The organism is Paraburkholderia strydomiana, from assembly GCF_046030495.1.
In the GTDB taxonomy this organism is placed as follows: Bacteria; Pseudomonadota; Gammaproteobacteria; order Burkholderiales; family Burkholderiaceae; genus Paraburkholderia; species Paraburkholderia strydomiana_A.
Map to the genome: position 1 here is coordinate 1 of NZ_JAQQCJ010000030.1, position 96503 is coordinate 96503.

Below are 96503 nucleotides of genomic sequence, written 5' to 3' on the forward strand. Positions count from 1 at the left end.
GCGGCGCCGCTCTAAAAACCCCCTTTGGTTCCCCCGGGGGCGCGGCCTGCTAAATTCGGGGCCGCGCCCTTCGTTTTTGCAAGACCGGTATCATGTCGGTATTTACCCTGATGAAACCGCGCAGGAGGAAAGAGCCGTGCATGTCGGTGAGCGTTTGAACAGCATGACCCATCTCGTCGGCGCCGTGCTGTCGGTGGTGGGGCTGGTGACGCTCGTCACGATGGGCGCGCTCGACGGCGACGCGTACAAGGTGGTCAGCTTCGCGGTATACGGTGCGATGCTGTTCGTGCTGTATGCTATCTCGACGCTTTACCACAGCGCGCGTAACCCGCGTGTCAAAGCGGTCCTGCAGAAATGCGACCATTCGGCGATCTACCTGCTGATCGCCGGCAGCTACACTCCGTTCACGCTTGTCACCTTGCGCGGGCCGTGGGGCTGGTCGTTATTCGGCGTGAGCTGGGGGCTTGCCGCTCTCGGCATCGTGCAGGAACTGACGCTCGGGCGACGCACCCGCAGCGTTTCGATGGTGCTGTATGTCCTGATGGGATGGCTCGCGCTCGTTGCCGTCCATCCGCTGCTGCAAGCCTTACCCGCAGCGGGTACCGCCTGGCTCGTGGCCGGCGGGGTCATCTACAGCGCCGGCATCTACTTCTTCATCAACGACGAGCGCATCCGGCATGGACATGGTATCTGGCACCTGTTCGTACTGGCGGGCAGTCTGTGTCAATTCGTCAGTGTTGCGCGCTATGTCGCGTGACACCCCACGGCGACGAAATGCAACTTAAGGCCAGTCAACGTGTCTGCATAGCGCGTTGAAGCATTCGGCACGTGTTTGAGCGTGCCGCCGATTTCTCTGCGACCGGAACTGGGCTTGGGCATCGAACGTGCCATGCTGGCATGTTCATGCTGCATTCATGCCTGCCCGAGCCCATGTGTGCCGTTCGCGAAACTGCATTGCAAAGAGCATTTATGTCTTTTGATTCCCTCGGCTTGTCCGAACCGTTGGTCCGCGCTGTACACGAACTCGGCTATACCACTCCGACTCCCATCCAGACGCAAGCGATCCCCGCCGTGCTCAATGGCGGCGACCTGCTGGCCGGCGCGCAGACCGGCACCGGCAAGACCGCCGGTTTCACGCTGCCCATCCTGCAGCGTCTCAATTCGATGCCGGCCGTCGCCACCGGCTCGGGCAAGCGCGCGGTGCGCGCCCTGATCCTCACGCCGACGCGTGAGCTGGCCGCGCAGGTCGAAGAAAGCGTGCGTGCTTACGGTAAGTATCTGAAGCTGAAGTCGACCGTGATGTTCGGCGGCGTGGGCATCAATCCGCAGATCGGCGCGTTGCGCAGCGGCGTGGACATCGTCGTCGCGACGCCCGGCCGCCTGCTCGATCACATGCAGCAGAAGACCATCGATCTGTCGCATCTCGAGATTCTCGTGCTCGACGAAGCCGACCGCATGCTCGACATGGGTTTCATCCACGACATCAAGCGCGTGCTCGCCAAGTTGCCGCCGAAGCGCCAGAACCTGCTGTTCTCGGCCACGTTCTCCGACGAGATCAAGACCCTCGCCGACAACCTGCTCGACTCGCCGGCGCTGATCGAAGTGGCCCGCCGCAATACGACGGCGGAAACGGTCGCGCAAAAGATTCACCCGGTGGACCGCGACAAGAAGCGTGAGCTGCTCACGCATCTGATCAAGCAGCACAACTGGTTCCAGGTGCTGGTCTTCACGCGCACGAAGCACGGCGCGAACCGCCTTGCCGAGCAACTGACCAAGGACGGCATCAGCGCGCTCGCGATTCACGGCAACAAGAGCCAGTCGGCCCGTACGCGCGCACTCGCCGAGTTCAAGGATGGCACGCTGCAGGTGCTGGTCGCGACCGACATCGCCGCACGCGGCATCGATATCGATCAGTTGCCGCACGTGGTCAACTTCGACCTGCCAAACGTGCCGGAAGACTACGTGCACCGCATCGGCCGCACGGGCCGCGCGGGCGCGACGGGCGAAGCTGTGTCGCTGGTGTGCGTCGATGAATTGCAATTGCTGAAGGACATCGAGAAGCTGATCAAGCGACCGGTGCCGCAGGAAGTGATCGCCGGTTTCGAACCGGACCCGACCGCGAAGCCGGAACCGATCCTGCGCCGCGGCCAGGGTGGTGGCGGCGGTGGCGGTGGTCGTTCGCCGCGTCAAGGTCAAGGCGCGCCGAAGCGTGATGGCGCCGCTGCGGCGAAACCTGGTCAGCGTTCGGGCCAGCGTCAGGCGAACGGTCAGCAGCAGCCGAAGCCGCAGGGTGCGAAGCCGGCGGGCAACGGCGGTCAGCCGCGCCGCGACGGTCAGCGTCATGACGACCGACCGCGCGCCGTCGCGCATGAAGGCAGCGCTGCGCAACATGCGCCGCGCAAGCCGCACGCCAACAAGCCGCAAGGCGGCAATCCGGGTGCATTGCTGGGCGGCGCGAAGCCGCGCAACGACGCACCGCGTGGCGGCCAGCCGTCGCGCAGCGGCCAGCGCGGCCGTTAAGCGGCAAGGCTGCCGGCCGGCCGCTCAGTCCTCGCGAGTCGAGGACTAACGGCCGGCCGAAGCGGCCGCCTGTTTCAAGTGCTCGATCTGCCGTTCCCAACGGTCGAGCACCGCACTTCCCTCCCCCTCCAGTTCGAACGTGATGCCGCTCGTCAGGCGCGCATAACGTACGCTTTGCGCCTCGGCCGTATCGATCGAACCGATCAGATAGACCAACCCGCTGTCGTCTCCAGCGACACTGGCCAGCGGCGTGAAAAGCAACTGCACCTGATAGAACGCTGCGTCGCAGACGAAGCTCAGCGCGGCGCGTCCGCTTTGCGCGATCGCGCGCGCCGCCCGCGCTTGCGGCCACAACGCAATGCACAGCGTGCGCGAATCGGGCGCATGCAACTCGCCGACACCGAGCAACGACGTGCGCACGTGGCCGTTCGTATCGACGCTCAGCAGCGACGCGGTGAACCCCATCTTGCTCGCCAGCGACGAACCGTCGAACAACGCGCGCACCGCATCGGGCCATTCGTCGAACACGTTCTGTTCGAGTGGACGTGCAGGTGCGGAAGAATCGCTCATGCTGTCGATCCGATTGAAAGTGGGTAAGGCTCAATCATGCCTCGAAAAAGGAATGGCCCGCGTTGACGGGCCATTCTTCTGCATGTCGTTGCGTAATTGCGCGTGAGTCAGCCTAAGACACGCGGCTCGCCGGCGACTCAACGAAAGAACACATGCTGCGTGATCTTCGCGAGCGGATAGTGCACGCCCGGCTGAATCTTCGCCGGCAGATTGAGCGGCTTGAGCAGCATCTTCACGCACATGTCGGCGGACAGGTTGCGCCGCACCAGCGCATTGATACGCGCGGCGCGTTCACGGTTATACGCCGAATCGTGCACGCGCTCCGGATAGCGAATCGCGAACACATGACGCAGCGCTATCTCCGAGTCTTCGTTCTTGATTTCCATCACGCGGCGCATCAACGCGCCGAGTACCGCGAGCCGTCCGTTGCCTTCGATCCGGTTGTACTTCTTGAAGAACTTGAAAAAGTGCTTGTAGTGACGGACTTCGTCGGTGCGGATGTTGTCGGTGATCTGCTTGAGCACCGGTTCATCAGAACATTCGCCGATTGCGCGGTACAACGTCGCCGTGCCGGTTTCCACCACGCAGCGCGCGACCATTTCGAGCGCACGGGTCTTCTCGAAGTCTTCGACCGAACAGGTCAGCGAATACTCGTCCATGAAGTTGCGGAACGCGGTGTCCCAGTCGAATTCGGGCCACACGTAGGCGACATACGTCTTGAGCGCCCGGCCATGCTGCATTTCTTCCGGCTCCCACTCGTTGTTCAGCCAGGCCGAGACTTCGGGATCGCCGTTGAAAAAAGTACTCAGATTGCTCGTGTAAAGATCGGTGCCGCTTTCAATGAACGAAGCCGCGCACAGGAGCAGCAGCAGGTCTTCGTTAGCGACGGCCTTCTGCCGATCAATCCGGGTGAGGTCGATGTCCTCGATCCGCCAGGGCATGACATGGTTCAGCTCGGTATGCATCGTGTCTTGCTCCGAATGCTGCCCCGACTCGTGCTGCCTGCGCGAAACCGCCCCGCATGCGCCGTGACGGTTCGCTATGTCGGACACAGCGCTTGAATTAGAGTTAACCCCTTCTGTCTGCATCTTAGCCGGTGTTAACCAACTCTGCAGACAACTCAGCACAGACCATGCCGGACGGACTCAGTTCCAATTCGGAGATAGTCGACACGCTCGGTCGAAGAAAAAACATCGGGCGCCAGACGTAAAAAAGCCAGCTCAGAAGAGCTGGCTTTAAGGCAGGGCAACAAGCCTGTGAACCTCGTGAGTCACCGCGCAAACGCCGGAGCCATCAAGCGACCGCGCCCCCGCCCGCACACGCCGCGATGCGCGGCGCTCAGGCAGGCTGCACGCCTTGGAGCGGACGCACGCGGCGCATGCGCTGCGCCACGATGATCAACGACACGCCCGACAGCACCGCTGCAAGCAGCACGTAATAACTTGGCGCAAGCTTGTCGCCGGTCAAATGAATGAAGGTCTCGACGATCGTCGGCGCAAAGCCGCCGAAGATCGTCACGCCGATGCTATAGCCGATCGAGAGACCGGTCGAGCGCACGTGCGTCGGGAAGATCTCCGACATCAGCGCGGGCATCGGTCCGGAGTAAGCGGCCTTGAAGATGCCCGCTACGGCCTGCAGCGCCATCAGCCAGCCGATCGTGGGATGAGACTGCAGCCACGCGAACATCGGGTAAATCATCACGCCCATCAGGATCGACGTAGTCAGCATGATGCGAATTCGCCCGATGCGGTCGGACAATGCGCCCATCACCGGCGAGAAGATGAATTGCAGTCCGCCGTTAAGCACCACCACACCGAACGATGCAGCCGCCGACATGTGCAACTGCTTGACCGCGTACATCGGCATGTAGAGTTGCAGCACGTACACGCCGACCGTCGACTGCGCGACGATGCCGATCGCGAGCACCAGGTTGACCCACTGGTTGGCAAACGATACGCCCTTTGCTTCGCTTGCGTCCTTGCGCTCGCCGGCCGCTTCGCGCGCTTTGCGCAACTCGATAAACTCCGGCGTCTCGTCGAGATGCGAACGGATGTAGAAGCCCACCGGCCCGACCAGCAAACCGAACACGAACGGCAGGCGCCAGCCCCAGCTACTGAGATGCTCGGGCGACATCCATGCGGTCAACAGCGAGCCGAAGGTGGCGGCGGTGATCGCCGCGAGGCCCTGGCTCGCGAATTGCCAGCTCGCGTAATAACCACGGCGCGACGCGCTGTGCTCGACCATGAAGGCCGTCGCGCTGCCGAACTCGCCGCCCACCGCGAAGCCTTGCACGAGCCGCGCGAGCAGGATCAGCAACGGCGCCGCGATGCCGATCGACGCATACGGCGGCATCACGGCCATCGTGAACGTGCCGACCATCATCAATGCGATGGCGAGCGTGAGCGCCGCCTTGCGGCCCTTGCGGTCACCGTAGATGCCCAGCACGACCGCGCCCAACGGACGCATCAGGAACGAGATGCCGAACGTGGCGATGGCGAGCAGCGTCGAGAGCCACTCGTCCTGCATCGGGAAAAACTCTTTGGCGATGATGGTCGCGAAATAGCCGTAGACCAGAAAGTCGAACCATTCGAGCGCATTGCCGACCGATGACGAAAACACGATCCGCCGCACCATCGCTTTGGAAAGCGGTGCGGACGACGCGTGAGGGGAAACTGTCGCGGATGGCGACGCGTGGGTGTGCATGATGTCTCCTGCCTTGTTCAATGCCTGCTTTGACGCCCGATGCCTGGCGTGCGGGGTGTATCTGAAACGTGACTGACGTGCGTGACGTGCGAGGCGGCCGATGTCGTTCGACGGCGGCGCTCACGCGAAGCGGCGCCCCGGGTGGCTCACACACCGACCACCGCGAATGCGACGGGAGCCATTCGGCGCTATGCCATGCGCGCCGCCCGCGGCCTCCCCAAACGCAGCGAGGCGCCGCCGGCGCGCTGCCCGAAGCGGCCTCCCCGGCTGCGCCGCGCCTCACGTGTGGATGGATCAGAACCCGGCGGCCAACCCGTCGCGGCGGCTGTCGCTTGCCGCCACATAGCCGCGCTCCGGCTCGTTGCGATCGAGCTTCCAGATGTATTGGCCCGAACCGAAGTCCATGTACGGATCGTCGACCGACTTGATCGTGTGGCCCAGCTTCTGCAATGCCTCGGCGGTTTTCGGATCGAGCGTGGATTCAATGTCGATCGTGAAGTCGCGGTTGACCTTCCAGCGCGGCGCGTCGCATGCGGCCTGCGGTTGCTGACCGTAATCGAGCATCCGCACGATGGATTGCAGATGGCCTTGGGGTTGCATGTCGCCGCCCATCACGCCGAAGCTCATCACCGCTTCCTGCTGGCCGTTCACCTGCTGCGTGAGGAACGACGGGATGATCGTGTGGAACGGGCGCTTGCCGCCTTCCACCACGTTCGGCGACTTCGGGTCCATCGAGAAGCCGCAGCCGCGGTTCTGCATCGCGATGCCGCTATCCGGCACCACGATGCCCGAGCCGAAGCCCATGTAATTCGATTGAATGAAGCTCACCATCATGCCGCGCTCGTCCGCCACCGACATGTAGATCGTGCCGCCCGCCTTCGGCATGCCGAAGTCGAACTGCGTCGCGCGCTTGTGGTCGATCAGCTTCGCGCGCGACGTGAGATACGCGTCGTCGAGCATCTGCTCCGGTGTGACCTCCATCGAGCGCGGATCGGCGACGTAGCGGTAGACGTCGGCGAACGCCAGCTTCATCGCTTCGATCTGCAAGTGCTGCGACTCGACGTTGTCGACCGCCAGCGACTTCACGTCGAACTTTTCGAGGATGCCCAACGCGATCAGCGCCGCGATACCCTGGCCGTTCGGCGGAATCTCATGCACGGTGTGACCGCGATATTCCTTGCCGATCGGCTCGACCCAGTCCGCGCGGTAGTTGCGCAAGTCGTCGAGCGTGAGCGCGGCGCCGCCTTCGCGCGCGAACGCCGCGATCTGCTCGGCGATCTCGCCTTCGTAATACGCGCGCGGGCCTTGCTCGGCGAGCTTGCGCAGCGTCTTCGCGTGGCCGGGAAAGCGCACCAGCTCGCTCACTTCAGGCGCGCGGCCCCGCGGCATGAAGGTTTGCGCGAAGCCCGGCAGGTCCTTCAACTCCGGCACCGCTGCCGCCCACTTGTAGGCGACGATGCTCGCCACCGCATGGCCGCGCTCGGCGATTTCGATGGCCGGCTCCATCAGGTCGGCGAACGGCAGCGTGCCGAACTTCTGATGCAGCGCTTCCCAGCCCGCGATCACGCCGGGCACCGTCACCGCATCCCAGCCGCGCTTGGGCTGCTTCGCGAGACCGTTTTCTTCGCCGTACTTGCGCTTGAAGTAGTCGACGTTCCACGCCGCCGGCGACACGCCCGACGCGTTCAGGCCATGCAGCTTCTTGCCGTCCCACACCAGCGCGAACGCGTCGCCGCCAAGGCCGCACGACACCGGCTCGACCACCGTGATGGCGGCGGCCGCTGCGATCGCTGCATCGACGGCATTGCCGCCTTTCCACAGCATGCGCAGCCCGGCTTGCGCGGCGAGCGGATGCGAAGTCGAAACGATGTTGCGCGCGAATACAGGCAGACGCGGCGTCGGATAGGGGTTTTGCCAGTTGAAGCCAGTCATGTCGAACACTCTCGAAAGCGCGATCCGGCGCGAGGAAAACCGCCGGATACGGGGGGAATCATGAAAACAGGGGTAAAACGCGAAACCGTGGATTGCAGCGCGAACCGGCCCAAAAAACAAATTCATTTATCAAATGAATAAATGCGCCTGGCGCCTGAATGGGTCAGACGATTGCCGTCACGCGGCTTATGCATGTCGCACAAGTTGGCAGACATGGGGTCCGATGGTCTTACAATAGTCACAACCCGTTCACGCATGACCCGTTTCCGGCTCGGCGCATCGCGCCGGCGGCGGGCAGCGCCCGAAAAAATCCCACGACCCGAGACACATGACCCGAGACCCCCGCCTCACTCTCAATGCCCGGCAACAGGAATTGCTGGAGTGGGTGCAACGCGACGGCTTCGTGACCGTGGACGACCTCGCGGCACACTTCGACGTGACGCCGCAAACGATCCGCCGCGACGTCAACTGGCTGGCCGACATGAACCTGCTGCGCCGCTATCACGGCGGCGCCAGTCTGCCGACCAGTTCCGAGAACGTCTCGTACACCGCCCGCCAGCGGATGTTCCATGACGAGAAGCGGCGCATCGCAGCGCTAGTGGCCACTCACATTCCCGATCAGGCGTCGCTGTTCATCAACCTCGGCACCACGACCGAGGAAGTCGCCCGCGCCCTCAACCGGCACCGCGGGCTGCGCGTGATCACCAACAATCTGAACGTCGCGAGCATGATGAGCGGCTACCCGGATTGCGAGGTGCTGGTGACGGGCGGCATCGTGCGGCCGTGGGACAAGGGCATCGTCGGCGAACTGGCGATCGATTTCATCCGTCAGTTCAAGGTGGATTTCGCGATCATCGGCACGTCGAGCATCGAAACGGACGGCACACTGCGCGATTTCGACACCCGCGAAGTGCGCGTGGCCGAGGCAATCATCCAGCACGCGCGCACCGTATTCCTCGCCGCCGACAGCTCGAAATTCGGCCGCCCGGCGCTGGTCCGCCAAGGCCATCTCGACCAGATCGACGCACTCTTCACGGATGCCGCGCCCCCCGCGGAGATGGTCGAAACCCTCACCGCCGCCAACTGTCAGGTGTACGTCGCGGGTTAGACATGCGTTCTGCGTCATGCTGCAGCGCACGCAAAACTTCGAGTGAAATCAAGGATCAGGCCGCGATTCCCAACCGCCGCGGGCCCCTCCAATTGTCAAAGGGAATATTTGCGGGGGCGCATTTGGCGTTTAACGTGCGGTTGACTACACTCCAGTTCCCGCTGTGCGTTCCGCGTTCTGCGTAGCGCCAGTTGCGTGAATGTGTCGTGTGAGCCGTACTTCCCGCCTGATCCTCTAGCGGACTTCACTGGCATCTGGCCAGTCGCCGGCAAGGCCGTCCGCGTTTGCTTGACATGGAGAGAACGATGCTGAGTCCGCATGAATTCGCCACGTTGTTGCTCGTCAAGGACGCCCCCAATCAGGTCGACATGGGCCGGGAAGAACTCGACGCGCTGCTGGAACGCCAATTGGTAGAGCTCGAACGACTCGCGTCGGGCAACGAACAATGGCGTGTGACGGAAACCGGCGATAACGCGCTGCGGGCTATCAAGCGTTTTTCCTGATGTCGCGAAAGCTTGTCGCTGTTTTGTGCAGTCGGCGCGCGGTCTTGCAATGACGGCAGGGTGCGTCGTACGCAGTTCGTACGCACCCTCGCTCCCTGTCGATTGCCTCATATTTTCTATGCCTTAACGAAGCGGCCGCCGGTCAGGCGGCCGCTTTGTCGCGTCGTCGTGTCCGACTCATTGACACCCGTGAATTGACGCGACGGACCTCAGGCCCTCGCGCCTGTCAAAACCGCTCTCCCCGGCCGGCATCCGGCAATTCCGCGACGCGACGCGACGCTTGGCCGGGAATGCGTTCGCCACGCTTGGCGCGCGAAGCTTGACGATGCGCGATCTGGTCCGCCCCGCCGCCCCGCCCGGCTAAAGATAGGGGCCCATGCAGCCAGCCTGCGCGGAAAAGAAAACGCAGCGAAGACCGCTCAACCGCTGCGCAAGGTCGGATCGACCGCCGAGCGCCAGCTCAGCGCCTTGGCCCGCTGGGCGGTGAAAAACTCGACCCACTGATTGCGCACCTGCGGATCGGCGCTCATACCTTCGCTCGCATGACGCTGGGCGATGGCCGCCTGGAACGCGCAGAAATCGTCCTTCGACAACGCGCCGCGCCGGTTCGCCACGTAGGCGTCGAATAGCGCCGCGTAGACGCCTTGCGCGTCCTTGCCGTAGTCGACGGGTTGCGCCGTGCACATCTGCTGCAACGCTTCGAACGACGGCGCGCCCATTGTTCCCGTCAGGCTCGGCGAGCTGACGCACCCTGTGAGAAGCGCAGCGGCGCCGATCATCAAAAGTCCACGCATTAGTTCACCTCGAAATGGCTGCTGCCGAGAGTATCGTCCGTGGCCGCCCGTTGCGCCACTCCCCTGGTCGTTCGGCCAAGGCGCGTTCAGATAAAGCGAACTTTACTTTTTCGAATATGTTCATTAAAGTTCGAAAACGAACACACCGTGTTCGGTGAACTTTCCATACGACTTTCCATACGACTTTTTCAAACGCGACGCAGGGGACACAGCAGGTGACGCAAGGCTCGAGATACGATTTGCTCGTCGTTGGCGGCGGAATCAACGGCGCAGGGATCGCACGCGATGCGGCCGGTCGCGGCCTGTCGGTGCTGCTCTGCGAACAGGACGATCTGGCCGCGCATACGTCATCGGCCAGCACCAAGCTGATCCACGGCGGCCTGCGCTACCTCGAATACCGCGAGTTCGGCCTGGTGCGCAAAGCGCTGCAGGAGCGCGAAACGCTGCTGCGCGCCGCGCCGCACATCATGTGGCCGCTGCGCTTCGTGATGCCGCACATGCCCGATCTGCGCCCGGCCTGGCTGATTCGCGCGGGCCTGTTCCTGTACGACCACCTCGCCAAACGCGAACTGCTGCCCGGTTCGCGCGGCATCTCGATGCGCAAACATCCGGCCGGCGCGCCCCTGATCGACTCGATCAAACGCGGTTTCGTGTATTCGGACGGCTGGGTCAACGACGCGCGTCTGGTCGTGCTGAACGCACTCGACGCGCAGGAGCACGGCGCGACGATTCTGACGCGCACGAAGCTCATGAGCGCGGTGCGCGCGGGCGGTGAATGGCGCGCGCAACTGCGGCGCGCTGACGGCACCACCCTCGACGTGCGCGCCGCCTCGATAGCGAACGCCGCAGGCCCATGGGTCGGCGAGTTGTTGCAGGGCGCGCTCGGCCGCCAGGCGTCGCACAGCGTGCGACTCGTGAAAGGCAGCCATATCGTCACCCGGCGCCTGTTCGAACACGACCACGCGTACATCTTCCAGAACCCGGACAAGCGGATCATCTTCGCGATTCCGTACGAACGCGATTACACGCTGATCGGCACGACCGACCTCGAATATCGCGGCGACCCGTCGCAAGTGGCGATCGACGCCGGCGAAACGCAGTATCTGTGCGACTCGATCAACCGCTACTTCAAGCAGAAGATCTCGCCGGCCGATGTGCGCTGGACCTATTCTGGCGTGCGTCCGCTGCTCGAGGACGAAGGCGCGGACAACCCGTCGGCGGTCACGCGCGATTACTCGCTCGAACTCGACGCACCCGCGGGCGAAGCGCCGCTTCTGTCGGTGTTCGGCGGCAAGATCACGACCTTCCGCAAACTCGCGGAGCAAGCCGTCGACACGCTCGCGCAGGCGTTGCACAATGGCGCGCCCGCGTGGACCGTCGGCGCGCCGTTGCCGGGCGGCGATATTCCGCACGCGGACTTCGACCGCTTCCTCGCCGGCTTCAGGCAGCAGCATGCGTGGCTGCCGGCCGAGCTGGCGCACCGGCTCGCGCGCGCCTATGGCACGCGCGCCGCACGAGTGATCGGCGAAGCGCGCTCGGTGGCCGATCTCGGCCGGACGTTCGCGCCGGGGCTCTACGAAGCCGAACTGACTTACCTGCGCGACACCGAATGGGCGCGCAGCGCCCAGGACGTGCTGTGGCGCCGTTCGAAACTCGGGCTGCACGTCGAGCCGGGCACGCTCGCGTCGATCACGCACGACATCGACGCGTGGTTCGCCCGCGAACCCGCGCGGCAAAGCGCATAGACTGCGCGCATAGTCTGCGAAGACCGGCCCGGCGTCCGGTCAACTCCCCCTTTCGGCTGGACCAGCTCGGGCCGCACAATCTCATTCACGATTGCAGCCCGGCTAAAACAACAGGCGGCTCCCAGCGCCGGTCGGCAAGCCGGGGAAACGCCCACGCATGGAGAAGAGACAATGCAGGATCAGTACATCCTCGCGCTTGACCAAGGCACCACCAGCTCGCGTGCGATGCTGTTCGACCGGCTCGGCAATGTCGTGTCGATCGCCCAGAAAGAATTCCAGCAAATCTATCCGCACCCCGGCTGGGTCGAGCACGATCCGCAGGAAATCTGGTCGACGCAGGCCGGCGTCGCCGCCGAAGCCGTGACGCGCGCCGGCATGAACGGCACCTCGATCGCCGCGATCGGCATCACCAATCAACGCGAAACCACCATCGTGTGGGATCGGGAAACCGGTCACCCGGTCTACAACGCGATCGTCTGGCAGGACCGCCGCACCGCCGATTTCTGCGACCAGCTCAAGGTGCAAGGGCTCGAAGAGAAGGTCCGCGCGAAAACCGGCCTGCCGATCGACTCCTATTTCTCGGCGACCAAGATCCGCTGGATTCTCGACAACGTCGAAGGCGCGCGCGAAAAAGCACGGCAGGGCAGGCTCGCGTTCGGCACCGTCGACAGCTGGCTGGTGTGGAACTTCACGAAGGGCAGCCTGCACGTCACCGACGTGACCAACGCGTCGCGCACGATGCTGTTCAACATCCACACGCTGAAGTGGGACGACGAACTGCTCGACGCGCTCGACATTCCGCGCAGCATGCTGCCGGAAGTGCGGCCGTCGTCGGAAGTGTATGGGCCGACCAGGACCACCGTATTCGCGTCGAAGATTCCGCTCGCGGGCATCGCCGGCGATCAGCACGCCGCGCTGTTCGGCCAGATGTGCACGAAGTCGGGCATGGTGAAAAACACCTACGGCACCGGCTGCTTTCTCGTGATGAACACCGGCGACAAGCCGATCGAATCGAAGAATAATCTCGTCACCACGATCGCGTGGCAGATCGGCGACAAGATCAACTACGCGCTCGAAGGCAGCATCTTCATCGGCGGCGCGGTGGTGCAATGGCTGCGCGACGGCCTCGGCATCATCAAGAACGCCGCCGAGATCGAAACGCTCGCGCGCGGCGTGCCGCATTGCGACGGCGTGTATCTGGTGCCCGCTTTCGCCGGCCTCGGCGCGCCGCACTGGAACGCGCATGCGCGCGGCACGCTGTTCGGCGTGACGCGCGGCACGAGCTCCGCGCATATCGCGCGCGCCGCGCTCGACTCGATCGCCTACCAGTCGCTCGACGTGTTGCAGGCGATGGAAGCGGACGCCGGCATTCGCATCGGCGAATTGCGCGTGGACGGCGGCGCCTGCGCGAACAATCTGCTGATGCAATTCCAGGCGGACATTCTCGGCGTCGATGCCGTGCGCCCGAAGGTGCCGGAAACGACCGCATTGGGCGCCGCGTATCTCGCCGGTCTCGCGGTCGGCTACTGGAAGGACGTCGACGAACTGCAGCAGCAGTGGAAGCTCGAGCGCCGCTTCACGCCGGCGTTGCCGCACGCTGAAGTCAAGGCCTGTCTCGACGGCTGGAGGCGCGCGGTCCGCGCCGCGAAGGCGTGGGCGGATATGCACTGAGGGCGCTGGAGGTGCTGAGTGCCTTGGCTCGCCCCGGCACTCGAGTGCTCTGGGCACCCTGAGTGCACGAGTGTCCCGTCCGCTTCATTGCCAACCCGCGTTCGCCATCGCGACGCCGCCCATCCGGCGGCTTCACCAATCCCCCCGGCATCCAGCTGCGCGGAAATTGAAAGCACGTATCATGACGCTTTCAATCTCCGCGCCCGAGCTTGCAACCATCCTGCTCCCGCGTTCCCCGCTTTCCGTTTCCAGGCATGATCGACCACCTCATCTGTGATTGCGACGGCGTGCTCGTCGACAGCGAAGTCATCGCCGACCGCGTGATGTTCGAAACGCTCACCGTGGCCTTTCCCGGCCTCGACTTCGGGCCCGTCGTCAGAACCGCGTTTGGCCAGCAGACGTCGCGCTTTCTCGAAGGCATCGAAAAGTCCTTCGACATCACGCTGCCCGCCAATTTTCTCAACACCATCGAACACAACGTCGAGCTGGAGCTCGCGGCGTCGCTGAGCCCGATCAACGGCGTGCGCGAGGCTTTGCAACGCGTGACGCTGCCGGCCGCGGTCGTGTCGAACAGCCGCATGACGCGCGTGAGCGCGTCGGTGCGGCGCGCAGGTTTGCAACAGATCTTCGGCGAACGGATTTTCAGCGCCGAACAGGTGGCGCGGCCGAAGCCCTATCCCGATGTCTATCTGTTCGCCGCGCAAACGCTCGGCGTGGAGCCGTCGCGCTGCGTCGTCGTCGAGGACAGCGTCGCGGGTTTGAACGCGGCGCGCGCGGCGGGCATGAAGACGATCGCGTTCGTCGGCGCGAGCCATATCCCCAACGGCTATGCGGACGCGCTGCGCCGGATGGGCATGACGCGCATCATGCGGCACATGGATGAATTGCCCGCGCTGATCGAAGCCGGCGTGCGCGGCGAGTTCGGCGACGTGCAGTCGTAGCGGGCCGGCGTTGTAGAATGCGTCATGTAGCCGTTATGCAGGCGTCTCCAGCTTCAACTCAAGCGGCGCCGACAAAACAAAGGCCGGTTCGAGAAAGAACCGACCTTTCGTTTTTGCAGCACCCATCACGTCACACCAACACGACGCGACGCGCGTCGCATCTCACGCTTCGTCGGCGACGCATTCGCGCGCCTGCGCCAGCGCCTCACGAAACTCGGCGAGCTCGGCAATCGTCAGCATCGGCAGATTGTGTTGCGCCGCGAAGCGCTCGACGTCCGCGCCGCGCGTCATCGTGCCGTCCGCGTTCATCAATTCGCACAGCACGCCGGCCGGCTTCAGACCCGCGAGAATCGCGAGGTCCACCGTGCCTTCGGTGTGGCCGCGGCGGGCCAGCACGCCGCCGGGCATTGCCCGCAACGGGAACACGTGGCCCGGACGCACGATGTCGGCGGGCTTCGCGTGATCGGCGATCGCCGCGCGAATCGTCGTTACGCGATCGAGCGCGGACACGCCGGTGGTCACGCCCTCGCGTGCTTCGATCGACACCGTGAACGCGGTGCCGTGACGGCTTTCGTTGTTGACGGCCATCGGCGGCAGTTCGAGCGCGCGGATCTTGTCGTCGGGCAGGCACAGGCAAACGATGCCGCTGCATTCGCGGATCAGCAAAGCCATGGTTTCGACGGAAAGACGCTCGGCCGACACGATCAGATCGGCTTCGTTCTCGCGGTCGTGGTCGTCTTGCAGAACGACGGCGCGGCCATCGCGCATCGCTTGCAATGCGGCGGCGATACGCGGCGGAACTTCGGTGTCGAGCAGCGGGAGATCGGCGGATGCGTCGGGCGCAAACGTCGACGGAGCAGGAAAAGTAGCAAAGGACATGGTTGAAACGCTCATCGCAAAAGTTGGGCGAAAAACGTTTCAGGGCATTGCAAACAGACAGCGACGCGCCGTCGAGCTCCACACCAGGCGAAGCTCACGCCCCGCCCCAACCACGGGCGGCGCCACGGACACGCACATGACTATCTGCACATCTTCTTCCATCCGGACTCTGACCGTCGGCTCTGGCTTCTCACCAGATCTGCTGACCCCGCTGGGTCCTCCGATACTCCGAAGACCGCACGACGCGGGCGCTCGCGGGCTCACCGGCTCACGCTCTCGCGCTGCCGGCCTACCGCCGGTGGGGAATTTCACCCCGCCCTGAAGACGCACTGATTGCCGGATCGACCGGCTGGCGAAGCATACAACAGTCGCGCGAGACCTGCAGCGCAACCCTACTGGTCCGATGGAGGCTCCCACGCGAGGCGCCTGCATCGGGCAAAAGCCATCAGAGCGGCGCGCTCTCGTGCGGCGTGGCGTGGCGTGCTTCGTGCCGGGCTTCATGCCGGGCTTCGTGCCGCGCTTCATGACGTCCGTCGCGCGCTTCGTGCTGCGCCGGCACGTCCCAGCGCGGCGGCGTCTCCGCGTTCAGCGTCACGCGAAACGCACGCGCTTCGGTGTCGCCCGGATTGCGCAGACTGTGCGGCTGATCGGCATCGAACACAATCGCGTCGCCGGTCGCCAGCAACTGGCGCTGGTCGTGCACGCTGACTTCCAGCGTGCCTTCGCTGACCACCAGGTTGACCGTCGTGCCCGGCGCACGGCGGATGCCGGCTTCGGTATGCAACGGCGCGATACGCAGCTCGTGAAACTCGGCGGCAGCCGGTTCGGCATCGGGATAAAGCGGCCGGGCCGAATAGCGCCCGTTCGAGCTGACCACGCGCGTCGAGCGCTCCGCGGGCAGATGCTCGAAGCCGTTGGTCGCGTGACGCCGCAAGAACGCCGCCACCGACACCTTCAACGCGGCCGCCACCTTGCACAACACCTTGATGGACGGCACGCTGCGCGCCGATTCGATCTGCGCGAGCATCGCACGCGACACGCCGGAGGCGCGGGCCAGCGCATCGAGCGACAGTTGCCGTTCGGCGCGCAGGCGGGCGAGGTTGACGCCGACCAGATGTTCCAGTGCATCGAAGGGTTCGACGGCACGCGGCAACGCATCGAGGTCGGCCGAGGGGTCGCGAACCAGCGCGAGCGGGGAATGCATGATTGCCTCCAAAGCGCCACCTGACGGCGCGCAAGCGGTTAGTGGAAGCAAGATAGCATCGCGTCCCGCCGTGCCCAACGAAGTTATCTTCACACTGTTATCAGCATTGCGGAGGACGATTCCCGCAAAGCTTGTGCGCATTTTTCATATGGGCGGGGGCGCTGGTTAGCGGCGGTCGCACGTCGTCATGCGGACGCGCGAACATTGTCGTCGAGTGTCCGCGTGGCTTAGCCGATCACACGCGCTCGTGCACGCCTACACGCTGCGCCACACTCGCTGCCGGTGCATCCATGCGCGCCGCGAACCACGTCAGCAGCAACGCCGCTACGCTGACCGCCGCCGCGACCCACGGCAGCGTATCGAGTGAATGACCGTGATCGATCACCAGCCCGCCGAGCCACGCGCCGCCCGCATTGCCGACATTGAACGCGCCGATGTTCAGCGTCGATGCCAGATTCGGCGCTGCCGCCGCTTTCTCGACCACGCGCATCTGCAACGGCGGCACGGTGGCAAACGCGGCAATGCCCCACACGAAAATCGTCAGCGCCGCGGCCACCTGCGAATGGCTGGTGCGCGCGAACAGCGCCATCACCACCGCGAGCGCGGCGAGAATGCCCATCAGCGAAGGCATCAGCGCACGGTCCGCGAGCTTGCCGCCGACCATGTTGCCGATCGTCAGCCCCACGCCGAACAGCACCAGGATCAGCGTCACGCCACGCGGCGAGAAGCCGCTCACCTGTTCGAGAATCGGCGCGATATAGGTGAACACGACGAACACGCCGCCGAAGCCGAGCACCGTCATCGCGAGCGCCGTCCACACTTGCGGGTCTTTCAGCACGCGCACTTCATGACCGAGCCCGACCGGGCCCGCATCGTGACGATCCGGCACCAGTGCTGTGACACCCAGCAGCGACACCACGCCGAACGCGCTGACGATCCAGAACGCCATGCGCCAGCCGAACTGCTGGCCGATGAAAGTGCCGAACGGCACGCCGAGCACGTTCGCGAGCGTCAAGCCGGTGAACATCAGCGCAATGGCGCTCGCGCGCTTCTCGGCCGGCACGAGCGACGCCGCCACCACCGCGCCGATGCCGAAGAACGAACCGTGCGCGAATGAGGTGACCACGCGCGCGATCATGAGCACCGAATAGCCCGACGCCACCGCGCACAGCGTATTGCCGACGATGAACACACCCATCAGCAATTGCAGCGCGAGCTTGCGCGGCATCTTGCTGGTGACCACTGCGAGCAGCGGCGCGCCGACTGCGACGCCGAGCGCATAGCCGCTCACCAGCAAACCCGCCGACGGAATCGACACCGCGAGATCGTGCGCGACTTCGGGCAGCAGACCCATGATGACGAACTCGGTCGTGCCGATCGCGAATGCGCTGATCGCCAGCGCCAGTAATGGAATGGGCATTTTTTCTACTCCAGTTTTAACGTTGTGCGTGACGTTGGCCATGCGGCAACGCCGTCACGAATTCGATGACGACGCCGGGCGCCAGCGCGACGAACAGTTGCTGTTCGGCGGCTTGCGCGCCCATCTGCGGGACTTGCGCGGTTTGGTAGTCGATGCCGGCCGCGTGCAGGCGCGCGAGCAAGGCCTGCCATTCGGCGGCGCTGTCCAGCCGGAAAGCGAGATGGTCGATGCGTGACGCTGACCTGCCCGCCGCGGCGGTTGCGGTTGTGTCGATCAGATGCAGCACCGGCCGGCCGTTCGCATACAGCCAGTAGCCGGCCACCGGAAATGGCGGCCGCGCGCCTTCGGTCAGTCCGGCGATCTCGACGAAGAAACGCCGGGCGGTGTCGAGATCGGGGGTGACGATCGTTGCGTGATCGAGTTGCATGGCTGGGGTGGCGCGGGCTGCTATGCGCGCGGAATTAGGGTTTTCGAGGGGTGCATTGTCACGGGGCGACGGCAATTTGATAATTGGCGTAGCATTTGAAGCATTTTCAAATACTATTTGAAAGAGACGACGATGGATAACCTCGGTGACATTCGCCTCTTCGTCGAAGCGGCGCAGCAAGGCAGCCTTTCGGCGGCGGGCCGCAAGATGGGGCTCACCCCGGCCGCCGCGAGCGCGCGGCTCGCCAAGCTCGAAGCCGGGCTGAAGGCGCGCCTCTTCGAGCGCACCACGCGCCAGTTGCGGCTCACCGACGAAGGCCGCCTCTACCTGAACTGCTGCCGCCAGGCGCTGCAATCGCTCGACGACGCCGAAGCGGCGCTGCAAGCCGGTCAGGGCGTGGTGCGCGGCAAGGTGCGGGTGTCGGCGACCTCGGACTTCGGCCGCAATCTGCTGATGCACTGGCTCGACGAATTCAACGCGCTTTATCCGGAAGTGACGTTCGCGCTGACGCTGTCGGACTCGCTGGCGAATCTGGTGGCGGAGGACATCGATCTGGCGATCCGCTTCGGCGTGCCGCAGGACAGCTCGCTGGTCGCGAGGAAGCTCGCGCCGAACCGGCGCGTGCTGTGCGCGTCGCCGGCTTACATCGCTCGCAAGGGCGAGCCGAAAGACCCGCACGACCTCGTCAACTTCGATTGCATCGTGCTGAGCACAGCCTCGGGGCTTGCGAACGAGTGGCGTTTCACGCGCGGCGACGAGGAGCAGAACTACACCGTGCCAGCCGAGTCGGCCCGCGAGACCAACGACGGCGCGGTGGCCCGCGAATGGGCGCTGCGCGGCTACGGCATCGTGATCAAGTCGATGTGGGACGTGGAAGCGGACCTGCGCGCCGACGGGCTGAAAATCCTGCTGCCGCAGTGGCGCTATCCGGATGCGCCGCTGCACGCGCTCTATCACCGCAACCGCTTCATGGCGCCACGCGTGCGGGTGCTGCTGGATTTCCTGAGCGAGCGTTTCGCGCAGGTGTCGGGCGAACTGGAAAGCCTGCTGGGCTTGCCGCCGGAGCGGCCGGGCCGCGGTGCGGGCACCGAAACCCGCATGCCGTGAAGGGCTATAATGTTGCGTTACGCTGCAGACGTGCATGCGGATCGCGCAGGCGCAAGGCATTGGGCCTCGAGTCGGCCTCGAACAGCAGGCCTCGCGCGGGCTTCGAGCCCCAAAGCGCTTGAATCGCCGCCCGGCGGCCTGCTCCGCCCGCCGCCCGCACGTTCGGCCCCTTCACCTCTTAAACGACGCCCCCAGATCAACCACTGCGACCGGCGAAAATTCGATGACCAAGAAAGTTTATGTAAAGACCTTTGGCTGCCAGATGAACGAGTACGACTCCGACAAGATGGTCGACGTACTCGGCGCGGCTGAAGGGCTCGTCAAGACCGACACGCCGGAAGACGCCGACGTGATCCTGTTCAACACCTGCTCGGTGCGCGAAAAAGCGCAGGAGAAAGTTTTCTCCGACCTCGGCCGCGTGCGCGAGCTGAAGGAAGCGAATCCCAATCTGATCATCGGCGTGGGCGGCTGCGTGGCGAGCCAGGAAGGCGCGTCGATCGTCGCGCGCGCGCCGTATGTCGATCTGGTGTTCGGTCCGCAAACGCTGCACCGTCTGCCGCAAATGATCGACAAGCGTCGCGAAAGCGGCCGCGCGCAAGTCGACATCACGTTCCCGGAAATCGAGAAGTTCGATCACCTGCCGCCCGCGCGTGTCGACGGCCCGAGCGCGTTCGTGTCGATCATGGAAGGCTGCAGCAAGTACTGCAGCTATTGCGTCGTGCCATACACGCGCGGCGAGGAAGTGTCGCGTCCGCTCGACGACGTGCTCACCGAAATCGCCGGTCTCGCCGACCAGGGCGTGCGCGAAGTCACGCTGCTCGGGCAGAACGTCAACGCCTATCGTGGCGGCCTGACGCTAGGCTCATCGGAGATCGCCGACTTCGCGACGCTGATCGAATACGTCGCCGACATTCCGGGCATCGAGCGGATTCGCTACACCACGTCGCATCCGAAGGAATTCACGCAGCGTCTGATCGACACCTACGCGAAGGTGCCCAAGCTCGTCAGCCACCTGCATCTGCCGGTGCAGCACGGCTCCGACCGCATCCTGATGGCGATGAAGCGCGGCTACACGGTGCTCGAATACAAGTCCGTGATCCGCAAGCTGCGCGCGATCCGCCCGGACCTGTCGCTGTCCACGGACATGATCGTCGGCTTCCCCGGCGAGACCGAAGAAGACTTCGACAAGATGATGGCTTTGGTGCACGAGATGAAGTACGACACCAGCTTCTCGTTCATCTACAGCCCGCGTCCCGGCACGCCGGCCGCGAATCTGCACGACGACACGCCGCGCGAAGTGAAGCTCAAGCGTCTGCAGCATCTGCAGGCGACCATCGAAGAAAACGTGCAGCGCATCAGCGAGTCGATGGTCGGCAAGATCGAGCGCATTCTGGTCGAGCGCCCGGCGCGCAAGGACCCGAACGAACTCGCGGGCCGCACCGAGAACAACCGCGTGGTGAATTTCCCGGCGCCCATCGCGTCGCACGCGCGGCTGATCGGCCAGATGGTCGACGTGAAAATCGTTCACGCGTACCCACATTCGCTGCGTGGCGAGCTCGTGCTGGTGCATGACGACGCCACCACCACTCACTAAGCTGCACTGAAACCGACAGGATCGACCCACCGCCTTGAAGACCGCTCAGCAGCATCTGGAATTCACCGCTCCGCGCGAAGACAATGCGCGGCTCGCCAACCTCTGCGGACCGCTCGACGAAAATCTGCGGCAGATCGAGCAGGCGCTCGACGTGACCTTGCAGCGCCGTGGCCACCGCATCACGATCCGCGGACGCGGCTCGAAACTCGCGCTTACCGCGCTCGAAAATTTCTATAACAACGCGCGCGAGCCGCTGTCGGTCGACGACATCCAGCTCGCGCTCGTCGAAGTGCGGCATCCGGCGCGCCATCGCCCGAACGGCAATGGCGACGAAGCCGGCGACTCGCGTTTCCCCGGCAATCCGGACCATCCGTTCGATCAGCCCGCCGACGCAGCCGACGACGACCTCGAAGAACTCGGCCCGAAGCTCTACACGCGGCGCGCGGATCTGCGCGGCCGCACGCCGGCGCAGCGCGAGTATCTGAAGCAGATCATTTCGCACGACGTCACCTTCGGCGTGGGGCCGGCCGGCACCGGCAAGACCTACCTCGCGGTGGCCTGCGCGGTGGATGCGCTCGAACGCGACCAGGTCAAACGCATCGTGCTGACGCGGCCCGCGGTCGAAGCGGGCGAGCGCCTCGGTTTCCTGCCGGGCGATCTGGCGCAGAAGGTCGATCCGTATCTGCGCCCGCTGTACGACGCGCTGTACGACCTGCTCGGCTTCGACAAGACCGCGAAGATGTTCGAGCGGCAGATGATCGAAATCGCGCCGCTCGCGTACATGCGCGGGCGCACGCTGAACCACGCGTTCATCATCCTCGACGAGGCGCAGAACACCACGCCCGAGCAGATGAAGATGTTCCTCACGCGGATCGGCTTCGGCTCGAAGGCGGTCGTCACCGGCGACACGACCCAGGTCGACTTGCCGCGCGGCCACAAGAGCGGGTTGATCGAAGCGCAGCAGGTGCTCGCGGACGTGCGCGGCATTGCGCTCACGCGCTTCACGAGCGCGGACGTGGTGCGGCATCCGCTGGTCGCGCGAATTGTGGAGGCGTACGATGCGCATTCGCAGAAAACCGCCAGTCCGGCGGATTCGCGGTGATTGACGCGAATCCGCGCGCACTGGCGCTGCCGCCGTCGCAAGCGCAAGACACGCCAACCACGCACCACACCGACACCGCATGAGCCGCGCCCCGAAACTGACGTTGAATCTGCAATTCCCCGCCGCCAAAGCCTGGCCGGAACACAAGGCGCTACTGCCGCGCGCCACCGTGGCCGGCTGGGTCAAAGCGGCGCTGTTCGCGGACGGCGAACTGACGGTGCGTTTCGTCGATGCCGAAGAAGGCCGCACGCTGAACCGCACCTATCGCGGCAAGGACTACTCGACCAACGTGCTGACCTTCGCGTACGCCGAGTCGGAAGACGATCCGGTGACCGGCGATCTGATCCTGTGCTGCCCGGTGATCGAGCAGGAAGCCGCCGAGCAGGGCAAGCCGCTGGTCGCGCACTACGCGCACCTGCTCGTGCACGGCACGCTGCACGCGCAGGGTTACGACCACGAGGTCCAAGAAGAAGCCGAGGAAATGGAAGCGCTCGAAACCGAGATCCTCGGTAAGCTCGGGTTTCCCGATCCGTATCAGTAGGCGTCGATCAGCGTCGCGCCGCCCGCCTCTCGCCAACGTCCATCCACGTTCGAACCCACACCGTGAGCACCTCGTCCCCTGAAGCCGACACCCGCACGCCCTGCCCGGACTACCCGCCGGCGCTCGGCGAGTCGCGGCTTCTGAGCGACGAGGAATTGCGCGCGTCGCTCGAATGCACCCTGCGAGACTGGGACCGCAAGAGCGACCTGTGGCTGTTCGGCTATGGCTCGCTGATCTGGAATCCCGGCCTGCCCACCGTCGAGGCGAGCCGATCGAAGGTGCACGGCTATCACCGCGGGCTGTATCTGTGGTCGCGTGTGAATCGCGGCACGCCCGAGCAGCCGGGCCTCGTGCTGGCTCTCGATCGCGGCGGCTCCTGCACCGGCATCGCCTTCCGGCTCGCCGCCGAGGGTTCGGCACCGCATCTCGAAGCCCTGTGGCGCCGTGAAATGGCGATGGGCTCCTATCGCCCCGCCTGGCTGCCGTGCGTGCTCGCCGACGGCCGGCGCGTCGACGCGCTGGCGTTCGTGATGCGCCGCGACGTGCCGAGCTACACCGGCAAGCTGCGCGACGAAGTCGTCAAGACCGTGTTCGGCTGCGCGTGCGGCCGCTATGGCACCACGCTCGATTACGTCAGCCGCACGGTCCACGCGCTGCGCGAAAGCGGCATGCCCGACCGCGCGCTCGAAGCGCTGCTGGAACGTTGCCAGGAGGAAGGCCGCGAACGCGACGCCGCTCGGCAAGCCGGGCAGGTGTCCGGATAAGAATCGGCGCAATGAGGGCGTTGAGGCAGACGAGGCGATACGTTCGCTGAATTTTTTGCTTCCGATGCGCTGTTAGCCGGCAGTCCTGCGGTCCCCTCGTGTTTGCGCGCGAGGCGCGGAAAACCGTTGCAGCCTGCAAGAGCGAGCGAGCCTCCAGCGTCTTGCCCCCGACTCCGAACCTTTGGCCTTGGCCCCGCGTCCGTTTGCCCTCAACTCGCAGAGAAAACGCAGCCCCTGCATCCGCCCGCTCCTCCCGCCACAACCACCACTTTTTTGCCCAAAACCGCTTTTCCGCGCGTAATCAGTTAGGATGGACCCACGCCCCGCCGCTCGCGACGGCGCCGCTTCACCCATCGCCCAGCCCGGCGGGACACGGTCCTGCCATGTGCCTGGTGTATCCTTAATGCTCTGTAACAGCGCGCCCAGTCTTGCCGGGCGCACTACCATGAACGACACGTATCCCAGTCGACGCCAAACCGACAAACCGCAGGAAAAGCGCTCGCTCCTCGAGCGTCTGACCGACTTCATCTCGCCCGAGCCCGACTCGCGCGCCGAGCTTCTGGAAATTCTGCAGGACGCGCACGAGCGCAACCTGATCGACGCCGACTCGCTGTCGATGATCGAAGGCGTGTTCCAGGTGACCGAACTCAGCGCGCGCGACATCATGGTGCCGCGCGCCCAAATGGACGCGATCAACATCGCGGACAATCCCGCCGAATTCATCCCGTACGTGCTGGAGAAAGCGCATTCGCGCTATCCGGTCTTCGAGGGCAATCGCGACAACATCATCGGCGTGCTGCTGGCCAAAGACCTGCTGCGCTACTACGCCGAAGAAGAATTCGACGTGCGCGGCATGCTGCGCCCCGCGGTATTCATCCCGGAGTCGAAGCGGCTGAACGTGCTGCTGCACGACTTCCGCGTGAATCGCAATCACCTCGCGGTGGTGGTCGACGAATACGGCGGCGTGGCCGGCCTGATCACGATCGAAGACGTGCTGGAGCAGATCGTCGGCGACATCGAGGACGAATACGATTTCGACGAGGAAAGCGGCAACATCATCGCCTCGCCGGACGGGCGTTTCCGCGTGCGCGCGCTGACCGAGATCGAGCAGTTCAACGAGGCCTTCGGCACGCACTACTCCGACGAGGAAGTCGATACCATCGGCGGGCTCGTCACGCATCACTTCGGGCGGGTGCCGCATCGCGGCGAAAAAGTCCGCATCGACGATCTGATCTTCGAGATTCTGCGCGGCGACGCCCGCCAGATTCACATGCTGCTGGTGCGCCGCGATCCGCTGGCCGGCCAGCGCGAGCGCGACGCGCAGCACGTGCAGACCTGAGCCTCGCTGCTCGCACGTCTTCAGTTTTCAACCTGCTTTTTCAACTTCTCAAGCCGACCGCGCAACAATGGCCGACCCGATGACTTCCCGTTCGCGCCACGGCGTGAGCACTTCTCCTGCTGCTGCCGACGCTGACGAACCGCGTGGCCGCACGCTGCCGCGCTGGCACTACCTGGTCGCGCTGGCCGTGGGTGCGGCCAACACGCTGTCGTTCGCGCCGACGCCGCACGGCGGCTGGCTGCAACTCGCGATCTTCGTGTTCTTCTTTGGGTGGCTCACCCGCGCCACCGGCTGGAAAAGCGCCGCGCTGACCGGCGGCGCGTTCGGCTTCGGCAATTTCATAACGGGCGTGTGGTGGCTGTACGTCAGCATGCATGACTACGGCGGCATGGCCGCGCCGCTCGCGGGCGCGGCGGTCGTGCTGTTTTCGCTCTATCTGGCGCTCTATCCGGCATTGGCCGCAGGCATCTGGTCGTTCTGCGCGGGTCATGCGCGTAACGGCGCGGCGGCTGACGACCAGCCGTTCTCCCCCACCTGGCACGGCGCATTGGCCTTTGCGAGCGCCTGGGCAATCGGCGAATGGTTGCGCGGCACGGTGTTCACCGGCTTTCCGTGGCTCGCGAGCGGTTACGCGCAAGTAGACGGCCCGTTCGCGGGATTTGCGCCGGTGGCGGGCGTCTATGGCGTCGGCTGGGTGCTGGCGCTGGCTGCCGCATTGATCGCGCAGGCATTGTTGCCGCTGTTGCCTCAACGGTCTTCGGGGTCTTCACGCGAGCCGCGCGGCGCGGCGGCGCGCGCCAACCGCAATGTTGCCGGGCACGGCGGGCAAGCAGCGCCACGTGGCGTGGCGCGCAGCGCTGTGCCGGGCGGCGTCGCGCTGGCGCTGATTGCGGCCGGCCTGCTGCTGCCGCTCGTCCAATGGACCGTGCCGGCCAACGCGCCGCTGACCGTGCGCCTACTGCAAGGCAACGTCAAGCAGGAGATGAAGTTCGAGGAAGCCGGCATGCGCGCGGCGATCGACCAGTATCAGCAGATGATCACGTCGAAGCCGGCCGATCTGATCGTCACGCCGGAAACCGCGATTCCCGTACTCGCACAGCAATTGCCTGCGCCGTTCGCGGCGTCGATCCGCGAGTTCTCCGACTCGACCGGCAGCGCGATCCTGTTCGGCGCGATCGGCGGCACGATCACCCCGGATGGCCGGGTGGTCGACTATACGAACAGCCTGTTCGGCGTCACGCCCGGCTCGCACGACGTGTACCGCTACGACAAGCATCACCTCGTGCCGTTCGGCGAATTCGTGCCGTGGGGCTTCCGCTGGTTCGTCAATCTGATGAACATTCCGCTCGGCGACTTCTTCCGTGGCGCGCCGGTGCAGAAGCCGTTCATGGTGCACAACCAGCCGGTGGCGGTGAACATCTGCTACGAGGACATCTTCGGCGAAGAGATTGCGCGGACCATCCGCGAGAGCACCACGCCCGCCGGCGTGCTGGTCAACTCGACCAATCTCGCATGGTTCGGCGACACGATCGCGCTGGACCAGCATCTGCAGATTGCGCGCATGCGTACGCTGGAAACCGGCCGGCCGATGCTGCGCGCGACCAACACCGGCATGACCGCCGCGATCGATGCGAACGGCCGGGTGCTCGGCCGCCTGACACCGTACACGGTCGGCTCGCTCGACCTGAAAGTGCAAGGTACCTCGGGCAACACGCCGTATGTGACGAGCGGCAACAACACGGTGCTCGCGGTGTCGCTGCTGATGCTCGCGTTCGGTTTCGCGTTCGGACCGGGGATTACACGGCGCCGCAACGGCAAGCATTAAGCGGCGGGGCGTCGCGACAGGCCGCACGCGTGCGCGCCGCCGCTCGGGCATGTGGGTCATGCATACGGCTTGCGGCTTGCGGCATCGAGCGGCGCGGCGAATCACCTACGCAAAATCATAGGCGCCGCCGCCCTTGCACGCGGTTCACGTGGGCGATTCACGTGCGCGGTTCCGGCACCGGGCCGTGCGGGGAACGCCGCTGCGAATCATCCGCGCAAAAAAATGCGCCTGACGGGCAGGCGCATTTTCAACTTTTCGACTTTTCAACTCGCACGCACTCTTTCGTTCAGGCTTTCAGGAGCTTGAACAACCTCTTTCCGCTCGCCTGAACTCAATCTTGCCGCGACTGAGCGCTCCGCTCAATTCGCCGGCACCGTGTCGATGAAGGACTGCCGCAGCGAAAGCTTCTGGAAATGCTTGTCCAGATTCGGGTGCGCTTCGCGCCAGTTGAGCGCCGGCATGCGGAAGTCCAGATAACCCAGCGCGCAACCCACTGCGATGTCCGCGAGCGTGTAGTGATTGCCCGCGCACCACGACTTGCTGCCGAGCCCCTGCGACATCGCAATCAGACCTTCGTCGATCTTGCGCTGCTGCCGCGCGACCCATGCCTCCACGCGCTGCTCGGGCGTGCGCTGCGTGCCTTCGAGACGGATCAGCACCGCCGCGTCCAGCACGCCGTCGGCGAGCGCTTCCCAGCAGCGCACTTCGACGCGCTCGCGTCCCGACTGCGGGATCAGCTTGCCGACCGGCGACAGCATATCCACGTATTCGCAGATTACCCGCGAGTCGAACACGGCTTCGCCATCTTCCATCACGAGGCACGGCACCTTGCCGATCGGGTTGAACGTGTGAATCCGGGTGTCCGGCGCCCAGACGTTCTCGGGCACCAGTTCGTAGTCGATCTTCTTGTCGGCCAGCACGATCCGCGCTTTACGCACGAAGGGGCTGCCGAGCGAACCGATGAGTTTCATCATGACCATCTGCCTTTAACTGAATCCGGCGAAAGTATAAGTGCTCCGGGGCTTTCACGAGCGTCACGCCCTGTCTTCGCAAGCGGTGCGCGGGCGCGCTGTGGACGGATTGCAACATGCCGGCGACCGTCCCGCCACCGGTGCGCGCGCAAAATAAGTCCGCGCGTTGGGCGCTACAATCGCACGATGAACCAGCCGACCGAACCCACCATCGCCATCGACGTTTATCGCACGCGCCGCGAGCGCGTACTCGCCGCGCTGCGCGCCGCGGGCGGCGGCGTCGCCATCGTTCCCACCGCACCGGAAGCGCTGCGCAATCGCGACGCCGACTATCCGTACCGGCACGACAGCTACTTCTACTATCTGACCGGCTTCACCGAACCCGAGGCGCTGCTGGTGCTCGACGCAAGCGCCGCACCCGGCGAGCCGGCCTCGGTACTGTTCTGCCGCGAGAAAAACGTCGAGCGCGAAACGTGGGAAGGCTTCCGTTTCGGACCCGACGGCGCGCGCACGGCGTTCGGCTTCGACGCCGCGTTCGCGGTAAGCGAAATCGACACACAAGTGCCGCGACTGCTCGCCGACAAACCGGCGCTGCACTACGCGCTCGGCAGCTCGGCGCAACTCGACGAACAGGTGCGCGGCTGGCTCGATGCGGTGCGCGCGCAAGGCCGCGGCGGCATCGCCGCGCCTATGGCCGCACGTGACCTGCTGCCCCTGCTCGACGAGATGCGGCTCGTCAAGGACGACCACGAGCTCGCCATCATGCGCCGGGCCGGGCAGATTTCCGCCGTCGCGCATCGCCGTGCGATGGCCGCCTGCCACCCCGGCGTGCGCGAGTACGAACTCGAAGCGGAACTGCTCTACGCGTTCCGCAAATTCGGTGCGCAGGCGCCGGCTTATACGTCGATCGTCGCGGCGGGCGCGAACGCCTGCGTGCTGCACTACCCGGCCGGCAACGCAATCGCGCAGGACGGCGACCTGATCCTGATCGACGCGGCCTGCGAACTCGACGGCTACGCGTCGGACATCACCCGCACCTTCCCGGCGAGCGGCCGCTTCACGCCGGCGCAGCGCGAGCTTTACGACATCGTGCTGGCCGCGCAGCAGGCCGCCGTCGACGCGACCCGTGCCGGGGCCACCTTCGACGATCCGCACCAGGCCGCCGTGCGCGTGCTGGTGCAAGGGCTGCTCGACACGGGCATCATCGGGCGCGAGAAGTTCGCGTCGGTCGACGACGTGATCGCCGAGCGCGCGTACGCACCGTTCTACATGCACCGCACCGGCCACTGGCTCGGCATGGACGTGCACGACGTCGGCGACTATCGGGAACGCGGCGCGCCGCGCGACGAAGCAGGCGCGCTGCCATGGCGCACGCTGCAGCCGTCGATGACGCTGACCATCGAGCCTGGCTTGTACATCCGGCCCGGCGAAGGCGTGCCCGAGCGCTACTGGAACATCGGCATCCGCATCGAGGACGACGCGATCGTCACCCCGGACGGCTGCGAGCTGATCACGCGCGACGTGCCGGTCGCCGCCGACGAAATCGAGGCGCTGATGCAGGAAGCCCGCGCGGCCCATGACGCGGCTCACGGAACTAGGATTTAACCCGCCATGCACGAGGCCTCTCCGTCGACGGTGATTCTGAAGCCCGCCGCTCATTCCTTCGATTTCGACGTGACGATCGTGGGCGCCGGCCCGGTCGGGCTCGCGCTCGCCGGCTGGCTCGCGCGGCGCAGCGTGACGCGCACGCTGAAGATCGCGCTGATCGACGCGCGCGAGCCGGAAGATTCGATCGCCGATCCGCGCGCGATCGCCGTGTCGCACGGCAGCCGGATGATTCTCGAGCCGCTGCGCTGGCCCGCCGACGCCACCGCGATCCAGCGCATCCATGTGTCGCAGCGCGGCCACTTCGGCCGCACGCTGATCGATCACAGCGAGCACGGCTTGCCCGCGCTCGGTTACGTGCTGCGCTACGGCTCGATCGTGCACGGTCTCGCCGACGCCGTGCGCGCCACCTCCGTGCACTGGTTCCGCTCCACGGCCGCCGCCGAGCCGGTCCAGGAACTCGACGGCGTGACACTGCCGATAGAAACCGCGGGCGTCACGCGCCGGTTGCGCACGCGCATTCTGGTCAATGCCGAAGGCGGGTTGTTCGGCGATCAGAAAATGCGCAAGCGAGAGGATGGCAAGAACGCGACCGGGGACGGCGCCGGCAATGCCAAAGCCGAAGCCGGTACGAGCGCGGCCGCAAGCGCGACTGGAAGCGCGACTGGCAGCGCCGCCGGTAAGGGCTCGCGCGACTACGGTCAAACCGCGCTGGTCGGCACCGTTAGCGTATCCGCGCCGCAACCGCACGTGGCGTGGGAGCGCTTCACGTCGCAAGGCCCGATCGCCTTGCTGCCGATGGGCGGCGTGCGCGGCGCCGATTATGCGATGGTCTGGTGCTGCGCGCCCGACGAAGCCGCCCGCCGCGCACAACTTTCCGACGACGCGTTCCTGCGCGAACTCGGCGCCGCGTTCGGCGACCGCATGGGACGCTTCACGCACATCAAGGGCCGCGCGTCGTTCCCGCTGGGACTGAACGCGGTCGAAACGCTCGTGAACGGCCACATCGTCGCGATCGGCAATGCAGCGCAGACCCTGCATCCCGTCGCCGGCCAGGGCTTGAATCTCGGCCTGCGCGATGCGCACGCGCTCGCCGACGCGCTGTCGGCGGAAGGCTCGACTCCGCTTGCGCTGGCGACCTTCGCACAACGCCGCGCGCTCGACCGGCGCATGACGATCGGCGCCACCGATACGCTCGCGCGCCTGTTCACCGTCGACTTCGCGCCGCTCGCGATCATGCGCGGCCTCGCGCTCACCGCGCTCGAGTTCGCGCCGCCGGTGAAAACCGCGCTGGCGCGCCAGATGATGTTCGGACAGCGCCGCTGAACATGCTGTTGGGTTCCACGCTGCGGCTTTTTTGAGCAGCTCCGGGAAAGCCATACGAGTGCCGCCGGTTCTATGAACCGGCGCACTTTCATAGAAGATTTAATGGGTTACGACACGGACATGTCGGGTGTCGCTTACCTGTTAACGCTAAAATAGCGGTTTTCCCTCGCATTTCGCGTTGTGCCGATTGTCAAATATTGAAGGATCGGCCAGGCGCGCGTCCACGTCATGCCCACTCTCGGCTCGCACAATCTGCGTAACAACCTGTTCGTCGCCCCGATGGCCGGCGTGACCGACCGGCCGTTCCGGCAGCTGTGCAAGCGGCTGGGCGCGGGCTACGCGGTATCGGAAATGGTCGCCTCGAACGCGCAGCTGTGGAAGAGCGAAAAGACCATGCGCCGCGCCAACCACACGGGCGAGGTCGAGCCGATCGCCGTGCAGATCGCCGGCGCCGATCCGGCCATGATGGCCGAAGCGGCCCGCTACAACGTGGCGAACGGCGCGCAGATCATCGACATCAACATGGGCTGTCCGGCCAAGAAGGTGTGCAACGTGGCGGCGGGCTCGGCCTTGCTGCAGAACGAGCCGCTGGTGCAGCGCATCGTCGAGGCGGTGGTGGGCGCGGTGGGCGTCGGCCCGGACGCCGTGCCCGTCACGCTGAAGATCCGCACCGGCTGGGACCGCGACAACAAAAATGCGCTGAGCGTCGCGCATCTGGCCGAGAACGCTGGCATTTCGATGCTGACCGTGCACGGCCGCACGCGCGCCGACCTGTATCACGGCGACGCCGAATACGAGACCATCGCCGCAGTCAAGGCGTCGGTGCGCATCCCGGTGGTCGCCAACGGCGACATCGCCTCGCCGCACAAAGCGCGCGAGGTGCTGGCCGTCACCGGCGCCGACGCGATCATGATCGGCCGCGCGGCGCAGGGGCGCCCGTGGCTGTTCCGCGAGATCGAGTATTTCCTGCAGACGGGCGAGTTGCTGCCGCCGCCGCGCATCGACGAAATCCAGCAGGTGATGAACGAGCATCTCGAAGATCACTACGCGTTCTACGGGGAATTTACGGGTGTCCGCACTGCGCGCAAGCACATCGGCTGGTACACTCGCGGCCTTTCTGGCGCCAACGTGTTCCGGCATCGCATGAATACGCTGGACACCACGCGCGAACAACTCCTCGCCGTCAACGAATTCTTTGACGCACAAAAGGCGATCTCCGACCGCCTCGTCTACGTCGACGAGTCACCTGGCAACCCCGGGCTCGACAACAAGGGCGAGGATCACACCGACCGACTGGCAGCATGAGCAAGAACAATATCGAACAATCTGTCCGCGACAGCCTGGGTATGTACTTCCAGGATCTCGACGGCTCCAATCCGCACGACGTCTACGACATGGTCATTTCATGCGTGGAAAAACCCCTGCTCGAAGTGGTGCTCGAGCAGGCCGGCGGCAATCAGTCGCTGGCCGCCGAGTATCTCGGCATCAACCGCAATACGCTGCGCAAGAAACTGCAACAGCACGGTTTGTTGTAATTTTCGGGCGCCCCGCCACGTTTCTCTTCGGCTTTTCGTCTTCATCATGATCAAGCAAGCGCTCATCTCCGTTTCCGACAAGTCCGGCATCGTCGACTTCGCCAAGTCGCTGTCGGACCTCGGCATCAAGATCCTGTCGACCGGCGGCACCGCGAAACTGCTCGCGGACGCGGGCCTCTCCGTCACCGAAGTCGCCGACTACACGGGCTTCCCGGAAATGCTCGACGGGCGCGTGAAAACGCTCCATCCGAAGGTGCATGGCGGCATCCTCGCGCGCCGCGACCTGCCGGAACACATGGCAGCGCTTGAGAAGCACGACATTCCGACCATCGACCTGCTGGTCGTGAACCTGTACCCGTTCGTGCAGACGGTGTCGAAGGAAGAGTGCTCGCTGGAAGACGCGATCGAGAACATCGACATCGGCGGCCCGACCATGCTGCGCTCGGCCGCGAAGAATCATCGGGACGTGACCGTGGTGGTCGATCCGGCCGACTATGCGGTCGTGCTCGAGGAAATGCGCGCGAACGGCAACGCGGTGTCGTACAAGACGAATTTCCGCCTCGCCACCAAGGTGTTCGCGCATACCGCCCAATACGACGGCGCGATCACGAACTACCTGACGAGCCTGACCGACGAGTTGCAACACGCCTCGCGCAACACGTACCCGGCCACGTTCAACCTGGCGTTCGACAAGGTGCAGGACCTGCGCTACGGCGAAAACCCGCACCAGAGCGCCGCGTTCTACCGCGACCTCAGCGTGCCGGCCGGCGCACTGGCGAACTACAACCAGTTGCAAGGCAAGGAACTGTCGTACAACAACATCGCCGATTCCGACGCGGCGTGGGAATGCGTGAAGACCTTCGACGTGCCGGCCTGCGTGATCGTCAAGCACGCGAATCCGTGCGGCGTGGCAGTCGGCGCAAACGCGCATGAAGCGTATTCGAAGGCGTTCCAGACCGATCCGACCTCGGCATTCGGCGGCATCATCGCGTTCAACCGCGAAGTGGACGAAGCGGCGGCGCAAGCGGTGGCCAAGCAGTTCGTCGAAGTGCTGATCGCACCGTCGTTCAGCACCGAAGCACGCCAGGTGTTCGCGGCGAAGCAGAATGTGCGTCTGCTCGAAATTGCGCTGGGCGAAGGCCATAACGCGTTCGATCTGAAGCGCGTCGGCGGCGGCCTGCTGGTGCAATCGCTCGATTCGAAGAACGTGCAGCCGCATGAATTGCGTGTGGTGACCAAGCGTCATCCGACGCCGAAGGAAATGGATGATCTGCTGTTCGCATGGCGCGTCGCGAAGTATGTGAAGTCGAACGCGATCGTGTTCTGCGCGAACGGCATGACGCTCGGCGTCGGCGCGGGCCAGATGAGCCGCGTGGACTCGGCGCGCATCGCCAGCATCAAGGCGCAGAACGCCGGTTTGACGCTGACGGGTTCGGCAGTGGCGTCGGACGCGTTCTTCCCGTTCCGCGACGGCCTCGACGTGGTCGTGGCGGCAGGCGCGAGCTGCGTGATTCAACCGGGCGGTTCGATGCGCGACGACGAAGTGATCAACGCCGCAGACGAGCACAACATCGCGATGGTGTTGACGGGTGTGCGTCACTTCCGTCATTGATCGACGCGGGGTTGACCGGCGGTGTTTGCTGCCTAGTGCCCCTTTCTCGTACCTGATGCGGTGCATCTTGCCGGATGACGGTTGAGGTGCTGAAGTTCAGACAAACGGCCTGGTGGATTTTCCACTGGGCCGTTTTCTTTTTTGGACCGCTTTCGCTTCGTATCAGAGCCGTCTCCTTGCTTTGGCGCCGCGGTGTCGCCGCTTTGCCTGGCTGGCCAGGTGCATGCGCGCGTCGCACGCTCTGCGCGCAACTCAGTCGTCCGGCTCTTTTCTGGCGTAGCCGCCCTTCACATCCGGATGCTGGCTGATGTAAGTGCCAAGCCCCTGCCCGCGTTGCGCCAGACGCTTCAGCACCGCGAGATGCCGCGCGCCGACGCTCGCCGTCGTGTACCAATACACGACGCCCGGCCTGAAGCGAACCTTGATGAAATCGTCGCCGAGTTCATACGCATCGACGCCCGAATCGCCGCTGAGATTCCGATAGCGCTCCATCTGCGAAAAGCCTCCTCGCCGTGCTGCAGCAGTTTTTATTCCGCCGGCAACGCCGCCTGCCGACCGTCATACGGCGTGCGTGTTGTAGTATCGCAAGCACCTGGTTTTTAGCGCATCTGCGGCACCTCATGAGAATTCTCGGCATCGACCCCGGCTTGCGCGTCACCGGCTTCGGCGTGATCGACCAAAGCGGTCATACCCTCAGCTACGTCGCGAGCGGCGTCATCAAAACCGCCGACGCCGATCTGCCCTCGCGTCTGGGCACCATCTTCGAAGGTATCTCGACGCTGATCCGCCAGCATTCACCGGATCAATCGGCGATCGAAAAAGTGTTCGTCAACGTCAATCCGCAATCCACGCTGCTGCTCGGCCAGGCACGCGGCGCGGCGATCTGCGGACTGGTGGCGGGCGGCGTGCCGGTCGCCGAATACACGGCGCTGCAGTTGAAGCAGGCCGTGGTGGGTTACGGCCGCGCGACCAAGGAACAGATGCAGCAAATGGTGGTGCGGCTGCTCAACCTGTCGGGCGTACCCGGCACCGATGCCGCCGACGCGCTCGGCATGGCGATCTGTCACGCACATGGCGGCACGACGCTGAGCACGCTGGGGGGCATCGCGCCTGCGCTGGCGAAGAAGGGGCTGCGGGTGAGGCGCGGACGGTTGGTGGGGTAGCAGGTGGGCGGCTGGGTGCGTTGATCGACAACAGCTGTCAGCGCTTTGGTCACTTTGGTGGCTGTGCAAAACGCCAGCGTGCTATTCGCACTGCGCGGCGCGGCACGAACTGCAATGGCTACGCCTCGCAGCTTTCGAGAGTGCCGGGCACCCCGCCTGTCGCTCGCCACGCGACGCATGCCCAGCAGCAACGCCGCGCGTGAATGGGTTGAGTACCCGCCAAAAGGGATCCCCGTCCAGGGACGCGGCTCGCGCGAGTCAACGGCGGCCAATGCTGGTCGACGCTGGTCGACGCTGGTCGACGTCGGTCGACGCGATTGCGCATCGCGCGCCGCTCACTCGCTGCGCTACACTCGCCCTTTCTCTCGAAATTGAATTCGCCATGATCGGTCGCATTGCCGGCGTTCTGCTGGAAAAAAACCCGCCGCATCTGCTCATCGACTGCAACGGCGTCGGTTACGAAGTCGATGTGCCGATGAGCACGTTCTACAACCTGCCGTCGAACGGTGAGCGCGTCGTCTTGCTCACGCAGATGATCGTGCGCGAAGACGCTCATCTGCTGTACGGCTTCGGTACCGCCGAAGAGCGTTCGACCTTCCGCGAACTGCTGAAAATTTCCGGCATCGGCGCACGCATGGCGCTCGCGGTGTTGTCGGGCATGAGCGTCCACGAACTCGCACAGACCGTCACGATGCAGGACGCGGCCCGCCTCACGCGTGTGCCGGGCATCGGCAAGAAGACGGCTGAGCGGCTGCTCCTCGAATTGAAGGGCAAGCTCGGCGCCGACCTCGGCGCGATGGCGGGCGCGGCCTCGGCATCCGACCACGCGTCCGACATCCTCAACGCGCTGCTCGCCTTGGGCTACTCCGAAAAAGAAGCGCTGGCGGCCGTCAAGAACGTGCCGGCCGGCACTGGCGTTTCCGAGGGGATCAAGCTCGCGTTGAAGGCGTTGTCGAAGGGGTGATGGGGCTGTGGAAACGTGCGCCGCATGCGATGGATAAAACTTCGCACGCTCACTCTCCGAAGGAAGCGCACTTGCGGGGCGCACGCTGAGGAAGGCAGCATCGATGGGTAGCGGCGCCACTCGGCCGTTCCCGGCCTGATCTCGCAGCGGCCTCCCCTTCAAAACGGACTTCCTTTGGAACGCCCCCAACGGGCCTTCCTCCGAACCACGCGCGGTACAATGCCCGCATGATCGAAACCGACAAACTCGCCGCCGAGCGCATCATCGCGGCCACGCCCGTCTCACCGAACGAAGAAGCGTTCGAGCGCGCGTTGCGCCCGCGCCAGCTCGAAGAATATGTCGGGCAGGAAAAAGTCCGCGGCCAGCTGGAAATTTTCATCGAGGCCGCCAGACGCCGTTCCGAATCGCTCGACCACGTGCTGCTGTTCGGCCCGCCGGGCCTCGGCAAGACCACGCTCGCGCACATCATCGCGCGGGAGATGGGGGTCAATCTGCGGCAAACGTCGGGGCCGGTGCTCGAACGCGCCGGCGACCTCGCCGCGCTCCTGACCAATCTCGAAGCCAACGACGTCCTCTTCATCGACGAAATCCACCGGCTCTCGCCGGTCGTCGAAGAAATCCTGTACCCGGCGTTGGAGGATTATCAGATCGACATCATGATCGGCGAAGGGCCCGCCGCGCGCAGCGTGAAGCTCGACCTGCAGCCGTTCACGCTGGTCGGCGCGACCACCCGCGCGGGCATGCTGACCAATCCGCTGCGCGACCGCTTCGGTATCGTCGCGCGGCTCGAGTTCTACAACGCCGAGGAGTTGGCGCGCATCGTCACGCGTTCGGCGTCGCTGCTGAACGCGCAGATTCATCCGGACGGCGCGTTCGAAATCGCCAAACGCGCGCGCGGCACGCCACGTATCGCGAACCGTCTGTTGCGGCGCGTGCGCGACTTCGCCGAGGTCAAAGCGGACGGCAACATCACCGCGCAAGTGGCCGACGCCGCGCTCAAAATGCTCGACGTCGACGCAGTCGGCTTCGACCTGATGGACCGCAAGCTGCTCGAAGCGATCCTCTACAAGTTCGACGGCGGCCCGGTCGGCGTCGACAATCTGGCGGCGGCCATCGGCGAAGAGCGCGACACGATCGAAGACGTGCTCGAACCGTATCTGATCCAGCAAGGCTTCCTGCAGCGCACGCCGCGCGGCCGCGTCGCCACGCTGCTGACTTACCGGCATTTCGGTCTCGCCGCGCCGGACGCGTCGAGTGCGCTGCCCGGCCTGTGGGATTCGGCCGCGCAGTGAGGCACGCCGTGAGCCGCTCCCTGAGCCGCACGTAACGGGGCCGCCGAGCATGTCCGACCAGACGACGCGGCGCTCCGGCTCATCGGGTGGAATCGCCCAGTTGCTCACGCGCAGACTCCGCTCGAAACTCGCTGCCGGCGTCACGCATCTGACGAGCGGTAGCGGCCCCATGCTCGACTATTCGTCGCCGCCGGGCGACCCGGGCCTCTTCGGGCCGGACTCCGTCTGCTGGAAAGTCCACGCGGACTTCACCTCGATGATGACGGGCGGCATCAGCGCGCTACTGCTTCAGGCATTGCACCCGCTGGCGCTCGCCGGCGTGTGGGACCATTCGACCTTCCGCACCGATATTCTCGGGCGCTTGCGCCGCACCGCGACTTTCATCGCCGGTACGACCTACGGCAACCAGCACGATGCGCTGGCGCTGATCGAACGCGTGAAGCGCATCCACCTCGGCGTGAGCGGCATTGCGCCGGACGGGCAGCCGTATCGCGCGAGCGAGCCTGCGCTGCTGACGTGGGTGCATGTCGCCGAAGTGTCGAGCTTCATGACCGCGCACTTGCGCTACGTGAATCCGCGGCTGCCGGTCGCCGCGCAAGATCAGTATTTTGCGGAAACCGCGCGCATCGCCGAGATGCTTGGCGCGGAGCACATTCCGCGCTCGCGCGCCGAGATCGACACCTACTTGCAGGCGATGCGGTCTGCGCTGGTGGCAAGCGAACGCACCCGCGAAGTCGTGAAAATTCTGATGAGTGCGCCCGCGCCGAGCATGGCGATGCGGCCCGCCGGTACGTTGATGCTCAACGCCGGGGTCGATCTTCTGCCGGACTGGGCGCAGTCGATGCTGGGATTCGAACGCTATGCGGCGCTGCGCCGTACGTTCGCGCGGCCGGGTGTGCGCGTCGTCGCGCCGGTTATCCGTTGGGCGCTGGTGAATGGCGTGTCGAAACGCGCACGGCGTCGTGTGGCTGCCGCGCCCGAATCTGATTGATGGAGGTTTCGGCGGGCTAACCACCCGGCCTGCGCGTGCGGTTCCGTACGTCACCGCGCCGCTCGATATGCGTGCGGCGGGCGACTCCGCCCGAACCGCAGCGCTTCAATTCAATTACCGTCCCGGTTGCGGGATTGCCTTTCTGAAACCGTCGTCCTCGGCAGGCGCGTCGAGATGCGCCACGTCCGCCCACGACACGATGGTCGCCGCGCCGTTGTCGAAATCGACCACGTTCACACTCGTGTTCAGCAACGGATAGTCACGCGGCGCATCGAGCGGCAAACCGCTCGCGAGCCGGCGCACGCAGTCAAGCACGCCACCATGGGCGACACAGGCGACGCGCCCGCCCGGATGCGCGGCAATCAGCGGCTCGATAGCGTGCACCACGCGATGGTAGAACACGCGCTGCGACTCGCCCTCAGGGGGCGCGAAACCGGGATCGCGGGTTTGCCAGTGCGCATATTCATCGGGGAAACGCCGCGCGATCTCGTCGCTGTCGTGGCCCTGGAACGCGCCGTAGGAGCGCTCGCGCAGACCTTCGCGCAATTGCAGCGGCAAGCCGAGCGCGTCGGCGATAGGCTGGGCGGTTTGCTGTGCGCGTTGCAGGTCGCTCGAATAGATCGCGTCGAGCCGCGCGCCCTGCTCCGCCTCGCCGGCGATGCGGCGCGCGAGACGTTGCGCCTGGGCGATCCCGGTCGTCGCGAGCGGAATGTCGATGTGGCCTTGAATGCGCTTGATGCGGTTCCAGTCGGTCTCGCCGTGCCGGATGAACAGGATCTGCGTAGTCATGAGATGGAAGTGGGCGTCGTTCGCCGGTTATGCCGAGCCGCTATTGTCGCAAAAACGGCTGGAGGGTAAGGCGCGCGAGGCGACGCGCATCGGGATGGAGACGCGACGGCTGGCTCAGGCGTTCGTCTGCAGCCAGAACGTGACCGGCCCGTCGTTGACGAGCGAGACCTGCATATCCGCGCCGAATTCGCCGGTCTCGACAATCGGATGCTTCCCGCGCGCGGCAGACACGAAGTAGTCGAACAATCGCTTGCCTTCCTCCGGCGGCGCGGCCGGCGTGAAGCTCGGCCGCAGGCCGCTGTTGGTATCCGCGGCCAGCGTGAATTGCGATACGAGCAACAGGCCGCCCGCGCGCCCGGCGCCGTCGAGATTCTGCACGGAGAGATTCATCTTGCCCGCCGCGTCGCTGAACACGCGGTAGCCGAGCACCTTGGCGAGCAGCCGGTCGGCGGCGGCCTCCGTGTCGCCCCGTTCGGCGCACACGAGCGCGAGCAGACCCGCGTCGATCGCGCCGGTCACCCGATCGGCCACACGCACTTCGGCGCGCCGCACGCGTTGGATCAGCGCGATCATCGGCGGCTCGCCTTCGACGGGGGCAAGGTTCGACGCATCAGCGGACGATCAGGCCGTCAGCGTGACGCGCGCGAAGCGGCGCTTGCCGACCTGCACCACGTACTCGCCCGCTTCGACTTTCAGCCCCTTGTCGGACACGGTCACGCCGTCGATCTTCACGCCGCCCTGCTCAATGTTGCGCAGCGCTTCGCTGGTGGACGGCACGAGATTGGCCTGCTTGAGCAACTGGCCGATTGCGAGCGGCGCGCCCGCGAGCGTCACCGCCGGGATATCGTCCGGCACACCGCCCTTCGCGCGATGGTTGAAATCTTCGAGCGCACGCTCGGCGTCGGCTTGCGAGTGGAAGCGCGCGACGATTTCCTGGCCGAGCAGCACCTTGAAATCGCGCGGATTGCGGCCTGCTTCGATCTCTTTTTTGAAGCCGGCGATTTCGTCCATCGGACGGAACGACAGCAGTTCGAAGTAACGCCACATCAGCACGTCGGAAATGCTCATCAGCTTGCCGAACATGTCGGTCGGCTTTTCGCTGATGCCGATGTAGTTGTTCTTCGACTTCGACATCTTCTCTACGCCGTCGAGCCCTTCGAGCAGCGGCATCGTCAGGATGCACTGCTGTTCCTGGCCGTACTGTTTCTGCAACTCACGACCCACCAGCAAGTTGAATTTCTGGTCGGTGCCGCCGAGTTCGAGGTCGGCGTTCAGCGCGACCGAATCGTAGCCTTGCATCAGCGGGTACAGGAACTCGTGAATCGAGATCGGCACGCCGCCCTGGAAACGCTTGGTGAAGTCTTCGCGCTCCAGAATGCGCGCCACCGTGTAGCGCGACGCGAGCTTGATCATGCCGTCGGCGCCGAGCGGCATCGACCATTCGCTGTTGTAGCGGATCTCGGTCTTGTCGCGGTCGAGCACGAGCGCGGCTTGATCGAAATAGGTCTTCGCGTTCGACTCGATCTGCTCGCGCGTGAGCGGCGGACGGGTCGCGTTGCGGCCCGACGGATCGCCGATCAGCGAGGTGAAATCGCCGATCAGGAAGATCACCGTGTGGCCGAGATCCTGCAACTGGCGCATCTTGTTCAGCACAACCGTGTGGCCGATGTGGATGTCGGGCGCGGTCGGATCGAGCCCGAGCTTGATGCGCAACGGCTTGCCGGTCGCCGCGCTTTTCGCAAGTTTTTGCGCGAATTCGTCTTCGATCAGCAGTTCGTCGACACCGCGCTTGGTGACGGCGAGCGCGTGGCGGACTTCATCGGTGATCGGAAAAGCGTCAGCGGGATTGGGCTTGGTGGACTCGGTGCTCATGCTGGAAACGTGAAGTCGCGAAAAAGGGAGATTGTCCCATAGATACGCGCCGCCGCGCCCACTGACGCGGCCATAAGCTGGCTATAAGCAGCCCCGCAGCGGGACGGCAGCGCATGATTTGCGCGCGGTGCGGCGCGCAGGCAGCGTCGTGGCGCTGATATTTGGACCGCGCTTGCACCGATAATCTGCTAAAACGGATCGCATCGAACCCTCGACAGGAGCAGCAACGTGGCGCAAGACCCCGCAGACGGCATCTACTTTGGCTTGATGTCCGGCACGAGCATGGACGGTGTGGACGGCGTGGCCGTCCGGTTTGCCGCAGGAAAGCCGCCGGAGGTACTGGCCGAGGCGTTTGTCGGCTTTTCCGCGGGCATCCGCGAGGCGCTCTTCGCGCTGCAGCAGCCGGGCGAGAACGAGATCGAGCGCGAAGCGCTGGCCGCCAATGCGCTCGCCACGCGTTACACCGTGTGCTGCCATGAACTGCTGCGCAACAGCCACATCTCGGCCGCCGAAGTGCGCGCGATCGGGGTGCATGGGCAGACCGTGCGGCATCGGCCGGAAAAAGGCTACACGCGGCAGATCAACAACCCCGCGCTGCTCGCGGAGATGATGGGCATCGACGTGGTCGCCGATTTCCGCAGCCGCGATGTCGCGGCCGGCGGCCAGGGCGCGCCGCTCGTGCCGGCTTTTCACGCGACGGTGTTCGGCGCGGACAACGAAACGCGTGTGGTCTGCAATCTCGGCGGTATCAGCAACATCACGATCCTGAACGCGACCGGCAGCGTGCGCGGTTTCGATTGCGGACCGGCGAACGCGCTGCTCGACGAATGGGCGCAGCGCCATCTCGGCAAGCCGTTCGACGAGAACGGCCATCTCGCGGCCGGCGGCCAGGTCGATCGCAAGCTGCTGAACGCCTTGCTCGACGAACCGTTTTTCTCGCAGCAGCCGCCCAAAAGCACCGGCCGCGATCTGTTCAATGCCGAATGGCTCGACGCGAAGCTTCAACCGTTCTCCGCACTCGAACCGGCCGATGTGCAAGCGACGCTCGTCGCGCTGACAGCGGTGACGATTGCTCGCGAAATCGAGCGGCACGCGTCGGATGCGAGAGCGGTTTATGTTTGCGGCGGCGGTGCTCGGAATCCTGAGCTCCTGAAGGCGTTGAAGCAAGCGCTGGAAGACAGCGGCGTGAGCGGCGTGCCGGTCATGACGACCGACGCGCTGGGCGTGCCACCGAGCCAGGTCGAGGCGCTGGCCTTCGCGTGGCTGGCGATGCGCTGCATCGCACGGGCGCCGGGCAATTTGCCAGCCGTCACCGGCGCGACGGCTGAACGCGTGCTCGGAGCGGTTTATCCGCGATGAGTGAAGCGCGGTGACGAGCGCGGACAATAAAAAACGGGGCCGCGTGGCCCCGTTTTTTACACAACCTGTTGCCTGACGGCGATCAAACCGAGAACGACGAACCGCAACCACACGTGGTCGTAGCGTTCGGGTTCTTGATGACGAATTGCGCGCCGTTGATATCGTCCTTGTAGTCGATCTCAGCGCCGACCAGGTACTGGTAGCTCATCGAATCGATCAGCAGCTGGACGCCGCTCTTGTTCATGACGGTGTCGTCTTCGTTGACGGCTTCGTCGAACGTGAAACCGTACTGAAAGCCCGAGCAGCCGCCGCCCTGCACGAAAACGCGCAGTTTGAGGTCCGCATTGCCTTCTTCTTCGATCAGTTGCTTGACCTTGTCAGCCGCTGCGTCGGTGAAAACGAAGGGGGCGGGCATCTCGGTCACGGGTGTTTCGGTGACTGCGTTCATTCGAACTCTCCAAAAAGCTTCTAGCCGCTATTGTAGGGCTGATCTCGATATCGTGCTGAAGCCCACAAAATCAATGGGTTCTTCGCGGGACACGCACAGTCGGCGCGATTGCCGCCACCAGCCGGCCCGAACGGCGAAAATCTTCGCTCCAGCGGCCACGCCGTTGTCACGACGTCGGACCGCATGACCATCAAAAAGCATAAAAAAAGCCGCCTTCGCGAAAGCGTTGGCGGCTTTTGCTGCGCACCGGCCTTGCAGCCGGCTCGCACTCGAAACGATTAACGCTTCGAGAATTGCTTCCGGCGACGTGCCTTGTGGAAGCCGACCTTCTTACGTTCGACTTCACGAGCATCACGCGTCACGAAGCCTGCTTTCGACAGTTCCGGCTTCAGCGTTGCGTCGTAGTCCATCAGCGCGCGGGTGATGCCGTGGCGAACCGCACCGGCTTGACCCGTTTCACCGCCACCGTTCACGTTGACTTTGATGTCGAACGTGACGCCGTGGTTCGTGAGTTCCAGCGGTTGACGCACGATCATCAGCGACGTTTCGCGCGAGAAGTAATCGGCGATAGGCTTGCCGTTCACAATGATCTCGCCCTTGCCTGCCTTGATGAACACGCGTGCGACGGCGCTCTTGCGGCGGCCCGTGCCGTAATTCCAGTTACCGATCATGTGGGCTCCCCTTAGATCTCGAGCGCTTTCGGCTGTTGCGCCGAATGCGGGTGCGTTGCTTCAGCGTAGACCTTCAGCTTCTTGATCATCGCGTAGCCGAGCGGGCCCTTCGGCAGCATGCCTTTGACCGCTTTCTCGAGCGCGCGGCCCGGGAAGCGTTCCTGCATCTTGCCGAACGTCGTTTCATAGATACCGCCCGGGTAACCCGAGTGGCGATAGTACTTCTTGTCAGTAGCCTTGTTGCCCGTGACCTTCAGCTTGCCGGCGTTGATAACGATGATGAAATCACCGGTGTCGACGTGGGGAGTGAATTCAGGCTTGTGCTTGCCGCGAAGACGGTGTGCCACTTCGCTGGCGACACGCCCGAGAACCTTATCCGTCGCGTCAATCACGTACCATTCGCGCGTCACCTCATGGGCTTTTGCGGAAAACGTCTTCATGATCGATCCAAAAAAATTGCTGCGCCCAATGTGTTTTTTCCTGCTTGTAATGTGCGCATCGAGGCGCGTGCAGGCTCTCCCTGGTTCTTCCTCCGCGGGCGCGGATGCGGAAAAGCCCTGAATTATAAAGGAATTTGCTACGGCAAGTCAAAACGTACGGAAGTTTGACGAAACCGGGCGGGCGATCCGGCCGGCGACAGCGGCTATTTCGAGCCCGGAGCGTCCGGAATCGGCCTTGAGGCGAGATAAGTTCACGCTTACCGCAGGCGAAAAAAAACCCGAACGATTGGTTCGGGTTTAATCCACCAAAGGAGGAGGTGGAGGAGACAGCGGAGTTGCAGAACTGCTGCAACGATGGGATGGATTATATGAGTCACCCTTGTGCGATGCAAGAACATTTGCATCGCGAAATGCTATTTCACATTGTGACATTCGAGCGAAGGCTGTCAGGCACCTCAAATTTCCTTTTAGATCAAACACCAATACCTTCTGCCGGCCTCCTCCAGCGAACATCTTCTAGAGTAAAACCCCTAAACACGCTAGGGAATTCCCGACCCCGGCTGAACATGCCGCACCGCAACACACAAGCCGCCATCCCGCATAATTTTCGACGGAAGTCGCCCCGGGCGGATCCGCAGATCGCGGGCTACAATGCCGTCTCGATATTAGCGAAGCGCGGTGGAGCACAGCATGGAATGCAAAGTAAGCTGGATGGGGCAGGACGGGATGGCATTTGCGGCCGAGACGGGCAGCGGCCATCTGGTTGCGATGGACGGCGCGCCTGAAGGCGGCGGCCGCAATCTCGCGCCGCGTCCGATGGAGATGGTTCTCCTCGGCACGGGCGGCTGCACCGCCTACGACGTCGTGATGATTCTGAAGAAGAGCCGTCAGGAAATCGCCGGCTGCTCGGTCACGCTGAAGGCGGAACGCGCCAGCGAAGATCCGAAGGTGTTCACCAAGATCCACTTTCACTTCACCGTGACGGGCAAGAATCTGAACCCGGCCACCGTGGAGCGCGCAATCAATCTGTCGCACGACAAATACTGCTCGGCGTCGATCATGATCGCCAAAACTGCCGAACTCACGCACTCGTTCGACATCGTCGCGACCTGAGCGCGGCGGTGGACCGCCAGGCCTGGCGCCGCCACAGCCGCCATACGCCCGCACGAACTACGCGCAGCAAATGAAAATGCCGGCGTCCTCACGGACGCCGGCATTTCTTGTTGGGGTGGCAAAGCAGGCCGATAAGCCGGATTCTGTGCACGCGCAACGTCCGAAAACGCGACGCGCGTGGCAGCCATTCCTCTAGGCGCGCCATTACTGACGCGCTCAAGCTTCCTACCCGCAGACGAGACGGGGGCCCCGTCCTGCATCTCGAAGATGCGCGCCTGCCTACTTGGAATTGCTCCGGGTGGAGGTTACCGTGCCGGTCTGCCTTGCAGCAGCCGCGGTGCGCTCTTACCGCACCGTTTCACCCTTACCTGATCCCGACTTGCGCCGGGCCATCGGCGGTTTGCTTTCTGTTGCCCTGTTCCGCGTGTTGCCACGGATGGCCGTTAGCCATCACCCTGCCCTGTGGAGTCCGGACTTTCCTCGCCCTCTTTGGCCGAAGCCGCCAAGGCCGCGACTGCCTAGCCTGCTTTGCTGCGGCGGATTTTAACACCTGCGCGGCAGGCGAGCCGTTTCGACGGTGGAAATAGCCGAATGGCTAGAGAAAGGGCCGCGTGGGATTCGAACAAGCCGCCAAAGCGAGGGTGGGCTCGTGCGGCACGACCCGCACGAAACCTTCGGGTGCCTAGGCCAGACGGCTACGGCGACCCGCGCGAAACACGGACACGTCGTCGTAAAACCCGGGCGAGCCGTTCTCGGGCCACCAGCCCGGAATGCCCAGCACCGGCAGCGGCGCGAACATCCGGCTCGTCAGCACGTCGGTGTCGAGCAGCGCCGTGCTGACCGATTCATCGAGCCAGGCATCGCGCGCGGCGGCGTTCCATTCGAAGTACGAGGGCGGAACGTCGACGATCCACGCATGCCCGGTGCAGGCCTTGAACGGCACGATCGATTTTTCGAGCAACGCGTGGCCGAAGCAGCGCACTTCGCAGCTCGAACCCCACGCCTCGCGCCGGGTCACGAACAAGGTTCGCCAGTCAAAGCCGCGCAGCGCGGCGCTCAAGGCGGGATCGGCACAGGCGAACAGCAATGCGTTCTCGTCGAACAAGGTCAGCGTATCGCGCACGCCGCCACGGGTCGGGCCGACGCCCAACACATCGATGGCCGCCGACTGCCGCGCGTTCAGCGCCGCCTTGATGCGCGGAAACGCAAACCACATCGAGCCATTGAAGAAGTCGTGCAGGTTATGGCGCGTCGGCACGCAGCCGGTCGACGCGATGTGCGCTTCGTACGCTGCGCCGGGCGGCAGATCGTCCTGCGCGATGAACGCGAGGCGCTGGCCACGCCCCGTGGTCTGCCGCATTTGGGCGGCATCGGCGTTCATTTCGGCGAGCAACGCGGCGTAGCTCGTCAGCGCGGCCTGCTGCCAGCGCCGGCCGCGTCCGGCGAACTGCGCGAACCAGGGCTGCGACCAGTCGATCGCGGCGAAGCCCGCTTGCGGCCCCCCCTGCTGCCCTTCTCCCTGCCCCGCGTCTCGCACCTGCATCTAGCTCAACCTCAAACCAGACGCCAACCGATCGACTCGCCGCCGCGCAGCGGCACCACCGGCGTATCGCCGACCGGCAGTTCGGCCGGCAACGTCCATTCCTCACGACGCAGCGTGACCTGCTCCGCATTGCGCGGCAGGCCGTAGAAATCCGCACCGTAGAAGCTCGCAAAACCTTCGAGCTTGTCGAGCGCGCCGGCTTTGTCGAATGCTTCCGTGTAGAGTTCCAGTGCATGCAGCGCCGTATAGCAGCCCGCGCAACCGCACGCGTGCTCCTTCAAACCCTTCGGATGCGGCGCGCTATCGGTACCGAGGAAGAAGCGCGGATTGCCCGATGTTGCCGCTTCGACCAGCCCCACACGATGCGTTTCGCGCTTCAACACCGGCAAACAATAGTAATGCGGACGAATGCCGCCCTGGAAGATCGCGTTGCGGTTGTACAGCAGATGGTGCGCGGTGATCGTCGCACCCAGCAGTTCCGGCGCGACACCGGCTTCGCGGATGTAGTCCACGGCGTCCTTCGTCGTGATGTGCTCGAACACGACCTTCAACGCCGGGAACGCGCGACGCAGCGGCGTCATCACGCGGTCGATGAACACCTTCTCGCGGTCGAACAGATCGATCGACGAATCCGTTACTTCGCCGTGCACCAGCAGCGGCATGCCCACTTCCTGCATCGCTTCGAGCGTTTTCGCGCACTTCATGATGTCGGTGACGCCCGCGTCCGAGTTGGTGGTCGCGCCCGCCGGATACAGCTTCACGCCATGCACGAAGCCGCTCTCGCGCGCCCGGCGGATTTCGTCGGGCGGCGTGTTGTCGGTCAGGTACAGCGTCATCAGCGGTTCGAACTTCGCGCCTTCGGGGATCGCAGCGACGATCCGCTCGCGGTATGCCTGGGCCATCGCCGTGGTCGTGACCGGCGGTTTCAGGTTCGGCATGATGATCGCGCGGCCGAACTGGCGCGCGGTGTCCGGCAGCACGGCGGCCAGCATCGCGCCGTCGCGAACGTGCAGGTGCCAGTCGTCGGGACGGGCGAGCGTAATGGAATCGCGGGAATCGCGGGAATCGCGGGAATCGAGGGAAACGTTGGGAGCGGTCATGGCGAAAGGGGGAACGAGATTCGGCGACAAAAGCCAATCGACCCGGTCAAACCGCCCTGTTGCGGCCCAAACACACGTCAATTTCGCTATTTGGCGTTTCTGGCTCGGTGATATGCTTGGAAAATCATCATTGTAACGGCTCGCCCCGTTCACAGGCTTACCCGCAACATGTGCCAACTTCTCGGAATGAACTGCGCCGCGCCGACGGACGTCACGTTCTCGTTCACCGGCTTTGCGGCGCGCGGCGGCGTCACCGATCACCATGCCGACGGCTGGGGAATCGCCTTCTTCGAAGATAAAGCCTGCCGCCTGTTCATCGACCATCAATCGTCGGCCACCTCGCCGATCGCCGAGATGGTCAAGCGTTATCCGATCAAATCGAAGAACACCATCGCGCATATCCGCAAGGCGACGCAAGGGCACATCCTGCTCGAAAACTGCCATCCGTTCATGCGCGAACTGTGGGGGCGTCACTGGATCTTCGCGCACAACGGCGATCTGAAAGACTATGCGCCGCAACTGTCGGGCGTGTATCAGCCGGTCGGCACGACCGACAGCGAACTCGCTTTCTGCGCGTTGCTCGAGGGTTTGCGCAAGGCGTTTCCGGGCGCGCAACAGCCGCCGCTCGACGAACTGTTCGCCACGCTCGAAACGCTCACGCGTGAAATCACGCAATTCGGCGTGTTCAATTTTCTGATGTCGAACGGCCAGGCGCTGTTCGCGCATTGCTCGACGCATCTGCATTACATCGTGCGGCGCTGGCCGTTTTCGACCGCGCATCTGGTCGACGCCGACGTCTCGATCGACTTCGCCAAGTACACGACGCCCGAAGACCGCGTCGCGGTGATCGCCACCAAGCCGCTGACCGACAACGAAATCTGGAGCGCATTCGAGCCGGGCGACCTGATGATGTTCCAGCATGGCGAAGTGATCGGCCGCATCAACGTGCCGGTGCCGGCATCGGTCCTGGAGAAGCTGCGCAATCCCACGCTGGATGCGTCGGCCTCGGCCACGACGATCGCGGCGTCGGCCGCCGGGACGGGAATCATGGCTCACGACAGCGAAGCCGACCTCGAAGCGGCTGACGACGCCGCGGCCTTCGAGTCCTGAGCGACTGATCGCGCACCCGCCAGCAACAAAAAAGCCGCTCCAGGGAGCGGCTTTTTTTCGGTCAGCACGAGCCGGCCCATACCGGCCGGTCCGCACACGAAACTCAGTGCAGGATCTTCGCCAGAAAATCCTTCGCACGATCCGACTTCGGATTCGCAAAGAAGTCTTCCTTGCGGTCATCTTCGACGATCAAGCCCTTGTCCATGAAGATCACGCGGTGCGCGACCTTCTTCGCGAAGCCCATTTCGTGCGTGACGCACATCATGGTCATGCCTTCCTGTGCGAGTTCGACCATCACGTCGAGCACTTCGTTGATCATTTCCGGATCGAGTGCCGAAGTCGGTTCGTCGAACAGCATCGCGATCGGGTCCATCGACAACGCGCGCGCAATCGCCACGCGCTGCTGCTGACCACCCGACAACTGCCCCGGAAACTTGTCCGCATGCGCGCGCAAGCCCACGCGATCGAGCAGCTTCAGCCCCTTCGCGGTGGCTTCGTCGTTCGAGCGGCCGAGCACTTTCACCTGCGCGAGCGTCAGGTTCTGCACGATCGACAGATGCGGGAACAGTTCGAAGTGCTGGAACACCATGCCGACCTTCGAACGCAGCTTCGACAGATTGGTTTTCTTGTCGGTCAGCGACTGGCCGTTGATGACGATCTCGCCCTTCTGGAACGGCTCGAGACCGTTGACGGTTTTGATCAGCGTGGACTTGCCCGAGCCTGACGGCCCGCACACCACCACCACTTCACCTTTTTTGACTTCCGTCGTGCAGTCGGTCAGCACTTGAAACTGACCGTACCACTTCGAAACATTCTTGATAGAGATCATCTTGCGACCTTTTTCTGAAGACCTTTGACGAGGCTCGACGCGACCACACAGATCACGAAATAACACGCGCCCGCGAACAGTACCATCTCGATGTTCGTACCGTCACGGTCGCCAATATTCGTGGCGGTGCGGAAGAAGTCGGCGAGGCTGATCACGTAGACGAGCGACGTATCCTGAAACAGCACGATACCCTGCGTGAGCAGCAGCGGCACCATCGCGCGGAACGCCTGCGGCAGCACGATCAGGCGCATCGACTGCGCGTAGGTCATGCCGAGCGCGAACGCCGCGTTGACCTGGCCGCGCGGCACCGATTGAATGCCGGCGCGGATGATCTCCGAATAGTACGCGGCCTCGAACAGCGAGAACGCGACCATTGCCGAGGCAAGGCGAATGTCGATATCCGGCGACAGCCCGAGCACGTTCTGCAGCACTTGCGGCACGATCAGGAAGAACCACAGCAGCACCATCACCAGCGGGATCGAACGGAAGATCGTCACGTAACCCTTCGCGAACCACTCGAAGGGTTTGAACGACGACAACCGCAGCATCGCGAGAATGGTGCCCCAGACGATGCCGAACACGATCGCGATCAGTGTGATCTTGAAGGTGACGATGGCGCCGGTCCACAGTGTAGGCAGTGCGCCCGGAATACCGCTCCAGTCGAAATGGTGCATCACTTGCCTCCGATATAGCCGGGCAACCGGGTTCTGGCTTCGACCCAGCGCATCAGTTGCATCACGACCAGATTGATCAGCATGTACGCCACCGTGACCGCGATGAACGACTCATAGGTTTGCGACGTGTAGTCGACCAGCTGGCGCGCCTGCGCGGACAGATCCAGCAGACCGATCGTCGAAGCGACCGCCGAGTTCTTGAAGATGTTCAGAAATTCGGACGTGAGCGGCGGCACGATGATCCGGTACGCGACCGGCAGCAGCACATAGCGATACGTCTGCCATTGCGTGAAGCCCACCGCGAGACCCGCGGCGCGCTGGCCGCGCGGCAACGCGTTGATGCCCGAGCGCACCTGCTCGCATACGCGCGCAGAAGTGAACAGCCCGAGACAGATGATCGACGACGAGAAGAACTGCGCGCCTGGCGGCAGTTGCTTGAACCAGTTGCCTATCGACACGGGCAGCAGCTCCGGTATCACCAGATACCAGATGAAGAACTGCACGATCAGCGGAATGTTACGGAAAATCGCAACGTAGACCGTGCCGATGCCCGACGCCCACTTGTTCGGCACCGTGCGCAGCACGCCAAACAGCGAGCCGACGATCAGCGCGATCACCCATGCCGCCAGCGACACGGTGATCGTCACCCAGAGGCCCGAGAACAACCAGCCCAGATAGGTGGTCGGCTCGCCGGTGGAGACCGGACTCAGCAGAATGCCCCAGTTCCAGTGATATGACATGACCAAGACTCCAGCAAAAAGAAACGGAAGAAGCGCGTGGCTCCTTCCGTTTCGTTCAGCGTTTCAAAAAAACACCTGAGGTTTAATCGATTGCCTTGTCATTCGGATTCTTGAACAGCGCCCGCATATCGTCGCTTTGCGGGAAGTTCAGGTTCAGGCCCTTCGGCGGGATCGGCGATTCGAACCACTTCTTGTAGATCGCATCGGCTTCGCCCGAGGTCTGGACCTTGGCGATCGCGTCGTCGGCGACCTTCTTGAACTCCGGATCGTTCTTGCGCATCATGCAGCCGTACGCTTCACGCGATTGCGGCGTGCCGACGATCACGAAATCGTTCGGGTTGTTCGACTTCGCGCGTTCGCCCGCGAGCAGTGCGTCGTCCATCATGAACGCCGCGGCGCGGCCCGTCGACAGCGTCAGGAACGACTCGCCGTGGTCCTTCGCGCTGATGATGTTCATGCCCATGCTCTTGTCCTGGTTCATCTTGCGAAGCAGGCGCTCGGAGGTGGTGCCGGCGGTCGTGACGACCGTCTTGCCCTTCAGGTCCGCCCAGTCCTTGATGCCGGAGTCCTTCTTGGTCATCATGCGCGTGCCGATCACGAAGATCGTGTTCGAGAACGCGGCCTGTTGCTGGCGCTCGAGGTTATTCGTGGTCGAGCCGCATTCGATGTCCACCGTGCCGTTCTGCACGAGCGGAATACGGTTTTGCGACGTCACCGGAGTCAGCTTCACCTTCAGGTTAGGCATGTTCAGCTTCTGCTTGACGGCTTCCACCACTTTCATGGCGAATTCCTGCGAGTAGCCGATGACATTCTGCTTGTCGTCGTAGTACGAGAACGGGATGGACGATTCGCGGTGGCCCAGCGAAATGACGCCCGTGTCCTTGATCTTCTTCAGCGTACCCGCGTCTTGCGCCTGCGCGCCAACCGTAAACAGTCCGAGAGTCGCGAGCAGCAGCGCAGCTTTTTTAACCTTCATGTTGTGATCTCCTTGGCAAGAACCGGCGCCAGTTTAGCAAAGTAATTATTCTGAAAGTATGGCTATAAACCATGTTGTTGCGCGCGCGCCGCTACGGGCGCGGGACGCCTTCGACCGATCCGCGGACCGGTTCCGGATATGCAAAGGCGGGCGGCATCGATCCGATGCCGCCCGCCGGGTACGACACGCCGTCTCGTGGACCGCGTCAAGGCAAAAATTGCCGGCGAATCCGCAGGGTAGCGCACTCGCCGTTCAAACGTAAATCAGGGATACAGGCCGCGCATTTCGCGCGCTTGCAGAATCCGCTTACAAGCGACGATAAACGCCGCGGTCCGCACCGACACGTTCTGTTCGCTCGACACCTGCCATACCGCGGCAAATGCCTCACGCATCACGCGCTCCAGACGCTGGTTGATCTCGTCCTCGGTCCAGAAGAAGCTCGAGAAGTCCTGCACCCATTCGAAATAGGACACCGTCACGCCGCCCGCGTTGGCCACCACGTCCGGAATCACGAGAATGCCGCGATCGTGCAGGATGTCGTCGGCCGCCGTGGTGGTCGGGCCGTTGGCGCCTTCCACAATGATTTTGGTCCTGATCTTGCCGGCGTTCTTCTCGGTGATCTGGTTTTCCAATGCAGCCGGAATCAGGATGTCCGATTCGATGGTCCAGAATTCCTCGTTGCTCACGGCGTCCGCTTCAGGGAAACCACCCACGCCGCCCGTCTTCGCGACGTGTTCGAGCAACGCGCCCGCATCGATGCCGGTCGATTTGTACAGCGAACCGGTGTGATCCTGCACCGCGACCACCTTCGCACCCGCTTCCTGGAACAACCGCGCGGCAATCCCGCCGACGTTGCCGAAGCCCTGCACCGCGATGCGCGCGCCTTCGATATCGAAGCCGATGCGGCGCGCCGCTTCGCAGCCCACCACGAACACGCCGCGGCCCGTCGCCTCGCGGCGGCCGAGCGAACCGCCGAGCGTGATCGGCTTGCCGGTCACCACACCGGTCGCCGTTTGGCCCTGGTTCATCGAGTACGTGTCCATCATCCACGCCATGATCTGCTCGTTCGTGTTCACGTCCGGCGCGGGAATGTCGGTATTCGGTCCGATAATGATGCCGATCTCGCTCGTGTAGCGGCGCGTCATGCGCTCCAGTTCGCCCCGCGAGAGCGTGCGCGGATCGACGCGGATGCCGCCCTTCGCGCCGCCGTACGGCACGTTCACGGCCGCGTTCTTCACCGACATCCACGCGGACAGCGCCATCACTTCCGACAGCGTCACGTCCTGGTGATACCGCACGCCGCCCTTGCCCGGACCGCGCGACACGTTGTGCTGTACGCGATAGCCTTCGAAGTGCGCGACGGTGCCGTTATCGAGTTCGATGGGCACGTCGACGATCAGGATGCGCTTCGGGCGCTTGAGGGTTTCGAGCCAGCGCGACAGCGAGCCGAGGTACGGCGCGACGCGGTCGACCTGGCGCAGATAGTTGCCCCAGGGGCCGAGGTCTTCGCTGTTGAGGTAGGAGGGAACGGACTGCAACGATGCTGCGGATTGGACTGCTTGGGCGGCTTGCTGCTGGGAAGACATGAACGCTCCGGCGTTGATCGAATACGTGCATTGTCGAAAAACGTCGTTTTGAAATCCAATGCCGTTTCCTTATCCGATTATGTTTTTTTTGCATAACCTTCGGAAAGCTGCAAATTCACGTCGTGGCGGCGCAGGTTTCACCGTCCCCTGGCGGTGCCCTCGCGGTGCCTTTTATGCTGCGTCCTGCCCCAGTTCCGCCGACACCACCTCCCACAACTGCCGCACGAGTATCTGCCGCGCATCGTCGCTTTTCGCCGCGAGCTTGTCGCGGTAGAGGCGAATCTCCATGCTCAGCGTGAGCTGTCCTTCCGGCGTGCCGCGTGTCGCACGATCGAGGCGGATCAGCTTGCCGTCGGCGACCGCGTCTTCCACCGCGCTGTGCGGCAGAAACGCGATGCCATGGCCGGCCAGCGCCATCGCCTTGAGCCCTTCGGCCATGTCGGTCTCGTACAACCGGTCCAGGTACAGACGCTCGGGCGCATTTGCGAGGATCACTTCGGTCATGCGCCCCAGATACGCGTTCGGCGTGTAGGACAGATACGGCGCGGGCGCCTCGGCCGTGCCCGGCAAGGTGTGGCGCGGCCGGCCGGCGCGGCCCGGCGCCGAGAACGGGCTGATCGGCTCGTTGCCGAGCGTCAGCATGTCGTAGCGAGCCGGATCGAGCGCGACCGGATGGCTCGGATGGTGATAGCCCATCATCAGATCGCAGCCGCCTTCCACCAGCGACAACGCCGCGTCGTGCACGTTCAGCGCGCGCAGCCGCGTATGGATCGGGCCCATCTGCGCTTCGATGCGTTGCAGCCAGCGCGGAAAATACGTGAGCGACAACGTATGCGGCACGGCAAATTCGATGGTTGCCTGGGGCGTCGCCGTATGGCCGCGCAGCAGCGCGCGCGCCTCGTGGAATTGCGACAGCATCGCGAGCGCCTGCTCGTTGAACACCTGGCCGGCCGCCGTGAGCCGCGTCGGATAAACCGAACGGTCGATCAGTTCCGTGCCGAGCCACGCTTCGAGTGCCTGGATGCGCCGTGAAAAAGCTGGTTGCGTGACGTGGCGCAGTTCGGCCGAGCGGCTGAAACTACGCGTTTCCGCGAGCGAAACGAAGTCTTCGAGCCATTTCAGTTCCATGCGAAGTGTGCTGCCGGGCAGGAGGAAGAAGTCAGCATTCTAGCGGCGCGGGCGCAGCGTGGCGCTGCGGGTCGAGGCGCGGCTTTGGCTTTGGCTTTGGCTTTGGCTTTGGATCCGCCTCCAGCGTGACGAGCCAGGTCGCGGGGCGGCGTGCCGCGGTCACGCAGCGGAAGCTACGAACAGGCTGCAAAGCCGCCACGCTCCGCGCCTCACGGCCTCGCGCGCGGCAAATTCGCGGCCGCCAACGGCCTGCCACCCGCACAGTGGTAAAATTCGCGGTTCCCTCCGTTCCCGATCCGCTCTCTGAGCGCTCAACGCTTCGACCCGGTCCCCATCATGTCCGACACCCGCCCCGACACCCTGTTCGCGCTCAACGCGCTCTCCCCGCTCGACGGCCGCTATGCGTCGAAAACCGAAGCCCTGCGCGACTGGCTCTCGGAAGCCGCCTTCATGCGCAATCGCGTGACAGTTGAAATCCACTGGCTGATCGCGCTATCGCGCGCCGGCTTCGCCGAAGTGCCGCGCTTTTCCGAAGCGTCCGAGCAATTCCTGCTGCAACTGGCCGAGCGCTTCACCGCGCACGACGCCGCGCGCATCAAGGACATCGAACGCGTAACGAATCACGACGTGAAAGCGGTCGAGTACTGGCTGAAGGAATCGGTCAAGGGTCAGGAAGAACTGGAACGCGCGAGCGAGTTCATCCACTTCGCGTGCACCTCGGAAGACATCAACAACACGTCGCACGGCCTGATGCTCGCCGGCGCGCGTGAACACGTGATCCTGCCCGCGCTGCGCTCGGTGCATCAACGCCTCGTCGCGCTGGCACATGCTCACGCCGCTCAACCGATGTTGTCGCGCACGCACGGCCAGCCGGCCAGCCCGACCACGCTCGGCAAGGAAATGGCCAACGTCGCCGCGCGCCTCGAACGCGCGATCGACCGTATTGCGAAGGTCGAACTGCTCGGCAAGATGAACGGCGCGGTCGGCAACTTCAATGCGCATCTCTCGGCGTATCCGGAGTTCGACTGGGAAGCATTCTCGCGCGAAGTGGTCGAGCAGCGCCTGAAGCTCACGTTCAATCCGTACACGATCCAGATCGAGCCGCACGACTACATGGCCGAACTGTTCGACGCGGTCTCGCGCGCCAACACGATCCTGCTGGATCTGGACCGCGACGTGTGGGGCTACATCTCGGTCGGCTACTTCAAGCAGCGCACCAAGGCCGGCGAAATCGGCTCGTCGACGATGCCGCACAAGGTCAACCCGATCGACTTCGAAAACTCCGAAGGCAACCTCGGTCTCGCGAACGCCACGCTGCGCCATCTGGCCGACAAGTTGCCGGTGTCGCGCTGGCAGCGCGATTTGACCGACTCGACGGTGCTGCGCAACATCGGCGTCGCGTTCGGTTACTCGCTGCTCGCGTACGACTCGCTGATCCGCGGTCTCGACAAGCTCGAAGTGAACGCGCAGGGTCTGAACGAAGACCTCGACAACTGCTGGGAAGTGCTGGCCGAGCCGGTGCAAACGGTGATGCGCCGCTACGGCATCGAGAACCCGTACGAGCAGTTGAAGGAACTGACGCGCGGCAAGGGCATCACGCGTGAAGCGCTGCAAACCTTCGTGAGCGGCCTCGCGATTCCGCAGGACGCAAAAGACCGCCTGCTCGCGATGACGCCGGGTTCGTACATCGGCAAGGCGGTCGAACTGGCGAAGCGCATCGGCTGATTTTCCCGCTCGATGCAAGGCCGCCTCGTCCGCGCGAGAGGCGGGCATAAAAAAGCCGCTCCGAGGAGCGGCTTTTTTTCGTCTCTACAACGACGAGCGAATGAGCTAGCGCAAACTCACCGCGCTTCGACCTGCTTCAACACGTCGTCGACGATTGCTTCCGGCGACAGTTCGATGCTCACCGTGATCGCCTCGTCCGCACCCGGCTCTTCGAGCGTGTCGAGCTGGCTTTGCAGCAGCGACGGATCGAAAAAGTGTCCGGTGCGCGTAGTCAGGCGCTCTTCGAGCACCTTGCGCGAGCCCTTCAGGTAGACGAAGCATACGTCCTTGTCGCCGTCGCGCAGGATGTTGCGATACGAGCGCTTGAGCGACGAACACGTGAACACCGCCGTCTCGCCTGCCTTCTGCTTGCCTTCGATCGCGGCGCGGATGGTTTTCAGCCACGGCCAACGGTCTTCGTCGGTGAGCGGAATGCCGTGGTGCATCTTCTCCTTGTTGGCGGCGCTGTGAAACGCGTCGCCGTCGGTGAACGCGCAGTGCAGGCGCTCCGCCAGCATTTCGCCAATTCTCGTCTTGCCGGCGCCCGACACGCCCATTGCGATCAAAATCATCAGAAACTCCTTACTTCTTTACAGGACCGCCGCGAGCGCGAAGGTCAGGCCCAAACCCATCAGCGAGATGATGGTCTCGAGGAGCGACCATGTCTTGAAGGTCTGCCCCACCGTCATACCGAAGTACTCCTTGATCAGCCAGAAGCCGCCGTCGTTCACGTGCGAGAAGATCAGCGAGCCCGAACCGGTGGCGAGCACGAGCAATTCCGGCTTGACCTGCACCGCGCCCGCCGCCGCGATCGGCGCGACGATGCCGCATGCGGTGGTCATCGCGACCGTGGCCGACCCGGTGGCGAGACGGATCAGCGCAGCGACCAGCCAGCCGAACAGCAGCGGCGACATATGCACCGACGTCGCCGCGTTGACGATTTCCTTCGAAATGCCGCTATCCATCAGCACGCGGCCAAAGCCGCCGCCCGCGCCGACGATCAGCGTAATGCCCGCGATCGGCGCAAGGCATTCGCCGCAGAACTTCTGGATCTGCTCGCGGTTGAACCCGCGGCTCGCGCCGAAGGTCCAGAAGCTGACCAGCACGGCCGTTAACAGCGCGACGTCCGAGTTGCCGAAGAAACGCAGCAGATCGTTCGGCAGAGTCTTCGGCGTGGAGATCAGATCGGCCCAGCTGCCGATCAGCATCAGGATCACCGGCAACAGGATCGTGAACAGCGTGACGCCGAAGCTCGGCAATTCACGCTTCGGCGCCGTGCTTGCCGCGCCGTTTTTCGCGTCGCCGTTGTCGGCGGCGCTGCCGAGAAATTGCGCGGCCAGCGCGTTTTCCTTCGGCAACTTGATGTAGCGGCTGATCATCAGCGCGAACAGCGGACCGGCGACGATCGCGGTCGGCACACCGACGATCAGACCATAAGCAATGGTCCGCCCGATATCCGCGTGATACGCCTGCACCGCGAGCATCGCGGCCGGGTGCGGCGGCAGCAGGCCGTGCACGACGGACAGACCCGCGACCATCGGCAGGCCGACCAGCAGCAGCGATTTGTTGGTGCGCTTCGCGACGTTGAACGCAATCGGAATCAGCAGCACGAAACCGACCTCGAAGAACACCGGCAAGCCGACGATGATCGCGACGACCATCATCGCCCAGTGAATGTGCTTCTCACCGAAGAAGTCGATCAGCGTGGTGGCGACGCGCTCGGCGCCGCCCGATTCGGCCATCATCTTGCCGAGCATCGTGCCGAGACCGACCACGATCGCGATATGCCCAAGCGTGTTGCCGTTACCCGTTTCGAACGATTTGACGATGGTGGCCATCGGCATGCCGGCGACGAGGCCGAGCAGCAGCGACACCATGATGAGAACAAGGAACGGATAAACCTTGTAGCGCGTGATCAGCAAGATCAGCAAGGCGATCGCGATCACCCCGTAAACCAGCAGCATGCTGCCGTGGACAGCTTCCATGAAGCTCCTCCTTTGCGTTATTGATTTTGAGTGCGGAACACGGTCAGCACTTCGTCTCGCGGCGGCCTGTGCGGTGCCGAAAACCCGGCTGACCGCGCGGACGCTGAATTTTACTGTTTGTTTCCTGATAGCGCGCGTGAATCCGCTATGCAAGTCGCAAAGAAGCCTCGGCGCGACAGCCGGGCGGCTGTATCGGCGAGGCTCTTTTGCGTGTCAGCGCTGCTGGGCAGCTTGTTGTGCGCGCGGCGCTCAGTGAGCCGGCGCGGCCAACTGGCTGGCGGCCCGTGCGAGACGCGTGACTTCGTCCCAGTTCTGCGCGGCCAGCGCGGCCTTCGGCGTGAGCCAGGAACCGCCCACGCACACCACGTTCGGCAGCGACAGGAAATGCGGCGCCGTTTCGGCCGTGATGCCGCCGGTCGGGCAGAATTTCAACGTCGGGAACGGGCCGTGGAAGGCCTGCAGCATGGGCACGCCGCCGGCTTGCTGCGCCGGGAAAAACTTCACGATCTCGTAGCCGAGCTCCAGCGCCGTGATGATGTCGGTGGGCGTCATCACACCCGGCAGCAGCGGCAAGCCCGCATCCTGCGCGGCCTTGTGCATGTCCCTCGTGAGGCCCGGCGAGACGCCGAATTGCGCGCCCGCCTTCTTGGCCTGCGCGCAGTGCTCGGGCTTCGTGATCGTGCCGACGCCGACCACGATGTCCTCGGCCAGCTGGCTCGCGCGCTCGATCGCTTCGAGCCCGGCCGCCGTGCGCAATGTGATTTCCAGCACCTTCACGCCGCCCGCATGCAGCGCGCGCGACACGTGTTCGCCCTGGTCGACCGAGTCGAACGCGAGCACCGGAATCACCGGGCCGAGGCGCACGATATCGCTTACTGTTTTCGACGTCATAGTCAGACTCCTTGTTTCTGCAGCACTTAGCTCGTTTGCGTGGTGCTTGTGTGTTTGTCGGTATGCGCTTTGGCCGCGGCACCGCGATGCGTTGCATGCTGATCCGCGCGCGGGGTTGCGTCTTCACCCACCATCTTGCCGAACACCGACGCGCCCTGCTCCGCCGGCGCCGCCGCCGCGCGGAATACGCCGAACAGTTCGCGGCCGAAGCCGACTTCGTTTTCCGCCTGATGCAGCGGCTCGGCGTTCGGGCGCGCGGCCCATTCGGCCGCGTCGATCTCGATGTCCAGCACGCCCGCTTCGGCGTCGATCACCAGCATGTCGCCCGTGCGCACCTTGCCGATCGGGCCTTGCAGCAACGCTTCCGGCGACAGGTGGATCACCGCCGGCACCTTGCCCGACGCACCGGACATGCGGCCGTCCGTCACCAGTGCGACATGGAAACCCTGATCCTGCAACACACCCAGCAGCGGCGTCAAACGATGCAGCTCGGGCATGCCGTTTGCCCGCGCGCCCTGGAAGCGCACCACGGCGATGAAATCGCGCTTCAGCTCGCCTTTGTCGAACGCCTCCTGCACCGCTTCCTGGGAATCGAACACGATCGCCGGCGCTTTCACCTTGCGATGCGCCGCCGCCACCGCCGAAATCTTGATCACGCCGCGACCGAGTTTGCCCTGCATCAGGCGCAAGCCGCCGTCCGGCTGGAACGGCTCGTCGATGCCGCGCAGCACCGCCGTGTCCGCGCTCGCCTCGACGGCCGGCACCCATTGCAGCTTGCCGTCGAGCAGCTTCGGCTCTTCGGTGTAATGCGCGAGCCCCTTGCCCGCGACCGTGTTCACGTCGTCGTGCAGCAAGCCGCCTTCGAGCAGATTGCGCACGAGGAACGCGACGCCGCCGGCCGCATGGAAGTGATTCACGTCGGCCTTGCCGTTCGGGTAGATCTTCGCGAGCAGCGGCACCACTTGCGACAGCGTGTCGAAGTCGTCCCAGTCGATCACGATGCCCGCCGCGCGCGCAATCGCCACGAGGTGCAGCGTGTGATTGGTCGAGCCACCTGTCGCCAGCAACGCGACGATGCCGTTGACCACCGCCTTCTCGTCGACCACGTGGCCGATCGGCATGTAGTTGCCGCGTTCCACCGTCAGATCGAGCACGCGGCGCGCGGCTTGCGCGGTCAGCGCGTCGCGCAGCGGCGTATGCGGATGCACGAAGGCCGAGCCCGGCAGATGCAGGCCCATTACTTCCATGAGCATCTGGTTGCTGTTGGCGGTGCCGTAGAACGTGCAGGTGCCGTGGCTGTGGTACGCGGCCGCTTCCGCTTCGAGCAGCGCGTCGCGGCCGCATTGGCCGGTGGCGAACTGCTGGCGCGTCTTCGCCTTGTCGTCGTTGGACAGGCCGCTCGCCATCGGGCCGGCCGGCACGAAAATGGTCGGCAGATGACCGAATTGCAGTGCGCCGATCAGCAGACCCGGCACGATCTTGTCGCAGATGCCGAGGCACAGCGCGGCATCGAACATGTTGTGCGTGAGCGCGACAGCCGTGCCCATCGCGATGACTTCACGCGAGAACAGCGACAGCTCCATGCCCGCGTTGCCCTGCGTGATGCCGTCGCACATGGCCGGCACGCCGCCCGCGAATTGCGCGACGCCGCCGTTTTCACGCGCGGCCTGCTTGATGATGTCCGGGTAGTTTTTGTACGGCGCGTGGGCCGACAGCATCTCGTTGTACGAGGACACGATGCCGATGTTCGGCTCGCGGATCTGCTTGATGACGAGCTTGTCGTTGCCCTCGAGACCGGCGAAACCGTGAGCCAGGTTGGCGCACGAGAGTGCGCCGCGCGCCGGGAACTTGCCTTGCGCATGGTGGATGCGGGCCAGATACGCGTCACGGGTGGGCTTGCTGCGCTCGATCACGCGCCGCGTGACCTTCAACAATTGCGAATGCGGGGAAACCATCGGAGCTCCTTCGTCGCTGGCGGCAGGCGCGCGCGCACTTTGCCAGGTAGGTATCGCGGGGACGTCGGATCAACCGACGACGCCATCTTAGTAGAAAAACTACACGATCGCAACGCCGCTTCCTGTTGCGCCGCGACATTGGGTCATGTCGCGCTGCGCCTTACTGGAAGCCAGTAAGCGCTGAATGATAAAAACCTAGGGATTACACCTAGAGCCAGATATGTAGTTTTTGTACCTTCTCATGCAATCAGATATAGTCCACGCATTCTTCAGCATAGTGCGAGTTTTCCAATGATGCTGTCCCAAGTGGAAGAGATGCGCGAGCAGCTGCGCCCCTCCGAGCGCAAGCTGGCCGATTACGTGATCGAAGCACCCCGCGAGGTGCTCGACCTGTCGATGACCGAAGTCGCCGCCCGTGCGGGCGTGAGCCAGCCGACCATCGCGCGGTTCTGTCATGCGCTCGGCTTTTCGGGGTTTCGGGAGTTCAAGATCCGGCTCGCGCAGGGCATTGCCGCCGAGGTGCCCGCCGTCTATCGCGACGTGCGGCCCGACGAGCCGACGCCGGGCGTCGCCGCTAAGGTGCTCGACCGGACCATCGGCGCGCTGATCCAGGTGCGCAACAATCTGTCGTCGGACAGCGTGGCGGCGGCGATCGAGATGCTGGCGCAGGCGCGTCGCATCGAGTTTTACGGCGCGGGCGGCTCGGGCATCGCCGCGCTCGACGTGCAGCACAAGTTCTTCCGGCTCGGCATGCCAAGCGTCGCGTATTCGGACCCGCATACGTTTCTGATGTCGGCGGCGCTATTGGGCGAAGGCGACGTCGTGATCGCGATTTCGAACACCGGCCGCACGCGCGACATCATCGACGCCGCGAAGGCCGCGCTCAACGCGGGCGCGAAGGTGATTGCGATTACGCACGGCAATTCGCCGCTGGCACGCCTCGCGACGGTCGGCCTGTTCGCGAACGTCGACGAGGACACGGATATCTTTTCGCCGATGACCTCGCGCGTGTCGCATCTGGCGATCGGCGACATTCTGGCGGTGGGCGTGGCGCTCAGCCGTGGTCCGGAACTGCTGGAAAAGCTCGCGCAGACCAAGGAGGTGATTCACCGGCGCAGGGTGGACTCGCACGGGTGAGGCGCGGCAGCGCCCATGCAAAGCAGCACGCCAGAAACGACAAGGGCGGTTTGCCGATCAACCGGCAAACCGCCCTTCTTCGTTGTTCACTGCCGCGTATGAAAAGCGCGGAATCAGAACGGCTTGATCACGACCAACGCGACCGCCGCGAGCATCCCCAACACCGGCAACTCATTGAACATCCGATACCACTTGTCCGAGCGACGATTCTCGCCGCGCTCGAATGTCCGCAGCAGCACGCCGCAATACGCGTGATAAACGACCAGCAGCACGACCACGCCGACCTTCGCGTGAATCCAGCCCTGCCCGCTGCCGATGCCGACCACGAGCCACAGCCACAGCCCGCACACCAACGCCGGCACCGCGATCAGCGTCATGAAGCGGAACAGCTTGCGCGCCATGATCAGCAGGCGCGCGGTAGCGGCGGGTTCCGTTTCCATCGCCAGATTGACGAAGATGCGCGGCAAATAGAACAGGCCGGCAAACCAGGAGGCAACCAGGACGATGTGAAACGTTTTTACCCAAAGCATCAGCGGTCCTCGTGCAACGTTGTGGCTGGCGCAGCCAGGCACACTCGCCTGTCACCGCGCCCAGAAATGATGCCGCCTTATTGACGGCCTTCGCCGTGACCGAGCACGACGTATTTGAGCGAGGTCAGGCCTTCCAGTCCGACCGGGCCGCGCGCATGCAGCTTGTCGTTCGAAATGCCGATTTCCGCGCCCAGGCCGAACTCGAAGCCGTCGGCAAAACGCGTCGACGCGTTGACCATCACGCTCGCCGAATCCACTTCACGCAGGAAGCGCATCGCGCGATCGTGGTCTTCCGTGACGATCGCGTCGGTGTGGTGCGAGCTGTAGGAGTTGATGTGATCGATCGCCGCGTCGAGATCGTCGACCACCTTGATCGCGAGCACCGGCGCGAGGTATTCGGTGCGCCAGTCTTCCTCGGTCGCATCGACGAGCGGACCGACACCCGCATCCGCCAGCACCGCGCGTGCCGCCGCGTCCACGCGCAGCTCGACATCCTTGCCGCGATACAGTTTGCCGAGCGGCGGCAGCACGTCAGCCGCGATGCCGCGCGCGACCAGCAGCGTTTCCATCGTATTGCAGGTGCCGTAGCGGTGCGTCTTCGCGTTGTCGCAGACGTTCAGCGCCTTGGCGAGATCCGCGCGATCGTCGACATACACGTGGCAGATGCCGTCGAGGTGCTTGATCATCGGCACGCGCGCTTCGTTGATCAGCCGCTCGATCAGGCTCTTGCCGCCGCGCGGCACGATCACGTCGACATACTCGGTCATCGTGATCAGCTTGCCGACCGCCGCGCGATCCGACGTGGCGACCACCTGCACGGCGTCCTGCGGCAAACCGGCGGCTTGCAACCCTTCGCCGATCAGCTTCGCCAGCGCGGTGTTGCATTCGAGCGCTTCCGAGCCGCCGCGCAGAATCGTCGCGTTGCCGGATTTGAGGCACAGCGCCGCGGCGTCGATCGTCACGTTCGGACGCGATTCGTAGATGATGCCGATCACACCGAGCGGCACGCGCATCTGGCCGACCTGGATGCCGCTCGGCCGGTACTTCAGATTGCTGATCTCGCCGATCGGATCGGCCAGCGACGCGACCTGCCGCAAGCCTTCGACCATCGTGTTCAACGCTTTGTCCGACAGCGTGAGACGGTCGATGAACGCGGCGTCGTGTCCCTTGTCGCGGGCGCGCGCGAGGTCGCGCGCATTGGCTTCCTTGAGCAGCGCGGCATCGCGCTCGATAGCCTGCGCGACGGCCGCGAGCGCGGCGTTCTTCGCCGCCGTCGAGGCTCGCGCCATCGCGCGCGAAGCCTGGCGCGCGCGCCGGCCGAGGTCGGTCATGTACTGGTCGATATCCATGGTCATTCTCGTGGTGCCGCGCACGTCGATGTGCGGCGGACTGGCAGGATTGGCGAAAGAAGAAACGATTGTAAGTCGGGTGCAGGTGCTTTGCTCGCGAAGGCGGTGTGGGCTGCGTGGCCTGAGTCGAACCTGCGCGCGCCTGAATGGGCTAATGCGCTGGCAGACGCGGTGGCGAACAGCGCGGCAAATGCGGCGCTTGAGGAGCACATCGCGACACGCTGACGGCGCCGCACTTGACCAACCTTTGCGCGAAGCGATCCAGCGCCGCTACGCGCCCTTCACGCCCCGGTTCACGCTGGCCTTCGCGCCGGCGTCATGGTGCCAGCCCGAGGTCGCGGCGGCGGAACCGGCGCGGCTTTCGGCGCGGCCACCGTCATGGCGAGTTCGAAGAGACCGTCCCACGGATCGGGCGGCGGATCGTTGCGATGATTGCCCGGCGTGCTGCCGGACAAACCCTTCACCTGCCGATCCAGCCGCGCCGCCAAAGCGAGCGCCTTCTCCAGCGCCCCTTCGGTGACGCGCGACAGCGCCGGCCCGATCAGCCTCTCGCGCGGACCCCACACGCGGTTCTCGCGCACCAGCATCGCGAGCGGCTTGCCGGCAGCGACGCCACGCTTGATCCGCAGCAACGTGCGCACTTCTTCGACGACCGCCCACAACACCAGCACCGACGCCTCGCCCTCGCCGCGCAGCCCGTCGAGCATGCGCGCGAGGCGGCCGACGTCGCCTGCCAGCATCGCTTCGTTTAGCTTGAAGACGTCGTAGCGCGCGACGTTGAGCACGGCGTCATGAATCTGTTCGAAGCCGAGCGTGCCGGCCGGATACAACAGCCCGAGCTTCTGGATTTCCTGATGCGCGGCGAGCAGATTGCCTTCCACCCGCTCGGCGATGAACGCCAAAGCGCGCCGCCCTTCTTCGCCGGCCGCGACGCGCTGGCCTTGGGCTGCGAGCCGCTGCCCGACCCAGTTCGGCAACTGTGCGCGCTCCACCGGATCGATCTTCAACGCAACGCCCGCATCGGCGAGCGCCGTGAACCACGCGGACTTTTGCGTGGCCGCGTCGAGCCGCGGCAGCGTGACCATCGTCAGCACGTCGTCGTTGACGGCGGCGGCGAGCGCCTTCAGCGCATCCGCGCCTTCCTTGCCGGGCTTGCCCGACGGAATGCGCAGCTCGACCAGCTGGCGGTCGCCGAACAGCGACATCGACTGGCTCGCGCCGAGCAGCGAACTCCAGTCGAAACCGCGCTCGACCGTGAACACCGAGCGGTCGGTGAACCCCGCCGCGCGTGCCGTCGCGCGAATCCGGTCGCACGCTTCCTGCGCGAGCAGATGCTCGTCGCCGTACACGACGTACAGTCCGGCGAGTCCCTTCGCGAGATGCGCTTCGAGCGCGTCAAGTCGCAGTTGCATGGCTACTGGTCGGCGAGGTTGAACAGGTGTGGTGAATCACACACGGCAGCGGATACGCCATCACGCTCACAGCGGCGGCGGCGGCAACGGCGCACGCGGCGCGACGGCCGGCACACCTTCGCCCGGCGCCGGATTCAGCGAGCGCACGACCCCCAACCGGCGAATCAGTTGGTCGATCGCGTCGTTTTCCATATCGGCGAAGAGGATGTCGGACTCGGCGGCCTTCGCTTGCGAGAACTGGTCGCTATAGGTCATCGCGCGGTTCAGCGCGATCACGCTCGACGGAATCAGGATGGTGCCGTCTTTGCCGGTCAGCGTGTAGGTCATCGACAGATTCAGTTGATATTCCGCGACCACGCCCAGCGAGTTCAGCGTCAGCGTGCTGGTACTACGGCCTTGCGTGATCCGCAGCAGCGCGTCGGCATTGGCCGGCGAGTTGACCACGACCGTGTCGCTGCCACCCTGCACCATGCGCGTGAGCCGCGCGACGGCGGCCGGGGAACCGCCCGAAACATAGAGGCGCTTGAATGCGTAGTCCTGCTGGCCGCGCAGCTGGAAGCCGCAGGCCGACAACATCATCACGCTGCAAGCCAGCGTCAAAAACGATCTGCGAGTCACATTGGCTCCCGGTTCGCAGTAGATTCCGCAGCGCAGACAAACGCCGCCGCGCGCGGCGGCGTCCCTGTCTGCCGACATGTTTTCGTGGACCGTCAAACGACCACGTTCACGAGACGGCCCGGCACCACGACGATCTTCTTCGGGGCCTTGCCTTCGCTGAACTTCGCGACCATCTCATGCGCGGCCGCGAGCTGCTCGATCGCTTCACGAGTCGCGTCTTTCGCCACGGTGAGCGCGCCGCGCACCTTGCCGTTCACCTGCAGCACGAGTTCGATCTCGGCCTGCTCCAGCGCCTTCTCGTCGACCTTCGGCCATGCCGCGTCGAGCAGCGAGCCGAATTCGTCGGCGTAACCGAGTTCCTGCCACAGCTGGAACGTCAGGTGCGGCACCACCGGGTACAGCACGCGCAGCATCACGCTGTAGGTTTCGCGCAGCACGGCCGGCTGGGCGCTCTTCGCGCTGTCGAGCGCGTTGAGCATCTTCATCGCGGCCGACACCACCGTGTTGTACTGCAGACGCTGATAGTCGAAGTCGGCCTGCTTCAGCACGCTGTAGATCTCGCGGCGCAGCAGCTTGTCGGCCTCGCCGAATTGCGCGGCGTCGAGTTGACCGCCCGCACGCAACGCGGCTTCGTTCGTGTGACCGAAATTCCACACGCGGCGCAGGAAGCGGCTCGCGCCTTCCACGCCCGAACCGGACCACTCGAGCTGTTGCTCGGGGGGAGCCGCGAACATCACGAACAGACGCGCGGTGTCCGCGCCGTGCTGATCGATCAGCAATTGCGGATCGACGCCATTGTTCTTCGACTTCGACATCTTCTCGACGCCGCCGAGTACCACCGGCTGGCCGTCCGCGTTCAGGATCGCGCCGACCGGGCGGCCCTTGTCGTCGAACGACACGGTGACGTCGGCCGGGTTGTACCAGGTCTTCTTGCCCGCTTCGTTTTCGCGGTAATACGTTTCGTTGAGCACCATGCCCTGCGTGAGCAGGTTCTTGGCCGGCTCGCCGAATTTGACGAGGCCGAGGTCGCGCATCACCTTCGCCCAGAAGCGCGAGTACAGCAGGTGCAGGATCGCGTGCTCGATACCGCCGATGTACTGGTCCATCGGCGCCCAGTAGTCGGTGCGCTCATCGACCATGGTCTTCGCATCCGGCGACGCGTAACGGTAGAAGTACCAGGACGAATCGACGAAGGTGTCCATCGTGTCGGTTTCGCGTTTGGCCGCGCCGCCGCAGCTCGGGCAGGCGCAGTTCACGAACGCTTCGGACTTCGCGAGCGGATTGCCCGTGCCGTCCGGCACGAGGTCCTCAGGCAGCACCACCGGCAGATCTTTTTCCGGCACCGGCACGTCGCCGCACGCCGGGCAGTGGATGATCGGAATCGGCGTGCCCCAGTAGCGCTGACGCGACACGCCCCAGTCACGCAGACGCCACGTGATCTGTTTGTCGCCGAGGCCGAGTTCCTTCAGGTCTGCCGCGATCTGGTCGACTGCTGCTTCGTATGCGAGGCCGTCGTACTTGCCGCTGTTGACCAGCGTGCCGGTCTTCTCGCCGTACCATTCCTGCCAGGCGTCAGTCGAGAATTCCTTGCCTTCGACTGCCACTACCTGTTTGATCGGCAGATCGTATTTCTTCACGAACGCGAAGTCGCGCTCGTCGTGCGCGGGCACGCCCATCACCGCGCCTTCGCCGTAGCTCATCAGCACGTAGTTGCCGATCCACACTTCGACCTGTTCCTGCGTCAGCGGATGCGTGACGTAGAAGCCGGTGCCCATGCCCTTCTTTTCCATCGTCGCGACGTCGGCTTCGGCCACGCCGCCGCGCTTGCACTCTTCGATGAACGCCTGCAGCTCCGGCTTGCCTTGCGCGAGGCGCGAGGCGAGCGGATGCTCGGCGGCGATCGCGCAGAAGGTCACGCCCATGATCGTGTCGGCGCGCGTGGTGAACACGCGCAGCAGCTTCTGTTCGCCGTCGATTTCATACGGGAAGCCGAAGTTCACCCCGAAGCTCTTGCCGATCCAGTTCTGCTGCATGATCTTGACGCGCTCGGGCCAGCCGAGGCCGTCGAGGTCGTTCAGCAATTCGTCCGCGTACTGCGTGATGCGCATGTAGTACATCGGGATTTCGCGCTTCTCGACGAGCGCGCCCGAGCGCCAGCCGCGGCCGTCGATCACCTGCTCGTTGGCGAGCACGGTCTGATCGACCGGGTCCCAGTTGACGGTGCCGGTCTTCTTGTACGCGATGCCCTTTTCGAGCATCTTCAGGAACAGCCACTGGTTCCACTTGTAGTAGTCGGGACTGCAGGTCGCGATTTCGCGGGTCCAGTCGATCGCGAGGCCCATCGACTGCATCTGCTTCTTCATGTAAGCGATGTTGTCGTAGGTCCACTTCGCGGGCGGCACGTTGTTGGCCATCGCGGCGTTTTCCGCCGGCATACCGAACGCGTCCCAGCCCATCGGCATCAGCACGTTGTAGCCGTTCATCCGCAGATAGCGGTACATCACGTCATTGATCGTGTAGTTGCGCACGTGCCCCATGTGCAGCTTGCCCGACGGGTACGGCAGCATCGAGACGCAATAGAACTTGGGCTTGTCGGTGGTTTCCGTCGTCTTGTACGCGTCGATGGCGCGCCATTGCCCTTGCGCGGCGGATTCGACGTCGGAGGGAACGTATTTTTCGTGCATGGTGTGATGGGATCGCTGGGTTCGGTGCTTTCGCACCGGCCGCTTTGGTGCTCTGCTGAATGAAATGACGTCGTTTCCCCGTCAGCGGGGAAAGGGCTGATTATACCGTTCGCGGACGGCTACGCCGCGCGGGATGGTGCGCGGGCGCAGAGCTGTGCGTGTGCAGCGCGGCGCGGGGTTTAATGCGCCGCGTCCGTCGGCGGCGGGTCCGTCACGAAACCGATCCGCTCGAGCCCGGCCTGCTGCGCCGCGCCCATCACCTGGGCAATGACCTCGTAGCGCGTCGAGCGCTCCGCGCGCAGATGAATCTCCGGCTGCTCCGACTGCTGCTTCGCCTGGCTCGCCGCCTGCGCGAACTGCGTGCGCATCTGCGCGAGCGTGATGAGGTTACCGTTCCAGTACAGCTTGCCGGCGGCGTCGATCGACAGGGAAATGGTTTGCGGCGTCTCGCGCGCGGGCGTGGCCGCGACTTTCGGCAGATCGAGCCGGATCGCGTGCGTGAACAACGGCGCGGTAATGATGAAAATCACCAGCAGCACCAGCATCACGTCGATCAACGGGGTCATGTTGATCTCGGCCATCGGCGCAGCCGTCTGCTTTTTCTCGAGTCCGCCGAATGCCATGATCGCCTCCTTCCGTCTGAGCTTTCCGTGCGCGCTTTCCGCTTGAAGTCTGATGCCGGGCCTGCTGGCCTGGGCGTGATGCCTCGGCTTCTGTGAACCGCGCGCCTAGTGGGTCGAAGCCTGCTCCGCCCGCACCGGCGCGTGAGCCTGCTCGGCGGGCGCGCACACGTACGCGTGCAGATCGTGCGCGAAGCCGTCGAGTTCTTCGGACAACTGCCGCACGAGACGCCCGAGCACGTTGTACGCCAGCACCGCCGGAATCGCGACCACCAGACCGAACGCGGTCATGATCAGCGCTTCGCCGACCGGGCCCGCGACGTTCTCGATCTGCGCCTGACCCGCCGCGGCGATGCTGCCGAGCGCGTGATAGATGCCCCACACGGTCCCGAGCAAGCCGACGAACGGTGCCGTGGCGCCCACCGACGCCAGCAGCACCTGGCCGAATTCGAGCCGCCGCTGCGACGCGTTGAGCGCCAGGCGCAACGCGCGCAACACCCGCTCGCCGCGCTCGACACGCGCGAGCAGCGCGCCCGGAATATCCACCTCGGCCGCATGCAGCGCCGCTTCGGCGAGCGGCAGGAAGACGCGCTCCCGGTCCGCGCGCCGCAACACCGCGACGCCCTCGGACAGCGTCGGCGCCTGCCAGAACTGCGCAATCGCCCGCGTGGCCTGACGTTTGGCGCGAGTCAGGATCCAGCTCTTGACGATCAGAAAGCACCAGCTCGCAATCGACATGGCCAGCAGCACATACGCGACCCCGTGCGTGATCGCGTCGCTGGTTTGCAGGTAATGGATGATGCCGCTGCTGCCTGCCATCTGACCTCGCAGGGGAAAAGTGAATTCAGGGCGTGCGCCGGGGCCGCGATGCCGCCGGGCCTACGTGCATAAACCGCGCAAGGCCCGCTCAACGCAGGCCGAGCACGTCCTGCATGTCGAAAAAGCCGGCCTTATGGCCTTCGAGGAAATGCACTGCACGAAGCGAGCCTTGTGCATACGACAGCCGGCTCGACGATTTGTGCGTGATTTCGATGCGCTCGCCGGTGCCCGCGAACAATACCGTATGATCGCCGACGATATCGCCGCCGCGAATCGCCGAGAAGCCGATCGTGGACGGATCGCGCTCGCCGGTCACGCCTTCGCGGCCGTAGACCGCGCAGTCGTCGAGATTGCGGCCGAGCGCGTTGGCGATCACTTCGCCCATGGTCAGCGCGGTGCCGGACGGCGCGTCGACCTTGTGACGATGATGCGCCTCGATGATCTCGATGTCGTAGCCCGTCGCGAAATGCTTCGCCGCGTATTCCAACAGCTTGAGCGTGACGTTCACACCCACGCTCATATTCGACGCGAACACGATGGCGACCTTGTCCGCCGCAGCGCGCAGTTGCGCTTTCTGCTCGTTGTCGAAGCCGGTCGTGCCGATCACCATCTTCACGTTGTGGCGCTGCGCCGCTGCAAGATGCTCCAGTGTGCCGGCCGGGCGCGTGAAGTCGATCAGGTAATCGGATTCGGCGAACACGCGCTCGATGTCGTCGGTCATCAGCACGCCCGTCTGCTTGCCGAGAAACGCACCGGCGTCCTGCCCGAGTTGCGCGGAGCCCGCGCGCACGAGCGCGCCGGACAACGTGGCGGCGGGATCATTGAGGACGGTTTCGATGAGCATGCGGCCCATACGGCCCGATGCGCCAGCAATGGCAATTTTCATGGCTACGAGGGTTCGAAAAGACAAAACCCGGCAAATGCGGGCAAACGCGGCGGCGGCGGGCAGCACGCCCGGGCGCCGCACTCATTGGACAAGCGGAGAATCCGGCGGGCGCCGCGCGCATGGCGCCGTGCCCGCCTTAAAGCAAGGACAGCGAGATTAGTCGCCCGTTCCCGATGTCGACGGCGACGACGTCACTGGCGCGTTGGACGTCGAGCCGCTGTTGCTGCTTTGCGGGCCCGTCGGTCCGACCGGATTGCTCTGCGTGGTCGGGCCCGGCGGCGGCGGACGGTGGAACTGGAACTGCGGCTGTCCGCCGGAGGTCGGCCCTTGCGACGGCACGCCCCCCCCGTTCGCGGTCGGCGCCGTGGAACGCACCGACGACGGCCCGTTCGACGGCGACTGCACCGCATTGGTCGCACGATTGGCGGCTTGCGCGGCCTCCGCGTTGGCGTCCATGGACGGCGCGCCGGCTGCGGCGGCGCCCTCGACCGACGGCGAACGCGCGGTGTCCGGCGTGGCCGGGGCTTGCGCCGTGGCCGTCGGCGCGCTTGCGGCATTCGCCTCGGCGGCGCTGGCCGCGCTCGGCGCGTTCGCCACCGCCCTTCGGTTGCCACGGCGGTCGCCGTCGATCTCGGCCAGCAATTCGAGGTTGGACGGCAAGTCGTCGCCACCCGTCCAGCTCGCGACGATGTCACCCGAGAAGAACACGACGAAGTCGCGCTGCTGCACGATAGCGGTCGAGCCGCGCTTGAAATAGAACACGTAGTCCCAGCGGTCCGCGTGGAACATGTCGGTCAAAAGCGGCGTGCCGAGCAGTTGGCGCACCTGCGCGCGCGTCATGCCGACCTTCATTTGCGACGCCATTTCACTCGAAACGAAATTGCCTTGCACCACCGTGATCCGGTACGGCGTGATGCTTTGCGCGACTCGCTGCGTGAGACTGTCGTACGTGGAACATCCGGCAAGAACCGCGACAGTCGCAACAGCGATCAAGGTACCCCGCATGCGGCTCCCCCGGTAGATCAATTGAGATTTTGAAATCATTTCACTCACCGTGCGGGCCCGCTGGCGGGCCGCGCGAGTTTCATTCCATCGAAGATGACCAGAACGGCAAAAACACATTACTATGAGAGCCCAGCATTGTACTCTAGGGATCCCTTGTCATGACCAATCCAACCGATCTCAAGAATATCGGGCTCAAGGCGACCCTTCCGCGCCTCAAAATTCTTGAGATTTTTCAGCACAGCCCGGTACGTCATCTGACGGCCGAAGACGTGTACCGCAACCTCCTGCACGAGGAACTCGATATCGGCCTCGCAACCGTGTATCGCGTGCTGACGCAATTCGAGCAGGCGGGTCTGCTCTCGCGCAGCAATTTCGAATCGGGCAAGGCGGTGTTCGAACTCAACGAAGGGTCGCATCACGACCATCTCGTGTGTCTCGACTGCGGGCTTGTGGAAGAGTTTTTCGATGCCGAAATCGAGAGCCGTCAACAATCTATTGCGAAGGAACGCGGCTTCAAGCTGCAGGAACACGCGTTGGCGCTGTATGGCGCCTGTACGAAGGAGAATTGCCCGCATCGCAAGCATTGACGCCGTTGCGCCGCTCGCGCCGGGGTGCGCGAGGCGGCAATGAAAAAGACCCGGCCGATGTGAATCGGCCGGGTCTTTTTACGTTCACGGCGGCGGTCTATGTGCTGCTATGCGATAAGTTCGGCGCTTATTTCAAACGCCAGCCGCCACGGCTCGGCTAATGGCAGTTCATCGCAATTGTTGCCTTCGCCGCCACGATCGACCACCACGAAGTCGCTCACCTGATCGAGCGCCAGCAGCGGGTGATGCCAGACTCCTTTTGCGTAGTTCACGCCCTGCCAGGCGTCGGTCCAGAAGGCCCGCATACGCGCCGGATCGAACTCGCCCGGCGGCGCGACCACCACCAGGTAGCGGCCCTGTCGTAAGGGAATGAAAGCCTGGCTGCCGAGCGGATGCCGCTCCATCATCGTGATGTCGACCGGCAGCGTGCGCGGCTGCGCGCGAAACAGGTTGATCAGCGGGCGGCCGCCCTGCGCCGTCACGTCGACGGCAGCGAGATCGTGATAGCGCTCGGTCGTGCCGCCATTGATCGCGAAATGGCGCGCGCCGTCCAGCTCGATGACTTCGCCGAACGGTGCGAAGGCCGCCCGCGTCAAACGTTCCATCTGCAATGTCTTCATCACGCGGCTCCGTTAAGCGATCTCGCCCCACAGACGCAGGCGCGACACGCCGCCGTCCGGAAAGATATTGAAACGCACGTGCGTGACCGGCCCCAGCGACGCAAGGCCGTCCGCGAAGGTGTGGACGTGGTCCATTTGCAGCTTCTGTTCGCCGAGCAGCACCGGCCAGAACATCGCCTGCGTGACGAGCGAGTCGTCCGTGCCGCCCGTGACCGACGCCGCCTGCAGCGAACAGCGGTCGGGGAAATTCCCCTTGAAATGCGCGGTGTCCACTTCGACCTTGCGGATCACGCCCGGTCGCGCCAGCGCAACGATCGCCCAATCGTTGCCCGGTTCGCGGCGGCGTCGCGTTTCCCAGCCGTCGCCCATGTTGACGCCGCGGCCTGGCATCAGCATCTGCGAAGCCGGTCCAAAGTGCTGGTTATTCGCGGCGACGAGGTACGCGCCGTTTTCGATCGCGGCGAGATCCAGCAGCGTGCCGCGCTCGACTCGCTCCCAGTCGCGCTTCGGTTGGCCGTACACGCGTAGCCGCGCGAGGCCGCCGTCCGGATACAGATTCACACGCAGATGAGTAAACGCACGCGCGTCGTTCACTTCGACGTAGTGGTGCTGGTTGCCCTGCAGCGTGGTGGCCGGCACGAGCGTTTGCCAGTCGGCATTGTCGGGCGGCACGTCGCCGTCCGCATAACAGGCGTCGATCGACGCGGCGGGCGGGAAATTGCCGGTGAAGTGGCTCGTATCCATGTCGACGCCGTACACGACGCCCGGCCGCGCGAGCCGGATCACGCAATGGTCGTGACCGGTGGTGCGTTTGCGGCGGGTTTCCCAGCCGTCCATCCACTTGCCATGGTCGTCGTATTTGCCGGGGATGAAGACCGCCGGCTGCGGTTCGAGCATGCGTTCCTTCGGCGCGAAGAATTCGTCGCTGGCGAAGAGCGCCTTCGCGCCCAGACGCGGGTCGGCGAGGTTCATGTAGCGGCGCGTGAAGGCAGGAGCGTTGGGGTCGAGGATCGGATTGGCCATAGTCTCGGTCAGGCTGCGGAAAGATGAAGGACAAGCGGCGGAGTCACGGTATCCGCCGCTGTGGAAAGCGCGCGCGTCGGCGCGCGAAATCTCGGTTCAGATAGCGAATCTGTCGCGTGTGTCGTGCAGCTCGCGTCAGATCGCCTGGGCGTGTTCGCCGCCGACCGGCTCGGCGCCCACGTCACCCCCCGCCGGCACGTAACGCAAGGCCGCGTCGCGGTTCAGCACGCGATGAGCGCGCGCCCGGTCGATGTCGTTTTCCCAAACGGCCACCACCACCGTCGCGACGCAGTTGCCGATCAGGTTGGTCAATGCGCGGGCAATGCCGACGAACCAGTCCACCGGCAGGATCAGCACAAGCCCGAGCACGGGAATCGCCGGAATCGCGGACAAGGTCGCCGCCAGAATCACGATGGCCGAGCCGGGAATACCGTGCGCGCCCTTCGACGTCACGAGCGACACCAGCACCACCACGATCAGGTCGTGCATCGACAACGGCGTGTTGGTGGCCTGTGCGATGAAGATCACCGCCAGGGTCAGATAGATCGAAAAACCGTCGAGATTGAATGAATAGCCGGTCGGAATCACGAGGCCGACGGTCGAATCCTTCACGCCCATCCATTCGAGCTTGCGCATGATCTGCGGCAGCACGGCGTCCGACGATGCCGTACCGAGCACGATCGACAGTTCCTCGCGCAGATAGCGAATCAGCTTGAAGAGGCTGAAGCCGGCGAGCCGCATCACGACACCCAGCACCACCGCGACGAACACGAAACAGCTCGCGTAGAACACGAGCACCAGCATGCCGAGCTGCTTGAGCGACTCGACGCCGTAGGTGCCGGTCGTGAATGCAATCGCACCGAGCACGCCGAGCGGCGCAAGTTTGATGATGAAGCCCATTACGCGGAAAAACACCTGCGACAGTTCGTCGATCAGGCTGCTCACGCGCTGCGCCTTCTTGCCGAGCAGCGACAGCGCCGAGCCGAACAGCACCGAAAACACCAGAATCTGCAGAATGTCGCCGGTCGCGAATGCGTTGATCGCCGTGTCGGGAATGATTTTCAGCAGGAAGCCGGCCGTGTCTTTCAGGCTCTTCGCGTGCTCGGTGTAGGTGGCGAGCGAGGCCGGATCGAGTGAACGCAGATCGATGTTCATGCCGACGCCGGGTCGCGTGACGTAGGCGAGCACCGCGCCGATCACGAGCGCGATCGTCGTCATGATTTCGAAGTAGACCACCGCCTTCAGCCCCACGCGCCCGACCTTGCGCAGATCGCCGGCATGCGCCATGCCGCTCACCACCACGCAGAACACGATCGGACCGATCACCATCTTGATCAGCTTGAGAAAGCCGTCGCCGAGCGGACGCAGCGATTGCGCGAAATGCGGATAAACCGCGCCGATCACAATGCCCGCCACTAGCGCTATGACGACCCGGCCAAACAGCGAATTGAAAAATTTCAACACGGCTTCCTCCTGGTTTCGATCTTACCTGTTCAGACTGGTCCGACCAGTTCTGTTATGGCCAATAGTAGGAAGCCGATATACTGGCGTCAAGGATTCATAGAACAGTGTTTACCCGTTGTTTTTCCAGCCGTTTCGGGTCGGGTCACCATTCTCGTCCGCGTGACGGCGCACGTGTTCAGACAGCGTATTACAATGCTGGTCAGACCGCGCCACCCTGTGAGCCACGATGAAAAACGTTCCGCATACCGTCACCGATGCCGCCATCGCGACCATCCGCGAACGGATCGAAGCGGGCGACTATCCGGTGGGCAGTCTGCTGCCGGCCCAACGTCAACTTTCCGAAGAACTGTCGATCAGCCGCGCGTCGCTGCGCGAGGCGCTCTCCACGCTCGAGGCGCTCGGTCTGCTGGTGATCCGGCCCGGCAAGGGCGTGTATGTGGAAAGCGCGCAGGCCGCGGCTGCGCAATCGTGGCGTTTCGCCGAGCAGTCGTCGCTGCCGGACACTTATCAGATGCGCTTCGCGCTGGAAGGCTTCGTCGCGCGCATGGCGGCGCTCGCCGTGAGCGACGCCGACCTCGCCTGGTTCGAGAACAACATCACGGAGATGCAAACCGCGCTCGCCTGCGACGAACTCGACGAAGCCGCGCGCCTCGACTACGCGTTCCACATGCGGATCGTGAGCATTGCCGGCAATGCGGCAATCGAATCGATCCTGCAAAGCAGCGCGGAAATCATGAAGGAAAGCCAGCGGATGCCGTTTTACCGGCGGGAGCTGGTGCTATCCACGTACACCGAGCATCGCGCGATTCTGGACGCGCTCAGCGCCCGCGACTCCGCGGCGGCGGGCAAGGCGATCGAAACCCACATCTCGAACGCGGCGCAACGCGCCGGCGTTCATTTCCCCACGCCGCAGATGTAAAAAAGCCGCTCCGAGGAGCGGCTTTTTTTGCCCTTGCCTTGCCTTGCCCTGCCGTGCCGCCCGAGACCGGCTTCACAGCGCAGAGCGCACGAGGGAGGCGCGATAACTTACTTCGCGTTGGCGAGCGCCACAGCCGTGTCCAGCATGCGGTTCGAGAAACCCCACTCGTTGTCGTACCAGCTCGACACCTTCACCAGACGGCCCGACACCTTGGTCAGCGTCGAGTCGAACGTCGACGAAGCCGGGTTGTGGTTGAAGTCGATCGACACGAGCGGTGCATCGTTGTAGCCGAGGATGCCCTTCAGCGCGCCTTCCGAGGCTTCCTTCATGATCGCGTTGACTTCTTCGACCGTCGTGTCGCGCGCGGCGATGAACGACAGATCGACGACCGACACGTTGATCGTCGGGACACGAATCGCGTAGCCGTCCAGCTTGCCGTTCAGTTCCGGCAGCACGAGACCGACCGCCGAAGCCGCGCCGGTCTTGGTCGGGATCTGGCTGTGCGTCGCCGAGCGAGCGCGGCGCAGGTCTTCGTGGTACACGTCGGTCAGAACCTGGTCGTTCGTGTAGGCGTGGATCGTCGTCATCAGGCCGTTCACGAGGCCGATCTTGTCGTTCAGCGGCTTGACGAGCGGTGCCAGGCAGTTCGTCGTGCACGATGCGTTCGAGATCACCGTGTCCGATGCCTTCAGCACGTTGTGGTTCACGCCGTAGACGATCGTTGCGTCGACGTCCTTGCCGCCCGGCGCCGAGATGATGACCTTCTTTGCGCCGCCCTTGATGTGCGCGCTAGCCTTTTCCTTGGTCGTGAAAAAGCCCGTGCATTCCATCACGACATCGACGTTCAGCTCGCCCCACGGCAGTTCGGCCGGGTTGCGGTTGGCCAGCACGCGGATCTTGTCGCCGTTGACGACCAGGTAGTCGCCGTCCACCGATACTTCGCCCGGAAACTTGCCGTGCGCCGTGTCGTATTGCGTCAGGTGAGCGTTGGTCTTGGCATCGCCGAGATCATTGATGGCGACGATTTCGATATCGTGCTTCTTGCCGTTTTCATAGAAGGCGCGCAGGGTATTGCGGCCGATCCGGCCGTAGCCGTTGATTGCGACGCGAATCGTCATGGTCTATCTCCTGATGGCTGAAAAAATACGTCTCGTTCGTCTGACAGGCTGCGTTGCCGCACGTTCGCACGCCATGCGGCAACGCCTGCTCCATATCAGCCGAGTGCGGCTTTAGCCGTCTCTACCACGTGCTCGACGGTGAAGCCAAAATGCTTGAACAGCACGCCAGCCGGGGCCGATTCGCCGAACGTGTCGATCCCGACCACGCCGCCTTCCAGACCCACGTACTTGCGCCAGAAATCCGTCACGCCCGCTTCGACCGCGACGCGGCGCACGCCGTGCGGCAGCACGCGCTCGCGGTACTCGGCGTCCTGCTTGTCGAACACCGTGGTCGACGGCATCGACACGACACGCGCCGCGATGCCTTCGCGTGCCAGCGGCTCGATTGCGTTCAGCGCCAGCTCGACTTCCGAGCCGGTGGCGATCAGGATGATCTTGCGCGCGACGATCTCGTCGTTCCAGTCGCGCAGCACGTAGCCGCCCTTCTCGATGTTGGCGATCTGCGCGTCCGTGCGTTCCGAGAACGCCAGGTTCTGACGGCTGAAGATCAGGCACGACGGGCCGTGATGTTCGACCGCGTGGGTCCAGGCCACCGCCGTTTCGACGGTGTCGGCCGGGCGCCACACTTGCAGGTTCGGAATCAGGCGCAGGCTCGCGACGTGTTCGATCGACTGGTGGGTCGGGCCGTCTTCGCCCAGACCGATCGAGTCGTGCGTGAACACGAAAATGGACGGCGCTTTCATCAGCGCGGCAACGCGCAGCGCGTTGCGGCTGTAGTCCGAGAACGTCAGGAACGTGCCGCCGAACGCCTTGAAGCCGCCATGCAGCGCAACGCCGTTGATCGCGGCGCTCATGCCGAATTCGCGCACGCCGTAGTTCACGTAGTTGCCGGCAGCCTTGCCTTCCGCATTCACGCGCACCGGCTTCGCGGCCTTCCAGTTGGTCAGGTTCGAGCCGGTCAGGTCGGCGGAACCGCCGAGCAGTTCGGGCAGCACGACCGACAAACCTTCGATGGCCTGCTGCGATGCCTTACGCGTCGCGATGGTTTCCGCGCGCTCGTTCGCGCCGGCGATGATCGCCTTCGCTTTTTCTTTCCAGTCCGCCGGCAGTTGCTTCGCGTCACGGCGCTTGAATTCGGCCGCTTCCTGCGGGTATTTGGCCGCGTAGGCCGCAAATGCCTTGTCCCATTCGCCTTCGACGTGCGCGCCGGCTTCCTTCGCATCCCACGCCGCGTAGACTTCCTGCGGAATCACGAACGGCTCCCACTTCCAGCCGATCGCTTCACGCGTGGCCGCGACTTCCTTGTCGCCGAGCGCCGAGCCGTGCGAATCATGGCTGCCGGCCTTGTTCGGCGAGCCTTCGCCGATCACGGTCTTGCAGCAGATCAGCGTCGGCTTGTCGGACAGCTTGGCCTGCTTGATCGCGGCGTCCACTGCGTCGACGTCGTGGCCGACCACGTTCGGGATCACGTTCCAGCCGTACGCTGCGAAGCGCTTGGGCGTGTCGTCGTGGAACCAATGCACCACTTCGCCGTCGATCGAGATGCCGTTGTCGTCGTAGAACGCGATCAGCTTGTTCAGCTTCAGCACGCCGGCCAGCGAACACGCTTCGTGCGAGATGCCTTCCATCAGGCAGCCGTCGCCGACGAACACATACGTGTGGTGATCGACGATCTTCGCGTCGGGCTTGTTGAATTCGGTGGCGAGCAGCGACTCGGCGAGCGCCATGCCGACCGCGTTCGCGAGACCCTGGCCGAGCGGGCCGGTGGTGGTTTCAACGCCCGGCGTGATGCCGTATTCCGGGTGGCCCGGCGTCTTCGAATGCATCTGGCGGAAGTTCTTCAGCTCTTCCATCGGCAGATCGTAGCCGGTCAGGTGCAGCAGCGAGTACAGCAACATCGAGCCGTGGCCGTTCGACAGCACGAAACGGTCGCGGTCAGCCCACTGCGGATTCTTCGGGTTGTGACGCAGATGACGCGACCACAAAGCCACGCCGATTTCGGCCATGCCCATCGGCATGCCCGGGTGACCGGAATTCGCTTTTTGAACGGCGTCCATGGACAACGCGCGGATTGCGTTGGCCATCAAAGAGGTGGGTGCGGGAGACGAGGTCGTCATGTCGAGTCCGGAGACAGAGTCAGAAAGCGGTGCGCGCTTGAGGACCGGGAGCTCGAATGCCAGTTCGCTTCGGCGCACGATGCGGCGCCAGGAGCGCGAAACGGGCAGAGCAAACGGACAAGGCTGAAAGCGAGACATTCTAACAGAACGTTGCCCCGCCTCCGGCCCGGAAAGCCGCCTGGCTGTGAGTTTCACCGCACATACCGGGCTCTCGGCGCGCTTCGCGCTTTACAATCGGACAACCCGACCCACTGCGCTCCCGCTGGAGCCCCGACATTCGTGAGCGCTCCGCTGCTGTTCCAACCGAGTCCCGACGCCGTCTACGGATTTCCGCATGCGCGGCTCGTCGCGCGCGTCGATTCGCCCTATCAGCGCATCGAGGTGTGGGACACGCCGCAGCTCGGCCGGCTTTTCACGCTCGACGGTCGCCCGATGACGTCCACCGGCGACGAGTTCATCTACCACGAGTGCATGACGCATCCGATCGCGCTCGCGCATCCGGCGCCGCGCGCGGCGCTGGTGCTGGGCGGCGGCGACGGCGGCGCCGCGCGGCAGTTGCTGGCGCATCCGGACATCGAACGCATCGTGGTGGCGGAGCTGGATGCGGAAGTGGTCCGTCTGAGCCGCGAGCATTTGCCCGAGGTGCACGGCGGCGCACTCGACGATCCGCGTGTCGAACTGGTGGTCGGCGACGCCGCGCGGTATGTCGCGGCGGCGGCGTCGGCGCAGTTCGACCTGGTCGTGTTCGATCTGACGCCGCCGGATTCGCCCGCCGCCGGCCTGTACACGCCCGCCTTCTACGCGCAACTCAAGCGGACGATGCGTACGCCCGCCGCACTCTCGCTCCATCTCGGCTCGCCCTATTTCCACGCTCGACGCATCGCCGGCCTGCTCGACGATCTGCGCGCCGCCTTCAGCGCCGTCCGCACGATGAACACCTTCGTCCCGCTCTACGGCTCGCTGTGGATGATGGCGACCGCCAGCGACACGCTCGATCCCGCCGAACTCGCCGCCGACACGCTGACGGAGCGCGTCGCCGCTCGCCGTATCGGATCGCTGAAACACTACGATCCGTCCATGCATGCGGGACTCTTCTCGGCGTCCCGCTCTGTGCGCGATAAACTAGGCCAATTCTTAAAGCCATTAAGCTAACGTGTGGGCACAATGCCCGGTTGGGTCGGATCGCGTCTCGATACATCGTTAGGTGCACCCGCCTGAATCCGCAGCATGCGTCCCGCAAACCTTCAAGATCCGGAGAAGTCCATGACCGCCCCCCGCCCAGCCGGTGTGCCCTGGTTGACCCCCTATCTGACGGTACGCGACGCGCGTGCCGCGACTGCGTTTTTCTCTGCGGCATTCGGCTTCGAAGTTCGCGACAGTGTTCAGGACGACGGTGTCGTCATGCACGTCGAAATGACCTATCAAGGCCAGTTGATCGTGATGTTCGCGCCGGAAGGCGCGTTCGGCTCGGCTGCGAAAACACCCAAAAGCGCGGGCGCAATCGCCCCGCAATCGTTCTATGTCTATGTCGACGATGTCGACGCGGTTTATGCGCGGGCACTGGCTGCCGGTGCAAAATCGCTGAGCGAGCCGCAAGATCAATTCTGGGGCGACCGGTTCGCTCAGGTCGAAGATCTGGACGGCTACCGCTGGGCGCTCGCTCGCCACCTTTCCTGAGCTAATGAGTATTTTTTTGATGCCCCGCTTTTTCGTCGGTACGGCGCTAAACCCCGACGACATCATGCCGCTTCCCGATGACGTCGTGCGCCATGTTCTGGTGCTGCGTTTGCAGCCCGGTGATTCGATCGTGCTTTTCAACGGCGAGGGCGGCGAGTACAGCGCCGAGCTCGTCGAGATAGAACGCCGCTCGGCCAAAGTCAGAATTCACGAGTTCCGCCCGATCGAGGTCGAGGCGCCCTATCACCTCACGCTCGCGCAAGGCATTGCCAGTGGCGACAAGATGGACTGGCTGATCGAAAAGGCGGTCGAACTCGGCGCTTCGTGCTTCATGCCGCTGACCACCACACGCAGTGTCGTGCGGCTTTCCGGCGAGCGGGCACAGCGCCGGCATGCGCATTGGCAAGGCATCGTGCGCGCGTCGTGCGAACAATGCGGGCGCAACCGCCTGCCGGAAGTCATGCCGGTGCGCGAGATCGCCACCTGGCTGGGCGCGCTGTCCCGCGAACCCGGCGAAGGCGAATTGCGCATTCTGCTATCGCCGCGCGCCAGCATCAGTTTTTCGGCGCTGCCGGCCACACCTCCGACCGGCCGCGTGACCGTGCTGGTCGGCCCCGAAGGCGGTTTTTCCGCTGCCGAAGAAGCAGCGGCCACCGAGCACGGATTTACCGCCGTCGGCCTCGGACCACGCGTACTGCGCACCGAGACCGCGGGGATAGCGGTGCTTTCCGCGCTGGCGGCTCGCTGGGGTGGTTGGTAAGCAGTTGCACAACAGCCACGCGTAGGCGCAAGCAAGCCCCGCCAAAAGCAAAAGGCCCGCCGATTGGCGGGCCTTTTGCTCTTTCTCACTGCGGCGTCTACCGCGACTCGTAATGCCCAGTCAGGCAAAATTCAGGCGAACGAGTAAAACACGCGGAACGCCACCTTGCGCTCGGCCCAGAATTCGGCCGCCTCACGGAACACGTCCAGTAGGGTCTCGCGCCCTTCCTTGTCGAACTTCTGCGCGACCGGCAACTGTTCGAGCACGATCACAAAGCCCGGCTGCGCGCCGGCCTTATGGACGAGGTCGGTCAGGCAATCGTAGAGCGCGTCGTAGTTCTTGCCAAAATGCTTCGGGAACAGGAACGAGGTGGCGATGGTCTCGAGCACTTCCTGCTTGGACAGCGCGTTGGCGCAATACGCGTACAGAAAGTGCTGACCGAGTTGGCCGGCCTCGTCGGCGAGATCCTGCACGCGGAACGCGCGGATCGACTGCACGATGTTCGGTCGCACGGTCTTGAAAAGACTCATGGGCTCCTCGTTCGATGAAACCACGGCGCCTGCTTCGCCCTGGTTGTCGCGGCCCTGATCGCCGGCGCGCATCTTCATGACGCGTTGGAACAAATTGCCGTCGCCGGCCGCGAAAAGATCCGTCGCGACTCCGGTGTCGTGCGCGTAGACGTTGTCGCTCATACCGTTCATCCCGATGTCATTCAACAATACGATTAAAACTGGTGTAGTGGTCGTCCGAGTAGTAACAATTATCGGTTCGCTGTAGCGGACCACCGCAGACGATGCGAAGCGCCCCGCGATTACGCGCGCGAGGCGTGGGGACGGTGTATTCGTGGTAATAGCCGCGCCGATGGGCCGGCAGCAACCTTTCGCGATTGCCGAATACGATGCCGTCCTTCTCATACGGGTAAGGCCCGCCCGCGGCAATCAAGTTCAATGTATTGACCGCTTCGCGCGGCAACTGCGCCAGCGCGACCGTACCCCCCCCTTGTGCGTTCGCATCGGCGGGCGCCGTGTAGTCGCGTGCAAACGCGCCAGGCACGGAGCCAGATAACGCGCACAGCGTAAGAACAACGGTCAGCACGCTTTTGATGCGCAGCCACTTGCGTGCCATGTATCAGGGTTTCCCGCTGTTAGATCACGAGTTTGACGACCATGAAAGTCGTAAGGGTATCGCTAATGGCCTTTGGAATCAACGTTCGACGGGTAGCCTAAGCGTTCTCGATCGTGTGGAAAAGGCCGCAGTCGGGCCTTTGACGATTTTTGACAGAGTGTTTAGCCCAATCGGACTAAACTTAGCCTGACTGTGCAAATTGAAGGGAAATTCGGGCTAATCAGCAGGTCGCCTAGATGCGCCTTCATGCCGTGGCGAGCGCTGCGGCGCCGGCAGTCGTTGTGAAGGTGGAATGTGCTCATTGCCGTTTTTTGGGTGGCAATCCCCTGCTTGCCCTGAGGCGTGCCCATTGCGGGCACGCCGTTTTTTTGCATGGCACCCGACCATCCGGCGCCATGCATCAGCCGAACGGATCAGCGGGCAGCGATCACGTCCGCCACCAGCAGCGCCGTCATATTGACGATCCGGCGCACCGTCGCCGACGGCGTCAGCACGTGCACCGGCTGGGCCGCGCCCAACAGCATCGGGCCAATCGCGATGTTGTTGCCGGCCGCCGTCTTCAGCAGGTTGTACGAGATGTTGGCCGCGTCGATGTTCGGCAGCACCAGCAGGTTCGCGTCACCTTCGAGCGTCGAATCGGGCAGCACTTCGCGGCGCAGATTCGCGTCGAGCGCGACGTCGCCGTGCATCTCGCCATCCACCTGCAGTTCCGGCGCGCGTTCCCGCAGGATTTCCAGCGTGTCGCGCATCTTCTGCGCGGTCGGCGCGTTGCTCGAACCGAAGTTCGAGTGCGAGACCAGTGCGACCTTCGGCTCGATACCGAAACGGCGTACTTCGTCGGCGGCCATGATCGTGATTTCGGCGAGCTGCTCCGGCGTCGGATCGACGTTCACATGCGTATCGACCAGGAAAATCTGGCGATTCGGCAACACGAGCGCGTTCATCGCCGCGTAGACCTTGGCGCCTGCCTTCTTGCCGATCACCTGATCGATGAAGTGCAGATGCCGGTGCGTCGTGCTGACGGTGCCACAGATCATCCCGTCCGCTTCGCCCTTTTTCACCAGCATCGCGCCGATCAGCGTGGTGCGGCGACGCATCTCGAGCTTCGCCATTTGCGGCGTGATGCCCTTGCGCGACATCATCTTCGCGTATTCCTGCCAGAAATCGCGGTAACGCTCGTCATGATCGGTGTTCACGACCGTGTAGTCCTGACCCGCGACGAGGCGCAGACCGTAACGCGCAATGCGCTGCTCGATCACCGCCGGACGGCCGATCAGAATCGGCTTTGCCAGCTTTTCGTCGACGATGATCTGCATCGCGCGCAGCACGCGCTCTTCTTCGCCTTCCGCGAACACGATGCGCTTCTTCTCCGGCTCGACGCTGCGCGCGAGCTGGAAAATCGGCTTCATGGTCGTGCCGCTGTGATACACGAACTGCTGCAGATGCTGTTCGTACGCATCCATGTCCTCGATCGGACGCTCGGCGACGCCGCAATCCATCGCAGCCTTCGCCACCGCCGGCGCGACCTTGACGATCAGACGCGGGTCGAACGGCTTCGGAATCAGATATTCCGGGCCGAACGACAGATCCTGAATGCCATAGGCCGTCGCGACGATGTCGCTCTGCTCCTGGCGCGCCAGTTCGGCGATCGCGTTGACCGCGGCAATTTCCATTTCCCGCGTGACTGTCGTCGCGCCGGCATCCAGTGCGCCGCGGAACAGGAACGGGAACACCAGCACGTTGTTCACCTGGTTCGGGTAATCGGTGCGGCCCGTGCACAGCACGGCGTCCGGGCGCACTTCGAGTGCCAGTTCCGGCAGGATTTCCGGTGTCGGATTGGCCAGCGCCAGAATCAGCGGCTTGTCGGCCATCTGCTTGACCATGTCCTGCTTGAGCACGCCGCCGGCCGACAGGCCGAGGAACACGTCCGCGCCGCCGATCGCTTCGGCGAGCGTGCGGGCGTCGGTTTCACGCGCAAAGCGCTCCTTGTCCGGGTCCATCAGTTCGACGCGACCCTTGTAGACCACACCGGCCAGGTCGGTCACGGTAATGTTTTCGAGCGGCAGGCCGATGTCGACCAGCAGATCCAGACAGGCCAGCGCAGCCGCGCCCGCGCCGGAGGACACCAGCTTGACGTTCTTGATGTCCTTGCCGACCACCTTCAGACCGTTGGTGATGGCCGCCGCGACGACGATCGCGGTGCCGTGCTGGTCGTCGTGGAAGACCGGAATCTTCATGCGCTTGCGGCACTCGCGCTCGACGATGAAGCAGTCCGGCGCCTTGATGTCTTCCAGGTTGATGCCGCCGAAAGTCGGCTCCAGCGCGGCGATCACGTCGACCAGCTTGTGCGGGTCCGACTCGTTCAGCTCGATATCGAACACGTCGATGCCGGCGAACTTCTTGAACAGAACGGCCTTGCCTTCCATGACCGGCTTCGACGCGAGCGGCCCGATGTTGCCCAGACCCAGCACCGCGGTACCGTTCGTGACGACGCCGACCAGGTTGCTGCGCGCGGTGAAACGCGCGGCGTTCAGCGGGTTTTCGACGATTTCCTCGCACGCGAACGCGACGCCAGGCGAATACGCCAGCGCGAGGTCGCGCTGGTTGATCATCTGCTTGGTCGGGGCGATGGCGATCTTCCCGGGGGTCGGGAACTCGTGGTAATCGAGTGCGGCTTCGCGGAGTTTGCTATTGACGGGATTCGACATAAGGCGGGCTTCGAAGTGCGGATTAGAATAGACGTTCGACGGCATTGTAGCCCCAATTGCCTACGCGATTCCTTCAATACGGGTACAACTGCCGCGACTTAAACGGCGCGAACGGGCGGGCCGCCATGCGCCGCCCAAGAGCGACCCGAAGCGGTGCGGCCGGGGAATCCGGCGCCGATCGCGTAGCAGCTTCGTACAATGCGCGCCGTTAGCCGCAGTTCGCGGCACTTATCCCGTTCACCATTGGCCAACATGCTCTCCGAGTTTTCGCTGATCGACCGTTTCTTTGCCCGCCGGGCCGCCGCCGCTCGACCGTCCGACGCCGCCGCCGGCGCGCTCGGCATCGGCGACGACTGCGCCCTGCTCGCGCCGCGCGCGGGCGAAATGCTGGCGATATCGACGGATATGCTGGTAGAAGGCCGCCACTTCCTCGCCGATGTCGATCCCGAAGCGCTCGGTCACAAGACACTCGCGGTGAATCTGTCGGACCTCGCCGCGATGGGCGCGCAGCCGCAGGCGTTCACGCTGGCGTTCTCGTTGCCGAAAGCGGACGAAGCCTGGCTCGCCGCATTCAGCGAAGGACTATTCGCGCTGGCGGGGCGCTACGGCTGCGAACTGATCGGCGGCGACACGACGGGCGGCCCGCTGAATCTGTGCGTGACCGTGTTCGGCAGCGTGCCGCCGCGAGCGGCGCTGCGTCGCGACGCCGCCCAGCCGGGCGACGACATCTGGATTTCCGGCACCCTCGGCGACGCGCGCGCCGGCCTCGGCGTGCTACGTGGCGAGTGGTCGGCCGATGCCGACGACACTGCGACGTTTCGTCGCGCCCTCGAACGGCCGGAGCCGCGCGTACCGCTCGGGCTGGCGCTGCGCGGCATCGCGCATGCGGCGTTGGACCTGTCGGACGGCCTCGCGGGCGATCTGCTGCACATCCTCGAACGCTCGCGCATGCACGCCACGGTCGATGCCGACGCCGTGCCGCGCTCCGCCGCGCTGCGCCGCCTCGCGCCCGACATTCAACGACGCTGCACACTCGCCGGCGGCGACGACTACGAACTGTGCTTCACCGCACCGGCCACGGCGCGCGCCGCGGTCGAAGCGGCCGGACGCGGGGCGGCCGTACCGGTCACCCGCGTCGGTACAATAAGCGCACTCCCGGCGGCAGACGACCGCCCCGCCATCGACTGGCGCGATGCCGCCGGCGCGCCACTCACCCTGACGTTGCAAGGCTTCGATCACTTCCATGCAGACTGACCCCCCGCTCCGCCCCGCCGACGATCTCATCGGCGGCGAGCCGCCCCAGACGCCGCAACCTCGTGCGCCACGGCCTCAGCCGCGCCGCGCCACCGCGCGTTTCATGCTCTCGCATCCGTTGCACCTGCTCTCGCTGGGGTTCGGCAGCGGCTTGTCGCCGGTGGCGCCGGGCACGATCGGCACGCTGTTCGCGTGGGCGTCGTTCGCCGTGCTGAGCCGCTATCTGACCGTGATCGAGTGGGGCGTGCTGATCGGCGTAGGCTTCATCGGCGGCATTGCGATTTGCGGTTTTACCGCCAGGCGGCTCGGCATCGACGATCCGTCGCCGGTCGTGTGGGATGAAATCATCGCCTTCTGGCTGGTGCTGCTGATGGTCACGCCGGCCACGCTGACCGGCCAGCTGTGGGCATTCATCGTGTTCCGCTTCTTCGACATGGTGAAGCCGCCGCCCATCAGTTATTTCGACCGCCGTCTGAAAGGCGGCTTTGGCATCATGTTCGATGACCTGGTCGCCGCTTTTTTCACGTTGCTCGTGATTGCGCTCTGGCGCATGTCGGTGTAACCGCCACCCGGCAATCGCCGCCTGCCGTGCCTGATCGCCGGCTCCCGTTTTCCGGATTGACGCCATGCCTACCGATTCCGTCGTTCACCAGCTCGCGATTCGCGTGAGCAACCGTCTGCGCGACGAACGCCTGATGCTCGTCACCGCCGAGTCCTGCACGGGCGGCATGGTGGCGACCGCCATTACCGACATTTCCGGCAGCAGCGGCTGGTTCGAGCGCGGCTTCGTCACGTATTCGAATCAGGCGAAGAGCGAGATGATCGGCGTGCCCGGCGATCTGATCGACAAGCACGGCGCGGTCAGTGAGCCGGTGGCGCGCGCAATGGCCGAGGGCGCGCTGCGCAACAGCCGCGCGCAGGTGTCGCTGTCGATCACCGGCGTCGCCGGACCGGGCGGCGGCACCGAGACCAAGCCGGTCGGCATGGTGTCGTTCGGCTGGAGCAACCGGCTGCATACGTCGGTGGAAACGAAGATCTTCAAGGGCGACCGCGAACAGATCCGCGTGCAGGCCGCGGCGCATGCGCTGCGCGGCGTGCTCGCGCTGCTCGACGAGCGCGAACATTGACCCTCGTTCGACAGGCGGGAACGATGCCGGATTCGCACGCAAGCAGGGACGAACTGATCCGCCGCTTCGATCTGAAGCCGCATCCGGAAGGCGGTTTTTTTAACGAGACGTATCGGTCGGCGCAGCGTGTGATTCGCGACGGCGGTTCAACGCAGAATCGCTCGGCGTCGACCGCGATCTACTACCTGCTCTGCGACGGCGCGCATTCGGCGTGGCATCGGATCAGGTCCGACGAAGTCTGGCACTTCTATGCGGGCGAGCCGTTGAATGTCCACGTGCTCGATGCGAGCGGCACGCTGGTCACGCATAAGCTGGGCAATGCGCTGACGCATCGCGACGCCGTGTTTCAGGCAGTGGTGCCGGCGGGCCTCTGGTTCGCGGCGGAATGCGCCGATCCGGCGACGTTCGCGCTGGTGGGTTGCACGGTCGCCCCGGGATTCGAATTCAGCGAGTTTGAGATCGCGGATATGGATGCGCTGAAGGCGGAGCATCCACAGCATGCGGGGTTGATTGCGCGGCTGGGACCGGTGCGTTGAGCAGAGCTTTCGGTGGTTAGCCGCGGTGCTTGGCTAGCCAGCCGGTCGGCCAGGTCTTGTGAACCTCGTCCAACTCCCATCAGGCACAACGGTCTGAACGGTTCCGAACCGATCTTCTGAAACCGGCCCGCACCCGGGCCGTTCAAACAGCCGGCCATTACTGCGTGGCCGGCGTCGCCGGCTTCACCAGCCACGGCTTCCCGCGCTTACCGGAACGCGTTGATCCGGTCACGCGTTTCCATCGCGGCCTTCGCGGCGGCTTGCGCGAAATCGTCGCCCTTGCCCGCGTAGATGATCGCGCGCGACGAGTTGATCAGCATGCCCGTGCCGTTCGCGGTGCGCCCGGCGTTGACGGTCGCCTCGACATCGCCGCCTTGCGCGCCGATGCCCGGAATCAGCAACGGCATATCGCCGACGATCCCCCGCACTACTTCGATTTCCTTCGGGAACGTCGCGCCGACCACCAGCGCCAGTTGGCCGCTCGCGTTCCACTTGTCCGCCGCCAGTTGCGCGACGACCTGGTACAGCGGACGGCCGCCCGTCTCCAGGAATTGCAGATCGGAGCCGCCCGCATTCGACGTGCGGCACAGCACGATCACGCCCTTGCCTTCGTGCTCCAGATACGGCTGGATCGAGTCGAAACCCATGTACGGATTCACCGTCACCGCGTCCGCCTGGTAGCGCTCGAACGCTTCGAGCGCGTACTGTTCGGCGGTGCTGCCGATGTCGCCGCGCTTCGCGTCCAGAATCACCGGCAGGCCGGGATGGTTCGCGTGAATGTGGGCGATCAGTTGTCCGAGCTGGTCTTCCGCGCGATGCGCGGCGAAGTAGGCGATCTGCGGCTTGAACGACGACGCGTACGGCGCGGTCGCATCGACGATCGTGCGGCAGAAATCGAAAATCGCATCGGACCGGCCGGCGAGCGCGCCGGGAAATTTGCTCGGCTCGGGGTCGAGGCCGACGCACAGCAGCGAGTTCGTGCGCTGCCAGGCGTCGTTGAGTGTCTGGATGAAATGGGACATGGTGGGTCTCGCGGCGAGCCGGTAATCGGAAGAGGCGGGTATTTTACCTGTCCTGCGCGGCGGCCCGCGCCCAAACGTCGCCCGCCGCCCCGCCCCACGACTTACTGCCGCCGCGCCCCGCGCGCGCCGGGCATCGAACGCAGCCCGGTACGTTCGACGGTAAATCGGAACGTCCGCGTCAGCCGCTCGCCGCGCGCGAGCAGCGTCATGCCGTTTTCGGATGCGCCGCCGGCCAGATTCATCGCGTTGATCGGATGATCGACGGGCTCGAAGCAGAAAAACTCTTCACCGGGCGGCGTGTACAGCACGTAGTAATCGGTATCGGCGGCGATGTTCAACGACAGACGGCGCTTCGGCCACACCACCGCCGCCTGGCCGCTCCAGCCGGTAAAAGCATGGTTGACGATGGTCTCCGGCAACGGATACGCGACGCCGAATTGCCACGCGGGCGGCGCCGGCACATGGCGCATCGGCAGCCAGTCTTCACCGGAGAGCCACAGACCGCCGGCCGCCGCCGACAGCTCGGTGTCCGCATCGCGCACGAAGAACGGATGCAAACCCAGCCCGAACGGCAGCGCGTCGCGCCCGGCGTTTTCGATCTCCAGCGTGACGACGAGCGTCGGGCCGTCCAGCGTATAGGTTTGCGCCGCGCGGTACGCGTACGGCTTGCCGTCATGCCGATCGAGCGTCAGGCGCACGTTTTCGCGATCCGACTCCGCCACCTGCCACGCCGAGAGCCAGCCGTCGCCGTGAATCGGCAACGGTTCGTCGGCGCGATTGCGCGGTACCTCGACGCGCCGCCCCGCCACGTTGAAATGCCCGCCGCCGATCCGGTTCGAATACGGCAGCAGCGGATAGCAGGCAAGCTGGTTCGGCTGCGTGTCGGCACCGACGTGGCGGCAGCGCCGGAAAATCGGCGTGAGCGCACCGTCGTTGCGCCAGTCGAAACGGGTGACGCCGCCGCCGAGCGTCGGCGCGACGTCGAGCCGCAAATGCGCGTTGGCGAGCGTGATGCACGCGACATCGCCGGCGCTGCCTTCGCCGACCGCCACCGCCGACGTGCTCGGCCCGGCCAGCACCGGATTGGCGGCCGCGGCGAGGCGCGAGCGCCGGCTCTGCGAGGTCGATGCAGAAGCGGACGTAGAAGCGGAAGCGGACGAAGAAGCGGAAGAAGAAGCGAGCGAAGAAACGGGTGAGGAAGCGGAAACAAGATTCGCAACAGTCATATCTGGCTCCATCGAGAGGCGAGGGACGTTGCCGTCATTGCTGACGGATGCTGTAGGGCGACTTTCTGGAACGGGTCGCCTCTGGGTCCAACTGCATGCTGCCGATTTGCTGCCACTGGAATTGCGACATTACCTTCTGGTTCACTTTCAAAAACATGGCGAGACGTGCCCGCAGTGCGGCCCCGCGAACGGTGCTGCCTCATTCTGCGCTAGGCGGGCGCGCCCTGGAACTCCGGCTCGGGCAAACCGTGCCGTTCGACCGGCGCGACGAACACGCCGCCCGCCCGAGTATCGGCCGCAAGCGCGGCGGCGTCGAGGTCGGCGCGCGCGCTCGTCATGTACAGCGTGTCGAGTTCGGGACCGCCGAGCGCGACGCAACTCGGCTGCGCGGTCGGCACGTCGACGCGCTCGGTTTCCACACCGTCGGGACCGTAGCGCACTACGCTCGCGCCTGCCCACTGCGCGTTCCACAGCCCGCCGTCGCGATCGACGGTCGAGCCGTCCGGCTCCACGCCCGCGTCGGTCACGCGCGCAAACAGCCGATCGTTGGCGACACTGCCGTCCGCGCGATAGTCACACGAGCGGATTTCCGGCACCTTCGAATCACAGTAGTACATCGTCGCGCCGTCGGGACTGAACGCGATGCTGTTCGAGATGGCCGGCGCAGGCAACGGCAGGCGCTCCAGCGACAGATCGTGATTGAGCCGGTAAAAGCCGGCGACCGGTTGCGCCAGTCCACTTTCGTCTTTCGTGCCGAACACGAAGCGCCCCTGACGGTCGCAACGGCCGTCGTTCACGCGCGTGTTCAAGCCGGGCTCCACGTCGACGATGCGCTGCGTCTTGCCCGTCGTCAGATCGAAAAACGCCAGATGCGTGGCGAGACCGAGCAGCAGGTAGCGGGGATTCGCACACAGCGCGAACGTCGCGAGCCGCTCGGGCATCGGCCAGAACGTGCTGCCGCCGTCGCGCGGATCGTAGCGCCACAGGCGCGCGCCTTCGATATCGGTCCAGTAGAAGCGGCCGGTTCTCGCGCACCACGTCGCGGCTTCGCCGAGCGTGCATTGCGTGTCGATCAGCAACGACGCGCGCGACGCAGCGGCGTGCGACGGCATGTCAGCGCTCACGCCCAACCTCCATCGACGACGATGTCCTGCGCGGTGATCATCTTGCTGTCGTCGGCGGCAAGGAACAGCGCCATGCGCGCGAGGTCGGACGGCTCAAGCTCGGCGTCGATGCACTGCCCTTCCTTGATCTGGCGGCGGCCGGTGTCGTCGAGCCACAAGCGCTTCTGCTTCTCCGTCATCACCCAGCCCGGCACCAGCGTATTGACGCGAATGTTGAAGTGTCCGAGGTCGCGCGCGAGACCGCGCGTCAAACCCTGCACCGCCGACTTCGACATCACGTACACCGGATAGCCACCGTTCTTCAACATCCAGCTGATCGAGCCGAGGTTGATGATCGAGCCGCTGTTGGCCGCCTTCATATCTTCCATCACGGCCTGGGCCGCGAAGAACTGGTGGCGGATATTCACCGCGATGCCCGCGTCGAAAAACTCGCGCGACACTTCGCCGATCGTGTGGCGCTTGTCGTTCGCCGCGTTGTTGACCAGCACCTGGATGGGCCCGAGCGAGGCCTTCACATCGGCGATCGCTTTCTGCAGCGCGTCGATGTCGGTCAGATCGCACGTCAGGAACAGCGGCTTGTGCTTCGAATCGCCGAGTTCGTCGGCGAGCGCTTCACCGGCGCTCGCGTCGATATCGAAGAACGCGACGCGTGCGCCTTGCGCCGCGAAATGCTCGACGAACGATGCGCCGATACCGGTCGCGCCGCCCGTGATCAACACCGTACGGTCGACGAGACTCGGATAGCGCGCGAACGCGCTGTCCGCGAGACGGGCATTTGCATTGGCCGGAGACGACATCGTTCGATTCCTTTGAGAGCTGATTGGATAAGTGACGGGTTCAGTCGCGGGTTCAGTCGCGCGAGCCGCGATTCTTCAACTGGTCGAGCAGCACGGCGGCGAGCAGAATCGCGCCACGCACGAGGTACTGATAGAACGCGTCGATGTTCATCAGGTTCATCACGTTCTCGACGGTGCCCATGATCAGCACGCCGATCACGACGCCGGAAATCGTCGCGCGCCCACCGAGCAGCGACACGCCGCCCAGCACGCACGCCGAGATCACGTTCAGCTCGAAGCCTTCCGCGGCATTCGGCTGACCCGACGTGATGCGCGACGCCAGAATCACACCGGCCAGCGCGGTCACCGCACCTTGAATCAGGAAGATGTAGACGCGCGTGCGTTCGACATTGATACCCGCCAGACGCGACGCTTCCGGATTGCCGCCGATCGCGAGCGTATTGCGGCCGTACACGGTCTGGTTGAGCATCACGCCGAACACGATGAAGCACAGCAGCGTGACCCAGATCGGCAGCGACACGCCGAAGAAGCTCAAGCCGCCCAGCTCGATGAATGTCTCCGACGACACGCCCACGGCTTGACCGTGCGACACGATGAAGCCGAGGCCGCGGACGATTTCCATCGTCGCGAGCGTCGTGATCAGCGCGTTGATGCGCAGATACGCGATCACCGCGCCGTTGACGAAACCGATCACCGCGCCCGCCGCGACCGCCGCGATGATCGCGATAAACGTGTTACCCGTGGCGTTGAGCACCATCGCGCACAACACACCGGCGAACGCGACGGTCGAGCCCACGGAGAGGTCGAAGTCGCGCGAGGCGAGACAGAACATCATCGTGCACGCGACCATGCCGATCTGCGAAATCGACAGCGCGAGGCCGAGCATGTTCTCGATCGAGAAGAAGTGATCGACGGTCAGCGACATCGTGACGAACATCACGACGAAGATCACGATCAGGCTGTACTCGGTGATCTGCTGCCACCATTTCGCCTTGTCGTTGGCTTGCGGAATCAGCGCATCGGCGGCGCTTTTGGCGGCCTGTTGCGCGAGGTTTTCTCTGGCTTGCATGTTCAATACTCCTCCCGTATCCCCACGGGTTGCCGGACTTGCGTCCAAATAAGGTTCAGGCCGCGTGCTGGGCGGCGGCTGCGGTCGTCTCAGGCAGCGCGGTCGAGCTTTGCGGCAGCGCGAGGCTCAACACCGATTGCTCCGTGGCATCCTGGCGCGCCAGTTCGCCGGAAATCCGGCCCTGACGCATCACGACGATGCGGTCGGACACGCCGAGCACTTCCGGCAATTCCGACGAAATCATCACGATCGCGCAGCCGCGTTCGGCCAGCTGATAGATCACGTTGTAGATTTCATGCTTCGCGCCGACGTCGATGCCGCGCGTCGGCTCGTCGAGAATCACGACTTTCAGATCGGGCTCGGCGAGCCAGCGCGACAGAATCGCCTTCTGCTGATTGCCGCCCGACAGGAAACGGATCTTCTGGCGGCGGCTCGGCGTCTTGATCTTCAGCAGCTTGATGAAACGGTCCGCGGTTTCCGCTTCCTTTTTGCGGTCGAGGAACATCCCCGCGCGCAGATAGTGACGTCGGCAACTGATGTTGATGTTCTCCGAGACCGTCGCCATCGCGACGATGCCCTCTTCCTTGCGGTCTTCCGGACACAGCACGATGCCGTGCCTGATCGCTTCGCCCGCGCTGCGCACCTTGATCGGCTTGCCGTCGAGCAGCAGTTCGCCGCCCTTCTTGTGATCCGCGCCGTAGACCAGATGCATCAGCTCGCTGCGGCCCGCGCCCACCAGTCCGAAGAAGCCGACGATCTCGCCGCGCCGCACTTCGAAGCTGGCCGGTTGCGCGAGCGCATGGCCTTCGATCGCTTTCGCCGCGAAGCGCACTTCGCCGAGCGGGCGCGCCGAATAGTTGTAGATGTCCGAAATTTCACGCCCCACCATCTCGCTGACGATGGTGTCGCGCGACACGCCTTCGAGCGTCGGATGCGAAGCGATCTTGCGGCCGTCGCGGAAGATCGTGCAGGCGTCGCACAACTCGTAGATCTCGTCCATGCGGTGCGAGATGTAGATCATCGCCCGGTTGTCGGCGCGCAGATCGCGCACCAGCTTGAACAGCACCTCTGTCTCGCGATGCGACAGGGAACTGGTCGGCTCGTCGAGCGCGATCACCCGTGCGTTGCGCAGCAGCGCCTTGCAGATTTCGACCATCTGCCGTTGCGCGATCGAGAGCTTGCGCAGCTTCGCGTTCGGATCGAGCGCGACGCCCATTGCTTCGAGGCGTTCGCGCACGAAGCGTTTGGCTTCGCGCTTGTTGACCCAGCCGAGCGAGTTCGGCAGCTGGCCGAGCAGCAGGTTTTCCGCGACCGTCAGATCGGGCACGTACTGCAGTTCCTGGTGAATCACCGCGATTCCCGCCGCGATCGACGACGCCGCGCTCGAAAAGCGCACCTCGTTGCCGTCGATCAGCACGCGGCCCGAATCGGGCTGATATTCACCGCCGAGTATCTTCAACAGGGTCGATTTCCCTGCGCCGTTTTCGCCCATCAGGCCGTGAACCTGGCCGACGTTGACGTCGAAGGACACACCGTCGAGCGCACGCACGCCTGGAAAGACTTTGCCGATATTGTCAAAACGTAGCGTCGCTGACACTTCGCCTCCTATGTCGACCGGTGTGAGTGCTTTGGCTGTCGGCCGGCGTTCGTGCTTCAGCACTGACTCCGGTCCCATGCAAAGCTCTTACTCCGGTCCCATGTAACTTGTTGCAGTCGCCGGGCGTAGCGCTTGAGTGCTTATCCCGAACTTATGCAAGATAGTTGCCGTTTCATGTGAACCGCGCCTCGCCGTGCCTCGAACTTCGTACCTCACGGGCAGGCGCAAACATGGCTTGTCTCTACTGCTGATCTTTTATTGCTGCTGCCGGGGGGGGGCGGGTGGGGGGGGGCGGGGGCGGGGGGGGGGGGGGGGGGGGGCCGGGGGGGCCCGGGGGGGGGGGGGGGGGTGGGGGGGGGGGGGGGGGGCCCGGGGGGGGGGGGGGGGGGGGGGGGGCCCGGGGGGGGGGGGGGGGGGGGGGGGGGGGGGGGGGGGGGCGGGGGGGGGGGGGG

The 96503-nt window shown here is 64.4% G+C and carries 90 protein-coding genes, 1 other RNA gene and 1 riboswitch; of the genes, 37 read left to right on the forward strand and 54 right to left on the reverse strand.

Annotation, left to right across the window (positions count from 1 at the left end; translation table 11 throughout):
- The first annotated feature begins 136 nt into the window (after positions 1-136).
- Positions 137-757, forward strand: coding sequence for a PAQR family membrane homeostasis protein TrhA (gene trhA / locus PQQ53_RS29530; protein WP_121315644.1), 621 nt, complete (start codon positions 137-139; stop codon positions 755-757).
- A 212-nt stretch (positions 758-969) separates the two neighbouring features.
- On the forward strand, positions 970-2520 hold the full coding sequence (locus tag PQQ53_RS29535) for a DEAD/DEAH box helicase (RefSeq protein ID WP_408147882.1): 1551 nt from the start codon (positions 970-972) through the stop codon (positions 2518-2520).
- 45 nt (positions 2521-2565) lie between these two features.
- Here PQQ53_RS29535 and PQQ53_RS29540 read toward each other — a convergent pair whose 3' ends face one another.
- The 4 genes from PQQ53_RS29540 to PQQ53_RS29555 all read right to left on the reverse strand — a co-directional run bounded on the left by PQQ53_RS29540 (position 2566) and on the right by PQQ53_RS29555 (position 7725).
- Entirely contained in the window at positions 2566-3090 is a 525-nt protein-coding gene (locus tag PQQ53_RS29540; RefSeq protein ID WP_408328132.1) for a hypothetical protein, read from the reverse strand.
- 137 nt (positions 3091-3227) lie between these two features.
- A complete protein-coding gene (locus PQQ53_RS29545) occupies positions 3228-4055 on the reverse strand; it encodes a ferritin-like domain-containing protein (RefSeq protein ID WP_408147878.1) in 828 nt (275 codons plus the stop codon).
- Positions 4056-4428: 373 nt separating this feature from the next.
- The gene (locus PQQ53_RS29550; RefSeq protein ID WP_408147877.1) at positions 4429-5793 is read right to left on the reverse strand and encodes an MFS transporter; all 1365 of its coding nucleotides are present in this window, start codon (positions 5791-5793) and stop codon (positions 4429-4431) included.
- Positions 5794-6087: 294 nt separating this feature from the next.
- Entirely contained in the window at positions 6088-7725 is a 1638-nt protein-coding gene (locus tag PQQ53_RS29555) for a gamma-glutamyltransferase family protein (protein ID WP_408147875.1), read from the reverse strand.
- Positions 7726-8053: 328 nt separating this feature from the next.
- Here PQQ53_RS29555 and PQQ53_RS29560 point away from each other — a divergent pair, with 328 nt between their 5' ends.
- Together PQQ53_RS29560 and PQQ53_RS29565 are read left to right on the forward strand one after the other, a co-directional pair.
- Positions 8054-8833: a DeoR/GlpR family DNA-binding transcription regulator gene (locus tag PQQ53_RS29560; RefSeq protein WP_408328135.1), complete on the forward strand. Its 780-nt coding sequence runs from the start codon at positions 8054-8056 to the stop codon at positions 8831-8833.
- A 305-nt stretch (positions 8834-9138) separates the two neighbouring features.
- The gene (locus PQQ53_RS29565; RefSeq protein ID WP_408147871.1) at positions 9139-9336 is read left to right on the forward strand and encodes a hypothetical protein; all 198 of its coding nucleotides are present in this window, start codon (positions 9139-9141) and stop codon (positions 9334-9336) included.
- 419 nt (positions 9337-9755) lie between these two features.
- On the opposite strand, the gene PQQ53_RS29570 is transcribed toward PQQ53_RS29565, so the two are convergent.
- Positions 9756-10130, reverse strand: coding sequence for a hypothetical protein (locus PQQ53_RS29570; protein ID WP_408147869.1), 375 nt, complete (start codon positions 10128-10130; stop codon positions 9756-9758).
- 215 nt (positions 10131-10345) lie between these two features.
- On the opposite strand from PQQ53_RS29570, the gene glpD reads away from it, so the two are divergent.
- From glpD to PQQ53_RS29585, 3 genes are all read left to right on the forward strand, one after another.
- Positions 10346-11875: a glycerol-3-phosphate dehydrogenase gene (gene glpD, locus PQQ53_RS29575; RefSeq protein ID WP_408328138.1), complete on the forward strand. Its 1530-nt coding sequence runs from the start codon at positions 10346-10348 to the stop codon at positions 11873-11875.
- Between the two features lie 171 nt (positions 11876-12046).
- The gene (gene glpK / locus PQQ53_RS29580; protein WP_408328141.1) at positions 12047-13546 is read left to right on the forward strand and encodes a glycerol kinase GlpK; all 1500 of its coding nucleotides are present in this window, start codon (positions 12047-12049) and stop codon (positions 13544-13546) included.
- Between the two features lie 254 nt (positions 13547-13800).
- Positions 13801-14487, forward strand: coding sequence for an HAD family hydrolase (locus PQQ53_RS29585; RefSeq protein WP_408156524.1), 687 nt, complete (start codon positions 13801-13803; stop codon positions 14485-14487).
- Positions 14488-14649: 162 nt separating this feature from the next.
- On the opposite strand, the gene ribB is transcribed toward PQQ53_RS29585, so the two are convergent.
- The 4 genes from ribB to PQQ53_RS29605 form a co-directional block, all read right to left on the reverse strand.
- Positions 14650-15366: a 3,4-dihydroxy-2-butanone-4-phosphate synthase gene (gene ribB, locus PQQ53_RS29590; RefSeq protein ID WP_408156522.1), complete on the reverse strand. Its 717-nt coding sequence runs from the start codon at positions 15364-15366 to the stop codon at positions 14650-14652.
- Between the two features lie 146 nt (positions 15367-15512).
- A riboswitch (FMN riboswitch) is annotated at positions 15513-15696 on the reverse strand.
- Between the two features lie 115 nt (positions 15697-15811).
- The gene (locus PQQ53_RS29595) at positions 15812-16570 is read right to left on the reverse strand and encodes a helix-turn-helix domain-containing protein (RefSeq protein WP_408147861.1); all 759 of its coding nucleotides are present in this window, start codon (positions 16568-16570) and stop codon (positions 15812-15814) included.
- A 235-nt stretch (positions 16571-16805) separates the two neighbouring features.
- A complete protein-coding gene (locus PQQ53_RS29600; RefSeq protein WP_408156518.1) occupies positions 16806-17990 on the reverse strand; it encodes an MFS transporter in 1185 nt (394 codons plus the stop codon).
- 16 nt (positions 17991-18006) lie between these two features.
- Complete coding sequence (locus PQQ53_RS29605; protein ID WP_408328214.1) at positions 18007-18417, reverse strand: VOC family protein; 411 nt, start codon at positions 18415-18417, stop codon at positions 18007-18009.
- A gap of 132 nt (positions 18418-18549) precedes the next feature.
- Here PQQ53_RS29605 and PQQ53_RS29610 point away from each other — a divergent pair, with 132 nt between their 5' ends.
- From PQQ53_RS29610 to lnt, 7 genes are all read left to right on the forward strand, one after another.
- Positions 18550-19524, forward strand: a complete 975-nt coding sequence (locus PQQ53_RS29610; protein ID WP_408147855.1) for a LysR family transcriptional regulator — start codon at positions 18550-18552, stop codon at positions 19522-19524.
- 223 nt (positions 19525-19747) lie between these two features.
- The gene (miaB, locus tag PQQ53_RS29615) at positions 19748-21118 is read left to right on the forward strand and encodes a tRNA (N6-isopentenyl adenosine(37)-C2)-methylthiotransferase MiaB (protein ID WP_408328143.1); all 1371 of its coding nucleotides are present in this window, start codon (positions 19748-19750) and stop codon (positions 21116-21118) included.
- Between the two features lie 34 nt (positions 21119-21152).
- Positions 21153-22220, forward strand: a complete 1068-nt coding sequence (locus tag PQQ53_RS29620) for a PhoH family protein (protein WP_408328146.1) — start codon at positions 21153-21155, stop codon at positions 22218-22220.
- 79 nt (positions 22221-22299) lie between these two features.
- The gene (gene ybeY / locus PQQ53_RS29625; RefSeq protein WP_408328148.1) at positions 22300-22761 is read left to right on the forward strand and encodes an rRNA maturation RNase YbeY; all 462 of its coding nucleotides are present in this window, start codon (positions 22300-22302) and stop codon (positions 22759-22761) included.
- A 62-nt stretch (positions 22762-22823) separates the two neighbouring features.
- A complete protein-coding gene (locus PQQ53_RS29630) occupies positions 22824-23525 on the forward strand; it encodes a gamma-glutamylcyclotransferase (protein ID WP_408147848.1) in 702 nt (233 codons plus the stop codon).
- 445 nt (positions 23526-23970) lie between these two features.
- Positions 23971-24864 carry a CorC family transporter gene (locus PQQ53_RS29635; protein ID WP_408147846.1) on the forward strand — a complete coding sequence of 298 codons (894 nt, stop codon included), beginning with the start codon at positions 23971-23973 and terminating at the stop codon, positions 24862-24864.
- Positions 24865-24931: 67 nt separating this feature from the next.
- The gene (gene lnt / locus PQQ53_RS29640; RefSeq protein WP_408328150.1) at positions 24932-26689 is read left to right on the forward strand and encodes an apolipoprotein N-acyltransferase; all 1758 of its coding nucleotides are present in this window, start codon (positions 24932-24934) and stop codon (positions 26687-26689) included.
- Positions 26690-27048: 359 nt separating this feature from the next.
- On the opposite strand, the gene PQQ53_RS29645 is transcribed toward lnt, so the two are convergent.
- Entirely contained in the window at positions 27049-27663 is a 615-nt protein-coding gene (locus tag PQQ53_RS29645; protein WP_408147842.1) for a glutathione S-transferase C-terminal domain-containing protein, read from the reverse strand.
- A 183-nt stretch (positions 27664-27846) separates the two neighbouring features.
- On the opposite strand from PQQ53_RS29645, the gene PQQ53_RS29650 reads away from it, so the two are divergent.
- The 5 genes from PQQ53_RS29650 to purH all read left to right on the forward strand — a co-directional run bounded on the left by PQQ53_RS29650 (position 27847) and on the right by purH (position 33738).
- On the forward strand, positions 27847-29265 hold the full coding sequence (locus tag PQQ53_RS29650; RefSeq protein WP_408328153.1) for an aminopeptidase P N-terminal domain-containing protein: 1419 nt from the start codon (positions 27847-27849) through the stop codon (positions 29263-29265).
- A gap of 6 nt (positions 29266-29271) precedes the next feature.
- The gene (locus PQQ53_RS29655; protein ID WP_408328156.1) at positions 29272-30591 is read left to right on the forward strand and encodes a UbiH/UbiF/VisC/COQ6 family ubiquinone biosynthesis hydroxylase; all 1320 of its coding nucleotides are present in this window, start codon (positions 29272-29274) and stop codon (positions 30589-30591) included.
- Positions 30592-30819: 228 nt separating this feature from the next.
- Positions 30820-31896 (forward strand): tRNA dihydrouridine synthase DusB, encoded by a 1077-nt coding sequence (dusB, locus tag PQQ53_RS29660; RefSeq protein WP_408328158.1) that lies wholly within the window; start codon positions 30820-30822, stop codon positions 31894-31896.
- Complete coding sequence (locus tag PQQ53_RS29665; protein ID WP_007180440.1) at positions 31893-32126, forward strand: Fis family transcriptional regulator; 234 nt, start codon at positions 31893-31895, stop codon at positions 32124-32126. Before dusB ends, PQQ53_RS29665 begins: the two co-directional genes overlap by 4 nt.
- Before the next feature lie 46 nt (positions 32127-32172).
- Positions 32173-33738: a bifunctional phosphoribosylaminoimidazolecarboxamide formyltransferase/IMP cyclohydrolase gene (gene purH / locus PQQ53_RS29670; protein ID WP_408147833.1), complete on the forward strand. Its 1566-nt coding sequence runs from the start codon at positions 32173-32175 to the stop codon at positions 33736-33738.
- 252 nt (positions 33739-33990) lie between these two features.
- On the opposite strand, the gene PQQ53_RS29675 is transcribed toward purH, so the two are convergent.
- On the reverse strand, positions 33991-34230 hold the full coding sequence (locus PQQ53_RS29675; RefSeq protein WP_408147832.1) for a hypothetical protein: 240 nt from the start codon (positions 34228-34230) through the stop codon (positions 33991-33993).
- Positions 34231-34358: 128 nt separating this feature from the next.
- Between PQQ53_RS29675 and ruvC the strand changes: the two genes are divergently transcribed.
- The 4 genes from ruvC to PQQ53_RS29695 all read left to right on the forward strand — a co-directional run bounded on the left by ruvC (position 34359) and on the right by PQQ53_RS29695 (position 38148).
- The gene (gene ruvC, locus PQQ53_RS29680) at positions 34359-34901 is read left to right on the forward strand and encodes a crossover junction endodeoxyribonuclease RuvC (RefSeq protein WP_042321028.1); all 543 of its coding nucleotides are present in this window, start codon (positions 34359-34361) and stop codon (positions 34899-34901) included.
- A 382-nt stretch (positions 34902-35283) separates the two neighbouring features.
- Positions 35284-35865 (forward strand): Holliday junction branch migration protein RuvA, encoded by a 582-nt coding sequence (gene ruvA / locus PQQ53_RS29685; protein WP_408147829.1) that lies wholly within the window; start codon positions 35284-35286, stop codon positions 35863-35865.
- 227 nt (positions 35866-36092) lie between these two features.
- Positions 36093-37157, forward strand: coding sequence for a Holliday junction branch migration DNA helicase RuvB (ruvB, locus tag PQQ53_RS29690; RefSeq protein ID WP_408147828.1), 1065 nt, complete (start codon positions 36093-36095; stop codon positions 37155-37157).
- Between the two features lie 49 nt (positions 37158-37206).
- Positions 37207-38148 carry an oxygenase MpaB family protein gene (locus PQQ53_RS29695; protein ID WP_408328161.1) on the forward strand — a complete coding sequence of 314 codons (942 nt, stop codon included), beginning with the start codon at positions 37207-37209 and terminating at the stop codon, positions 38146-38148.
- 114 nt (positions 38149-38262) lie between these two features.
- On the opposite strand, the gene PQQ53_RS29700 is transcribed toward PQQ53_RS29695, so the two are convergent.
- From PQQ53_RS29700 to tyrS, 3 genes are all read right to left on the reverse strand, one after another.
- On the reverse strand, positions 38263-38937 hold the full coding sequence (locus tag PQQ53_RS29700; protein WP_408328164.1) for a histidine phosphatase family protein: 675 nt from the start codon (positions 38935-38937) through the stop codon (positions 38263-38265).
- A 114-nt stretch (positions 38938-39051) separates the two neighbouring features.
- Positions 39052-39510: a D-aminoacyl-tRNA deacylase gene (gene dtd, locus PQQ53_RS29705; protein ID WP_408328167.1), complete on the reverse strand. Its 459-nt coding sequence runs from the start codon at positions 39508-39510 to the stop codon at positions 39052-39054.
- Between the two features lie 48 nt (positions 39511-39558).
- A complete protein-coding gene (tyrS, locus tag PQQ53_RS29710; protein ID WP_408328170.1) occupies positions 39559-40809 on the reverse strand; it encodes a tyrosine--tRNA ligase in 1251 nt (416 codons plus the stop codon).
- A 228-nt stretch (positions 40810-41037) separates the two neighbouring features.
- Here tyrS and PQQ53_RS29715 point away from each other — a divergent pair, with 228 nt between their 5' ends.
- Positions 41038-42168: an anhydro-N-acetylmuramic acid kinase gene (locus PQQ53_RS29715; protein WP_408147821.1), complete on the forward strand. Its 1131-nt coding sequence runs from the start codon at positions 41038-41040 to the stop codon at positions 42166-42168.
- An 82-nt stretch (positions 42169-42250) separates the two neighbouring features.
- Here PQQ53_RS29715 and erpA read toward each other — a convergent pair whose 3' ends face one another.
- From erpA to rplM, 3 genes are all read right to left on the reverse strand, one after another.
- Entirely contained in the window at positions 42251-42616 is a 366-nt protein-coding gene (gene erpA, locus PQQ53_RS29720; protein WP_013340463.1) for an iron-sulfur cluster insertion protein ErpA, read from the reverse strand.
- 278 nt (positions 42617-42894) lie between these two features.
- Positions 42895-43287 (reverse strand): 30S ribosomal protein S9, encoded by a 393-nt coding sequence (gene rpsI / locus PQQ53_RS29725; protein WP_007180423.1) that lies wholly within the window; start codon positions 43285-43287, stop codon positions 42895-42897.
- Positions 43288-43298: 11 nt separating this feature from the next.
- Complete coding sequence (gene rplM, locus PQQ53_RS29730; RefSeq protein WP_020069304.1) at positions 43299-43727, reverse strand: 50S ribosomal protein L13; 429 nt, start codon at positions 43725-43727, stop codon at positions 43299-43301.
- A 690-nt stretch (positions 43728-44417) separates the two neighbouring features.
- Between rplM and PQQ53_RS29735 the strand changes: the two genes are divergently transcribed.
- Positions 44418-44840: an OsmC family protein gene (locus tag PQQ53_RS29735; RefSeq protein ID WP_233832057.1), complete on the forward strand. Its 423-nt coding sequence runs from the start codon at positions 44418-44420 to the stop codon at positions 44838-44840.
- Positions 44841-44956: 116 nt separating this feature from the next.
- Here PQQ53_RS29735 and rnpB read toward each other — a convergent pair.
- The 3 genes from rnpB to pyrC form a co-directional block, all read right to left on the reverse strand.
- An RNA gene (gene rnpB / locus PQQ53_RS29740) (RNase P RNA component class A) lies at positions 44957-45370 on the reverse strand.
- 152 nt (positions 45371-45522) lie between these two features.
- The gene (locus tag PQQ53_RS29745) at positions 45523-46383 is read right to left on the reverse strand and encodes a DUF3025 domain-containing protein (RefSeq protein WP_408328173.1); all 861 of its coding nucleotides are present in this window, start codon (positions 46381-46383) and stop codon (positions 45523-45525) included.
- A gap of 11 nt (positions 46384-46394) precedes the next feature.
- Positions 46395-47483, reverse strand: coding sequence for a dihydroorotase (gene pyrC, locus PQQ53_RS29750; RefSeq protein WP_408328176.1), 1089 nt, complete (start codon positions 47481-47483; stop codon positions 46395-46397).
- Between the two features lie 168 nt (positions 47484-47651).
- On the opposite strand from pyrC, the gene PQQ53_RS29755 reads away from it, so the two are divergent.
- Entirely contained in the window at positions 47652-48593 is a 942-nt protein-coding gene (locus PQQ53_RS29755; RefSeq protein WP_408328178.1) for a class II glutamine amidotransferase, read from the forward strand.
- A 103-nt stretch (positions 48594-48696) separates the two neighbouring features.
- Here PQQ53_RS29755 and PQQ53_RS29760 read toward each other — a convergent pair whose 3' ends face one another.
- The 6 genes from PQQ53_RS29760 to PQQ53_RS29785 form a co-directional block, all read right to left on the reverse strand.
- Positions 48697-49422 carry an amino acid ABC transporter ATP-binding protein gene (locus PQQ53_RS29760; RefSeq protein ID WP_042320997.1) on the reverse strand — a complete coding sequence of 242 codons (726 nt, stop codon included), beginning with the start codon at positions 49420-49422 and terminating at the stop codon, positions 48697-48699.
- Positions 49419-50096: a glutamate/aspartate ABC transporter permease GltK gene (gene gltK, locus PQQ53_RS29765; protein ID WP_408147811.1), complete on the reverse strand. Its 678-nt coding sequence runs from the start codon at positions 50094-50096 to the stop codon at positions 49419-49421. Before gltK ends, PQQ53_RS29760 begins: the two co-directional genes overlap by 4 nt.
- The gene (locus tag PQQ53_RS29770; protein ID WP_408147809.1) at positions 50096-50836 is read right to left on the reverse strand and encodes an amino acid ABC transporter permease; all 741 of its coding nucleotides are present in this window, start codon (positions 50834-50836) and stop codon (positions 50096-50098) included. The genes gltK and PQQ53_RS29770 overlap by 1 nt, the downstream gene beginning before the upstream one ends.
- 82 nt (positions 50837-50918) lie before the next feature.
- Positions 50919-51812 carry a glutamate/aspartate ABC transporter substrate-binding protein gene (locus PQQ53_RS29775; RefSeq protein ID WP_168665274.1) on the reverse strand — a complete coding sequence of 298 codons (894 nt, stop codon included), beginning with the start codon at positions 51810-51812 and terminating at the stop codon, positions 50919-50921.
- Between the two features lie 263 nt (positions 51813-52075).
- Positions 52076-53398, reverse strand: coding sequence for a Glu/Leu/Phe/Val family dehydrogenase (locus tag PQQ53_RS29780; protein WP_408156487.1), 1323 nt, complete (start codon positions 53396-53398; stop codon positions 52076-52078).
- A gap of 171 nt (positions 53399-53569) precedes the next feature.
- A complete protein-coding gene (locus tag PQQ53_RS29785; RefSeq protein ID WP_408147805.1) occupies positions 53570-54526 on the reverse strand; it encodes a LysR family transcriptional regulator in 957 nt (318 codons plus the stop codon).
- A 336-nt stretch (positions 54527-54862) separates the two neighbouring features.
- On the opposite strand from PQQ53_RS29785, the gene purB reads away from it, so the two are divergent.
- A complete protein-coding gene (purB, locus tag PQQ53_RS29790) occupies positions 54863-56251 on the forward strand; it encodes an adenylosuccinate lyase (RefSeq protein ID WP_408156483.1) in 1389 nt (462 codons plus the stop codon).
- Positions 56252-56367: 116 nt separating this feature from the next.
- Here purB and PQQ53_RS29795 read toward each other — a convergent pair whose 3' ends face one another.
- The 4 genes from PQQ53_RS29795 to edd all read right to left on the reverse strand — a co-directional run bounded on the left by PQQ53_RS29795 (position 56368) and on the right by edd (position 61121).
- Positions 56368-56862: a gluconokinase gene (locus PQQ53_RS29795; RefSeq protein ID WP_408328181.1), complete on the reverse strand. Its 495-nt coding sequence runs from the start codon at positions 56860-56862 to the stop codon at positions 56368-56370.
- A gap of 18 nt (positions 56863-56880) precedes the next feature.
- Positions 56881-58275, reverse strand: a complete 1395-nt coding sequence (locus PQQ53_RS29800) for a GntP family permease (protein WP_408147800.1) — start codon at positions 58273-58275, stop codon at positions 56881-56883.
- Between the two features lie 249 nt (positions 58276-58524).
- The gene (gene eda, locus PQQ53_RS29805) at positions 58525-59166 is read right to left on the reverse strand and encodes a bifunctional 4-hydroxy-2-oxoglutarate aldolase/2-dehydro-3-deoxy-phosphogluconate aldolase (protein ID WP_408147798.1); all 642 of its coding nucleotides are present in this window, start codon (positions 59164-59166) and stop codon (positions 58525-58527) included.
- Positions 59167-59192: 26 nt separating this feature from the next.
- Positions 59193-61121, reverse strand: coding sequence for a phosphogluconate dehydratase (gene edd, locus PQQ53_RS29810; protein ID WP_408147796.1), 1929 nt, complete (start codon positions 61119-61121; stop codon positions 59193-59195).
- A 291-nt stretch (positions 61122-61412) separates the two neighbouring features.
- Between edd and PQQ53_RS29815 the strand changes: the two genes are divergently transcribed.
- The gene (locus PQQ53_RS29815; protein WP_408156481.1) at positions 61413-62258 is read left to right on the forward strand and encodes a MurR/RpiR family transcriptional regulator; all 846 of its coding nucleotides are present in this window, start codon (positions 61413-61415) and stop codon (positions 62256-62258) included.
- Positions 62259-62371: 113 nt separating this feature from the next.
- On the opposite strand, the gene PQQ53_RS29820 is transcribed toward PQQ53_RS29815, so the two are convergent.
- The 9 genes from PQQ53_RS29820 to PQQ53_RS29860 form a co-directional block, all read right to left on the reverse strand.
- Complete coding sequence (locus tag PQQ53_RS29820; protein WP_408147792.1) at positions 62372-62788, reverse strand: CopD family protein; 417 nt, start codon at positions 62786-62788, stop codon at positions 62372-62374.
- 77 nt (positions 62789-62865) lie between these two features.
- On the reverse strand, positions 62866-64137 hold the full coding sequence (locus PQQ53_RS29825) for a glutamate-5-semialdehyde dehydrogenase (protein ID WP_408328184.1): 1272 nt from the start codon (positions 64135-64137) through the stop codon (positions 62866-62868).
- Positions 64138-64430: 293 nt separating this feature from the next.
- Positions 64431-65549 (reverse strand): DNA polymerase III subunit delta, encoded by a 1119-nt coding sequence (holA, locus tag PQQ53_RS29830; RefSeq protein ID WP_408328187.1) that lies wholly within the window; start codon positions 65547-65549, stop codon positions 64431-64433.
- 66 nt (positions 65550-65615) lie between these two features.
- A complete protein-coding gene (locus tag PQQ53_RS29835) occupies positions 65616-66167 on the reverse strand; it encodes an LPS-assembly lipoprotein LptE (protein ID WP_408147786.1) in 552 nt (183 codons plus the stop codon).
- A gap of 92 nt (positions 66168-66259) precedes the next feature.
- Positions 66260-68851 (reverse strand): leucine--tRNA ligase, encoded by a 2592-nt coding sequence (gene leuS, locus PQQ53_RS29840; RefSeq protein ID WP_408328190.1) that lies wholly within the window; start codon positions 68849-68851, stop codon positions 66260-66262.
- Between the two features lie 179 nt (positions 68852-69030).
- On the reverse strand, positions 69031-69474 hold the full coding sequence (locus PQQ53_RS29845; protein ID WP_408147783.1) for an ExbD/TolR family protein: 444 nt from the start codon (positions 69472-69474) through the stop codon (positions 69031-69033).
- A gap of 105 nt (positions 69475-69579) precedes the next feature.
- Positions 69580-70290 carry a MotA/TolQ/ExbB proton channel family protein gene (locus tag PQQ53_RS29850; protein ID WP_408147781.1) on the reverse strand — a complete coding sequence of 237 codons (711 nt, stop codon included), beginning with the start codon at positions 70288-70290 and terminating at the stop codon, positions 69580-69582.
- Between the two features lie 88 nt (positions 70291-70378).
- On the reverse strand, positions 70379-71176 hold the full coding sequence (gene dapB / locus PQQ53_RS29855; RefSeq protein ID WP_408147779.1) for a 4-hydroxy-tetrahydrodipicolinate reductase: 798 nt from the start codon (positions 71174-71176) through the stop codon (positions 70379-70381).
- A gap of 156 nt (positions 71177-71332) precedes the next feature.
- Entirely contained in the window at positions 71333-72181 is an 849-nt protein-coding gene (locus PQQ53_RS29860; protein WP_408328192.1) for an outer membrane protein assembly factor BamE, read from the reverse strand.
- A gap of 158 nt (positions 72182-72339) precedes the next feature.
- On the opposite strand from PQQ53_RS29860, the gene fur reads away from it, so the two are divergent.
- A complete protein-coding gene (gene fur / locus PQQ53_RS29865) occupies positions 72340-72768 on the forward strand; it encodes a ferric iron uptake transcriptional regulator (protein WP_035548620.1) in 429 nt (142 codons plus the stop codon).
- 107 nt (positions 72769-72875) lie between these two features.
- On the opposite strand, the gene PQQ53_RS29870 is transcribed toward fur, so the two are convergent.
- The 3 genes from PQQ53_RS29870 to PQQ53_RS29880 form a co-directional block, all read right to left on the reverse strand.
- Entirely contained in the window at positions 72876-73388 is a 513-nt protein-coding gene (locus PQQ53_RS29870) for an ureidoglycolate lyase (protein WP_408328196.1), read from the reverse strand.
- Positions 73389-73400: 12 nt separating this feature from the next.
- Positions 73401-74411 carry an allantoicase gene (gene alc / locus PQQ53_RS29875; RefSeq protein WP_408328198.1) on the reverse strand — a complete coding sequence of 337 codons (1011 nt, stop codon included), beginning with the start codon at positions 74409-74411 and terminating at the stop codon, positions 73401-73403.
- 135 nt (positions 74412-74546) lie between these two features.
- Positions 74547-75875, reverse strand: a complete 1329-nt coding sequence (locus tag PQQ53_RS29880; RefSeq protein ID WP_408147771.1) for a C4-dicarboxylate transporter DctA — start codon at positions 75873-75875, stop codon at positions 74547-74549.
- A gap of 226 nt (positions 75876-76101) precedes the next feature.
- Between PQQ53_RS29880 and PQQ53_RS29885 the strand changes: the two genes are divergently transcribed.
- On the forward strand, positions 76102-76794 hold the full coding sequence (locus PQQ53_RS29885; protein ID WP_408147769.1) for a FadR/GntR family transcriptional regulator: 693 nt from the start codon (positions 76102-76104) through the stop codon (positions 76792-76794).
- 107 nt (positions 76795-76901) lie between these two features.
- Here PQQ53_RS29885 and gap read toward each other — a convergent pair whose 3' ends face one another.
- Positions 76902-77912 carry a type I glyceraldehyde-3-phosphate dehydrogenase gene (gap, locus tag PQQ53_RS29890; RefSeq protein WP_408147768.1) on the reverse strand — a complete coding sequence of 337 codons (1011 nt, stop codon included), beginning with the start codon at positions 77910-77912 and terminating at the stop codon, positions 76902-76904.
- 95 nt (positions 77913-78007) lie between these two features.
- Positions 78008-80029, reverse strand: a complete 2022-nt coding sequence (tkt, locus tag PQQ53_RS29895; RefSeq protein ID WP_408156462.1) for a transketolase — start codon at positions 80027-80029, stop codon at positions 78008-78010.
- Positions 80030-80308: 279 nt separating this feature from the next.
- Between tkt and speE the strand changes: the two genes are divergently transcribed.
- The 3 genes from speE to PQQ53_RS29910 all read left to right on the forward strand — a co-directional run bounded on the left by speE (position 80309) and on the right by PQQ53_RS29910 (position 82466).
- Positions 80309-81181, forward strand: coding sequence for a polyamine aminopropyltransferase (speE, locus tag PQQ53_RS29900; RefSeq protein WP_408147764.1), 873 nt, complete (start codon positions 80309-80311; stop codon positions 81179-81181).
- A 111-nt stretch (positions 81182-81292) separates the two neighbouring features.
- Complete coding sequence (locus tag PQQ53_RS29905) at positions 81293-81706, forward strand: VOC family protein (protein ID WP_121315707.1); 414 nt, start codon at positions 81293-81295, stop codon at positions 81704-81706.
- Between the two features lie 19 nt (positions 81707-81725).
- Positions 81726-82466, forward strand: coding sequence for a 16S rRNA (uracil(1498)-N(3))-methyltransferase (locus tag PQQ53_RS29910; RefSeq protein ID WP_408147762.1), 741 nt, complete (start codon positions 81726-81728; stop codon positions 82464-82466).
- 131 nt (positions 82467-82597) lie between these two features.
- On the opposite strand, the gene PQQ53_RS29915 is transcribed toward PQQ53_RS29910, so the two are convergent.
- From PQQ53_RS29915 to PQQ53_RS29925, 3 genes are all read right to left on the reverse strand, one after another.
- The gene (locus PQQ53_RS29915) at positions 82598-83158 is read right to left on the reverse strand and encodes a barstar family protein (protein WP_408147760.1); all 561 of its coding nucleotides are present in this window, start codon (positions 83156-83158) and stop codon (positions 82598-82600) included.
- A 16-nt stretch (positions 83159-83174) separates the two neighbouring features.
- Positions 83175-83591, reverse strand: coding sequence for a ribonuclease (locus PQQ53_RS29920; RefSeq protein WP_408328201.1), 417 nt, complete (start codon positions 83589-83591; stop codon positions 83175-83177).
- A gap of 413 nt (positions 83592-84004) precedes the next feature.
- Positions 84005-86344 (reverse strand): NADP-dependent malic enzyme, encoded by a 2340-nt coding sequence (locus PQQ53_RS29925; RefSeq protein WP_408147757.1) that lies wholly within the window; start codon positions 86342-86344, stop codon positions 84005-84007.
- Positions 86345-86551: 207 nt separating this feature from the next.
- Here PQQ53_RS29925 and thiL point away from each other — a divergent pair, with 207 nt between their 5' ends.
- The 4 genes from thiL (at position 86552) to PQQ53_RS29945 (ending at position 89216) form a co-directional block, all read left to right on the forward strand.
- A complete protein-coding gene (gene thiL / locus PQQ53_RS29930; protein WP_408147755.1) occupies positions 86552-87553 on the forward strand; it encodes a thiamine-phosphate kinase in 1002 nt (333 codons plus the stop codon).
- Positions 87543-88115, forward strand: coding sequence for a phosphatidylglycerophosphatase A family protein (locus PQQ53_RS29935; protein ID WP_408147753.1), 573 nt, complete (start codon positions 87543-87545; stop codon positions 88113-88115). The genes thiL and PQQ53_RS29935 overlap by 11 nt, the downstream gene beginning before the upstream one ends.
- Positions 88116-88179: 64 nt before the next feature.
- Positions 88180-88680 carry a CinA family protein gene (locus PQQ53_RS29940; RefSeq protein ID WP_408147751.1) on the forward strand — a complete coding sequence of 167 codons (501 nt, stop codon included), beginning with the start codon at positions 88180-88182 and terminating at the stop codon, positions 88678-88680.
- Positions 88681-88703: 23 nt separating this feature from the next.
- On the forward strand, positions 88704-89216 hold the full coding sequence (locus PQQ53_RS29945; protein WP_408156457.1) for a cupin domain-containing protein: 513 nt from the start codon (positions 88704-88706) through the stop codon (positions 89214-89216).
- A 206-nt stretch (positions 89217-89422) separates the two neighbouring features.
- On the opposite strand, the gene pyrF is transcribed toward PQQ53_RS29945, so the two are convergent.
- From pyrF to PQQ53_RS29980, 7 genes are all read right to left on the reverse strand, one after another.
- Positions 89423-90238, reverse strand: a complete 816-nt coding sequence (gene pyrF / locus PQQ53_RS29950) for an orotidine-5'-phosphate decarboxylase (protein ID WP_408328205.1) — start codon at positions 90236-90238, stop codon at positions 89423-89425.
- Positions 90239-90339: 101 nt separating this feature from the next.
- Positions 90340-91464 carry an aldose 1-epimerase gene (locus PQQ53_RS29955; RefSeq protein ID WP_408328208.1) on the reverse strand — a complete coding sequence of 375 codons (1125 nt, stop codon included), beginning with the start codon at positions 91462-91464 and terminating at the stop codon, positions 90340-90342.
- A 209-nt stretch (positions 91465-91673) separates the two neighbouring features.
- Positions 91674-92576, reverse strand: coding sequence for an SMP-30/gluconolactonase/LRE family protein (locus PQQ53_RS29960; protein WP_408147884.1), 903 nt, complete (start codon positions 92574-92576; stop codon positions 91674-91676).
- 8 nt (positions 92577-92584) lie between these two features.
- On the reverse strand, positions 92585-93385 hold the full coding sequence (locus PQQ53_RS29965) for an SDR family NAD(P)-dependent oxidoreductase (protein ID WP_408156455.1): 801 nt from the start codon (positions 93383-93385) through the stop codon (positions 92585-92587).
- Between the two features lie 52 nt (positions 93386-93437).
- Positions 93438-94454 (reverse strand): L-arabinose ABC transporter permease AraH, encoded by a 1017-nt coding sequence (gene araH / locus PQQ53_RS29970; protein WP_408147741.1) that lies wholly within the window; start codon positions 94452-94454, stop codon positions 93438-93440.
- A gap of 55 nt (positions 94455-94509) precedes the next feature.
- Positions 94510-96051, reverse strand: coding sequence for an L-arabinose ABC transporter ATP-binding protein AraG (araG, locus tag PQQ53_RS29975; protein ID WP_408147739.1), 1542 nt, complete (start codon positions 96049-96051; stop codon positions 94510-94512).
- Between the two features lie 255 nt (positions 96052-96306).
- Positions 96307-96503, reverse strand: a 197-nt coding sequence (locus tag PQQ53_RS29980) for a hypothetical protein (protein ID WP_408328211.1), incomplete at its 5' end; no start/stop codon positions are given.

What these genes read in the sequence shown, in the direction of transcription:
- PQQ53_RS29775 (WP_168665274.1), bottom strand. Translation starts at nt 51,812, where the DNA reads ATGAAGGTTAAAAAAGCTGCGCTGCTGCTCGCGACTCTCGGACTGTTT.
- PQQ53_RS29550 (WP_408147877.1), bottom strand. Translation starts at nt 5,793, where the DNA reads ATGCACACCCACGCGTCGCCATCCGCGACAGTTTCCCCTCACGCGTCG.
- PQQ53_RS29665 (WP_007180440.1), top strand. Translation starts at nt 31,893, where the DNA reads ATGAGCAAGAACAATATCGAACAATCTGTCCGCGACAGCCTGGGTATG.
- PQQ53_RS29605 (WP_408328214.1), bottom strand. Translation starts at nt 18,417, where the DNA reads ATGCAACTCGATCACGCAACGATCGTCACCCCCGATCTCGACACCGCC.
- PQQ53_RS29960 (WP_408147884.1), bottom strand. Translation starts at nt 92,576, where the DNA reads ATGCCGTCGCACGCCGCTGCGTCGCGCGCGTCGTTGCTGATCGACACG.
- erpA (WP_013340463.1), bottom strand. Translation starts at nt 42,616, where the DNA reads ATGAACGCAGTCACCGAAACACCCGTGACCGAGATGCCCGCCCCCTTC.
- PQQ53_RS29825 (WP_408328184.1), bottom strand. Translation starts at nt 64,137, where the DNA reads ATGGATATCGACCAGTACATGACCGACCTCGGCCGGCGCGCGCGCCAG.
- ybeY (WP_408328148.1), top strand. Translation starts at nt 22,300, where the DNA reads ATGAGCCGCGCCCCGAAACTGACGTTGAATCTGCAATTCCCCGCCGCC.
- rpsI (WP_007180423.1), bottom strand. Translation starts at nt 43,287, where the DNA reads ATGATCGGTAACTGGAATTACGGCACGGGCCGCCGCAAGAGCGCCGTC.
- dapB (WP_408147779.1), bottom strand. Translation starts at nt 71,176, where the DNA reads ATGAAAATTGCCATTGCTGGCGCATCGGGCCGTATGGGCCGCATGCTC.
- PQQ53_RS29755 (WP_408328178.1), top strand. Translation starts at nt 47,652, where the DNA reads ATGTGCCAACTTCTCGGAATGAACTGCGCCGCGCCGACGGACGTCACG.
- pyrC (WP_408328176.1), bottom strand. Translation starts at nt 47,483, where the DNA reads ATGACCGCTCCCAACGTTTCCCTCGATTCCCGCGATTCCCGCGATTCC.
- PQQ53_RS29770 (WP_408147809.1), bottom strand. Translation starts at nt 50,836, where the DNA reads ATGTCATATCACTGGAACTGGGGCATTCTGCTGAGTCCGGTCTCCACC.
- dusB (WP_408328158.1), top strand. Translation starts at nt 30,820, where the DNA reads ATGCCCACTCTCGGCTCGCACAATCTGCGTAACAACCTGTTCGTCGCC.
- glpK (WP_408328141.1), top strand. Translation starts at nt 12,047, where the DNA reads ATGCAGGATCAGTACATCCTCGCGCTTGACCAAGGCACCACCAGCTCG.
- PQQ53_RS29560 (WP_408328135.1), top strand. Translation starts at nt 8,054, where the DNA reads ATGACCCGAGACCCCCGCCTCACTCTCAATGCCCGGCAACAGGAATTG.
- leuS (WP_408328190.1), bottom strand. Translation starts at nt 68,851, where the DNA reads ATGCACGAAAAATACGTTCCCTCCGACGTCGAATCCGCCGCGCAAGGG.
- ruvB (WP_408147828.1), top strand. Translation starts at nt 36,093, where the DNA reads ATGATCGAAACCGACAAACTCGCCGCCGAGCGCATCATCGCGGCCACG.
- PQQ53_RS29785 (WP_408147805.1), bottom strand. Translation starts at nt 54,526, where the DNA reads ATGGAACTGAAATGGCTCGAAGACTTCGTTTCGCTCGCGGAAACGCGT.
- ruvA (WP_408147829.1), top strand. Translation starts at nt 35,284, where the DNA reads ATGATCGGTCGCATTGCCGGCGTTCTGCTGGAAAAAAACCCGCCGCAT.
- PQQ53_RS29695 (WP_408328161.1), top strand. Translation starts at nt 37,207, where the DNA reads ATGTCCGACCAGACGACGCGGCGCTCCGGCTCATCGGGTGGAATCGCC.
- araH (WP_408147741.1), bottom strand. Translation starts at nt 94,454, where the DNA reads ATGCAAGCCAGAGAAAACCTCGCGCAACAGGCCGCCAAAAGCGCCGCC.
- PQQ53_RS29815 (WP_408156481.1), top strand. Translation starts at nt 61,413, where the DNA reads ATGATGCTGTCCCAAGTGGAAGAGATGCGCGAGCAGCTGCGCCCCTCC.
- ribB (WP_408156522.1), bottom strand. Translation starts at nt 15,366, where the DNA reads ATGTCCTTTGCTACTTTTCCTGCTCCGTCGACGTTTGCGCCCGACGCA.
- PQQ53_RS29925 (WP_408147757.1), bottom strand. Translation starts at nt 86,344, where the DNA reads ATGCCGTCGAACGTCTATTCTAATCCGCACTTCGAAGCCCGCCTTATG.
- PQQ53_RS29820 (WP_408147792.1), bottom strand. Translation starts at nt 62,788, where the DNA reads ATGCTTTGGGTAAAAACGTTTCACATCGTCCTGGTTGCCTCCTGGTTT.
- PQQ53_RS29845 (WP_408147783.1), bottom strand. Translation starts at nt 69,474, where the DNA reads ATGGCATTCGGCGGACTCGAGAAAAAGCAGACGGCTGCGCCGATGGCC.
- thiL (WP_408147755.1), top strand. Translation starts at nt 86,552, where the DNA reads ATGCTCTCCGAGTTTTCGCTGATCGACCGTTTCTTTGCCCGCCGGGCC.
- PQQ53_RS29655 (WP_408328156.1), top strand. Translation starts at nt 29,272, where the DNA reads ATGCACGAGGCCTCTCCGTCGACGGTGATTCTGAAGCCCGCCGCTCAT.
- PQQ53_RS29915 (WP_408147760.1), bottom strand. Translation starts at nt 83,158, where the DNA reads ATGAGCGACAACGTCTACGCGCACGACACCGGAGTCGCGACGGATCTT.
- eda (WP_408147798.1), bottom strand. Translation starts at nt 59,166, where the DNA reads ATGACGTCGAAAACAGTAAGCGATATCGTGCGCCTCGGCCCGGTGATT.
- gltK (WP_408147811.1), bottom strand. Translation starts at nt 50,096, where the DNA reads ATGCACCATTTCGACTGGAGCGGTATTCCGGGCGCACTGCCTACACTG.
- PQQ53_RS29555 (WP_408147875.1), bottom strand. Translation starts at nt 7,725, where the DNA reads ATGACTGGCTTCAACTGGCAAAACCCCTATCCGACGCCGCGTCTGCCT.
- PQQ53_RS29945 (WP_408156457.1), top strand. Translation starts at nt 88,704, where the DNA reads ATGCCGGATTCGCACGCAAGCAGGGACGAACTGATCCGCCGCTTCGAT.
- PQQ53_RS29870 (WP_408328196.1), bottom strand. Translation starts at nt 73,388, where the DNA reads ATGAAGACATTGCAGATGGAACGTTTGACGCGGGCGGCCTTCGCACCG.
- PQQ53_RS29610 (WP_408147855.1), top strand. Translation starts at nt 18,550, where the DNA reads ATGGATAACCTCGGTGACATTCGCCTCTTCGTCGAAGCGGCGCAGCAA.
- PQQ53_RS29585 (WP_408156524.1), top strand. Translation starts at nt 13,801, where the DNA reads ATGATCGACCACCTCATCTGTGATTGCGACGGCGTGCTCGTCGACAGC.
- fur (WP_035548620.1), top strand. Translation starts at nt 72,340, where the DNA reads ATGACCAATCCAACCGATCTCAAGAATATCGGGCTCAAGGCGACCCTT.
- PQQ53_RS29600 (WP_408156518.1), bottom strand. Translation starts at nt 17,990, where the DNA reads ATGCCCATTCCATTACTGGCGCTGGCGATCAGCGCATTCGCGATCGGC.
- PQQ53_RS29735 (WP_233832057.1), top strand. Translation starts at nt 44,418, where the DNA reads ATGGAATGCAAAGTAAGCTGGATGGGGCAGGACGGGATGGCATTTGCG.
- PQQ53_RS29565 (WP_408147871.1), top strand. Translation starts at nt 9,139, where the DNA reads ATGCTGAGTCCGCATGAATTCGCCACGTTGTTGCTCGTCAAGGACGCC.
- PQQ53_RS29920 (WP_408328201.1), bottom strand. Translation starts at nt 83,591, where the DNA reads ATGGCACGCAAGTGGCTGCGCATCAAAAGCGTGCTGACCGTTGTTCTT.
- PQQ53_RS29650 (WP_408328153.1), top strand. Translation starts at nt 27,847, where the DNA reads ATGAACCAGCCGACCGAACCCACCATCGCCATCGACGTTTATCGCACG.
- PQQ53_RS29535 (WP_408147882.1), top strand. Translation starts at nt 970, where the DNA reads ATGTCTTTTGATTCCCTCGGCTTGTCCGAACCGTTGGTCCGCGCTGTA.
- PQQ53_RS29540 (WP_408328132.1), bottom strand. Translation starts at nt 3,090, where the DNA reads ATGAGCGATTCTTCCGCACCTGCACGTCCACTCGAACAGAACGTGTTC.
- edd (WP_408147796.1), bottom strand. Translation starts at nt 61,121, where the DNA reads ATGGTTTCCCCGCATTCGCAATTGTTGAAGGTCACGCGGCGCGTGATC.
- alc (WP_408328198.1), bottom strand. Translation starts at nt 74,411, where the DNA reads ATGGCCAATCCGATCCTCGACCCCAACGCTCCTGCCTTCACGCGCCGC.
- gap (WP_408147768.1), bottom strand. Translation starts at nt 77,912, where the DNA reads ATGACGATTCGCGTCGCAATCAACGGCTACGGCCGGATCGGCCGCAAT.
- rplM (WP_020069304.1), bottom strand. Translation starts at nt 43,727, where the DNA reads ATGAAGACGTTTTCCGCAAAAGCCCATGAGGTGACGCGCGAATGGTAC.
- PQQ53_RS29545 (WP_408147878.1), bottom strand. Translation starts at nt 4,055, where the DNA reads ATGCATACCGAGCTGAACCATGTCATGCCCTGGCGGATCGAGGACATC.
- purB (WP_408156483.1), top strand. Translation starts at nt 54,863, where the DNA reads ATGTCCGACACCCGCCCCGACACCCTGTTCGCGCTCAACGCGCTCTCC.
- PQQ53_RS29700 (WP_408328164.1), bottom strand. Translation starts at nt 38,937, where the DNA reads ATGACTACGCAGATCCTGTTCATCCGGCACGGCGAGACCGACTGGAAC.
- PQQ53_RS29935 (WP_408147753.1), top strand. Translation starts at nt 87,543, where the DNA reads ATGCAGACTGACCCCCCGCTCCGCCCCGCCGACGATCTCATCGGCGGC.
- PQQ53_RS29965 (WP_408156455.1), bottom strand. Translation starts at nt 93,385, where the DNA reads ATGTCGTCTCCGGCCAATGCAAATGCCCGTCTCGCGGACAGCGCGTTC.
- tkt (WP_408156462.1), bottom strand. Translation starts at nt 80,029, where the DNA reads ATGACGACCTCGTCTCCCGCACCCACCTCTTTGATGGCCAACGCAATC.
- PQQ53_RS29910 (WP_408147762.1), top strand. Translation starts at nt 81,726, where the DNA reads ATGCCCCGCTTTTTCGTCGGTACGGCGCTAAACCCCGACGACATCATG.
- PQQ53_RS29860 (WP_408328192.1), bottom strand. Translation starts at nt 72,181, where the DNA reads ATGCGGGGTACCTTGATCGCTGTTGCGACTGTCGCGGTTCTTGCCGGA.
- tyrS (WP_408328170.1), bottom strand. Translation starts at nt 40,809, where the DNA reads ATGAGCACCGAGTCCACCAAGCCCAATCCCGCTGACGCTTTTCCGATC.
- PQQ53_RS29675 (WP_408147832.1), bottom strand. Translation starts at nt 34,230, where the DNA reads ATGGAGCGCTATCGGAATCTCAGCGGCGATTCGGGCGTCGATGCGTAT.
- PQQ53_RS29940 (WP_408147751.1), top strand. Translation starts at nt 88,180, where the DNA reads ATGCCTACCGATTCCGTCGTTCACCAGCTCGCGATTCGCGTGAGCAAC.
- PQQ53_RS29635 (WP_408147846.1), top strand. Translation starts at nt 23,971, where the DNA reads ATGAACGACACGTATCCCAGTCGACGCCAAACCGACAAACCGCAGGAA.
- lnt (WP_408328150.1), top strand. Translation starts at nt 24,932, where the DNA reads ATGGCCGACCCGATGACTTCCCGTTCGCGCCACGGCGTGAGCACTTCT.
- pyrF (WP_408328205.1), bottom strand. Translation starts at nt 90,238, where the DNA reads ATGTCCCATTTCATCCAGACACTCAACGACGCCTGGCAGCGCACGAAC.
- PQQ53_RS29780 (WP_408156487.1), bottom strand. Translation starts at nt 53,398, where the DNA reads ATGTCTTCCCAGCAGCAAGCCGCCCAAGCAGTCCAATCCGCAGCATCG.
- PQQ53_RS29760 (WP_042320997.1), bottom strand. Translation starts at nt 49,422, where the DNA reads ATGATCTCTATCAAGAATGTTTCGAAGTGGTACGGTCAGTTTCAAGTG.
- PQQ53_RS29595 (WP_408147861.1), bottom strand. Translation starts at nt 16,570, where the DNA reads ATGCATTCCCCGCTCGCGCTGGTTCGCGACCCCTCGGCCGACCTCGAT.
- PQQ53_RS29795 (WP_408328181.1), bottom strand. Translation starts at nt 56,862, where the DNA reads ATGATTTTGATCGCAATGGGCGTGTCGGGCGCCGGCAAGACGAGAATT.
- PQQ53_RS29745 (WP_408328173.1), bottom strand. Translation starts at nt 46,383, where the DNA reads ATGCAGGTGCGAGACGCGGGGCAGGGAGAAGGGCAGCAGGGGGGGCCG.
- PQQ53_RS29905 (WP_121315707.1), top strand. Translation starts at nt 81,293, where the DNA reads ATGACCGCCCCCCGCCCAGCCGGTGTGCCCTGGTTGACCCCCTATCTG.
- PQQ53_RS29570 (WP_408147869.1), bottom strand. Translation starts at nt 10,130, where the DNA reads ATGCGTGGACTTTTGATGATCGGCGCCGCTGCGCTTCTCACAGGGTGC.
- PQQ53_RS29645 (WP_408147842.1), bottom strand. Translation starts at nt 27,663, where the DNA reads ATGATGAAACTCATCGGTTCGCTCGGCAGCCCCTTCGTGCGTAAAGCG.
- PQQ53_RS29955 (WP_408328208.1), bottom strand. Translation starts at nt 91,464, where the DNA reads ATGACTGTTGCGAATCTTGTTTCCGCTTCCTCACCCGTTTCTTCGCTC.
- holA (WP_408328187.1), bottom strand. Translation starts at nt 65,549, where the DNA reads ATGCAACTGCGACTTGACGCGCTCGAAGCGCATCTCGCGAAGGGACTC.
- purH (WP_408147833.1), top strand. Translation starts at nt 32,173, where the DNA reads ATGATCAAGCAAGCGCTCATCTCCGTTTCCGACAAGTCCGGCATCGTC.
- ruvC (WP_042321028.1), top strand. Translation starts at nt 34,359, where the DNA reads ATGAGAATTCTCGGCATCGACCCCGGCTTGCGCGTCACCGGCTTCGGC.
- PQQ53_RS29850 (WP_408147781.1), bottom strand. Translation starts at nt 70,290, where the DNA reads ATGGCAGGCAGCAGCGGCATCATCCATTACCTGCAAACCAGCGACGCG.
- dtd (WP_408328167.1), bottom strand. Translation starts at nt 39,510, where the DNA reads ATGATCGCGCTGATCCAACGCGTGCGGCGCGCCGAAGTGCGTGTGGCC.
- miaB (WP_408328143.1), top strand. Translation starts at nt 19,748, where the DNA reads ATGACCAAGAAAGTTTATGTAAAGACCTTTGGCTGCCAGATGAACGAG.
- PQQ53_RS29800 (WP_408147800.1), bottom strand. Translation starts at nt 58,275, where the DNA reads ATGGAAGCTGTCCACGGCAGCATGCTGCTGGTTTACGGGGTGATCGCG.
- PQQ53_RS29885 (WP_408147769.1), top strand. Translation starts at nt 76,102, where the DNA reads ATGAAAAACGTTCCGCATACCGTCACCGATGCCGCCATCGCGACCATC.